At 58.9% G+C, this 109570-nt stretch carries 122 protein-coding genes, 9 tRNA genes and 1 riboswitch (1 of these 132 only partly in view); of the genes, 42 read left to right on the forward strand and 89 right to left on the reverse strand.

Translation table 11 applies throughout. From position 1 onward, the window contains the following. The 13 genes from TX23_RS01265 to TX23_RS01320 all read right to left on the reverse strand — a co-directional run. Nucleotides 1-148: the 5' portion of a hypothetical protein gene (locus TX23_RS01265; RefSeq protein WP_057700689.1), read on the reverse strand. It extends 89 nt beyond the left edge of the window; the window shows 148 of its 237 coding nt (coding positions 1-148); its start codon is at nucleotides 146-148; the stop codon falls past the left edge of the window. A gap of 114 nt (nucleotides 149-262) precedes the next feature. Beyond that, nucleotides 263-436 carry a hypothetical protein gene (locus TX23_RS27940; RefSeq protein WP_157243891.1) on the reverse strand — a complete coding sequence of 58 codons (174 nt, stop codon included), beginning with the start codon at nucleotides 434-436 and terminating at the stop codon, nucleotides 263-265. Between the two features lie 179 nt (nucleotides 437-615). Beyond that, a complete protein-coding gene (locus tag TX23_RS01270) occupies nucleotides 616-1002 on the reverse strand; it encodes an antiterminator Q family protein (protein WP_057700690.1) in 387 nt (128 codons plus the stop codon). After that, the gene (locus TX23_RS01275) at nucleotides 999-1283 is read right to left on the reverse strand and encodes a hypothetical protein (RefSeq protein ID WP_057700691.1); all 285 of its coding nucleotides are present in this window, start codon (nucleotides 1281-1283) and stop codon (nucleotides 999-1001) included. The genes TX23_RS01270 and TX23_RS01275 overlap by 4 nt, the downstream gene beginning before the upstream one ends. After that, a complete protein-coding gene (locus TX23_RS01280; protein WP_057700692.1) occupies nucleotides 1276-2646 on the reverse strand; it encodes a replicative DNA helicase in 1371 nt (456 codons plus the stop codon). Before TX23_RS01280 ends, TX23_RS01275 begins: the two co-directional genes overlap by 8 nt. Then, the gene (locus TX23_RS01285; protein ID WP_057700693.1) at nucleotides 2643-3422 is read right to left on the reverse strand and encodes an ATP-binding protein; all 780 of its coding nucleotides are present in this window, start codon (nucleotides 3420-3422) and stop codon (nucleotides 2643-2645) included. Before TX23_RS01285 ends, TX23_RS01280 begins: the two co-directional genes overlap by 4 nt. Further along, entirely contained in the window at nucleotides 3419-4420 is a 1002-nt protein-coding gene (locus TX23_RS26725) for a hypothetical protein (RefSeq protein ID WP_082629541.1), read from the reverse strand. Before TX23_RS26725 ends, TX23_RS01285 begins: the two co-directional genes overlap by 4 nt. Beyond that, complete coding sequence (locus TX23_RS01295; RefSeq protein ID WP_057700694.1) at nucleotides 4420-4656, reverse strand: hypothetical protein; 237 nt, start codon at nucleotides 4654-4656, stop codon at nucleotides 4420-4422. The genes TX23_RS26725 and TX23_RS01295 overlap by 1 nt, the downstream gene beginning before the upstream one ends. Continuing rightward, nucleotides 4653-5234 carry a hypothetical protein gene (locus tag TX23_RS01300; protein WP_057700695.1) on the reverse strand — a complete coding sequence of 194 codons (582 nt, stop codon included), beginning with the start codon at nucleotides 5232-5234 and terminating at the stop codon, nucleotides 4653-4655. Before TX23_RS01300 ends, TX23_RS01295 begins: the two co-directional genes overlap by 4 nt. Next, complete coding sequence (locus TX23_RS01305; protein WP_057700696.1) at nucleotides 5231-5683, reverse strand: hypothetical protein; 453 nt, start codon at nucleotides 5681-5683, stop codon at nucleotides 5231-5233. Before TX23_RS01305 ends, TX23_RS01300 begins: the two co-directional genes overlap by 4 nt. Then, nucleotides 5680-6162, reverse strand: a complete 483-nt coding sequence (locus TX23_RS01310; RefSeq protein WP_157243892.1) for a hypothetical protein — start codon at nucleotides 6160-6162, stop codon at nucleotides 5680-5682. The genes TX23_RS01305 and TX23_RS01310 overlap by 4 nt, the downstream gene beginning before the upstream one ends. A gap of 147 nt (nucleotides 6163-6309) precedes the next feature. Beyond that, entirely contained in the window at nucleotides 6310-6732 is a 423-nt protein-coding gene (locus tag TX23_RS01315; RefSeq protein WP_057700698.1) for a phage regulatory CII family protein, read from the reverse strand. A gap of 89 nt (nucleotides 6733-6821) precedes the next feature. Further along, the gene (locus TX23_RS01320) at nucleotides 6822-7058 is read right to left on the reverse strand and encodes a transcriptional regulator (RefSeq protein WP_008431880.1); all 237 of its coding nucleotides are present in this window, start codon (nucleotides 7056-7058) and stop codon (nucleotides 6822-6824) included. A 98-nt stretch (nucleotides 7059-7156) separates the two neighbouring features. On the opposite strand from TX23_RS01320, the gene TX23_RS01325 reads away from it, so the two are divergent. Next, nucleotides 7157-7582 (forward strand): helix-turn-helix domain-containing protein, encoded by a 426-nt coding sequence (locus TX23_RS01325; protein WP_057700699.1) that lies wholly within the window; start codon nucleotides 7157-7159, stop codon nucleotides 7580-7582. A 53-nt stretch (nucleotides 7583-7635) separates the two neighbouring features. Here TX23_RS01325 and TX23_RS28130 read toward each other — a convergent pair whose 3' ends face one another. The 5 genes from TX23_RS28130 to TX23_RS26730 all read right to left on the reverse strand — a co-directional run bounded on the left by TX23_RS28130 (nucleotide 7636) and on the right by TX23_RS26730 (nucleotide 10089). Next, nucleotides 7636-7830, reverse strand: coding sequence for a hypothetical protein (locus TX23_RS28130; protein WP_057700700.1), 195 nt, complete (start codon nucleotides 7828-7830; stop codon nucleotides 7636-7638). Further along, complete coding sequence (locus TX23_RS01335) at nucleotides 7827-8558, reverse strand: zeta toxin family protein (protein WP_057700701.1); 732 nt, start codon at nucleotides 8556-8558, stop codon at nucleotides 7827-7829. Before TX23_RS01335 ends, TX23_RS28130 begins: the two co-directional genes overlap by 4 nt. Before the next feature lie 161 nt (nucleotides 8559-8719). Further along, complete coding sequence (locus TX23_RS01340; RefSeq protein ID WP_057700702.1) at nucleotides 8720-9550, reverse strand: phage antirepressor KilAC domain-containing protein; 831 nt, start codon at nucleotides 9548-9550, stop codon at nucleotides 8720-8722. Then, nucleotides 9547-9858 (reverse strand): DUF3077 domain-containing protein, encoded by a 312-nt coding sequence (locus TX23_RS01345; RefSeq protein ID WP_082629542.1) that lies wholly within the window; start codon nucleotides 9856-9858, stop codon nucleotides 9547-9549. Before TX23_RS01345 ends, TX23_RS01340 begins: the two co-directional genes overlap by 4 nt. 66 nt (nucleotides 9859-9924) lie before the next feature. Next, entirely contained in the window at nucleotides 9925-10089 is a 165-nt protein-coding gene (locus TX23_RS26730) for an Arc family DNA-binding protein (protein WP_082629543.1), read from the reverse strand. Between the two features lie 133 nt (nucleotides 10090-10222). Here TX23_RS26730 and TX23_RS01355 point away from each other — a divergent pair, with 133 nt between their 5' ends. Next, the gene (locus TX23_RS01355; RefSeq protein WP_057700705.1) at nucleotides 10223-10654 is read left to right on the forward strand and encodes a helix-turn-helix domain-containing protein; all 432 of its coding nucleotides are present in this window, start codon (nucleotides 10223-10225) and stop codon (nucleotides 10652-10654) included. 308 nt (nucleotides 10655-10962) lie between these two features. Here TX23_RS01355 and TX23_RS01360 read toward each other — a convergent pair whose 3' ends face one another. After that, complete coding sequence (locus TX23_RS01360) at nucleotides 10963-11964, reverse strand: hypothetical protein (protein ID WP_057700706.1); 1002 nt, start codon at nucleotides 11962-11964, stop codon at nucleotides 10963-10965. A gap of 258 nt (nucleotides 11965-12222) precedes the next feature. Between TX23_RS01360 and TX23_RS28720 the strand changes: the two genes are divergently transcribed. Next, complete coding sequence (locus TX23_RS28720) at nucleotides 12223-12639, forward strand: topoisomerase DNA-binding C4 zinc finger domain-containing protein (RefSeq protein WP_407071373.1); 417 nt, start codon at nucleotides 12223-12225, stop codon at nucleotides 12637-12639. Between the two features lie 119 nt (nucleotides 12640-12758). Then, nucleotides 12759-13298 (forward strand): hypothetical protein, encoded by a 540-nt coding sequence (locus TX23_RS01365; protein ID WP_057700707.1) that lies wholly within the window; start codon nucleotides 12759-12761, stop codon nucleotides 13296-13298. Between the two features lie 286 nt (nucleotides 13299-13584). Here the strand turns inward: TX23_RS01365 and TX23_RS01370 are convergent, their stop codons facing one another. From TX23_RS01370 to TX23_RS01380, 3 genes are all read right to left on the reverse strand, one after another. After that, the gene (locus TX23_RS01370) at nucleotides 13585-13803 is read right to left on the reverse strand and encodes a hypothetical protein (RefSeq protein ID WP_057700708.1); all 219 of its coding nucleotides are present in this window, start codon (nucleotides 13801-13803) and stop codon (nucleotides 13585-13587) included. A 207-nt stretch (nucleotides 13804-14010) separates the two neighbouring features. Further along, the gene (locus tag TX23_RS01375; protein ID WP_157243893.1) at nucleotides 14011-14577 is read right to left on the reverse strand and encodes a uracil-DNA glycosylase; all 567 of its coding nucleotides are present in this window, start codon (nucleotides 14575-14577) and stop codon (nucleotides 14011-14013) included. A 130-nt stretch (nucleotides 14578-14707) separates the two neighbouring features. After that, nucleotides 14708-15202: a hypothetical protein gene (locus TX23_RS01380; protein WP_157243894.1), complete on the reverse strand. Its 495-nt coding sequence runs from the start codon at nucleotides 15200-15202 to the stop codon at nucleotides 14708-14710. Nucleotides 15203-15967: 765 nt separating this feature from the next. Here TX23_RS01380 and TX23_RS01385 point away from each other — a divergent pair. From TX23_RS01385 to TX23_RS01400, 5 genes are all read left to right on the forward strand, one after another. Continuing rightward, complete coding sequence (locus TX23_RS01385; RefSeq protein WP_057700711.1) at nucleotides 15968-16189, forward strand: hypothetical protein; 222 nt, start codon at nucleotides 15968-15970, stop codon at nucleotides 16187-16189. Nucleotides 16190-16238: 49 nt separating this feature from the next. After that, nucleotides 16239-16472 carry a CopG family ribbon-helix-helix protein gene (locus tag TX23_RS01390; protein ID WP_057700712.1) on the forward strand — a complete coding sequence of 78 codons (234 nt, stop codon included), beginning with the start codon at nucleotides 16239-16241 and terminating at the stop codon, nucleotides 16470-16472. Then, a complete protein-coding gene (locus TX23_RS28135; protein WP_167346915.1) occupies nucleotides 16469-16636 on the forward strand; it encodes a hypothetical protein in 168 nt (55 codons plus the stop codon). Before TX23_RS01390 ends, TX23_RS28135 begins: the two co-directional genes overlap by 4 nt. Then, complete coding sequence (locus TX23_RS01395; protein ID WP_057700713.1) at nucleotides 16629-16976, forward strand: hypothetical protein; 348 nt, start codon at nucleotides 16629-16631, stop codon at nucleotides 16974-16976. The genes TX23_RS28135 and TX23_RS01395 overlap by 8 nt, the downstream gene beginning before the upstream one ends. A 279-nt stretch (nucleotides 16977-17255) precedes the next feature. Continuing rightward, nucleotides 17256-18452: a tyrosine-type recombinase/integrase gene (locus TX23_RS01400; RefSeq protein WP_057700714.1), complete on the forward strand. Its 1197-nt coding sequence runs from the start codon at nucleotides 17256-17258 to the stop codon at nucleotides 18450-18452. 69 nt (nucleotides 18453-18521) lie between these two features. Here the strand turns inward: TX23_RS01400 and TX23_RS01405 are convergent. From TX23_RS01405 to thrS, 9 genes are all read right to left on the reverse strand, one after another. Continuing rightward, nucleotides 18522-18598, reverse strand: a tRNA-Pro gene (locus tag TX23_RS01405). A 90-nt stretch (nucleotides 18599-18688) separates the two neighbouring features. Beyond that, nucleotides 18689-19045, reverse strand: a complete 357-nt coding sequence (locus tag TX23_RS01410) for a MerR family transcriptional regulator (RefSeq protein WP_003174972.1) — start codon at nucleotides 19043-19045, stop codon at nucleotides 18689-18691. Beyond that, nucleotides 19026-19328, reverse strand: coding sequence for an integration host factor subunit alpha (ihfA, locus tag TX23_RS01415; RefSeq protein ID WP_002553164.1), 303 nt, complete (start codon nucleotides 19326-19328; stop codon nucleotides 19026-19028). Before ihfA ends, TX23_RS01410 begins: the two co-directional genes overlap by 20 nt. A gap of 3 nt (nucleotides 19329-19331) precedes the next feature. After that, nucleotides 19332-21710, reverse strand: a complete 2379-nt coding sequence (gene pheT, locus TX23_RS01420; RefSeq protein ID WP_057700715.1) for a phenylalanine--tRNA ligase subunit beta — start codon at nucleotides 21708-21710, stop codon at nucleotides 19332-19334. Between the two features lie 26 nt (nucleotides 21711-21736). Next, nucleotides 21737-22753: a phenylalanine--tRNA ligase subunit alpha gene (gene pheS, locus TX23_RS01425; protein ID WP_003192486.1), complete on the reverse strand. Its 1017-nt coding sequence runs from the start codon at nucleotides 22751-22753 to the stop codon at nucleotides 21737-21739. 109 nt (nucleotides 22754-22862) lie between these two features. Beyond that, a complete protein-coding gene (gene rplT / locus TX23_RS01430) occupies nucleotides 22863-23219 on the reverse strand; it encodes a 50S ribosomal protein L20 (RefSeq protein WP_003192488.1) in 357 nt (118 codons plus the stop codon). A gap of 29 nt (nucleotides 23220-23248) precedes the next feature. Then, nucleotides 23249-23443, reverse strand: a complete 195-nt coding sequence (gene rpmI, locus TX23_RS01435) for a 50S ribosomal protein L35 (protein WP_002553160.1) — start codon at nucleotides 23441-23443, stop codon at nucleotides 23249-23251. A gap of 60 nt (nucleotides 23444-23503) precedes the next feature. Beyond that, nucleotides 23504-24055 carry a translation initiation factor IF-3 gene (gene infC / locus TX23_RS01440; protein ID WP_169851780.1) on the reverse strand — a complete coding sequence of 184 codons (552 nt, stop codon included), beginning with the start codon at nucleotides 24053-24055 and terminating at the stop codon, nucleotides 23504-23506. Continuing rightward, nucleotides 24055-25977 carry a threonine--tRNA ligase gene (gene thrS, locus TX23_RS01445; RefSeq protein WP_057700716.1) on the reverse strand — a complete coding sequence of 641 codons (1923 nt, stop codon included), beginning with the start codon at nucleotides 25975-25977 and terminating at the stop codon, nucleotides 24055-24057. The genes infC and thrS overlap by 1 nt, the downstream gene beginning before the upstream one ends. Before the next feature lie 367 nt (nucleotides 25978-26344). Between thrS and TX23_RS01450 the strand changes: the two genes are divergently transcribed. Together TX23_RS01450 and TX23_RS01455 are read left to right on the forward strand one after the other, a co-directional pair. Further along, complete coding sequence (locus TX23_RS01450; protein WP_019820908.1) at nucleotides 26345-26659, forward strand: hypothetical protein; 315 nt, start codon at nucleotides 26345-26347, stop codon at nucleotides 26657-26659. A 289-nt stretch (nucleotides 26660-26948) separates the two neighbouring features. Further along, nucleotides 26949-27161: a cold-shock protein gene (locus TX23_RS01455; RefSeq protein WP_003234260.1), complete on the forward strand. Its 213-nt coding sequence runs from the start codon at nucleotides 26949-26951 to the stop codon at nucleotides 27159-27161. A 72-nt stretch (nucleotides 27162-27233) separates the two neighbouring features. Here the strand turns inward: TX23_RS01455 and TX23_RS01460 are convergent, their stop codons facing one another. Beyond that, on the reverse strand, nucleotides 27234-27554 hold the full coding sequence (locus TX23_RS01460; RefSeq protein WP_032880290.1) for an I78 family peptidase inhibitor: 321 nt from the start codon (nucleotides 27552-27554) through the stop codon (nucleotides 27234-27236). A gap of 144 nt (nucleotides 27555-27698) precedes the next feature. Next, entirely contained in the window at nucleotides 27699-28004 is a 306-nt protein-coding gene (locus tag TX23_RS01465; RefSeq protein ID WP_057700717.1) for a hypothetical protein, read from the reverse strand. A 153-nt stretch (nucleotides 28005-28157) separates the two neighbouring features. Between TX23_RS01465 and TX23_RS01470 the strand changes: the two genes are divergently transcribed. Then, on the forward strand, nucleotides 28158-28358 hold the full coding sequence (locus TX23_RS01470) for a hypothetical protein (protein ID WP_057700718.1): 201 nt from the start codon (nucleotides 28158-28160) through the stop codon (nucleotides 28356-28358). A gap of 34 nt (nucleotides 28359-28392) precedes the next feature. Here the strand turns inward: TX23_RS01470 and TX23_RS01475 are convergent, their stop codons facing one another. Genes TX23_RS01475 through TX23_RS01505 form a run of 7 tightly spaced genes read right to left on the reverse strand, consistent with a single transcriptional unit; the run spans nucleotide 28393 to nucleotide 35358 of the window. Then, nucleotides 28393-29421, reverse strand: a complete 1029-nt coding sequence (locus TX23_RS01475; RefSeq protein ID WP_057700719.1) for a nucleoside hydrolase — start codon at nucleotides 29419-29421, stop codon at nucleotides 28393-28395. 27 nt (nucleotides 29422-29448) lie between these two features. Further along, complete coding sequence (gene rbsD, locus TX23_RS01480; RefSeq protein ID WP_057700720.1) at nucleotides 29449-29853, reverse strand: D-ribose pyranase; 405 nt, start codon at nucleotides 29851-29853, stop codon at nucleotides 29449-29451. Next, nucleotides 29850-30767, reverse strand: a complete 918-nt coding sequence (rbsK, locus tag TX23_RS01485; RefSeq protein WP_057700721.1) for a ribokinase — start codon at nucleotides 30765-30767, stop codon at nucleotides 29850-29852. Before rbsK ends, rbsD begins: the two co-directional genes overlap by 4 nt. Before the next feature lie 23 nt (nucleotides 30768-30790). Then, nucleotides 30791-31813: a LacI family DNA-binding transcriptional regulator gene (locus TX23_RS01490; protein WP_057700722.1), complete on the reverse strand. Its 1023-nt coding sequence runs from the start codon at nucleotides 31811-31813 to the stop codon at nucleotides 30791-30793. A gap of 3 nt (nucleotides 31814-31816) precedes the next feature. Further along, nucleotides 31817-32794 carry an ABC transporter permease gene (locus TX23_RS01495; protein ID WP_003192502.1) on the reverse strand — a complete coding sequence of 326 codons (978 nt, stop codon included), beginning with the start codon at nucleotides 32792-32794 and terminating at the stop codon, nucleotides 31817-31819. After that, entirely contained in the window at nucleotides 32791-34344 is a 1554-nt protein-coding gene (locus TX23_RS01500; protein WP_003192503.1) for a sugar ABC transporter ATP-binding protein, read from the reverse strand. The genes TX23_RS01495 and TX23_RS01500 overlap by 4 nt, the downstream gene beginning before the upstream one ends. A gap of 57 nt (nucleotides 34345-34401) precedes the next feature. Further along, nucleotides 34402-35358, reverse strand: a complete 957-nt coding sequence (locus TX23_RS01505) for a sugar ABC transporter substrate-binding protein (protein WP_057700723.1) — start codon at nucleotides 35356-35358, stop codon at nucleotides 34402-34404. Nucleotides 35359-35923: 565 nt separating this feature from the next. On the opposite strand from TX23_RS01505, the gene TX23_RS01510 reads away from it, so the two are divergent. The 3 genes from TX23_RS01510 (at nucleotide 35924) to TX23_RS01520 (ending at nucleotide 38199) form a co-directional block, all read left to right on the forward strand. Beyond that, nucleotides 35924-37012 (forward strand): asparaginase, encoded by a 1089-nt coding sequence (locus TX23_RS01510; RefSeq protein ID WP_057700724.1) that lies wholly within the window; start codon nucleotides 35924-35926, stop codon nucleotides 37010-37012. 243 nt (nucleotides 37013-37255) lie between these two features. Then, entirely contained in the window at nucleotides 37256-37507 is a 252-nt protein-coding gene (locus tag TX23_RS01515; RefSeq protein ID WP_087149471.1) for a DUF1654 domain-containing protein, read from the forward strand. A gap of 2 nt (nucleotides 37508-37509) precedes the next feature. Next, nucleotides 37510-38199, forward strand: coding sequence for an endonuclease (locus tag TX23_RS01520; protein WP_005789706.1), 690 nt, complete (start codon nucleotides 37510-37512; stop codon nucleotides 38197-38199). A gap of 31 nt (nucleotides 38200-38230) precedes the next feature. Here TX23_RS01520 and TX23_RS01525 read toward each other — a convergent pair whose 3' ends face one another. Beyond that, nucleotides 38231-38596, reverse strand: a complete 366-nt coding sequence (locus TX23_RS01525) for a hypothetical protein (RefSeq protein WP_057700726.1) — start codon at nucleotides 38594-38596, stop codon at nucleotides 38231-38233. A 261-nt stretch (nucleotides 38597-38857) separates the two neighbouring features. On the opposite strand from TX23_RS01525, the gene csrA reads away from it, so the two are divergent. Both csrA and TX23_RS01535 read left to right on the forward strand, forming a co-directional pair. Continuing rightward, nucleotides 38858-39052, forward strand: coding sequence for a carbon storage regulator CsrA (csrA, locus tag TX23_RS01530; RefSeq protein WP_003192511.1), 195 nt, complete (start codon nucleotides 38858-38860; stop codon nucleotides 39050-39052). A 210-nt stretch (nucleotides 39053-39262) separates the two neighbouring features. Then, on the forward strand, nucleotides 39263-39523 hold the full coding sequence (locus TX23_RS01535; RefSeq protein ID WP_057700727.1) for a hypothetical protein: 261 nt from the start codon (nucleotides 39263-39265) through the stop codon (nucleotides 39521-39523). 14 nt (nucleotides 39524-39537) lie between these two features. On the opposite strand, the gene TX23_RS01540 is transcribed toward TX23_RS01535, so the two are convergent. Continuing rightward, nucleotides 39538-40215 carry an HAD family hydrolase gene (locus TX23_RS01540; RefSeq protein WP_057700728.1) on the reverse strand — a complete coding sequence of 226 codons (678 nt, stop codon included), beginning with the start codon at nucleotides 40213-40215 and terminating at the stop codon, nucleotides 39538-39540. A gap of 218 nt (nucleotides 40216-40433) precedes the next feature. On the opposite strand from TX23_RS01540, the gene TX23_RS01545 reads away from it, so the two are divergent. From TX23_RS01545 to TX23_RS01555, 3 genes are read left to right on the forward strand one after another with little or no spacing between them, the layout of a single operon-like run. Beyond that, nucleotides 40434-40691 (forward strand): DUF2790 domain-containing protein, encoded by a 258-nt coding sequence (locus TX23_RS01545; protein ID WP_057700729.1) that lies wholly within the window; start codon nucleotides 40434-40436, stop codon nucleotides 40689-40691. Nucleotides 40692-40733: 42 nt separating this feature from the next. Then, nucleotides 40734-41405 carry a heavy metal response regulator transcription factor gene (locus TX23_RS01550; protein WP_032880272.1) on the forward strand — a complete coding sequence of 224 codons (672 nt, stop codon included), beginning with the start codon at nucleotides 40734-40736 and terminating at the stop codon, nucleotides 41403-41405. Next, a complete protein-coding gene (locus tag TX23_RS01555) occupies nucleotides 41402-42802 on the forward strand; it encodes a heavy metal sensor histidine kinase (protein WP_057700730.1) in 1401 nt (466 codons plus the stop codon). The genes TX23_RS01550 and TX23_RS01555 overlap by 4 nt, the downstream gene beginning before the upstream one ends. A gap of 11 nt (nucleotides 42803-42813) precedes the next feature. On the opposite strand, the gene TX23_RS01560 is transcribed toward TX23_RS01555, so the two are convergent. The 6 genes from TX23_RS01560 to TX23_RS01590 form a co-directional block, all read right to left on the reverse strand. After that, nucleotides 42814-43317, reverse strand: coding sequence for an anti-virulence regulator CigR family protein (locus TX23_RS01560; protein WP_057700731.1), 504 nt, complete (start codon nucleotides 43315-43317; stop codon nucleotides 42814-42816). A gap of 78 nt (nucleotides 43318-43395) precedes the next feature. After that, nucleotides 43396-44010 (reverse strand): pyroglutamyl-peptidase I, encoded by a 615-nt coding sequence (gene pcp, locus TX23_RS01565; RefSeq protein ID WP_057700732.1) that lies wholly within the window; start codon nucleotides 44008-44010, stop codon nucleotides 43396-43398. A gap of 7 nt (nucleotides 44011-44017) precedes the next feature. Further along, the gene (locus tag TX23_RS01570) at nucleotides 44018-44968 is read right to left on the reverse strand and encodes a DUF979 domain-containing protein (protein ID WP_057700733.1); all 951 of its coding nucleotides are present in this window, start codon (nucleotides 44966-44968) and stop codon (nucleotides 44018-44020) included. Next, nucleotides 44965-45681, reverse strand: a complete 717-nt coding sequence (locus tag TX23_RS01575) for a DUF969 domain-containing protein (RefSeq protein ID WP_032896171.1) — start codon at nucleotides 45679-45681, stop codon at nucleotides 44965-44967. Before TX23_RS01575 ends, TX23_RS01570 begins: the two co-directional genes overlap by 4 nt. 649 nt (nucleotides 45682-46330) lie before the next feature. Then, a complete protein-coding gene (locus TX23_RS28725; RefSeq protein ID WP_057700734.1) occupies nucleotides 46331-46816 on the reverse strand; it encodes a DUF3757 domain-containing protein in 486 nt (161 codons plus the stop codon). A gap of 255 nt (nucleotides 46817-47071) precedes the next feature. Further along, nucleotides 47072-47148: transfer RNA gene (locus TX23_RS01590), tRNA-Val, on the reverse strand. Nucleotides 47149-47332: 184 nt separating this feature from the next. On the opposite strand from TX23_RS01590, the gene TX23_RS01595 reads away from it, so the two are divergent. Beyond that, nucleotides 47333-48616: an NAD(P)/FAD-dependent oxidoreductase gene (locus tag TX23_RS01595; protein WP_057700735.1), complete on the forward strand. Its 1284-nt coding sequence runs from the start codon at nucleotides 47333-47335 to the stop codon at nucleotides 48614-48616. A gap of 64 nt (nucleotides 48617-48680) precedes the next feature. Here TX23_RS01595 and TX23_RS01600 read toward each other — a convergent pair whose 3' ends face one another. The 22 genes from TX23_RS01600 to leuC form a co-directional block, all read right to left on the reverse strand. Further along, complete coding sequence (locus TX23_RS01600; protein WP_057700736.1) at nucleotides 48681-49916, reverse strand: c-type cytochrome; 1236 nt, start codon at nucleotides 49914-49916, stop codon at nucleotides 48681-48683. A gap of 2 nt (nucleotides 49917-49918) precedes the next feature. Next, nucleotides 49919-50458, reverse strand: a complete 540-nt coding sequence (locus TX23_RS01605) for a (2Fe-2S)-binding protein (RefSeq protein ID WP_057700737.1) — start codon at nucleotides 50456-50458, stop codon at nucleotides 49919-49921. After that, the gene (locus tag TX23_RS01610) at nucleotides 50451-53282 is read right to left on the reverse strand and encodes a xanthine dehydrogenase family protein molybdopterin-binding subunit (RefSeq protein WP_057700738.1); all 2832 of its coding nucleotides are present in this window, start codon (nucleotides 53280-53282) and stop codon (nucleotides 50451-50453) included. The genes TX23_RS01605 and TX23_RS01610 overlap by 8 nt, the downstream gene beginning before the upstream one ends. 400 nt (nucleotides 53283-53682) lie before the next feature. Next, nucleotides 53683-53759: transfer RNA gene (locus TX23_RS01615), tRNA-Asp, on the reverse strand. 105 nt (nucleotides 53760-53864) lie between these two features. Then, nucleotides 53865-53941, reverse strand: a tRNA-Asp gene (locus TX23_RS01620). A gap of 56 nt (nucleotides 53942-53997) precedes the next feature. Further along, nucleotides 53998-54073, reverse strand: a tRNA-Val gene (locus TX23_RS01625). A gap of 107 nt (nucleotides 54074-54180) precedes the next feature. Beyond that, nucleotides 54181-54945: an SDR family oxidoreductase gene (locus tag TX23_RS01630; protein WP_057700739.1), complete on the reverse strand. Its 765-nt coding sequence runs from the start codon at nucleotides 54943-54945 to the stop codon at nucleotides 54181-54183. A gap of 11 nt (nucleotides 54946-54956) precedes the next feature. Then, entirely contained in the window at nucleotides 54957-56168 is a 1212-nt protein-coding gene (locus tag TX23_RS01635) for an O-succinylhomoserine sulfhydrylase (protein WP_057700740.1), read from the reverse strand. A gap of 65 nt (nucleotides 56169-56233) precedes the next feature. Beyond that, nucleotides 56234-57739, reverse strand: coding sequence for an amidophosphoribosyltransferase (gene purF / locus TX23_RS01640; RefSeq protein WP_003192537.1), 1506 nt, complete (start codon nucleotides 57737-57739; stop codon nucleotides 56234-56236). A 41-nt stretch (nucleotides 57740-57780) separates the two neighbouring features. Next, nucleotides 57781-58338 (reverse strand): CvpA family protein, encoded by a 558-nt coding sequence (locus TX23_RS01645; protein WP_005789751.1) that lies wholly within the window; start codon nucleotides 58336-58338, stop codon nucleotides 57781-57783. Between the two features lie 242 nt (nucleotides 58339-58580). Continuing rightward, nucleotides 58581-59249, reverse strand: coding sequence for an SPOR domain-containing protein (locus TX23_RS01650; protein ID WP_057700741.1), 669 nt, complete (start codon nucleotides 59247-59249; stop codon nucleotides 58581-58583). Next, nucleotides 59233-60540, reverse strand: coding sequence for a bifunctional tetrahydrofolate synthase/dihydrofolate synthase (gene folC / locus TX23_RS01655; protein WP_057700742.1), 1308 nt, complete (start codon nucleotides 60538-60540; stop codon nucleotides 59233-59235). The genes TX23_RS01650 and folC overlap by 17 nt, the downstream gene beginning before the upstream one ends. Continuing rightward, on the reverse strand, nucleotides 60537-61457 hold the full coding sequence (gene accD / locus TX23_RS01660) for an acetyl-CoA carboxylase, carboxyltransferase subunit beta (protein ID WP_057700743.1): 921 nt from the start codon (nucleotides 61455-61457) through the stop codon (nucleotides 60537-60539). Before accD ends, folC begins: the two co-directional genes overlap by 4 nt. 244 nt (nucleotides 61458-61701) lie before the next feature. Further along, complete coding sequence (locus tag TX23_RS01665) at nucleotides 61702-62334, reverse strand: phosphoribosylanthranilate isomerase (RefSeq protein WP_057700744.1); 633 nt, start codon at nucleotides 62332-62334, stop codon at nucleotides 61702-61704. Nucleotides 62335-62397: 63 nt separating this feature from the next. Then, nucleotides 62398-63222 carry a tRNA pseudouridine(38-40) synthase TruA gene (gene truA, locus TX23_RS01670; protein ID WP_057700745.1) on the reverse strand — a complete coding sequence of 275 codons (825 nt, stop codon included), beginning with the start codon at nucleotides 63220-63222 and terminating at the stop codon, nucleotides 62398-62400. A 712-nt stretch (nucleotides 63223-63934) separates the two neighbouring features. Beyond that, a complete protein-coding gene (locus TX23_RS01675) occupies nucleotides 63935-66448 on the reverse strand; it encodes a FimV/HubP family polar landmark protein (RefSeq protein ID WP_057700746.1) in 2514 nt (837 codons plus the stop codon). Nucleotides 66449-66609: 161 nt separating this feature from the next. Further along, nucleotides 66610-67620 carry an aspartate-semialdehyde dehydrogenase gene (locus TX23_RS01680; RefSeq protein ID WP_057700747.1) on the reverse strand — a complete coding sequence of 337 codons (1011 nt, stop codon included), beginning with the start codon at nucleotides 67618-67620 and terminating at the stop codon, nucleotides 66610-66612. A gap of 649 nt (nucleotides 67621-68269) precedes the next feature. Continuing rightward, the gene (gene asd / locus TX23_RS01685) at nucleotides 68270-69382 is read right to left on the reverse strand and encodes an aspartate-semialdehyde dehydrogenase (protein ID WP_005789767.1); all 1113 of its coding nucleotides are present in this window, start codon (nucleotides 69380-69382) and stop codon (nucleotides 68270-68272) included. Between the two features lie 64 nt (nucleotides 69383-69446). Continuing rightward, entirely contained in the window at nucleotides 69447-70529 is a 1083-nt protein-coding gene (leuB, locus tag TX23_RS01690) for a 3-isopropylmalate dehydrogenase (protein WP_057700748.1), read from the reverse strand. A 53-nt stretch (nucleotides 70530-70582) separates the two neighbouring features. Then, on the reverse strand, nucleotides 70583-71347 hold the full coding sequence (locus TX23_RS01695; protein WP_057700749.1) for a class I SAM-dependent methyltransferase: 765 nt from the start codon (nucleotides 71345-71347) through the stop codon (nucleotides 70583-70585). A 142-nt stretch (nucleotides 71348-71489) separates the two neighbouring features. Next, the gene (gene leuD / locus TX23_RS01700; RefSeq protein ID WP_057700750.1) at nucleotides 71490-72134 is read right to left on the reverse strand and encodes a 3-isopropylmalate dehydratase small subunit; all 645 of its coding nucleotides are present in this window, start codon (nucleotides 72132-72134) and stop codon (nucleotides 71490-71492) included. 11 nt (nucleotides 72135-72145) lie between these two features. Continuing rightward, entirely contained in the window at nucleotides 72146-73564 is a 1419-nt protein-coding gene (gene leuC / locus TX23_RS01705; protein WP_005789773.1) for a 3-isopropylmalate dehydratase large subunit, read from the reverse strand. 140 nt (nucleotides 73565-73704) lie between these two features. Here leuC and TX23_RS01710 point away from each other — a divergent pair, with 140 nt between their 5' ends. Continuing rightward, nucleotides 73705-74595: a LysR family transcriptional regulator gene (locus TX23_RS01710; RefSeq protein WP_057700751.1), complete on the forward strand. Its 891-nt coding sequence runs from the start codon at nucleotides 73705-73707 to the stop codon at nucleotides 74593-74595. Nucleotides 74596-74661: 66 nt separating this feature from the next. Then, the gene (locus tag TX23_RS01715; RefSeq protein ID WP_057700752.1) at nucleotides 74662-77982 is read left to right on the forward strand and encodes an EAL domain-containing protein; all 3321 of its coding nucleotides are present in this window, start codon (nucleotides 74662-74664) and stop codon (nucleotides 77980-77982) included. On the opposite strand, the gene TX23_RS01720 is transcribed toward TX23_RS01715, so the two are convergent. From TX23_RS01720 to uvrB, 9 genes are all read right to left on the reverse strand, one after another. Further along, a complete protein-coding gene (locus TX23_RS01720; RefSeq protein ID WP_057700753.1) occupies nucleotides 77921-78901 on the reverse strand; it encodes a tRNA dihydrouridine synthase in 981 nt (326 codons plus the stop codon). The genes TX23_RS01715 and TX23_RS01720 overlap by 62 nt on opposite strands. Nucleotides 78902-78956: 55 nt before the next feature. Next, nucleotides 78957-79391 carry an acyl-CoA thioesterase gene (locus TX23_RS01725; RefSeq protein WP_005789778.1) on the reverse strand — a complete coding sequence of 145 codons (435 nt, stop codon included), beginning with the start codon at nucleotides 79389-79391 and terminating at the stop codon, nucleotides 78957-78959. Between the two features lie 59 nt (nucleotides 79392-79450). Then, on the reverse strand, nucleotides 79451-79990 hold the full coding sequence (locus tag TX23_RS01730; protein WP_057700754.1) for a TetR/AcrR family transcriptional regulator: 540 nt from the start codon (nucleotides 79988-79990) through the stop codon (nucleotides 79451-79453). Between the two features lie 182 nt (nucleotides 79991-80172). Beyond that, a tRNA-Glu gene (locus TX23_RS01735) sits at nucleotides 80173-80248 on the reverse strand. 81 nt (nucleotides 80249-80329) lie between these two features. After that, nucleotides 80330-80405, reverse strand: a tRNA-Ala gene (locus TX23_RS01740). A 50-nt stretch (nucleotides 80406-80455) separates the two neighbouring features. After that, nucleotides 80456-80531, reverse strand: a tRNA-Glu gene (locus tag TX23_RS01745). Between the two features lie 78 nt (nucleotides 80532-80609). Continuing rightward, a tRNA-Ala gene (locus TX23_RS01750) sits at nucleotides 80610-80685 on the reverse strand. A gap of 147 nt (nucleotides 80686-80832) precedes the next feature. Further along, nucleotides 80833-82314 carry a glutamate--tRNA ligase gene (gene gltX / locus TX23_RS01755; protein WP_032896132.1) on the reverse strand — a complete coding sequence of 494 codons (1482 nt, stop codon included), beginning with the start codon at nucleotides 82312-82314 and terminating at the stop codon, nucleotides 80833-80835. 186 nt (nucleotides 82315-82500) lie between these two features. Beyond that, nucleotides 82501-84516, reverse strand: coding sequence for an excinuclease ABC subunit UvrB (gene uvrB / locus TX23_RS01760; RefSeq protein ID WP_005789781.1), 2016 nt, complete (start codon nucleotides 84514-84516; stop codon nucleotides 82501-82503). Between the two features lie 343 nt (nucleotides 84517-84859). Here uvrB and TX23_RS01765 point away from each other — a divergent pair, with 343 nt between their 5' ends. Next, nucleotides 84860-86056: an amino acid aminotransferase gene (locus tag TX23_RS01765; protein ID WP_057700755.1), complete on the forward strand. Its 1197-nt coding sequence runs from the start codon at nucleotides 84860-84862 to the stop codon at nucleotides 86054-86056. 106 nt (nucleotides 86057-86162) lie between these two features. Then, nucleotides 86163-86372 (forward strand): hypothetical protein, encoded by a 210-nt coding sequence (locus TX23_RS01770; protein WP_005789784.1) that lies wholly within the window; start codon nucleotides 86163-86165, stop codon nucleotides 86370-86372. 45 nt (nucleotides 86373-86417) lie between these two features. On the opposite strand, the gene ptrR is transcribed toward TX23_RS01770, so the two are convergent. Next, complete coding sequence (gene ptrR, locus TX23_RS01775; protein ID WP_057700756.1) at nucleotides 86418-87290, reverse strand: putrescine utilization regulator PtrR; 873 nt, start codon at nucleotides 87288-87290, stop codon at nucleotides 86418-86420. A 103-nt stretch (nucleotides 87291-87393) separates the two neighbouring features. Between ptrR and TX23_RS01780 the strand changes: the two genes are divergently transcribed. After that, nucleotides 87394-88785 (forward strand): aldehyde dehydrogenase family protein, encoded by a 1392-nt coding sequence (locus tag TX23_RS01780; RefSeq protein WP_057700757.1) that lies wholly within the window; start codon nucleotides 87394-87396, stop codon nucleotides 88783-88785. A gap of 18 nt (nucleotides 88786-88803) precedes the next feature. On the opposite strand, the gene TX23_RS01785 is transcribed toward TX23_RS01780, so the two are convergent. Then, nucleotides 88804-89109, reverse strand: coding sequence for a protealysin inhibitor emfourin (locus tag TX23_RS01785; protein ID WP_057700758.1), 306 nt, complete (start codon nucleotides 89107-89109; stop codon nucleotides 88804-88806). Nucleotides 89110-89138: 29 nt separating this feature from the next. After that, complete coding sequence (locus TX23_RS01790) at nucleotides 89139-90200, reverse strand: M4 family metallopeptidase (RefSeq protein ID WP_057700759.1); 1062 nt, start codon at nucleotides 90198-90200, stop codon at nucleotides 89139-89141. Between the two features lie 136 nt (nucleotides 90201-90336). Between TX23_RS01790 and TX23_RS01795 the strand changes: the two genes are divergently transcribed. The 4 genes from TX23_RS01795 to TX23_RS01810 all read left to right on the forward strand — a co-directional run bounded on the left by TX23_RS01795 (nucleotide 90337) and on the right by TX23_RS01810 (nucleotide 94466). Continuing rightward, nucleotides 90337-91266, forward strand: a complete 930-nt coding sequence (locus TX23_RS01795) for a DNA/RNA non-specific endonuclease (protein WP_057700760.1) — start codon at nucleotides 90337-90339, stop codon at nucleotides 91264-91266. A gap of 119 nt (nucleotides 91267-91385) precedes the next feature. After that, a riboswitch (cobalamin riboswitch) is annotated at nucleotides 91386-91578 on the forward strand. A gap of 115 nt (nucleotides 91579-91693) precedes the next feature. Continuing rightward, nucleotides 91694-92704: an ABC transporter substrate-binding protein gene (locus TX23_RS01800; protein ID WP_057700761.1), complete on the forward strand. Its 1011-nt coding sequence runs from the start codon at nucleotides 91694-91696 to the stop codon at nucleotides 92702-92704. Further along, a complete protein-coding gene (locus tag TX23_RS01805) occupies nucleotides 92701-93705 on the forward strand; it encodes a FecCD family ABC transporter permease (protein ID WP_014719175.1) in 1005 nt (334 codons plus the stop codon). Before TX23_RS01800 ends, TX23_RS01805 begins: the two co-directional genes overlap by 4 nt. Next, entirely contained in the window at nucleotides 93702-94466 is a 765-nt protein-coding gene (locus TX23_RS01810; RefSeq protein ID WP_057700762.1) for an ABC transporter ATP-binding protein, read from the forward strand. Before TX23_RS01805 ends, TX23_RS01810 begins: the two co-directional genes overlap by 4 nt. A 306-nt stretch (nucleotides 94467-94772) precedes the next feature. Here TX23_RS01810 and TX23_RS01815 read toward each other — a convergent pair whose 3' ends face one another. Genes TX23_RS01815 through tspO form a run of 3 tightly spaced genes read right to left on the reverse strand, consistent with a single transcriptional unit; the run spans nucleotide 94773 to nucleotide 96623 of the window. Further along, nucleotides 94773-95264, reverse strand: a complete 492-nt coding sequence (locus TX23_RS01815) for a GNAT family N-acetyltransferase (protein ID WP_057700763.1) — start codon at nucleotides 95262-95264, stop codon at nucleotides 94773-94775. Next, complete coding sequence (locus TX23_RS01820) at nucleotides 95254-96183, reverse strand: alpha/beta hydrolase (RefSeq protein WP_057700764.1); 930 nt, start codon at nucleotides 96181-96183, stop codon at nucleotides 95254-95256. The genes TX23_RS01815 and TX23_RS01820 overlap by 11 nt, the downstream gene beginning before the upstream one ends. Continuing rightward, on the reverse strand, nucleotides 96183-96623 hold the full coding sequence (gene tspO, locus TX23_RS01825) for a tryptophan-rich sensory protein TspO (RefSeq protein WP_003192600.1): 441 nt from the start codon (nucleotides 96621-96623) through the stop codon (nucleotides 96183-96185). The genes TX23_RS01820 and tspO overlap by 1 nt, the downstream gene beginning before the upstream one ends. A 164-nt stretch (nucleotides 96624-96787) precedes the next feature. Here tspO and chrA point away from each other — a divergent pair, with 164 nt between their 5' ends. Then, nucleotides 96788-97984, forward strand: coding sequence for a chromate efflux transporter (gene chrA, locus TX23_RS01830; protein WP_057700765.1), 1197 nt, complete (start codon nucleotides 96788-96790; stop codon nucleotides 97982-97984). Between the two features lie 105 nt (nucleotides 97985-98089). Here the strand turns inward: chrA and TX23_RS01835 are convergent, their stop codons facing one another. Continuing rightward, nucleotides 98090-98653 (reverse strand): nucleotidyltransferase family protein, encoded by a 564-nt coding sequence (locus tag TX23_RS01835; RefSeq protein ID WP_057700766.1) that lies wholly within the window; start codon nucleotides 98651-98653, stop codon nucleotides 98090-98092. Nucleotides 98654-99138: 485 nt separating this feature from the next. On the opposite strand from TX23_RS01835, the gene TX23_RS01840 reads away from it, so the two are divergent. From TX23_RS01840 to TX23_RS01880, 9 genes are all read left to right on the forward strand, one after another. Then, nucleotides 99139-99855, forward strand: coding sequence for a helix-turn-helix transcriptional regulator (locus TX23_RS01840; protein WP_054898586.1), 717 nt, complete (start codon nucleotides 99139-99141; stop codon nucleotides 99853-99855). Between the two features lie 159 nt (nucleotides 99856-100014). Beyond that, a complete protein-coding gene (locus tag TX23_RS01845; RefSeq protein WP_057700767.1) occupies nucleotides 100015-100590 on the forward strand; it encodes an acyl-homoserine-lactone synthase in 576 nt (191 codons plus the stop codon). Nucleotides 100591-100729: 139 nt separating this feature from the next. Further along, the gene (locus TX23_RS01850; protein WP_052199940.1) at nucleotides 100730-101323 is read left to right on the forward strand and encodes an NAD(P)H-dependent oxidoreductase; all 594 of its coding nucleotides are present in this window, start codon (nucleotides 100730-100732) and stop codon (nucleotides 101321-101323) included. 13 nt (nucleotides 101324-101336) lie between these two features. Continuing rightward, nucleotides 101337-101867 (forward strand): DUF2867 domain-containing protein, encoded by a 531-nt coding sequence (locus TX23_RS01855; protein ID WP_057700768.1) that lies wholly within the window; start codon nucleotides 101337-101339, stop codon nucleotides 101865-101867. Continuing rightward, nucleotides 101864-103063 (forward strand): AfsA-related hotdog domain-containing protein, encoded by a 1200-nt coding sequence (locus TX23_RS01860; protein ID WP_057700769.1) that lies wholly within the window; start codon nucleotides 101864-101866, stop codon nucleotides 103061-103063. The genes TX23_RS01855 and TX23_RS01860 overlap by 4 nt, the downstream gene beginning before the upstream one ends. 13 nt (nucleotides 103064-103076) lie before the next feature. Beyond that, nucleotides 103077-104222 carry an oxidoreductase gene (locus TX23_RS01865; RefSeq protein WP_057700770.1) on the forward strand — a complete coding sequence of 382 codons (1146 nt, stop codon included), beginning with the start codon at nucleotides 103077-103079 and terminating at the stop codon, nucleotides 104220-104222. Between the two features lies 1 nt (nucleotide 104223). Then, nucleotides 104224-104994, forward strand: coding sequence for an SDR family NAD(P)-dependent oxidoreductase (locus TX23_RS01870; RefSeq protein ID WP_057700771.1), 771 nt, complete (start codon nucleotides 104224-104226; stop codon nucleotides 104992-104994). Between the two features lie 8 nt (nucleotides 104995-105002). After that, entirely contained in the window at nucleotides 105003-105770 is a 768-nt protein-coding gene (locus TX23_RS01875; protein ID WP_082629548.1) for an SDR family NAD(P)-dependent oxidoreductase, read from the forward strand. Continuing rightward, nucleotides 105751-106188, forward strand: a complete 438-nt coding sequence (locus tag TX23_RS01880) for a hypothetical protein (RefSeq protein WP_057700773.1) — start codon at nucleotides 105751-105753, stop codon at nucleotides 106186-106188. Before TX23_RS01875 ends, TX23_RS01880 begins: the two co-directional genes overlap by 20 nt. Nucleotides 106189-106406: 218 nt before the next feature. Here the strand turns inward: TX23_RS01880 and TX23_RS01885 are convergent, their stop codons facing one another. Both TX23_RS01885 and TX23_RS01890 read right to left on the reverse strand, forming a co-directional pair. Then, a complete protein-coding gene (locus TX23_RS01885; protein WP_057700774.1) occupies nucleotides 106407-106928 on the reverse strand; it encodes a DUF2846 domain-containing protein in 522 nt (173 codons plus the stop codon). A 63-nt stretch (nucleotides 106929-106991) separates the two neighbouring features. Further along, nucleotides 106992-107594, reverse strand: a complete 603-nt coding sequence (locus TX23_RS01890) for a hypothetical protein (RefSeq protein WP_057700775.1) — start codon at nucleotides 107592-107594, stop codon at nucleotides 106992-106994. Between the two features lie 512 nt (nucleotides 107595-108106). Here TX23_RS01890 and TX23_RS01895 point away from each other — a divergent pair. Next, nucleotides 108107-108340, forward strand: a complete 234-nt coding sequence (locus TX23_RS01895) for a DUF6124 family protein (protein ID WP_057700776.1) — start codon at nucleotides 108107-108109, stop codon at nucleotides 108338-108340. Between the two features lie 145 nt (nucleotides 108341-108485). Then, complete coding sequence (locus TX23_RS26745; protein WP_082629549.1) at nucleotides 108486-108893, forward strand: GFA family protein; 408 nt, start codon at nucleotides 108486-108488, stop codon at nucleotides 108891-108893. On the opposite strand, the gene TX23_RS01900 is transcribed toward TX23_RS26745, so the two are convergent. Next, on the reverse strand, nucleotides 108866-109312 hold the full coding sequence (locus tag TX23_RS01900) for a GNAT family N-acetyltransferase (RefSeq protein ID WP_057701129.1): 447 nt from the start codon (nucleotides 109310-109312) through the stop codon (nucleotides 108866-108868). The genes TX23_RS26745 and TX23_RS01900 overlap by 28 nt on opposite strands. Nucleotides 109313-109570: the final 258 nt, after the last annotated feature.

Raw genomic sequence — 109570 nt, forward strand, 5'->3', positions numbered from 1 at the left:
CCCTCACGATCGAGGCGACGCCTCCAAAGCTATCCAGCGTTACGTACCCCAAGTCTCCCAGTATGCGCATATGCCCTTCTATGACCATTTCCTGCCACTGCTCCTGATGATCACTATCGAGCGAGCTGTATAGCTGCTCACGGGTCATATGAAGATTCCATTCTGAGGTTCCGTTTACGCAAAAATCCATGATCGCGTGAAGTAGTGTTTTGCTTCTATGCATATCAACCTCGACAGTGCTGGGTGCGCAGCTTATGCGATCTCAGCGGGAGGCTGCGATTCTGGCGATTTCGGTAAGTGCAGCTTCCAGCGCTGCATCGTCGACCCCTAATTTCTTAAGGGTTTCGGATGGGTTAGCAGTCAGGGGGGCTAAAGCTTTCAGCGTGTCAAAGGACACAGTAGCTGCGGGCTTACCCTGCTCATCGAAAAATTCCATCATAGCGACTCCTTCCTTACGAATTCTTAAAGCCCAGAACATCTGGCGCTTTGCCATCCTAGAGGATAAAGCAAAAAAAATCCCGACTCGACGGCCGGGATTCTTCTATCTGGTGTCGCGCTGGAACAGCTAAACACGCTGCCATGAAAACAGGTCGGCATCCGGCATGAAAGGACTATTTATGCGGCTTCGCTCATCCCTTGCAATACCCCGTCAATCCACCCAACTCCGGCCTTGATTATTTCCCTTGCAGAGCGCTCTGACATCTTGCCCGACTCACCTATCCGCACCATCGTCCACTTGGCTCCGAAATAGAGCCAGAGAAACAGCCCCATCTGCTCGTTACGGCGCGTCAGCTTGGCCATCGCGGAATCAACCGCGAGTGCCAGGTCATCAGTGATCACATAGCTGGCGGTACTCGGCATTTGGACATTGTCCCGCATCAGCGCGAGCAGCGGCGAGACGTAGCGCGGCACGCCCATCCCGTCCATCCGCCACCAACCCCACTGTTCCAGCAGGTATTCCGTATCGCCCAGCGGCTTGTCGACGTAGGTGCGCTTTTTCATGCGGCTTTCCTCGGGGTTGGTTCATCCATGCCGAACAGTTCTCGGAGCAGCTTGTCAGCGATCTTGTTCTTGGCATTGCCTTCAAAGATCCAAAGACGAGCGAACGCCTCAAACCCCAGGACTGACCGTGAAGCGTGCCAGTCGGCAATGATGTCCATGAACGCTGCAGATCCAATCCGGCCATTGGCCTTTTCCAGCAACAGACGATTGCCGGCCTTCAGGAACTTACACTCAACCGGGGTCATGCTCTTGCGCGGTGACGCCGCGGTGACGTTATTCATGGCTTTTGTTCCCCTTGAATTTGCTGGCAAAGCTTCGGCCCATCTCCACCTCTTCGTTGCTCGGTGTACGCCCCTCGAAGTCGACAAAGCGAACATACTCCCCCTGTTGCTGGACCATGCAGGAGCCCACGCGCGCATGACGGACCTTGCCCACGATCAACTCGGTTACACCGTTTTGGCCCTCCTCGCTCTCCATATCGCGATGAACCAAGATCACCACGTCAGCATCCTGCTCGATCTGACCGGAGTCGCGGATATCGCTGGGGCGCGGTCGTTTATCCGGGCGATTGGTTGAACCACGGTTGAGCTGAGCCAACACAATCACAGGAATCTTGAGCTCCTTGGCCAAGTTCTTCAGTGCAGTGGAGATCTTCCCGACCTCAAGGGAACGGTTCGAGCTGCTCTCGGCGCTGATCAGTTGGATGTAATCGATCAGCAGTACACTCAACCCCTCCCGACGCTGGCACTGGCGGGCGATCGAACGTATACGCGCCACGGTCATGCCGGCCTGGTCGTTGACGTACAGCTTGGCACCCTTGAGGACGTTGGCGGCGCTGGTGAGCTTCGGCCAGTCATCGTCTTGAAGGTCACCGCTATCGAGCGCGCTTAGATTGATCCCCCCAAGAGACGCCAGGCCGCGCGTAACGAGTTCCTCCTTGGTCATCTCCATGGAGAACGCTAAACCGGCCCCAGCGAGCTTGCAGGTGACGTGCTGGGCGATTTGTAAGCCTAGGATGGTCTTGCCTGAACCGGTCAGCCCGCCAACAACGATCATGTTCCCAGGCCGTAACCCCCGCACCAACTCATCCAGCTTCTCAAGGCCTGTGGATAGGCCTGTAGGCATAGTCTTGTTAAATTTCGAGTCAATGGTGTCGATCACCGCGGGCAGAATTTCGCTGGCTTTGTAGTAATCCTGCTGCCCATCGTCGTCCAGGTCGCGCAGATCTGCCGTGGCCTGCTGGGCCATGGCGATAACCTCGGAGAGTGGGCGCTCCTCGTTGGCCGTGTCGTTGATCACATACGCGGCGTTCACAATCTGACGTAACACCGCCCGCTCCCGAACAATACGGGCGTAGGCCTTCCAGTTGGCGGCGCTGGGTACATTCATGGCGACCTCGCCCGCGTGAGCCAGGGTCGACTTGCCACTGGGCAGGCGCTGGCGGCAATCGCTCAAGGTGACAACGTCGATGGGAACACCGGCGGCGTGGCAATCAATCATCACCTGGTAAAGCGCAGCGCTCTCCAGATCATGGAAATCGGACACGTCCACCTTACTGCTGATCTCGTCGAACAACTCGGGCTTGAGCAACACCGCCCCAAGGATGCCGAACTCGGCCTCATCACTGAATAGTTCGCGGCTCATACGTCACCCCGGGCTGAAGGCCAGTTGAATAACACTGCAGGACCACCGGCATCGCTGAGCCGGTCCACTGCTCGATCTCCCAGGCATTTACGCAAACCGAGAATGCCCAGGTTGGAAATCACGATGGTGGGTTGCAGTCGCTCGTAGCGGTTGTTGATCACCTCGAACAACACCTGACGCTCGAAGTCGCTTCCGTGCTGAACGCCGATTTCATCGATCACCAGCAGATCGGGAACCTGCAGTGCGCTGAACACTTGGTGCTCAGTTGATTCTGCGGTCTTGCTGAACGTTGCCTTCACATCACGAATGATCGCCAGGGCGGACGTATACCGGGCATGGGCGCCGTGGTGACGGATGACGTGCTGCGCCACCGCACAACCCAGGTGTGTCTTGCCGGTACCGACCTCTCCCAGAAGCATCATCGAGAGCCCGGCCTGCCAGTGCACGTCGAACCGTTCCGCGTATTCCCTGCATTGGCGAAGAGCAACGGCCTGGGGTTCTGGCTTGCTGTCCGTCCGGTAGTTTTCCAGCGTCGCAGCCCGGAACCGTGGAGGGATACCTGACGCGATCAGATCCGCATTGAGCTGACGAGCAAACTGCACGTCCCGGGCAGCGGTGGCGACGGTTTCGTCAGTGGAATGCCGTGCATCGAAGTGACAGCGCGGGCAGCCGTTCCACTGTGCATCACCGATAAACGACTCAACGAGACTGTTTTCAAACGTGCCGTGCTCGACGCAACGGCTGATAGTGGTGTTGATGATTGCTGGTTTGATCATGGTCGGGCTACTCGATACGTACCATCGGGCTGACGTTCAAGCCCGATGGTGTGGTCAATTTTGTCGAGGTCCACGTGATGGGACTGCTCGGTGTTCGCCAGGATTTCGTCTTCCCAACATCGGCCGTTGAGCCAGGTCGCCGGAAGCGGGATGTACTGCCCGCCGTCCCTGATCCAGTCGGGTCTCAGCCGGTGGTTTGCCAGTGCAGCAAGCAGGGTTTCGCGCAATCCGGCGTCAGGTTTGAGTTTCTTCCAGGCCGACTCAGCTTTTGGCCGATTTTGGCGTCGCGGGTACAACCGATAGAACTGATCGAAGCCGTCCAACAGATCCGTAGCGGCGGGTTTGATATTTCGCTTCGGCTTGGGATCTGCCAGAGCGGGTTGATCAGGTGCGCGCTGCTCCTGCCCATTTGCTCCAGCTTGAGATTCCAACGGCGCGTCGTCCGGTGGAGCATCGCGACGATGGACATGCTCTTGATCTTGTTCTTCTCCTTTCCTATTACCCTTCCCTTCCCTTCCGGGGTCGAGGACTAGCAGAGGATTCGACGAGGCCTCTACGAGCGGTGGTCGAATGTTCGTAGAGGATTCACCGACGGAATCACCTACAGGCCCCGGTTTCTGGTTGTCATCAGTGTCAGCCCCTAAAAGTGGCGGACTGGACACCACCAGGGACTGGACAAACTCCGGGTACTTGAAGGTTGGCTTATCGATCCTTTGATGCTCCCACCCGCAGACATGCAAATATCGCTTGCCAGAGTGCTCGTAGAAGGCCAAAAGACCGTTCGACGACAGCTCGTCGAGCATTCGACGAATACTCGACGAGCTGATTTCGTCACCGGGAAAAACCCGGGCCTTGATGGTTTTCTCCGAGTCAGGATGATTGCCGCCATCGTCACAAAAATTCCAAATGCCAATGAACAGCAGGCGGGTCAGAGGCTGACACTCCATAACCTGTTCACTGCTCCAGAACTCTGGCTTGATCGTCCTAATGCGCGCCATCAGATATCCAGCTCCTCTGTCACGCGACGGATGAAGGCATCGTAGGTTTCAGCCATCCCGAAACCCTGGCGCTCCAGCGACTCGCGGTAGGCCTTGGCGCTGCCGTAAAGCACCCAGCGCTCGCGCTCTGGAAGCGTTCGGAAGTTACCGTAGGTTGGCCAGGGGCCGGCGATGGTGCAGGTCGTTGAAGGTTTAATTACGGGGATTCCCGCAGTTGATTCCAGTGAAGTGATCATTGCAGCGTCTCCCCATGCTTGCGGCACATCCCGGCACCCATGGTTTCCATTGAGCCGCCAGACAGGCGCAACACCAGCAGGCACAGTGCTGTGGTGGAGTCAATTGAGAGCGTGCGAGCCTCGTCCAACGCCAAAGCCTGCGGTGAGTGGTCCATGATCAGAACTCGAACGCGATCGCTGTAGTTGAACGCCGCGCAAGCCAGTTGTTGGTCCGTCAGGCCAGTGAATGCCTCATCCGGTAGGCACTCACCAGGGAACACGACGACGGGAATGCTGTTTTCTGGTCGCGGCTTCCCCTCCAGCAAGTGGCGGCTCATTGCCTCAAAGTGATCCTGGGCCACTTGCCTCGCGTCGTGACCAGTCCTACGCCTGAACAACACCATGAGTGCGTAGTAGGCTCGGTACAGGTCAAGATGAGTGTCGTCCTCTTTCTCAATGGAGTACTCCGGCTCGTCGATGACGTCCAGCGCGTCCTTGACGACCTCGAAACACTTCAGCAACAGCGCGGCATCGGGATATTTCTCGAAGTGCGCTTCGTTGATGACGGTGACAGGTACCTCTTGGGATATTTCGCTCATGGGTATGCCCTCCCGATTGCAGATTGGTGAAGTGGGATATAGGCAAACTCATCAAAGTCGGGCTCGTACTTGGCATGCTCAAGCATTGAAGCCATATGACTGAGGGGCATTGCAGCGCGATGCTGTTGCACAAAGGCAACCAAGAAGGCGCGGCCAGGCGAAGGCTCGTTCGCGCACATATCAATCAACGCCTTTATGCGCTGAGTCTGCTCGGTAAACTGCCTATGCTTTTGGTACCCGCGGGCCTCTTCTGGTGGGTTGGCGAGTGTATGGAGTTTTGTTATTCGGCCAAGCAGGTCACGACCGAGAGTCTCGAGCAGGTCACGAGCAACTCGCTCATCAGTGAGCCCAAGGCCGAAGCCGTACACACCACGCCCGTCGAAAACCTCAACCTGGTAGAAAGGTTTTTTGTTGAAGCCTGGACTCTTAGAGTCAATGACCTGGTTCATGGCCGAACCTCCGAGAGATTCGGCGCCACGCTTTCTGCCTGGCTGTTTTGTGGCGCGTAACTTTCATACGGACCGAACTGACCAAGACGAGCCAGGAACTCGTGCCCGGGACGCTCAGCCGATCGAACTGACTGGATCATGTCTGTTACGCGGTCGTTCATCCGGAGGAAGTTTTCGAATCCTTTTGCCCAGCCTGCTACCCACGAAATACGAACAGGGTAAGGGGCTACTTCCGGCTCGAGCATCGCCTTCAGCTCTAATGCCAGACACTCATCCAGCACGCCGGGGTAGGTTTGTTTTAATCCCGCGTCCTCATAAACAACTTGAACCTCGTAGTAGGTAAAGCCTGCCCGCTCATCAAAAGGCTGCACCGTAGGCGTGATTGACACGCTCTTGGGCACACTGACCAGCCGGGGTTTAGATTGAATGCGCTCAGTAACAGGCGACCGAACTTGTTTACTACGAATTGCATGTGCCATGATTGATACCTCTGCAGTTGTGTAGTCCTGATCACACAGGACGATTAGATGAGCCCGGTTCCCGCCGGGTTTGTTGCTTTCTGCACCGGGCAAAAATCATTCTCCGCCCGTTTTATTCCTCTGTTACCTAGCCGTTCGGATAGGTAATCACGCCGCTTTGACGGACTCTTCCAGCACCAGCAAGCTCTGACGGACATGGCCAATTTCCTTCTGGATGTTCGCTTTCTCGAAGGGTGAAACGCGGCCATCTGCAAGGGCGTCATGCACGAGACGAGAAACATCTCCGTACTCAGCCGCGAGATGCACCAGAGCCTCGATGAGGTTCTTGCTCGCCGGCCGCGCCTGAGGCACCAGGGCATAGCCCAATGTGTTGGCCAGGTGTTCCAGCGGTTCAATGTTCTTGCTGTGCACCAGGATCTGGAGAAATTGCTCCAGGTTCAGGCGGTGCGAGTCATCATTTGGGTTGCTGCGATTGAGCAATGCGGTGTGGCTCATACCCATCAGGTGAGCCAGTTGCTTTGGCCCCGCCTCCAGAACTGCTTCATGTATTGCGCGGTGTACCTGTTCCATTTCGGGAAACCTCTTCGTGGTTGTCGTGGCGGAACGTTCAGCTCAGGGCGAAGATATGCGCCCTCAATCAGGGCTTCTTTTAATCGGGATTAAAGATTTGGCTCTTGGCCTGAATTGCGCAGATAGGCCCAGTCGACATCGGGCCGGAGCTCTTCACAGGTCACCGCCCTGCTCGACTCTCGTTCAAGATTGATGGCGAGGCCTGGGCCTGCTCGGCGGAAGCCATGAGCGATCTGTTTAAGGTTCCCGGCACTGGTGCCGCTGCGCTTGGCCAACGACTCCACCGAAGGTGTGTCGAGGGACCGGATGAGTTCGAGTAGCGTCATGTTTGTCTCCGAAAGAAGCCAAGATTACATTTTGCTAATCCCAATAGCAATAGCATTTTATAATTTACTGTTTGCTAACGCAGGGACACTATTCGCCTATGGATATCAAAACTCTTCGGGTCGACGCGCTGCGGCGTGTCATCGGCCCACTCAGCCAGAAAGACTTCGCCGACCAGCACGATCTGGACGCTTCGTATTTGTCACAGATCCTCAATGGGCACCGTTCATTGGGTGAGAAAGCGGCGCTCAACCTTGAGAAGAAAATCGGGCTCACGCCTGGTGTGCTGGTCAACCCGAACGGGCACGGGCCAGCATTGATCGAGGGTGAGTACACTCGTCAGGATGTGGTGCGAGAGGCCGCGTCTGCCTACCAGGCCCTTCAGGACAAGGCTACGCCGCGGGCAGTTGCGGTTATTGAGAAACTCGCCAGGGCCGCGGCGAAGGGAAGACTCAGGGAGTCGGACTTGGTTCTGCTTGAGGGCATAGCCGCCCTGCTTGAGAAGGCCAACGCTGAAAAGCCTTGAGCCAGATGCGAAAAGCCCAGCGCAAGGCTGGGCTTAAGGACACGGATATGGAATTACCGAGGTTTTACAGTAAGGATTTCGCCGGGCTTCGCTGAGCGGATCACTTCCCTCTGCTCCTCAATGGCTGCACTAGCTGCCATGTGATAAACGGCTCGCCTTTCCTCCACGGACCCGTGGCGGAAAAAATCAGACATTTTCGACGAACCATGAATCTTCGTCGAAGCGTCTGCTGCCTTTTCGCCTTTCATTGGGATTCTCCGTTCAAAATACGTTCAAGCTCGTTTTGATCATAGGGCTGGCTGACAAACACGTCAATTTCGTCAGCCGAAAGGTCAATGCCGATATCCTCGTTTCCTCCATCGTTGTCTTTGATGATCACATCCACCTGCAATGCATCCTGGAATTCACGTTTCAGCGCGCACACAGACATTTTTGCAGCATAAAACTGTCTGACAAACTCAGGGCAAGGAATATTCCTTCCGTCTTTTTTCTCTCTCGCGAGAACAAACTCCCACGCAAGCTCAGGACGCTGGTACACGTAAATTACTTGGGCAGACCTGTTCTGCTTATCAAGGGCCCGCGAGATGTTTCGTCGCGCCACTTCAAGATTCGCAAGAGTCCCATCCAGCAGGAACGATTGACGTTGCTGGTAAACCAGATCCAGGGTTCGCTCAACAAATGTTGTCACGCCACGCTGGAAAAGGCTGGAGTTTCGGCCCGTATATTCGGGAAAATAGTCTCTGAAATCGTCTGGATCGATTCGTAACGCGTTCGATCCACCAGCCTGCATCATCCCAATAAATGCCCTGGACACTTCGGTTTTCCCTGCGCCTGGCGACCCAGCCATGAATACAGAGACGGGGTACTCATCGCTCGGATAAGTCTCCAAACAAGCCAACTCCCGGGCGATGCGGGTTCGGTTTTGCTTTGCAAATACCACAGCGCGTTCAGAAACGGCTTGTTCTTCCTGCGTCATGGGCTCATCCCTCAAAATAGAGGCAGGACTTTAACACTCGTTATCCTGCCAGGCATCCATCGTGGTGAAGGCGTCAGACAGGCCGACCCCCGCTGCTCGACCACCAATATAAATCCTCCCCCTCAAACAAAGCCCGGCGCTGGGCCGGGCTCTCTTCATTGCTACGCCAACAAGTCTGCGTCTCGCTCCCGCCACAGAGCTTCAAGCTTCGTCAGGCCCTTCCCAGTGATCAACGTGGAGCACGTTGGGATCGTGCCGTCGATTGGATGCTCGAAGGTGCCCAGCTTCACATCAAGCAGGCCGGCCTCGATCTTCGCCTGATACGGCTCGTTCGAACGGGTCACCCACCCCTTCTGCCGCATGAACTGCAGCAGCCTGGTGCGGCCAGTGCCAATGATCTTGGCAGCCTGGGCGGCGTTGTACTTCTTGTGCGACACCACCACCATGTCGTGAAAGGCCACCTTGGGAGCGTCCTGCTCCACCTTCACTTCCAACTTGTGGTTTTCGATAGCGAGGGCAGCGTTCTGTTCTTCCAGATCGGCAGCCAACCGCAACGCATCAGCGCGGGTTTGAGGCACTGAAAAACCTTTCCCACGAACAAGCCCCCAAAAAGCTTTAACGAGGGTCTTTTTGAACTCGCGAACGACTGGCCCGTTACGCATGTAGGTCATGATCAGTGTGGACTGCTGCTCATTGAGCACCGCGTACTCGGTTGCCTTAGCGAAGCCACCCTGCGGAAGAGATGAACCCTTCTGGATTTCAAATCCGATAGGGCCAAATTCCTGAAGGTCCCCCTGATAGGTACGCACCAGCTTAATGACACTGGCATGGTCGACCTTGCAACCTTTGGCGATTGCCAGGGTGGTTGTGACCGCCTCACCATCTACAACAGCGACTATTCCAATAAAACCTGTCCGCGCCACATTTTGCGATTGCAGAAAACGTGGCGCACCATCAGAAGACCGCTCGGATTGAATGGAGATAGTGTTCATCGTGCTTTCTCCAGACCTTCAACGACGGAGTCGATAGCCGCCTTAGCAGACTCGACCGCCATGTGTAGCAACCATGCTTGGCTTGGAGTAACGATGAGCTCTGCCATTCCCGCGTCCTCCAGCGCCGACCTCACGCTATGAAGAACGCAAGATGCCTGATTCAAAGCATCGACAGCAGGAACGCCTGGACAAACGCTGTACAAATATTGTCGCTCAACGTTGCAGCGGACGAATGAAAGCGGAACGGTCACCGGCCCCTTGAAGGCGCCAGCATTGAGTTTTTCGTTTACTTCGGTATGCTTATTCATGACGATTTCTTCCTCGAAGCTGATCTCGTTAATCCCAACCCCAGCGCCGGCCAGCGCTGGGGTTTTTTATGCCTGGCTGATTTGCTCATCTTCACGTTCCAGGGATTTTCTCAGCCGGAATACAATTTCGCTGCTGAGGCTGCGTCCATTCTCAACTGCCTTTTTTTCAAGGAGCTCTCGCATCACCACAACTATACGAACGCCAACTACCTTCTTTTCTGCGCCTTTCATGAAGCTTCCCTCGTTGTCTGAGCGTTGACTTTATTGTTCCTTGTTGCCTTTGTAAAGCAACATGTTGCTTTTTTTGCATGTACACGCCTAGCCGTGTACTTTTATGGCTTTACTTGCACTGACGGAGCATGAATTGGACGCATTGTTTGGCAAGCGGTTAGCCCGAGCTAGGGCAGCGGCCAACATGACACAGCGGGAACTGGCAGGCGCTGTCGGCATAACTTGGTCTCAGATTTCTCGCTACGAAGCCTCGAAGGCAAAACCGCGTCTCGGGGTTCTACTCAAGCTTGCCGAGGCATTGGGAGTGACAGCGGAGGAGCTATCCGGCGAAGGCAGTGATGACGAAGGCCGTGAAATTACCTTGATGCTTAAAGCCTCAGAGGAAAAAGCAATTGAAGACTTTGCTGCCAGAGAAGGCATCTCGTTTGAGCAGGCGGTAAACAAGATAGTCGCGGCCGGCATGAAGGACCGTATGGACAGAAACCCCGATTTGATGACGCAGTTGGAGGCTGAGATTCCTGGCGGCTATGCCAAGCTCCTTGAGATGCTCGGCAAGAAGACTTAGACGTTCTCCATATCCAGTTGTGGTGATCCTCATAACTGGATCAAATGAGTCAAGTGCGGTCCGCCGGTTTTCGAACGTCTATACGAATCGATGTAATGCACCGCCTCTTTTCAGAGTTTTCTCAATATTTTTCGGACAGAATCGCGCGAAATACTTATAGATTGTGGCACTCACCAATTGCTTCGAATGATCATTCAAGTCGGTCATGCTGTTTCCTGCCATTGATTGGGACTGGAAACAGATTGAGGCTTAAGCGCACCGTCAGACAGACCTGACATACTGACATGACACTATGTCAGGTTGTTATGTCAGGCTTTTGGAAGATCATCGGGCTTGATGGCTGCGGCTAGTTCGGCGAGCTTCCTAGCGTTCTCGCCTGTCCGGGCGGCTAGGAATGTAGCTACTGTCTTTTGGATGCCGTAGGGTGCCGGCTTGGATCTGTCGTGATCGTTCCAATGAGCCAGTGCAGCATCCCTCATGGCCTCGAGTTGCTTAGTTGCGTAGGGAAAGTACAAGCCACTGACTAATTCAGTGACCTGGGGTGGGAGGCGCTCGTGGGAATGACGTTTCCGTAACTCCTGGGTCAACCCTTCGATGAGTTTGTCACCAGCTCGAATCTTTTCTATATAGTCAGTTAATTGCCGGTCCAAAGCCGTAACCATTCGTTCGGCCTGCTCCGCACGCTCCTGCATAGCTACAAACTCTTTGTGGTCATGCATGAGCATATTTTTCATATCGACCAGAGCTCTTTTGCCATCTTGGGCACGTCGTCCTTGAAGCTCGGCTTCGACCGCTTCTCGCGCTGCTTTTTCTTGCTCAAGCTGCAGCCGCAGATCTTCAAGCCGTGCAGTATCAGGCTGTTCGGGCACTTCGTTAATTCTAGCGGCCAAGACTTCAATGTCAGCAGGCTTGAAATACACAGGATAGCCATTCTCATCTTCCGTGATGGCCTCCCAGTAGTCATAGTCAGCGACAAGAGTTATCTCGTTGTCGTATGGGTCTGGCTCATACCGCGCACCCTCAAGACTAAATCTGCGCTTCTCCGGTTTGCCATTTTTTTTGTCAGCTTTTCTAAGAGTTTCGATACCAAGAACTAGCTGAAAACCACGGCCGATAACATCTACTTCGAATCCCTCATCGTTAATGTAGTAGCCCTTCAGCCCGAGTGCCTGGATATAGGCGTCACACTGCTTCGAAAACACCAGCTTCGATAATTCCCCCTCACCTATGGGCGACCCCGTGAGCTTGCCGAGCCAATCCACAGCTTGAGCCAAGTCAACCCAATCCAGAAGGCGATAAATACGCTCCATTTCTGCGCCCTCCTCAGGGTTCATTTTTGAAATAGGTTGTCTGATTGAAAGGCGGTGGAACCACCTCGCATACACTGGCTATCCAACCAGCGATGGCACTCAGTCTAACCAGCCCGTTAGCAAAATGTAATAGCCCTGCGGCGCATCCGAGGAACACACCCAAAATGACTGGGCACGCAGGCGTTGAGGCCGGCACTTGGGGTTGGTGGAGTCAGCAAACCGCTGATAAGGCACGGAGCCAGCATGAACAAAAAGGACATGAGCCGTAGGGCGCTGTTGACGCTCGCACTGCTCACCATAACCACGACGACTCTTGCTCGAGGCGGGCACGGCGGTGGCAGAAGCTCTGGGCGCGGACGAAGCTCAGGAAGGGGCGGTGGAGGTGCCGGCGGATTCATATTCTTACTGATCATTGGGGCCGGGATAGCCATCTATTCCTTCTTCAGCGTCCGATCTGAAGCCCGGGATCGCAGAGAGCGCGAGGCAGCCCAGGCTTTACTTCCTCCGAAGTCACCCGCTTCAGACTGGGCGCAGCTCGGGCTTTGTCCACTTTGTGGAAGTAACGTCGTTCAGCGAACTGCGAGGAAGGGACGCTACAAGGGGAGGGAATTTTTTGGCTGCTCTAGATACCCACGATGTTTAGGCATACGGAAGACGACACCGGTATCACCATAACGCACTGTGAACGTACTGAGCACTCCCCAAGGGTATTGACTCTCCAGACTGGAATTCTCCAGCAATGCAGGCTATTAATATGCCACTACCATTGAATAGCATAAAAACGGAGCCTCACAATGGATCAGCTTTCAAAGTTCTTAACAAAAAACCCCGTGATAGTCGTCGCGATGTTTTTTTTCACATTTTTTGCAACCGTTGCAGGCCTTCTCGTTAGCTGGGACGTCCTTTATAAAGATTACCTATCACATACTGTAACGATACCAATCTGGCTCACATTGCTAGTAGCATTTGCAATATTCTTCGGATGGATTTTATATGGAACGCGAAGGAGAAAGCTTAAAGACGCACCTCTAGAACTAATAGCTGATAAGTTATTTGGCGTTGAGCGTGTACTAACCAGTGGCAAAAAATTTGTCAGCTGCAAATTCAATGGCACCGAGATTGTTATTGATGGCCAAGCCAAAATTGGATTTGAAAGCTGTAGCTTTATTAATTCAAGATTTACTTTTGCCGGTGCCGCTGCGCAAACAATGGCTGTACTGAGCGGAATGTATAGAGACCCTAGTTTTCAACCAATGATTGATGAAACCTTTCAAAATGTGAAATCCGGCGATTTCTCCATCTCCCCTTCTCCCTCAGGCAAAAGAGAACGATAGAAAATCCAGATAGTTAATACTATATTTTTCCCATTTTCTGAGAACGCGGTATAGCTGGCTAAGGGTCCGAGGCAATATATGTTAAGGAATATAGCAACTGCTACAAAGATCAAATTGCGAGGCGCCGGCTATCGACCTGTGTACCGCGTTGAGGACGAGCGGATTGTTATCCTGGTGCTGACCGTCGGTGAGCGCAAGCGAAGCTCCGTGTATGAGCAGGCGGGGGAATGGTAGCTCCTCAACGAAAAGCCCGCACATCGGCGGGCTATCAACGGTTGCTGCTTGATCAATCCGGCCCTTGTGCCCTCAACCTAGCCAGGCCCTGCTTGATATGTCCGGCGTTCTCGCCGATCGTCTCCAGGGCACCGCGCACGTTGCCGCCAGCCTCGACGCTGCCTTGGCGTTCGACGAGCAATGTCAGTTCCATCAGCGCCTCTTCCAGGGCAAGCTGGTTCTCGTAGATTCGTTCAAGCGTGTCAGGAAGTGAGTATTGTGGGGCGGGCATGGCTTCGACTCCGTTCGAGGGCATAGAAAAATGCAGCTTAGGTAAACACTGGCGTGATTGGCAAACTCCAGGCAAAGAAAAGCCCGCGATGGGGGATAGCGGGCTTAAAGGTGTTCATGAGGAGCTGGTGGAACCATAGGCGCTCGATTGTGAAAGGAATCTGAAGGAACAGATACACGACGCCCAGCGCTGGCTGGGCCCTGCAAGTCAACCTTGCTGTAAATATGCGCGGACCTGGCGAAGGGTTGTAAGAATCTTTTCGCGGTTACCGATTGCGTTATTTACATATAGCGAGCTCGGGTGGGCGCAAATGAACAGCTTCAGATCGGGCCGGACGGAGGCTATGGCAGCTGCAGCCCTCTCTGCCTTTCTCCCCAGTAAAACGACAGCCCGTAGCTTTGGTAGCAGTACCAATAATTGAGGCAGCGGTTGAAGCCCTGCCTCGAGATCTAGAGGGGTGGCGGCTCGTATTTTCGTGCCCGTCCCGATGTACCAAGGCACGACATTCCAAAGCACTGTGTGTTTGCGATCAATGCCGGCCTCGACCCCGAGCTCAAACATATTCTTCGCGGTTTCGTCAGGGTTGTTGCGTGAAATAAAACCCGAGGCTACCGCTTTTGCCCCTGGTGCCTCCAGCAGGAATAACGCTCCAGCGTCGACACCTCCATCCCAAGGATCAAAATAGGGGATTCCCGCACTTAGTCCGGCACTCTCGCGAAGCTGATCAACAAAATGGGTCAATGGGTAAATATGGGCTTCGCTGAGTTGCAGCATACGGCAGGCCTTCGCCTCTCGGCAACGAAGCATCTTGGGAAGGTCTACGAGCATGTTGAGTTCTCGGATAGAGCGATTGAGTGGGAAGGTGCAGAACAAGAAGCCCGGTGCTGGGCCGGGCTTTCTTAAGTTACTTCTGCTGCGCAGGAGGTGTTGAGGGCGGAGGAATAGCAACCCTATGTGCCTGCGTTGTAATCGTTTCCGATGCACTGGTCTGGTCACTTTTGCCTAACTGGAAGGCGCCCAGCATATTGGATGTAAGTGCTGTATTGAATCCAGCTACACCGAGCACGATTGCTAGCACAGTCGAGACAGCAGTCACTATGAGTGTAGTTTTCATAGAGCTGATGCTGGACTTCGTCTCTCCGTTATCCTTGCTGATTTGAGCAAGAACAGCGTCTAGACGCTTATCGCGCTCAACCTGCACAGCAAGAAACCCTTCGATTTTTGCCGACACGGATTCAACCCGAGCATCCATCTTTACTTCCATGGTCTCGAGTTTAGCGCTGAATTCTTCTCGGGTTATCTCACTCATTTTTTCATCATGCACTGGAATTAACGGATCGTCTACCACAGCAATTCCGGCTGCTCCCTCAGTACTCCACGGACCACTAACGACACTCACGGCGCTACTTCCTCGGGATTTTCAGCTATCCATGCGTGTACTCGTCGGCAAGAAATTTGCCGTATAGAACCACAATTGTTGCAGCTCGATAGATAGAAGGGGTGAGCGAGCTCGTGGGAGCTATGCCCCATTCGATAAATAGCAAGCTCTTGCTCAACACCTTTCAGCCCTGGTCGACCATCAAATAGCCACCCAGCATCTTGTCCACATTGGGGACACGTGATTACGGGGAACGCAAACTCAAGAAAACGAAGAATTTGACCAAATTTCAATTTGAATTGCTGCAGATCGTCGGATGACGCTGCAATGCCGTTGGTCTGATGCTCCATAGGTAAATCTCTTTAGCAAAAAGTAATTAACAGCCAGTCCCATCTATTCCTGTCTGCCTCCCACAACCTTTCCCACCGCACTTCATCCGCATAACCCGTCCCATAGTGCTATGGCATCAGCATCACTACACGCATTTTTGCGAGCTGCCCAAGTCTAGACAGCGCAGCTCTAGATTGAAGGCGATATCTTCGATGCTATGGCGCGCTTGATTTTCAGAATTTAGCACCATTACTTCGCCACTACGAGACAGCCCAGGCGAGTTTTATTTCGGTATGTGAATTAGCAAACTGAAATCACAAAAAACAATTTGCTAATTTATTTAGCTATTGCTAATTTACAGCCACTCCTTCGCCACCTCATGGCGAAACAAGAGCACCTCAATTTTTTGCGAAAGCCAACAACGCGGCGGGCCCTTGCTCGCCCTGGAGAAAGTGAATGTCCCGTAAACCCATCACACCGCTTCAGCTATTCAAGGTGATGATTTCCATCCTGCTCTACACCACAGCCTCTGGCGCATGGTTGCTTTTTGCCGCCAGCGACCTGATCAGCAGTTCCTCGGATTTCGACGTGGCTGCGGCTTTCTTCGGTACCGCAGTCTGGCTCATTGCGAGTGCCTGCTTATTCCTCCTCGTCACCACGCCGAAATCAGGCGAATAACCCCACTCATTCAGCTCCCAATACGTAGGGAGCTCGCCAGGAGATCATCATGACCACCAACCAATACGATTCCCGCACCGCAGACAAGTTTGTGGTGCGACTGCCTGACGGTCTGCGCGCCGACATTGAAGCGGCTGCGAACGCCTCGGATCGCAGCATGAACAGCGTATTCATCCAAGCCGTGCGCCAGTATCTGGACGGACAGAATCGCCAAACCTTGCTACTGGACGCACTGGCAAATGCCGGCGCCCCGCTCCCGCCTGCTGCGAGTTCGGGCCAATGAGCCGCCGCAACGGACAACTGGGCGAGCGCCTGATAGAACTGTTCAACGCCCTGCAGCGCCGAGAAACCACCTTCGGCCAGATCTACGCCATGTCCGCATCGTGCGGCATCGACGCGCGCAAGGTGCTGGCAGACCACTTTCAAGGTGGTGAACTCCATGGCTAAGACAGTGCTGCGGGTGCGCCTTGATGGCGTCGCGTTCTACATGAACACCGAAACCTCTTCGCCTGGTACCGGACACCGAAACAGGTTTCGCTTGTTCAAGACAGAAAACTACGGGCGCGACAAATCCGGCTGGATTCAGGTGGGTTCTATGGCTGGCCAGGAGTTGTTGGAAATAGAAGATGAAGGCGCCTTGCTGAAGGCGTGTGAAAAGCTGTTCACCAGCAAAAGGCCACACCAATACGGCCTCCATGGCGCGATACGCGGCAAGCCTGGAAAATGGGAGGGCGAAGCCTTTCCCGTCAGGAAGTCAGTGCAAGCCACCTCCTCCATCGACCAGTGATGACTCCATGGCAAAGTCAACCGCATTACCCACCAAAGAGACCGCGCCGCGCTTCCTAAGAGCGTCAACTGCCCCTGCGTACCTGGGCATGTGCCGGGAAGAATTTAACAAAACCGTTCGGCCTAACGTCCGCGAATTCCCCATTGGGAAACAGGGCATTGGCTTCGATCGGATCGAGTTGGATCAGTGGGCAGATTCCTGGGCTGAGTCCATGGCAATTGAAAAGCAGGCCAATGAGGACAACAATCTGCCCCGCAGTGGGCGCCAAGGAGCAAAACAATGGCGCGAAAAACAATGTCGGGCCTCTATCAGAGGAACGGGATTTGGCACATCGACAAAGTCGTCAGAGGTTGCCGACTTCAAGAAAGCACTGGAGCAAGCGAGAGGGAAGAAGCAGAGCAATACCTGATTCACCGGCTGGAAAAGCTCAGGCAGGAAAAGGTTTACGGAGTTCGCCAAGTGCGAACCTGGCGTGAGGCGGCCACCCGGTTCTTGGTGGAGTTCAAGGATCAGGCATCAATCGGTCTATCCGCCTCACACATTGAGCAGCTGGACCCGTACATTGGGGATCTACCAATCACCCATATAGATGACGGAACCCTGGCTGCTTTCAAACGGGACCGGCAGAAGCCGACCATGAACGACAAGGGGAAGGTAAAGCCAGGCGTATCGAACCGGACGGTCAACATTGCTTTGCAACGTGTCGTTCGGATCTTGAACCTGTGCCACAGGAAATGGCGAGACGCAGAGAAGCGGCCGTGGTTGGATAGCGTGCCGATGATCTCGATGCTGGAAGAGGCGAAGTCAAGCAGGAAGCCCTACCCGATGTCCTGGGCGGAGCAATCAACACTGTTCTCGGAGATTCCGGATCACTTGTTGCGGATGTCGCTTTACAAGGTGAATACCGGGTGCCGAGAGCAGGAGGTCTGCAAGCTTCAATGGGATTGGGAGATTCGAGTGCCGGAACTGGGAACAAGTGTCTTCCTGATCCCTGCCGATTTTGGTGGGAGAAGTGAAAAATCTGGCGTGAAGAACGGCGACGAGAGACTGGTGGTGCTGAACAAGGTGGCGATGTCGGTCATTGATGGTCAGCGCGGCCTTAGCTCAAAGTACGTCTTCCCCTATGGGCAGCCGGACGAGCGCGGTCCGACTCCAATGCATCGGATGAATGACACGGCGTGGAAGAAGGCCAGGGTGAGAGCAGCCGCGAAATGGGAGTTGGAACACAAGTCGCCGGCACACCCTGGGTTCAGATCAATTCGGGTTCACGACCTCAAGCACACCTTTGGGAGAAGGCTGCGTGCAGCAGGGGTGACACTGGAAGATCGGAAGGCGCTCTTGGGGCACAAGAATGGCAGCGTTACCAGCCACTATTCTACCGCAGAGCTTGAGCAGTTGATCACGGAGGCAAACAAAGTGTCAGCGACGGATTCACGCGGGCCGGCACTGACAATCTTGAGGAGGAAAACGGGATGAACCCCCGCAAAAGTCCCTACGCATGAAAAAGCCGAACTGGTTAGAGTTCGGCTAAGTCATTGAAAAATATGGTCGGGACGGAGTGATTCGAACACTCGACCCCTAGCACCCCATGCTAGTGCGCTACCGGACTGCGCTACGCCCCGACTAGGCGTGTTACTGGGTTCGCTTCTTAACGAAGCGAACCGGAATATACCGCAAGCTTTTGAAATGTGGAAGTATTTTTAAAGCTTGAATCATTTCTTCAGCACCACCAGTACATCTTCCAATTCGGAGATCATCTGGCGGATCAGTTGCTTGTACTGGGTGGTGTCGTCTTTGGCTTCATCACCGGACATACGCTGGCGTGCGCCGCTGATGGTGAACCCCTGGTCGTAGAGCAACGCGCGGATCTGTCGGATCATCAGCACGTCCTGGCGCTGATAATACCGACGGTTCCCGGTGCGTTTGACGGGGTTGAGTTGAGGAAACTCCTGCTCCCAATAGCGCAGCACGTGCGGTTTGACCGCACACAGCTCGCTGACTTCACCAATGGTGAAGTAGCGCTTGCCTGGGATGACGGGTAGCTCGTCGTTATGACTTGGTTCCAGCATAAGCCTCAACTCGGGCCTTCAACTTCTGCCCTGGACGAAAGGTGACCACACGGCGAGCCGTGATCGGGATTTCTTCTCCCGTTTTTGGATTGCGGCCAGGCCGCTGGCGTTTGTCTCGCAGGTCAAAATTGCCGAAACCGGACAATTTGACCTGTTCGTTGTCTTCCAGAGCGTGGCGGATCTCTTCAAAAAACAGCTCGACCAATTCCTTGGCCTCGCGCTTGTTCAGACCCAACTCTTCGTACAGACGTTCCGCCATCTCAGCTTTCGTCAAAGCCCCCATACGTCACTTCCTTAACGTGGCGTTCAACCTTTGTTCGAGCGAGGTGAGGATATTTTGCGTCGTGGTATTCACCTCATCGTCATTAAGAGTGCGCGATGGATGCTGCCAGGTCAAGCCGACTGCAAGGCTTTTTCTATGCGGATCAATGCCTTTACCCTGATAGACGTCAAATAGCCTGAGGTCTGTCAGCCATTCCCCTGCATTTTCACGGATTACATCCAGAACGGCAGTGGCGGCGACGTCACGGTCGGCGATCAGGGCCAGGTCGCGGCGCACTTCAGGGAAGCGCGACAACTCGCTGAATTTAGGCATCTTGCCCGACGCAACTTCAGCCAAGACTAGCTCAAATACGAAGACTGGACGGTCCAGCCCCAACGTTTTCGACAGTTCCGGGTGAATGGCGCCGACAAAACCTACCAGGCGACCTTCACGCTCGATGCGCGCAGTCTGGCCCGGATGCAAGGCTGGGTGGCTGCCCGGCATAAAGGTAAAGGCATCCAACGCACCGGCAAAGCCCAGTATTGCTTCCACATCAGCCTTGACGTCGAAGAAGTCCACCACGTCGCGGCCCTGTGCCCAACCTTCCGGCAAGCGACTACCGCAAACCACGCCAGCCAGCATCGGCTCTTGCTTGAGGCCATCGAGTTGACCGACAAAACGCAGGCCGCTTTCGAACAGGCGCACGCGGTCTTGCTGGCGGTTCAGGTTGTGGGAAAGCGCCTTCACCAGGCCCGGCCACAACGACGAACGCATGGCGGCCATGTCGTTGGAAATCGGGTTGGCCAGCAGCAACGGTTCAACACCTGGGTTGAACAACTCGAACTGCTTTGGATCGATGAAGCTGTAAGTCACGGCTTCCTGGTACCCACGGGCCACCAGCAGGCGGCGCAGCTCAGGCAAATGCGCACGCGCTTCAGCCTTGGGTTGCGGCGCCAGGCGCGCTTGCGGGTAGCGAACCGGTAAGCGGTTGTAGCCATACAGGCGTGCCAGCTCTTCGATCAGGTCGACTTCCAGGCTGATGTCGAAGCGATGGCTAGGTACTGCAACCTGCCACTGCCCTTCCCCATTCGAGGAAATACCCAGGCCAAGAGCGGACAGCAGTTGCTCGATTTCAGCCGGCTCGATGACCAGGCCGAGCATTTGCTCAACGCTTTTGGCACGCAAGGTGATCGGCGCAATCGACGGCAGGTACTGTTCGCTGACGGTTTCGGTGATCGGGCCGGCTTCGCCGCCGGTGATGTCCAGCAGCAGGCCGGTGGCGCGCTCCATGGCTTCACGGGCGAGCTTCCAGTCTACGCCACGCTCGTAGCGGTGCGACGCATCGGTGTGCAGGCCATAGGAACGGGCCTTGCCAGCGATCGCGATCTGGTCGAAGAACGCGCTTTCAAGGAATACATCACGGGTGGTCGCGGATACACCGCTGTGCTCGCCCCCCATCACGCCGGCAATCGCCAGGGCGCGAGCGTGGTCGGCGATCACCAAGGTGTCGGCACGCAGGCTGACTTCCTGGCCATCGAGCAGCACCAGCTTCTCGCCTTCTTCGGCCATACGCACGCGGATGCCGCCGTTGATTTCGGCGAGATCGAAGGCGTGCAACGGCTGGCCGAGTTCCAGCATCACGTAGTTGGTGATGTCGACGGCGGCGTCGATGCTGCGCACGTCAGCGCGACGCAGGCGCTCGACCATCCACAGCGGGGTTGGCTTGGACAGGTCGACGTTACGGATCACACGCCCCAGGTAACGCGGGCAAGCGTTGGGCGCCAATACTTCAATCGAGCGGACTTCGTCGTGTACCGCCGGCACGGCAGCAACCACTGGACGAGTGACAGGCGCGTTGTACAGCGCACCCACTTCACGGGCCAGGCCAGCCAGGGACAGGCAGTCGCCGCGGTTGGGGGTCAGGTCGACCTCGATGCTGGCGTCTTCCAGCTCCAGGTAAACACGGATGTCCTGACCCACAGGCGCGTCAGCCGGCAACTCCATCAGGCCATCATTGCCCTCACCTACCTGCAACTCAGCCTGAGAGCACAACATGCCGTTGGACTCAACACCACGCAGCTTGGCCTTCTTGATCTTGAAGTCGCCAGGCAGTTGGGCACCAATCATGGCAAACGGGATCTTCAGGCCCGGGCGCACATTGGGCGCTCCGCACACGACCTGAAAGGTTTCCGCGCCATTGCTGACTTGGCACACACGCAATTTATCGGCATCCGGGTGTTGCTCGGTGTTCAGCACCTCGCCCACAACCACACCGCTGAAAACACCGGCGGCCGGGGTAACGCTATCGACCTCAAGACCGGCCATCGACAGACGCGCAACCAGCGCGTCGCGATCTACCTGCGGGCTTACCCAGCCACGCAGCCATTGTTCACTGAATTTCATCCTGCTCTCCTAAAGATTCGTTACGACTAGCGAAATTGCGCGAGGAACCGCAAGTCGTTGTCGAAGAACAGACGCAAGTCGTTCACGCCGTAACGCAGCATGGCCAGACGCTCAACGCCCATGCCGAAGGCAAAGCCCGAGAACTCTTCCGGGTCGATGCCGGACATGCGCAGCACGTTAGGGTGGACCATGCCGCAACCCATGACTTCCAGCCAACCGGTCTGCTTGCAGACGCGGCAGCCTTTACCGCTGCACATCACGCATTCCATGTCGACTTCAGCCGATGGCTCGGTGAACGGGAAGAACGAAGGACGGAAACGCACGGCCAATTCTTTCTCGAAGAACACCCGCAGGAACTCTTCGATGGTGCCCTTGAGGTCGGCGAAATTGATATCGCGATCCACCAGCAGGCCTTCGACCTGGTGGAACATCGGCGAGTGGGTGATATCCGAGTCGCTGCGGTACACACGGCCTGGGCAGACGATGCGGATCGGCGGCTTGTTCGCTTCCATGGTGCGGACCTGTACCGGCGAGGTATGGGTGCGCAGCAGCATGTTCGCGTTGAAATAGAAGGTGTCGTGCATCGACCGGGCCGGGTGATGGCCTGGGATGTTGAGCGCCTCAAAGTTGTGATAGTCGTCTTCGACCTCAGGGCCTTCGGCAATGCCGTAGCCGATGTGAGTGAAGAACTGTTCGATACGTTCCAGAGTCCGGGTGATCGGATGCAGACCGCCCGAGGCCTGGCCACGGCCAGGCAAGGTCACGTCAATGGACTCGGCGGCGAGCTTGGCCGCTAGATCGGCCTCCTCGAGCGACGCCTTGCGCGCATTGAGCACCTCTGTGACACGCTCCTTGGCAACGTTGATCAGCGCACCGACTTGCGGACGCTCTTCAGCCGGTAAATTCCCCAGGGTCTTCATCACCTGAGTCAATTCACCTTTTTTGCCAAGGTAGTGAACCCGGATTTGCTCCAGGGCATTTACATCTTCAGCGCTTTGCACGGCCTCAAGGGCTTGGGCAACGAGCGCGTCCAGGTTTTCCATGTACAGACTCCAGATACAAAATAGGGGAAGAGCTTGAAGGCTCTTCCCCTATTTATGACGTTTACCACCTTGGGCTACAGGAGTAACCCAGGGTGACTGTCGGGGGTACTTAAGCCAAGGAGGCTTTAGCTTTCTCGACAATCGCAGCAAACACCGCTTTTTCGTTCACGGCCAGTTCAGCCAGAACCTTACGGTCGATTTCGATGGACGCTTTCTTCAGGCCAGCGATGAAACGGCTGTAGGACAGACCGTTAACACGTGCACCAGCGTTGATACGAGCGATCCACAGAGCGCGGAACTGACGTTTTTTCTGACGACGGTCACGGTAGGCGTATTGGCCTGCCTTGATTACCGCTTGCTTGGCAACACGGAATACGCGTGAACGCGCGCCGTAGTAACCTTTAGCAAGTTTCAGAATTTTTTTGTGACGCTTACGGGCCATGACGCCACGCTTAACACGAGCCATGAGTTACTTCCTCTATTCTTGATCCAAAATTAACGAAGGCGCAGCATGCGCTCGACTTTTGCCACGTCAGACGGATGCAGCAAGCTGCTACCGCGCAGTTGACGCTTACGCTTGGTCGACATTTTGGTCAGGATGTGGCTCTTGAAAGCGTGCTTGTGCTTGATACCGTTAGCGGTTTTCAGAAACCGCTTAGCAGCACCACTTTTAGTCTTCATCTTTGGCATGTTCGGATACTCCGCATTCAGTTGATAAACATAATCAGAAGGCCTGCCGTGCCCTGTTGATTACTTCTTCTTTTTCGGGGCGATGACCATGATCAGTTGGCGTCCTTCCATCTTAGGATGCTGTTCGACCGAACCGTACTCGAGCAGGTCAGCTTCAACCCGCTTGAGGAGTTCCATCCCCAGCTCCTGGTGGGCCATCTCACGGCCGCGGAATCGCAAGGATACCTTGGCCCTGTCCCCATCACTCAGGAAACGTACCAGGTTGCGCAGTTTTACCTGGTAATCCCCTTCCTCCGTCCCTGGACGAAACTTGATTTCTTTAACCTGGATCTGCTTCTGGTTTTTCTTGGCTGCGGCAATCTGCTTCTTCTTCTCGAAGATCGATTTGCCGTAGTCCATCAGCTTGCAGACAGGTGGTACAGCATCGGCGGAAATTTCCACCAAATCGAGCTTGGCTTCTTCAGCCTTAAGAAGCGCGTCTTCAATTGACACAATCCCAAGCTGCTCACCCTCAGCCCCAATTAACCGAACCTCGCGTGCCGAGATATTCTCGTTGATCGGGGCTTTCGGTGCAGCTCGTTTATCTTGTCTCATTTCACGCTTAATAATAATTACTCCGAATCTGGGCGACCACGCCGGGAAACCGCTTGCGCGAGGAACTCCGCGAACTGGGCGACGGGCATCGAGCCCAGGTCAGCACCTTCACGAGTACGCACAGCGACAGTCTGCATCTCGACTTCCCGATCTCCGATAACCAAAAGATAGGGAACCTTGAGCAAAGTATGCTCGCGGATTTTAAAGCCGATCTTTTCATTTCTCAAGTCGGACCTGGCACGAAATCCGCTTTCGTTGAGAGTTTTTTCAACTTCGGCGGCAAAATCTGCCTGTTTATCAGTGATATTCATGATCACTGCCTGGGTCGGAGCCAGCCACGCAGGGAACGCGCCCTCGTAGTGCTCGATCAGGATACCGACGAACCGCTCGAACGAACCGAGGATCGCCCGGTGCAACATAACCGGGTGTTTACGGCTGTTGTCTTCGGAGACGTATTCGGCTCCCAGACGGATCGGCAGGTTAAAATCGAGCTGCAGGGTACCACACTGCCAGACGCGGCCAAGGCAATCTTTGAGCGAGAACTCGATCTTCGGACCGTAGAACGCGCCCTCCCCCGGCTGCAGATCGTACGCAAGGCCCGCACTGTCCAGCGCTGCGGCCAGTGCCGCTTCGGCGCGATCCCACAGTTCGTCGGAACCGACGCGTTTTTCCGGACGAGTGGACAGCTTCATTTCGACTTCGGTGAAGCCGAAATCGCGATAAACATCCATGGTCAGCTTGATGAACGCAGCGGATTCAGCCTGCATCTGCTCTTCAGTGCAGAAGATATGGGCGTCGTCCTGGGTAAAACCGCGCACACGCATGATGCCGTGCAGTGCACCGGATGGCTCGTTGCGGTGGCAGGCGCCGAATTCGGCCAGGCGCATCGGCAACTCGCGGTAGCTCTTCAGGCCCTGGTTGAACACCTGCACGTGGCATGGGCAGTTCATCGGCTTGATAGCGTAGTCGCGGTTTTCCGACTGGGTGGTGAACATGTTGTCGGCGTAGTTGGCCCAGTGCCCGGATTTCTCCCACAGGCTGCGATCAACGACCTGAGGGGTCTTGATCTCCAGGTAACCGTTGTCGCGCTGAACCTTGCGCATGTACTGCTCAAGCACCTGGTACAACGTCCAGCCGTTGGGGTGCCAGAACACCATGCCCGGCGCTTCTTCCTGGAGATGGAACAGGTTCAGGCGCTTGCCGATCTTGCGGTGGTCGCGTTTTTCGGCTTCTTCGATGCGCTGGATGTAGGCGGCCAGCTGTTTCTTGTCAGCCCAGGCCGTGCCGTAGATCCGCTGCAGCTGTTCGTTCTTGGCATCACCGCGCCAGTAGGCACCGGACAGCTTGGTCAGCTTGAACGACTTGAGGAAGCGCGTGTTCGGCACGTGCGGGCCACGGCACATATCGACGTATTCTTCGTGGTAATACAGGCCCATGGCCTGCTCGTCCGGCATGTCTTCCACCAGACGCAGCTTGTAATCTTCACCGCGCGCGGTAAACACGTCGATCACTTCGGCACGCGGGGTGACTTTCTTGATGACGTCGTAATCTTTTTCAATCAGCGCGTGCATGCGCTGCTCGATGGCCGCCAGGTCGTCCGGAGTAAAAGGACGCTCATAGGCGATGTCGTAATAGAAGCCTTCTTCGATTACCGGGCCGATCACCATCTTGGCGGTTGGGTACAGTTGCTTGACCGCGTGGCCAATCAGGTGCGCACAAGAGTGGCGAATGATCTCCAGCCCCTCTTGATCCTTGGGCGTGATGATTTGCAGGCTGGCATCGCGAGTGATCAGATCACTGGCGTCGACCAGTTTGCCGTCGACCTTGCCGGCCACAGTGGCCTTGGCCAGGCCTGCACCAATGGATGCGGCGACCTCGGCTACGGAAACCGAATGATCGAATGAACGTTGACTGCCGTCGGGTAGAGTAATAGTTGGCATGGCGCCTCCTCTCCTAGTGGTGACCCCTACCAAAGGTCACGTGGGTTGGGATGAGCCAGTACAAGATCCAACACCAGGCCGTTCAGTGATGAACGCCTGCCTTACAGCGGCAGGAGCCTTTCGGCCAACCGATAATCGAACCAGAGTGACTGGATTGAGCTAAAAAGAAACCTGGCAAGGCGGTAGTTGACGCGCCTGAAATTAGCCAAGCCCAGGATGCTAGCACAGATGAACGGTCATCGCGCCGACGAAGCTCTGTGTATAGCGCAATTCAAGGCTTTATAGCTGCGAAAGTGAACTTGAGCTGTACGTCAGGCCTCCAACCCACTGAGAATCGCCGTTCGTCCTCGACCCAAAGGAGCATCCCATGATGCGTTTTACCTCTACCCTCGCTGTCGCCGCTACCCTGAGCCTCCTTTCCCTCGGCGCGCAGGCTGCAGCCCCTTCCAACTGGCCAGCCGGTGCCCGTGACGCTTTCGTCAATGACTGCAGTGCGGCCGCCAGCCAGAACGTGGACGTCAAGACTGCCAAGGCCCATTGCGAATGTGGTGCCGACAAGATCAATGCCGAATTGAGCACTGCCGAGATCAAGGAACTGATGACCAATCAGAACGCCAGCCCCGAGCTTAAGAACAAAGCGGTAGCGGCTATTTCGTCCTGCAAAGTGGTGAAGAAAAAGTAAGTTTGACCACTGATCCGACGGCCATATCGCTGGAAAAACGGCCTGAAAACTGCCATTTCACACAAATTATGCAGGTTTTTCGGCTTTTTTTAACAGCTGATATTTCGGCGCAAAGCCCCGTAGATCGGGGCTTTGCGCCGAACCAGGGACCAGATGCAACGCGATTGATTAGCAAACAATGCCTTGGGGGGGCTCCCAAGTCGAACATTTCGACTATGATAGCCCAGTGTGCCCAGTTGGCCTGAGCAGCACAGCACTACTGAAAATATATGTTTCTTGGAGATACACCATGTCTAATCGCCAAACCGGCACCGTTAAATGGTTCAACGATGAAAAAGGCTTCGGCTTCATCACTCCTCAAGGTGGCGGTGACGACCTGTTCGTACACTTCAAAGCTATCGAAAGCGACGGTTTCAAAAGCCTGAAAGAAGGCCAAACCGTTTCCTTCGTGGCTGAGAAAGGCCAAAAGGGTATGCAAGCTGCACAGGTTCGCGGCGAGTAATTCTCCGCTGAGCTAAAAAAACCCCGTCCATGTGACGGGGTTTTTTATGGGCGATGCAAAAGCACAACGCTGTCAGCCGCAATTGACCCGCGTGATCACCAGGTTGTTGTCAGTGTTGAGGTTCAGGCGGTCAGAACGATATTCCAGGGTAATCATATCGTTGGGCTTGAGAATGCGTGCATTCTGCGCGCCAGCACGGGTACGAGCCTGTTCCAGCAGCTGAGGCGAGGCTTTCTGGCCGATTGCGAACTCGGCGGCCTTCGACTCACAGCGGCTATGACCGGCATCGGTTACGGTGGCGTCTTTGCCTGGCTCAGAGGCACCCGGGGTGCTGCAACCCGCCAATGCGAGTGCTGCCAACAAAGTACCGAATGAAGCGAGCTTCCAAGGCATGAAGCCTCCTATGATTAAAAATGGACAGAGATCGTGCGACAGCGATATGAACGATTGGTTTCAAGACGTTAATCGCCTGCGCGCAAGTCTGCCTGACTCGCGCGGGGCAATCGCCCGGTCAATCGTGACTAGATATGAACGCACTCAGTAGATATCGATGTAGTCAGATGATGGGCGTGGCCAGTTCTGTTTCAACGCGTTGAAAATCTGCATGACCCAGACCTCATCGCTGGCCGCCACAATCCCGACATAGCCAGACCCCTTGGCCCAGGTCTCCAGCCGAAACAGCAGGCCATCGATTTCAACGCCCCCGACTACGCCGGAAGAAATATAGGCAATACCGGCCCTGGATACCCGCAATTGGGTGTGTTCATCGTCACTGGCGCCAGCGAGCAGTTGGCGCACGGCATCCAGCGTCAGGTTCTCAGGCTTGTTCAGATCAATCTGCACGCGGTGTTTCCCGGCTGTTAAACAAGCCAACAGTGTCGCACACCCCCTCCCCCATGCCTAAGTAGCAGTGCCAAATGCCGCGCAAAATGGTTAACTGCGCCGCTGGAACCGCATTCCAGTGCATTGCCCAGTACTTTCAGCCGTGAGATTTCCATGACCACCGTAACGCTTCAAGCCGATATCAAAGCAAAGTGGCCCCAGGGGCAAAGCTCCTACAGCCCCGGCAGTCCCGAAGAACTGGCGATCATTGGTATCGACCTGCTGGTCAAGGAACTGGGGACCCAGGCGGCACAAGCGTTCATCGGCCAGATATTCGAGAAATACCCGGCCGACTACATGGGCGCACAAGAATAAGAACCGGCCGACGAACGCCGACCGGTAAACCGTATTACTTCAAACGCGCCAGGCGCTCGGTCAGCAGATCGAAGAAGCCCTGAGCGTCGCCGTTCTCGACCCAGAACACATTCTTCTCCTGCTTGAGGCCGTCGTACCAGTCGACGATGGTCTGGCCGAAGGTTGGGCCCTCGCGGCTGTCGACAACCATATTGGCCTGACGCCCGCTGAACAGCGATGGCTTGAGCAGGTAGGCAACCACGGTCGCGTCGTGAACCGGGCCGCCTGGAATGCCGTAATGCTCCATGTCGCCTTTGACGTACTCATTCAGAATACTGCTGACGACCTTGCTCGCGTTGTTGTTCAGGTCCGCAATCTTTTTCAGGCGGGCGTCGCTGGTGAGGACTTTATGAGTCACGTCCAACGGCAGGTAGGTCAACTTCACACCACTTTTGAGCACGATCTCAGCCGCCACCGGATCGGCGAACAGGTTGAACTCGGCCACTGGCGTGATATTGCCGCCATTGAAGTGCGCACCGCCCATGACCACCACTTCCTTGATGCCCTGAGTGATTTCGGGTGCCTGGGTCAGTGCCAGCGCCAGGTTTGTCTGCGGGCCGAGCATGGCGATGGTGATGCTGTGCGGTTTGGCGGTGCTCAGGGTCTTGATCAGGTAGTCAACGGCATTGCCTTCGGCCAGGCCTTTTTTCGGCTCGTGCACGGTGACGCCGGAGATGCCCTCTTTGCCATGGATATTCTCGGCGTAGATCGGCTTGCGCAGCAGAGGAGCGGGCGCACCTGCGTACACAGGAATATCCTCACGCCCTGCCCACTCGCGCGCCAGGCGCGCATTGCGGGAGGTTTTGTCCAGGCGCACGTTACCGGCGACGGTGGTCAGCGCACGAATACTCAACTCTTCTGGCGAGGCCATGGCGAACAACAGCGCCACCACGTCATCGGCCCCAGGGTCGGTATCGATGATCAGGTCGATTTTTTCCGCCGCCTGGGCGCTTGCAGCTGTGAGTGCGAACAAAAGCAGAACACTCCGGAACAGGTTTTTCAGGGTAGGTAGACCACGTTGCATAAAGCACTCCTTGTCATTGGGGGGACACTAGAACGTTACGCCGGATACCAGCGCGATATTGCAGTAAGGCTGACACTCGCCGGTGCGCACAACCGCGCGGGCTGTGCGGCTCAGTTGCTTGAACTGGTCGTGGCTGAGCAGGCGCCGCTCGCCCAACGCAGCCTGATCTGTGAGCGCATTGAGCACGCTCAGCGCCGGCGGTTGCTTGAGCAGGATTTCTTCGGCGAGCACGTGGCTTTCAACCTGCATCTCGCTGAGCACGATGCGCAACGTGCTGATGAAATCCGGAATGCCCTGGGTCAGCGCCAGGTCGATCAACTCGACGCCGGGAGGTACCGGCAGGCCGGCATCGCCGATGACCAGCACATCACCATGGCCGAGGGACGCGATCACGCGGGACAGGGCGATATTGAGCAAAGGTGTCTTTTTCATGAGGGCACAAAACCTTGGACGTCGTGCAGCGTAGGAATGGAAGGCTGAGCACCGGCGCGGGTCACCGACAACGCCGCCGCCACCTGGCCAAAACGGATCGCCTCGGCTTCGCTCTTGCCTGCGGCCAGTGCAGCGGCAAAGCCACCGACAAAGGTATCGCCAGCGGCGGTGGTGTCCACTGCCTTGACCTTCGGCGCCAACAGGTGCTCGAAGCTGCTGCCGTCGGCAAACAGAGCCCCCTGAGCGCCAAGCGTGATGATGACCTTACCCGCCCCCGCCTTGATCAACGCGGTTGCGGCAACCTTGGCGCTGTCGAGCGAATCGACTGTTATGCCGCTCAGTGCGGTGGCTTCACTTTCATTGGGGATCAGGTAATCGATCGAGGCATACCATTGAGCGGGCAAAGGCCCACTGGCGGGCGCCGGATTGAGGATGACCGTCTTGCCCAGTTCGCGGCCGCGCTTGAGCGCATGGCCAACGGTGTCCATCGGCACTTCCAGCTGGCAGATGATCACGTCTGCCGCCTGCAGCACAGCGTCACAGGTTTGCAGCGATGCAGGTGTCAGCTCGCCGTTGCTGCCGGCCACAATGACAATCGCATTCTGGCTGCTGTCATCCACCACGATCAAAGCCACACCGCTGGAGCCCTCTACGGTGCTCACCGCCTGGCAATCGATCCCCTCCACCAGCAGCGCATCACGCAACTGAGTGCCGTAAGCATCGGTGCCCACGCATCCGATCATCGCGACGCCGGCGCCCAGACGCGCCGACGCCACCGCCTGATTGGCACCCTTGCCACCGGGAACGGTGGAAAAGCTCTGGCCGATCAGCGTCTCACCGGCACGCGGCAAGCGACTGGCCCGGGTGACCAGGTCCATGTTCAAGCTGCCTATTACCACTACTTTTGCTGGCATACATCAGTACTCATCAATTCGGTTCAGCGGTATTGGGCGAACACACCGGCCAATGGCGCCGTCGACTCACGCAAAACGATACTTGGCGTCACGATGCGTTGATCGATCGACCGTTGGGGTGTTGCTATTCGTTGCAATAATAATTCGGCCGCCGTCTCGCCCAATTGCAGGATCGATTGCCCGACCGTGGTCAGCGCAGGATAAACGTAGCGCCCCATCTGAATGTCATCGAAACCGATCACCGACAACTCGCCCGGCACGCGAATACTACGTTCCGCAGCTGCGCGCAGCACCCCGAAACCAATCATATCGTTGCTGGCGAAAATCGCGCTGGGCGGGTTTTGCGCCAACAACTGCACCGCTGCGGCGTACCCTCCTGTGCTGGTGAAGTCGCTTTCCAGAATACGACTGGCCAACACCTCGACACCCGCCTCGCGCAATGCTCGCTGGTAACCCGCCAGGCGCATTTGTGCCACGCGGGTATGCCCCGGGCCGCCGATACAGGCGATGTCCCGATGGCCCAACTCCAGCAAGTGCCGGGTCGCGAGGTAAGCGCCCTGTTCGTGATCGATGCGCACCAGGTCGACATCGATGCCATCCAGAGCCCGGTCGACAATCACCATGGGCGTACGCACCGCACTCAAGCCAGCGGCCAGGCCACTGTCATCGCCGCCTACCGATGTCACGATCAAACCGTCGACGCGCTTTTCGAGCAACACGCGCAAATAACTGCGCTGTTTTTCCGCGTCGTCGTCGGAGTTGCAAAGGATCACACAGTAGCCATTACGCTCGCAGTAATCCTCGATGCCCCGTGCCAGTTCGGCAAAATACGGGTTGAGACTATTGGGCACCAGCAGGCCGATGGTGGCCGTGGTCTTGGCCTTGAGCGAGCGCGCCACGGCGCTGGGCACGTAGTCCAGTTGCTTGATCGCCGCCTCGACCTTGATGCGGACCGGCTCGCTGACCGGGCGCGTCTTGTTCACCACATGGGACACGGTGGTGTAGGAAATACCTGCAAGCGCCGCCACATCCTTGATCGTTGCCATGGTTCAGCCCCGCCGACTGGCGCGCTGGCTGCGGTAAGTATCAAGGACCACGGCGATCACGATCACGGCACCGGTAATGATGCGTTTGGTCGGTTCCGTAGCGCCGATCTGTGCAAGCCCCGCTGCCAATACCGAAATGATCAACACGCCGAAGAACGTGCTGATGACCGAACCGCGCCCGCCCATCAGGCTGGTGCCGCCGATCACCACCGCGGCGATTACTTGCAGCTCCAGGCCCGAACCGGCATTCGGGTCTGCCGCCTCCAGGCGCGAGATCTGGAACAGCGCAGCTACACCGGCCAACAGGCCCATCAGGCTGAACACCAGAATCTTGTACGGCTTGGGGTTGATACCCGCCAGGCGCACCGCTTCTTCGTTGGTGCCGATGCCGATCAGGTAACGCCCGAACACGGTACGGGTCAGCACCAACTGGGCCGCAATAATCACCAGCAGCGCAATGATGAACGACGGGGAAATACCAAAAGCAATCGGGTTGGACAGCCAGGCAAACGAGTCACCGATATAAGCGGTACGCGAGCCAGTCATTTGATAGGCCACGCCCCGGGCCATCTCCAGCACACCCAACGACACGATAAATGACGGAATGCGCCACGCCACGGTGATGGAGCCGGTGATGGTCCCTGCCAATGCGGCGCAGCCCATGCCCAGCAGCGCAGCCGGCAACACACTCCAGCCCCAACCCAAAATGGCCACGCTGACCGCCGATGCCGCCAGTGCCAGCACCGAACCTACCGACAGGTCGATGCCGCCGATGATCAGGATGAAGGTCATGCCCACCGCCAGCACCATCAGGTCCGGAATCTGGTTGGCCAGGGTGCTGAAGGTGTCATAGGACAGGAAGTGATCGCTGAGCACCGAGAACAGCGCAATCATCGCCAGCAACGCACCCGCCAGCCCCAGGTAGGTACCCAGGCCATAGAAGTTGCCGCCAGTTTTACCGGGGGAAATGCTTGTTTTCATGGGGTATTCCTAGGCGCTGCCTCATTGAGCAGCGCATCACGTTTCTGATAGCCGGCAAAGGCGGCGGCGAGCAATTCGTCCTGGGTCCAGCTGTCGCGCTCAAAGGTCTCGATCAGGCGCCCGGCAGACAACACACCAATGCGGTCACAGATCAGCATCAGCTCACGCAGGTCACTGGACACCACCACCAGCGCCTTGCCCTGGCGGGTCAGTTCACCGAGCAAGGCATAGATGTCGAACTTGGCACCGACGTCGATGCCGCGGGTGGGCTCATCGAACAGCATCACCGCGCAATCGCGCTCCAGCCAGCGGCCAATCACCACCTTTTGCTGGTTACCGCCCGACAGCTCGGACACCAGTTGCGTGGGGCTGGAACTGCGGATACGCATGGCGTCGATCTGGCGCTTGGCCAGAGCGGTTTCGTTGCGGCTGTTGACGACGCCACCGCCGGAAATTTCCGGCATGTTGCCCAGGGCGATGTTGGCGCTGATGGACTGGGTCAGCAGCAGGCCCTCGCCCTTGCGGTCTTCGGTGATCAGGGCAATACCATGACCGACCGCGTCCACCGGCGAGCGAATGCTCACCACCTTGGCCGGCGAACCCAAGGCCACGGTGCCGCTGTCGGCCGGGTCGGCGCCGAAGATCAGGCGCAGCAATTCGGTGCGGCCGGCGCCGATCAGGCCGGAAATGCCATAGATTTCACCGGCGCGCACTTCAAAGGACACATCGCGAACCTTGTCCGAACGGGTCAGGCCCGTCACCGTCAAGGCCGGGCCACCGATGGTGCGCGGGCCCAGGTCGATGTGTTCGCCCAGTTCGCGACCGACCATCAAGGTCACCAACTGCTCACTGTTGTAATTGGCCATCGGTTCGACGCAGACCAGTTTGCCGTCGCGCAATACCGCAATGCGCTGGGCGACACGGGCCAGTTCTTCGAGCCGGTGCGAAATATAAATGATCGCCACGCCTCGGGCCTGCAGGCGCGTGATTTGCTCAAACAGCATCTCGACTTCACGGGCGGTGAGCATCGCCGTGGGTTCGTCGAGGATCAGTACATGGCAGTCGCCGATCAGGTTACGGGCGATCTCGACCATCTGCTGGTGGCCAATGCCCAGGCTGCCCACCAGCGTGTCCGGGTCAATCGCGTCCAGGCCGACTTGGGCCATGGCTTCGATCGCGGCCTTGCGCAGTTGTTTGCGGCTGATCCAGCCACAGCGGCTCGGCAGGTTATCCAGGAACAGGTTTTCAGCCACGGTCAGCGTCGGCAGCAGGTTGAGTTCCTGCATGACCATGCGCACGCCCAAAGCTTCGGCCTGGGTGCGGCTGGCGGGACAGTAATCCTGACCATTGAACTGCATGTGCCCGGTAGTCGGTGTGACCAGGCCGCCGATGATCTTCGACAAGGTACTTTTGCCTGCGCCGTTCTCACCGGTCAGCGCGAGCACTTCCCCGCGATTGAGCGTCAGGGTGATGTCGGACAGAACCGGCTGGGCATAGGTCTTGCCGATACCGCTGACCGAGAGGACAGCGTTCGGGGCGGAAGATGACATAGGAAAATCTCCAGGCGCTCGCTCAGGACGAGCGAGCGCTGTTGGGTACTGCCGGGATTACTGCTTGATGACGAGTTCGACCGGTGTTTCGATCACGCCATCTTTGGCATCGACCTTCTCACCCTTGACCAGCTTCAGCGCGTTCTGGATACCGAATACCGCTTGTTGCGCGGCCGCCTGGTCAGCAGTGGCCAATACGCGGCCGTCCTTCAACATTGGCTTGATCGCATCAATGTTGTCGTAGCCCACCACCAGTACCTTGCCGGCCTTGCCTGCCGCACGCACGGCGGAGACAGCGCCCAGCGCCATGTTGTCGTTACCGGCCAACAGCGCCTTGATATCCGGCGTTTCGCTCAGCATCGCCGCGGCAATCTTGTTGCCCTGGTCGATTTCCCAGTTACCGGATTGGGTGGAAACAATCTTCATGCCTGCGGCGTCCATCGCATCCTTGAAACCTGCGGTGCGCTGCTGGGCATTGGTGGTGGTGGGTACACCTTCGATGATGCCAACCTTGTCACCGGCGGCCAGTTGCTTGGCCAGGTAGTCGCCCACCAGCTTGGAGCCTTTGCGGTTGTCCGGACCTACAAACGGGATATCGAGGTTTTTGCTTTTGAGTACATCCGGGTCCAGACGGTTGTCGATGTTGACCACCTTGATACCGGCATCGGAAGCCTTCTTCAGCACACTGGCGAGTGCCTTGGAGTCGGCGGGCGCAATGACAAGCGCGTCAACCTTGGCGTTGATCATTTCGTTGACAATGGCGATCTGCGCGCTGGTGTCGGTTTCATTCTTGATCCCGTTGGAGATCAACTTGAATTCTGTGGGATGCGCTTTTTGGTAATCCTTGGCACCGTCGGTCATGGTGACGAAGAACTCATTGGCCAGGGACTTCATGACCAAACCCACGGTAGGTGTTTTGGCAGCGTCATCAGCAAATGCAGAAGAGAGAGGCAAAGCGGCGGATGCGGCAAGCACAGCGACAGCAAGAAGGCGTCCAGCGAATGGCAGCTTCATGGGTTCACTCCGATCTTATGATTATTGTGAGCAACGCTTGCACCGAAGGCCTCTTCGGCAGCCCTCCCACCCGGGCGGCTCATACGAGCTGTCACGAGACTCAAGGAGTGCACGTGAAACATCTCGCAAACGTTTGCGTTGAGCAAACTATGAGAACCTTGTCGGGATTTGTCAACGGTAGAAAGCAGCCTTTCATGGACGCCGTCCAAGCACCCCAATCTGCTATCGACCGCTGATACGTTTAAGCAAACAGGCCTGCTCTGGCGCTCACCGAAACGACAGGCCGCATTGCGAACGTCACACGGAGGAGCCCGGACAATTCGTGATGGCTTTCGGACAACCGAACGCCACACCCCGTCCCGTTCGGAAAGCCGGACAGCGTGCAGCCCAAACAGATTGAGACCCTCATTTAAATTGTTTTAAATCAATAAGTTAATTTAAAAAAACCAACACACTCAGCCTGGTACAAATCCTGCTCTTTCTCAGCACCTCGCGGCGTTCAGAACCGCCCGGGTGTTCTAGATGAACCTGCTACAGCACTCATCAAAAACCAGAGAGAAAAATAATGAAATCTGCATTGAAGAACTTTGTCCCGGGCGCCATGGCCCTGCTGCTGCTGTTTCCCCTTGCCGCTCAGGCAAAAGAAGTCGAAAACAAAACCAAACTGTCCAACGTGGTGATCCTTGCCACCGGCGGCACCATTGCTGGCGCCGGCGCCAGTGCGGCCAACAGTGCTACGTACCAGGCAGCCAAAGTCGGCATCGAACAACTGATCGCCGGCGTTCCTGAGCTTAGCCAGATCGCCAATGTACGCGGCGAACAAGTGATGCAAATTGCTTCGGAAAGCATCAACAACGAAAACCTGCTGCAACTGGGTCGCCGCGTCGCCGAACTGGCAGACAGCAAGGACGTGGACGGCATCGTGATCACTCACGGCACCGACACCCTTGAAGAAACGGCCTACTTCCTGAACCTGGTAGAAAAAACCGACAAGCCTATCGTCGTGGTCGGCTCCATGCGTCCGGGTACCGCCATGTCGGCCGACGGCATGCTCAACCTGTACAACGCAGTCGCCGTAGCAGGCAGCAAGGATGCACGGGGCAAAGGCGTGCTGGTGACCATGAACGACGAGATCCAGTCGGGTCGCGACGTCAGCAAGATGATCAACATCAAGACCGAAGCATTCAAGAGCCCGTGGGGGCCGCTGGGCATGGTCGTTGAAGGCAAATCCTACTGGTTCCGCCTGCCTGCCAAGCGTCACACCATGGATTCTGAATTCGACATCAAGACCATCAAGAGCCTGCCTGACGTTGAAATTGCCTACGGCTATGGCAACGTGAGCGACACTGCCGTCAAGGCACTGGCCCAAGCTGGCGCCAAAGCCATCATCCATGCCGGCACTGGCAATGGTTCGGTATCGGCCAAGGTGGTCCCGGCCCTGCAGGAACTGCGCAAGCAAGGCGTGCAGATCATTCGTTCTTCCCACGTCAATGCCGGCGGTTTCGTTCTACGTAACGCGGAACAACCGGACGACAAATACGACTGGGTTGCCGCCCATGACCTGAACCCGCAGAAAGCTCGCATCCTGGCCATGGTCGCCCTGACCAAGACTCAGGACAGCAAAGAGCTGCAACGTATGTTCTGGGAATACTGATACCTGTTGATCTACCTGTAGGTGCGAGCTTACTCGCGAAGAACGCTAACGATAAAGCGCAAAGCCTGACTCACTGCGGCGCTATCAGGTTTTTCGCGAGCAAGCTCGCTCCTACAGTTCCTTTGTCCCGCCCTTAACAAACTTCCTGAATCGCTGTCAGACGAACTTCTTGAAATTTAAGCAGTTGCGAAATCGCCTACAGTTAAATACTGTATGTGCGTACAGCAAATTAAGGAATGCTCCGTGGCAAAGCCCTCTTCCGCAGCACCTGCAGCGCCTGACGCCTATCAGCGCCTGGCCATTCGCGTGCAAAAGATCATCAATTCGACCAACGCACAGAAAGCCAAAGCAGCCTTGATCTTCCGTTTACCCGATGAGCCGGAAGACGAGTGGCAACGTCTACTGGAAGAAATTGCAGAAAACGACAACGTCACCCTCGCCTATCGGGATGACGGTGGCGTGCAGATTTTTTGGGTTGTGCCGAAGGAAGATTGATTGTGAGTGCCCGTTTTATTGCTGTGTGCTGTCTGTTTTTAAGCGTAACCGCCAATGCCCAAGCCCCTCGCACCTTCAGCGAAGCCAAGAAAATCGCCTGGAAGCTTTACGCGCCGCAATCGACCGAATTCTATTGCGGCTGCAAATACACCGGTAACCGCGTGAATTTGAAAGCCTGCGGTTACATCCCGCGCAAGAACGCCAACCGCGCCGCGCGCATCGAGTGGGAACACATCGTGCCGGCCTGGCAAATCGGGCATCAGCGCCAATGCTGGCAGAACGGCGGGCGAAAAAACTGCACACGCCATGACGATGTGTTCAAGCGCGCCGAGGCCGACCTGCACAATCTGGTGCCGAGCATCGGTGAAGTGAACGGCGACCGTAACAATTTCAGCTTTGGCTGGCTGCCCGTGCAGAGCGGGCAGTACGGCTCATGCCTGACTCAAGTGGATTTCAAGGCAAAAAAGGTCATGCCGCGCCCGTCCATTCGAGGAATGATCGCACGTACGTATTTTTATATGAGCAAGCAATACGGCCTGCGCCTGTCCAAGCAGGACCGACAGCTGTATGAAGCCTGGAACAAGACCTACCCGGTGCAGACCTGGGAGCGTCAGCGCAACCAGACCGTGGCCTGTGTGATGGGGCGGGGCAACGAGTTTGTCGGCCCGGTGAATCTCAAAGCCTGCGGTTGAACGTGGGCGGGGTTGCCGCCCACTCGGCACGTCACTGCGCGGCGCTGTGTTCGATAATTTCAGACACAGTGTCGGTTTTCTTTGCGCGGGCCATCTTTTCGTTGAGCAAAGCCTGCCTGGCCTCGGCCTCTGCCCTGGTTGCGAACGGCCCCAACAGCACCTCATCCTTGCCGTCGACCTTCACGATATAAAAATTGAAACCATGCTCCAGCAACCAGGCGGTCAGGTCGGTGATCGCCTGCAGCTTGTGGTCTGGCGGGCCGACGCGCACGTCCCATTCCTGAGCGGCAATCGCACCGGTTTGTGGCAGGCTTTCGGTCACGGCAGGCTTGGCCTTGGGCGCATCGACCGACTTGCCTTCACCGCATCCGGCCAACGCCAACACCACAATTGCCATCGCTACTTTACGCACTGCCCTGCTCCTTTGAGGATAAAGAGGCGACTTTACCATTCACTGTCTATTCTGGCCGTCATAAACGTTGGCTTAAACAATGCGAATCATGTATCGCGACCTGTATGATGCCGCCATGGGAATTAATGTCGCCTCTATGCGTCCTAAAAGAGGCAGCCACAGGGAAGCGCTTCGCAGTAAGCTACACACATCCGACACCTGCCCTGTCTGAAACATGTGTCCTTAAAAGTAATCAAGGAGAAGTCCATGCTTATACTCACCCGCAAAGTTGGTGAAAGCATAAACATCGGTGATGACATTACGATCACCATTCTGGGCGTTAGCGGCCAGCAAGTACGAATCGGCATCAACGCCCCCAAGGACGTTGCCGTGCATCGCGAGGAGATTTACCAGCGCATCCAGGCTGGTCTGACTGCACCCGACAAAAACCAGACGCCTTGAAACGCCTCCAGTAGCCAGCCTTTTCGTTCACTGTAATGGCTGGCGAAAACCCAATCGGCCTGCTCGTGTCTTCCAGACTGACCAGTGTGCTTTGAGCATGCCCCTTCGCTGCAAGATGAAACTGTCTGGGCACCTGGAACTTGTTGAAGTATTCGCAGCCCAATTTTTGACACTTTCTCCTGCCATCCGAGTGCATTCAGGGATACGTCGATGAGGCCAGCCGCGACGCCACCTCTTGTTTCAAGATCCTGGATGATCGCCCTGCTGATCGGGGTGGCCTTCCTGGCGCTCGGGTATGGGCTGAGAGTCGAAGTGGAGGCGGCCGATTCCGACGCCCATTCCTGGCTGGACCTGGCGCTCCTTCTTTGCGCCTATCTACTGGTGTTCTGCCTCAAACCCATCCAGAAAGTTATCTTGCGCAAGCTGTGCCAGCGCGCAGCGCATCGCGAACGGCATAAAACCACACGCTGAAGGCCCACCGCGTATCACGGCGCCAGTTTGTGCAAAGACAACAATCCATCAGCGCCACGCTCGGCGTATAAATCGCCGTAGTCCTTGATGCAAGCGTGCGCAGTTACCATGGGTTCCAGGTGTGCCGAGGTGACAACTACAACATCCGCACCCGCTGCTTCACCCGCTCGAATGCCCACCGTGGCGTCCTCAAATACCAGGCAGTCCTCGATCGACACCCCCAGGCGTTTCGCGCCCAATAAATAGCACGCCGGATCGGGCTTACCGTTGGCCACATCTTCGGCCGTCACCCACACGGCCGGCACGGGAATGCCTGCCGCTTGCAGTCGACGTAACGCCAGCGCCTTGGGGGCAGACGTGACCAGCGCCCACTGATCAGCAGGCAAGCCTTTCAAAAACTCCACTGCGCCGGGAATCGCTACAACGCCATCGACATCGTTGAGTTCCGCGTCGGTAATCCACTGGGCTTCAACTTCTGGATCGACACCTGGCAACGCCTGGCGGGTGATCGTATCAATCGCACGCGCGCCATGAATGGTAGGCAGAAACGCGTCCACATCCAAACCATGGCGCTCAGCCCAGATACTCCATACACGTTCGGCCGCAGCGATGGAGTTGAGCAGGGTCCCGTCCATATCGAACAGGAAAGCGCGGTAACGCCGGTTAAACACGGATGGAGTGGGGATGGACACTGCGCGGCTTCCTCATAGGCTGGACCCCTGCAATCTACGGATCACCTCGACGCTTGTAAACGTAGAGCCCACCACGAACGGATTCTCATCGCCCCCGCACCAGGTTCGAACCAAGAATGACGAACTTGTCATGAACCTGTTGGTTGGCTGTTGGGATCGCCTGGTTACTGTGAACTCACTGCCATCCCGGCAGCCACCCAATCACGAGACAGACCACCATGAAACTGTTTGCCCTCGGCTTTGCCGCCTTGCTCGCCACCGGTTCGGCCTTCGCTGCCGACGCAGCCTCCAGTCACGTCATCCATGACAAAACCGGCTTCTTCGTGCACCTGGATGTGGCCAAGGTGCTGTCGAGCACCGACATCTGCGGCCAATGCGGGATCGTCCCGGCGCAATTGCGCTACCTGGACCATCAGGGCCGCGAACACCTACTCGATTACCAGGTCCAGGGCATCGGTTGCGCCAGTGACAATTGATCGGGCTACACTTGCGCCACTTATTGAAGCAGGACACTTTCCATGAACATCCTCGTAGTCGAAGACGAACCCAAGGCCGGCAATTACCTGCTCAATGGCTTGCAGGAGCTGGGCCATTCGGTGAGCCTGGCACGCGACGGCGTAGAGGGTTTGCACCTGGCCCTGGAAACGCCATTCGACGTGATCGTATTGGACGTCATGATGCCGAAAATGGATGGTTGGGAAGTGCTGCGCCGCCTGCGCAAAGAGGCCGACACACCGGTGTTGTTCCTCACCGCCCGCGATGACATCGCCGACCGCATCAAGGGCCTTGAACTGGGGGCTGACGACTACCTGATCAAACCTTTTTCCTTCGCCGAACTGGTCGCACGCCTGCGCACCCTCAACCGCCGTGGCCCGAGCCGCGAAGAAGAACAACTGCACATCGCCGACCTGCACATTGACGTACTCAAGCGCCGTGTGACCCGCGCCGGTACGCGCATTACCCTGACCAACAAGGAATTCGCCTTGCTGCACCTGTTTGCCACCCACCAGGATCAGGTGCTGTCCCGCTCGCTGATCGCTTCACGGGTGTGGGACATGAACTTCGACAGCGACACCAATGTGGTGGATGTCGCCGTACGCCGCCTGCGCCTGAAAATCGACGACCCGTTCCAGCTCAAGCTGATCCATAGCGTGCGCGGCATTGGCTACCGCTTCGATACCCAACCATGAAGCGAGATCGCCATTATTCCCTGACCCTGCGCCTGGCATTGATCTTTGCCCTGCTCGCCTTCGCCCTGCTGGCAACGTTGGGCGTAACCCTGTACCACGAGCTGGAGCGTGAGCTGATCAAGCGTGACGACGCCGCACTGATCTCGCGCGCCAACCAACTGCGCAACGTGCTCAATGATGGCAATACCCTGGAGCTGATCAAAACCAAGCCGCAGCTGTTCCAGAACATGTTGGGCAACAGTGAGTCGGTACTGAGCATCGCAGCACCTGGGCAGACGCCTTTATTGCTGGTCAACCCGAGCAATATTCAAATTCCGGCCGTACCTGCCGTGGCAAAAGATCATGCCCTTGGGCTCGCCGATGTCCACCATTTGCCCGGCGTGAATGGCGTGCCCTTCGCCACGGTGGCGGCGTCCATCGACACCGGTGACCTGGGCAGCCTGCAAGTCACCGTCGGGCGCCTGATGGCCGAACGCACAGCCATGCTCGCCAGTTATCGCTTAAGTGTTTTTATCCTGGCCAGCATTGCGGCGGTCATTCTCGCGTTGGTCGGTTATGTGCTGGTACACCGTGGGCTGGTGCCCTTGCGGCGTTTGGCCGGCCACGCACAAGGCATCGGCGTGAACAACCTGGCCGAGCGTCTGGACAGTCAAGGGGCGCCCAAAGAGTTGCTGCCGATGATTGATGCGTTCAACACCATGCTTGAACGGCTGGCCAAAGGCTTTATTCAATTGGGCCAGGTGTCCACCGATATGGCCCATGAACTGCGGACCCCCATCAATAATTTGCTCGGTGAAACCCAGGTCGCGCTGCAACAGAGCCGCACTATTGAAGACTATCAGCAGCTGCTGGCCTCCAATGTTGAGGAGCTCGAACGCTTGGCGCGGATGCTCGACAACATGCTGTTCCTGGCCCGCACCGATCCTGCCAGCGCCCTGCGTCAGCGCCAGGAACTGGACGCCGCAGATGAAGTGGAGCGCATCGCCGATTATTTCGAGGGCTTGGCCGGTGACGTGGGCATGCACATTGTTGGCACGGGCGAAGGTGTCATCTGGGCGGAACCGATGCTGCTGCGCCGGGCCCTGGCGAACCTCTGCGCCAATGCCATCAAGTATGGCGCGCCGAACACCGAGCTGAGTATCCAGGCCATCCCGGCGCCCGAAGGCACTTGCATCAAGGTCATCAACCAGGGGGCAACCATTGCCGCAGAGCATTTGCCCCGGCTGTTCGAACGCTTTTACCGGGTGGATGAATCCCGTGAATGTTCATCCCAGTCCAATGGGCTGGGATTGTCGATCGTGGCGACCATCATGCAGCTGCATAACGGTCGGTATGGCGTCAGCAGTGCAGACGGCGTGACGTGCTTTGAGTTGTTTTTCCCCGCGCAGGAGGCGTGAGGGTTTCCCGCTCAATCAAAGGCGCCGTTGAGTACTTCGTAGATGATGCCGCTGGCGATGGCGACCAAAATCAAATCGGTTCCCGCTTGCTGCCATTCATAACCATCGTAGTGAGGCAGCCGCCCCAACAGGCGACCGTCAAGCTTCTTGGCGATACCGGGCGGCAGCGGCTTGCCGCGTGCCAGGTTCTTCTGGATGCCCGGCGGCAATGCAGGCCCTGGGCTCCAGTAATCGCGATAACCGCCGAGCACATTCAATACGCTCCCTCGGTCAACGCTGGGGCCGTGACCACCTGAGCCGCCCTTGCCTTTGGGCTTGTCGTAGCCCTGCCCTGCGGGGTTATTGCCTTTGTTATTGCCCTGCCCGCCCTGATTACCTTTGTTATTACCCTGACCCTGCCCTCCCTGGTTATTACCCTGGCCCTTGCCATTACCAGGATCAGCCAGGGCAAGACCGCTACCTGCAAACAGCGCGAGGGACAACGCGACAGACACGAACTTCGGGTACTTGATCATGATGGTTTTCCAAGGTGGATACGCTTGTGAACTATAGTCGAAGATGTCCCAGGAATGACCCCATTCGCATCCCGGCTGTCAGCTCACCTGCCCGCCTGTTTCCACCACATCTGCTTGGGTTAGCCAGGCCGTAAAGACCGCCAGGCGCAAGGCCTCAACCAGAGACGGCTGGTCGGCCGGTGGCGAACTCGGCACATGGATAAACCCACTGCGCACCTCGGACCCGGCGAGCCGGTGCTGCAAAAGGTAGAACACCTGATTGCACACGAACGTGCCCGCCGTTTGCGAAACGGCAGCCGCCACGCCCGCGTCACGCAGCGCCTTGACCATGGCCTTGATCGGCAACGTCGAAAAATAGGCCGCAGGGCCATCGACTGCCACTGGCGTATCAATCGGTTGCTGCCCGAGGTTGTCGGGGATGCGTGCGTCATTGATATTGATCGCTACCCGCTCGATAGACACCTCGCTGCGCCCTGGCGCCAGGCCGGTGGCAATCACCATCGCCGGGTTTAACTCGCTGATCAATCGGGTCAGGTGTTCGCCTGCTGTGGCAAATGCACAGGGCAGGCAACGCGCGACAATACGCGCCCCCTCGCCCAGTGGCACACCCTCCAACTGGCGCGCCGCCTCCCACGAGGGGTTAATCAGAGCGTTATCAAAGGGCTCGAAACCCGTCAGCAGTACGGTTTGCATAATGACCTCACATCAACAGGTAAAGCAGCACGATATTGACCACTAGCATCATCAGCGCCGTGGGGATCTGCGCCTTGATCACCGCGTTCTTGTCGGGCAACTCCAGCAACGCCGCCGGCACGATATTGAAATTAGCCGCCATCGGCGTCATCAACGTGCCGCAGTAACCGGAAAACATACCGATCGCCGCCATCACCGCAGGGTTGCCGCCGTAGATCCCCACCAGTACCGGCACGCCGACGCCGCCGGTCATTACAGGGAACGCCGCAAAACCATTGCCCATGATCACGGTAAACAAGGCCATGCCCAGCACATAGACCATCACCGCCACCAACTTGTAGTCCAGGTTGATATAGGTGGTGGTGACATGGGCAACCGCCGTGCCCACCCCCGCCTCGTTGAACAACAACCCGAGCATCGCCAGCATCTGCGGTAACACCATGGCCCAGCCCAGGGCTTCGGTCAGGCGACGGGATTCGCGCAGGGCTTGTACTGGCGTATCGCGGGTCAACCAGCAGGCCAGGCCCAACGCAATCAGGCAGCCGATGCCGAGGGAGACGAAGGTGGTGTTCTTCGGGTCCAGCAACGGTACACCGCCGATTTCGGTGTGTTTGAGCACTACCGAGCCAATCACCGTAGTCAGCGGAATCGCCAATGCCGGGATAAACAATTTGTGGCCCAGACGCCCGGCACTGGCGCGGGACGCCTTGTCATGCAACTCGGCGTGCTGACCACGCCCAACGCCGCCCAGGCCGGCGATCAACGCCATCACCACCACACCGATGCCGATGGCCACCGAGGGCAGACGCTCGCCCACCAGGAACGGAATGGCGAACAACAACCAGAACAGCGCGCTGGACCAGCGTTTGGGATGGGTTCGATCAAGCAGGATCATGCCCGCGGTGATCAGCAGCAGCACGCCCGCCAGCCAGTAAAGGTATTGAATGGAAATGATCATTGAGCAGCCTCCACCGGGGTGGTGGCCGAGCTCATTTCGCGGGTTAAGCGCCGGTCGAAACGATGCAGCCGGATAGCGTGAATGATGAAGGCACAGATTGCCGTCGGGATGCCCCACACCGCAATGTGCAGCGGCTCCACATCAATCCCCGAGCCGAGCAGGAAGGTGTGCATCAACGCAATCGCACCGAAAGCAACGAAAATATCCTCACCAAAAAACAGCCCGACGTTATCGGTGGCCGCACACATGGCCAAGACCTTGTGGCGCAGCTTGTCGGGCAGCTTGCCGTAGCGTTTTTCCGCAGCACCTTCGGCCATCGGCGCCAACAGTGGTCGTACCATTTGCGGATGCCCACCCAGGCTGGTCAGCCCCATGGCTGCCGTGGACTCACGCACAAACAGATAAATGATCAGCAAGCGCCCCACCGTGGCCCGCTCAAAGCGCGCGATCCAGTTCTGCGCATGCAAGCGCAGGCCATGGCGCTCCAACAGGCCAATCACCGCCAGCGGCAACAACAGGATCAATTGCAGGGCACGGGTCTGAAGGAAGCCATCGCCCATGGTGGCCAGAATTTTTTCCAGCGGGAACTGAGCGGCAAGCCCGGTGGCGATGGCGGCGGCGGTGACCACCAACAGCGGATTGAAGCGCAATACAAAGCCGACCACGATAACAAGCACGCCGATCAGCGGCCATAGGTTCACAACTGTTTGCATGGCGAAGAGGTCCTTTAATGCGTGCTGCGGCGCCATAACAGCAGGATGTGGGCCAAGGGCTCACAGCTTAAAGTGGCGTGCAGTCGGCTCGGTTTTTTTATTGTTGACCTGGAAGGTCGAGCGTCAGTGGCGGCAACTTTGCTGTCTGGAGACCGAGGGTGTCCAACAAGAAAAATTGTTGCTGCAAACCAATAAATTTTGTGGGGGGATGGCGCCCACGGTCGGGCACCATGAGGAGATGGAGTCCAGGCTTTATGTGAGAAAGAGCGCAGGTAGCTTGCCGAAAAGCTCAAAATCGATGCAGGCGTGTGGATTCCCGATCAGAACCTATACTCCATCATGCAGCTGTGTGTACCTGCAGTTCGTTCACGGTGTTATGCCGATAATGAGGGCTCGCGCTATGTATGCCGGACAAATGACTGATATGGCGACCACGTTTGGCGAGATACGCTGCCAGGTGTTCGTGCAAATAATTTGCCTGCTGTCGGTGGCTACGCTGTTCTGCTGATCGAGCATTCGAACCTGAAAAGCGTGCCGGGAGGCATGTTTGGATAGGTATTGCCCAAACTTCAGTGTCATCAAAAAATGTTGGTGCTTCCAACCGATGCTGGTATTGAACAAAGGGCTTGAGCTGTTCATCCCGCAGTTGTTACTTGATGAAAAAACCACATGCTCGCGTGCCTTTGTCTGTGCACTCCAAAATGGCTTTCGATGAGAAGTCTTGTGACTGCCGCCATGACGCTGACCGGGCAATCCACATGATGTGACCATATTCGTTACCATCAAGCCTCATGCTCAGGTATCTACCCGCAGACGTGCGATAAATACAGCTAGCCAGAAAACCTCGGGATTCGGAGTTTTGTTCAGCAAGAACAAAAATCGCTTTTGTAAACGCCAAGACATTCTCGCCCACGTCGCCCTGCGACATGCCCACCCAATCAACACCCTCGGATTTGGACGGTGCCCTAAACACCCCATGGCTGCTGTGTATGTTTCCAGGGGCAGGGCATGACTCTTCATCACCAGGCCAAGCCGGGATATCAAAGTATTTGCTACTGGCTTGGGCAGCCATAATCGAAAGTAGCGACGACAGGACCACCCCACACCACATAAAAAGACGCACAGAAAATACCATCAATAATTTTCAAGCAGCTTATTTAGCCGGTAAAGGCCTTGTTGTATGTAGGAGAGATCTGTAATCCCAGGAGAACTATCGTTACTTATTGGTCATCGATCGGGCCTATTACATGAAGAGACGCGTTCGGCGTTCACATTGCCCTCTGTGAGCGAACTCGATAGTGTCTGAACGCTCTGCATAAATCCAAGACAACAAAAAAGGGCCCACCTTTCGGTGAGCCCTTCTAGACCGCCCAGCAGAGCGGATTTTGTTTGGTAGGCGCGATTGGACTCGAACCAACGACCCCCACCATGTCAAGGTGGTGCTCTAACCAACTGAGCTACGTGCCTGCTGTGAGGCGGCATTCTACGGAATTGTGGAGGGGTGTCAACATCTTTTTTGCAGCTAAGCCTATGAATATGCGAATTTTTTATTTGTGCCGGGTACACCTGGGAGTTTCGGGTGGCTGGCAGGCAATTTTCAACTCAGGTAGGATCGCCGCACTCGTAAAAAATATAAAACAGAGGTTCCAGGATGGCGAACACCCCCTACCCCCAGTCGTATTACGCCGCGTCCGCGAATGCAGCCCCACTCCGTCCAACCCTGCAAGGTGAAGTCGAAACCGATGTGTGTGTGATTGGCGCCGGCTATACCGGGCTTTCCAGCGCGCTGTTTCTGTTGGAGAACGGCTTTCGCGTCACGGTGCTGGAAGCCGCCAAGGTGGGTTTCGGTGCGTCGGGGCGTAATGGCGGGCAGATCGTCAACAGCTATAGCCGCGATATCGATGTGATCGAGCGCAGCGTCGGCCCCAAACAGGCTCAGTTGCTGGGGCAAATGGCCTTTGAGGGCGGCAAGATCATTCGTGAGCGCGTGGCGAAATACCAGATCCAGTGCGACTTGAAGGACGGCGGTGTGTTTGCCGCACTCAACAGCAAGCACATGGGTCATCTGGAATCGCAGAAGCGCCTGTGGGAGCGCTACGGCCATACGCAGCTGGAGTTGCTCGACGAGCGCCGCATCCGCGAGGTGGTGGCCTGTGACAACTATGTCGGCGGCTTGCTGGACATGAGCGGCGGGCATATCCACCCCCTCAACCTGGCACTGGGCGAAGCGGCGGCGGTGGAATCCCTGGGCGGTACGATTTATGAGCAATCGGCAGCGGTGCGCATCGAGCGCGGCGCCAACCCTGTGGTACACACCGCCGAAGGCAGGGTCCGGGCCAAATTTATTATCGTTGCCGGTAACGCTTACTTGGGGAACCTGGTACCAGAGCTGGCGGCCAAGTCGATGCCGTGTGGCACCCAAGTGATCACTACCGCACCACTGGGCGATGATCTGGCCAAGACGCTGTTGCCGCAGGATTACTGCGTCGAGGATTGCAACTACCTGCTCGACTACTACCGCCTCACCAGCGACAAGCGCCTGATCTTCGGCGGCGGCGTGGTGTATGGCGCACGAGACCCGGCGAATATCGAAGCGATCATCCGGCCGAAAATGCTCAAGGCATTTCCACAACTCAAAGACGTGAAGATCGACTACGCCTGGACCGGCAATTTCCTGCTGACCCTATCGCGACTGCCTCAAGTCGGCCGTCTTGGCGACAACATCTACTACTCGCAAGGCTGTAGCGGCCATGGCGTGACGTACACGCACCTGGCAGGCAAAGTACTGGCTGAGGCATTGCGAGGGCAGGCTGAGCGTTTTGATGCGTTTGCGGATTTGCCGCATTACCCGTTCCCGGGTGGGCAAATGTTGCGCACGCCGTTTGCGGCGCTGGGGGCTTGGTACTACGGATTGCGCGATAAATTCGGCATGTAAACACATACCCGAGTGGGAGCGAATTGCTCGTTCCCACTTGGGCTGTGCTCTTCATACGCTGCCGTCAATGCGCCTTGTGTTCGACGGACGGCGCCTCGGCTTGCAGCTTTTGCACGTCGCTTACGGCCAGCTCAGCCGATTGACCGCCCCAGCCTTGACGCAGGTAATTAAGCAAATCCGTCAGCTGTTGCGCACTGAGCTTGTCGGAAAAACCAGGCATCGGTTGCATGTGTTCGAACCCGGAGAACTTCTGCTCGCCGATCCCGTCCTCGATCACCCGCACCAGGTTGCGCGAGTCTTCCAGTCGCAGCGTGGTGTTGCCGCGCATGGCCACCGCAATGTGCGGCTTGCCTTCGCCACCCACGGCGTGGCAACCGGCACAGACGTTCAGGTATTCCTGACGGCCGCGCTGAGCGCTCTGGCTAAGTTGATCCACCGGCACTTCAACCAGCGCCTTGGCTGTCGGCGGGTTATCGCCCAGCAAAAACGTGGCCATCGCAGCCAGATCCGGATCGCTCAGGCCCTGGGTGCTGTTATGGAACACCGGGAACATCTCATTGAACATCGTGCCTTGGGCGCTCATGCCGTGCTTGAGGAACGTGGCCAGGTCTTGCTCATTCCAGCCGCGGGCTGCCAGGTCAGTGGCGAGCAGGCTGGGCGCCAGGTAACCATTGAGGATGCCGCCGGTCAGGCGCTTGTCCAGTTCCATCGCACCCGGCAGGCCGCGTGGCGTGTGGCATTCGCCGCAGTGGCCGAGCACTTCGACCATGTACTGGCCGCGCTTCCAGGCTTCACTTTTGCCTTGGGCCGGTTCCAGTTTCAGCGCTTTGCCGTACAGCACATTCCAGCCCATCAGGCCCAGGCGCACGTTGAACGGAAAGCTCAGGCTCGTGACCGGCGCTGCGCGTTCGATCGGCTCGATGGTTTTGAGGTACGCATGAATCGCATCCGAGTCTTCGCGCGGCATCAGGTGATAGGAGGTGTACGGCATCGCCGGGTACAGGTTCGCCCCGTCGCGACGCTTGCCTTGCGTCAGCGCAGCGAAGAACTCGTCATCGTTATACAAGCCGATGCCGTGCTCCTTGCTCGGCGTGATATTGGTGCCGTAAATCGTGCCAAACGGCGAGACGATCGGCAGCCCACCCGCGAACGGCGCGCCGCCCGCTGCCGTGTGGCATGCCATGCAGTCAGCGGCGCGGGCGAGGTATTCGCCGCGTTTGACCTGATCGTCAGCTTGGGCAAATGCCACCGGCGCAGCCAGGCCGACCGCCAGGGCCAGGCGGGTCAGAAATAGCTTCATGCTCAACCCTCCTTGACCAGGCCGAGATCGGTCAGCACGTTGCGGGTGGCGTTGTAATAACGCACGTACCCGGTGCAACGGCAGACGTGATGCCCGAGGCTGTCCTCGATGACTTGCTCCAGCTTGCTGTGCACGGTCGGCTGGCGTTGCAGCTTTTCCACCAGCACGGTCGCCGCATTGACGAAGCCCGGCGCACAGTAGCTGCACTGAAACGCGAACTCATCCACAAAGCGCTGCTGGATCGGGTTCAGTTCAACGACCTGCCCCGACTCGTCGCGCTTGGCGTGGGACTCGATGGTGCGCACTTGCTTGCCTTCAAAGTAATGCGCGCCGGTGATGCATGTGCGCACTTCTTCGCTGGTGCCGTCCGGGTTGTCGACGATGACCACGCACGCGTGACAAATACCCTGGCCGCAGCCAAGGCGCGAACCGGTGAGGTTTTTGTATTCGTGCAAGTAGTCGATCATCGGCAGGTCATCAGGGATGTCCACCGGGCCGACGGATTGACCATTAAGGGTCAGTTGAAGCGGACGGTTAGCCATTGAGGGCCTCCTTGATGCGCGCAGCAGTGATTGGCAGGTCGCGAACACGTTTACCGATGGCGTGCGCCACGGCATTACCGATGGCCCCGACGATCGGGATCATCACCACTTCGGCGATACCCTTGGATGGATCGCTTGGCGACAGTGCCGGCAAAATTTCCGAAGTCTGTTTCCACACGGCAACATGACGCGCCATCGGCAGACGGTAACGGTTGAAGTTCCAGTCGCCCTCCCCCGGCCCACCTTCGTACAGCGGCATTTCCTCCATCAAGGCGTGGCCGATGCCCATAGCGACACCGCCCTCAAGCTGGCCTTTGACCAACTCCTCAACCAACACGCGACCGCACTCGACCCATGAATGGTGATTGAGCACCTCCACCTGCGCCGAGCCCTTGTTGACCTTCAGCTCGACCAAGGTGGCGACCGGGCTGTAATACGTCACGGCAGCGTTGTTCAACTGCGTCGCGGGGTAGCTGATGTTCTGCCGATCCAGCAGATGGAAGCCGGCAGTGCTCATCAGCGCCTGCTTGGCTTTCGGCGCGCCGTCGCCGTACTTCACGGCCAGGCCGTCAAGCGGCAGGCGCTCGCGTACGCCGTCAATGCTGTATTCAGCCTCGGCCCAACTCCAGCGGTTGAAACCGTGCACAGTGGCCGCAGTGACCAGACCGCGTGCGTGGGCGTGCTTGGCCAGTTCTTCAAAGCTCAGCGGCTGCATACCGTTGGCGGTGAGCTTGCCATCGACCCAGTGCGCATCTTCGCGGCGCACCACATATGGGTTGGCCTGGCCGCCGAACGGGCCCTGACGCCAGATCTCCAGCGCCGCCGGCCACAGGCCGTGGTTGAACAGCACGCGCGCCGCTTCACGGGTGGCGTGGCTAAAGTAGTAAGCCGAGTTGGTCGCCGAAGACGCCGAAGCGAGCTTGCCCACCCAACGCGGGTTGCGCAGCAGGTTGTCCTGCTCGGCCTGACTCATGGTGTAAGGGTTGCTGCTGGTGATCAGCTGCATTTCCTTCCACTCTGTTTCGCCGGTCTTCACTTCGTGTGCCGGGCTGCCAAGGAAATCGGCGACGACCAGCGATTGCGAGGTAGACATACCGGTGCCGATTTCGATACCGATATGACGCAGGCTGATGCGACCGTCAGCGCTGAATTCGATACTGGCCATCGGTGCTTCGGAACCAGTGCCGAAGTCTTTCTGGCAGATAGCGAAACCCACGCCGTACCAGTTATCCGGGTCTGCGGCTTCACGCTGCTGCTTGATCGCATCGCGGTTTTTCCACACGTCGTGCACCGCGGCCTTGTCGAGAATTTCGTGCAGGCGCAGCGCACCGGCAGGAATGGCGCCCTGGGTGTTTTTCATGCCCGAACGCAGTGCGTTCTTGCGGCGCAGCTCAATGGCATCAATGCCCAGGCGATCGGCGATTTCATCGACCATCATTTCGGTGGCGGCCATGCTTTGCAGGGTGCCGTAGCCACGCATCGAACCCGCCTCGACGCCACGGGAGTGATACGCGGTGACTTGCAGGTCGTTCTGCGGCATGTAGTAGATCGACTGCGCGGCCGTGGCGCCGACGGCGGCTACCGAGGGGCTGTAGTTGATCCGGCCACCACCGTCGACGCTCATGTCCGCGAGGAAGATTTTGAAGCTGTGATCGTTTTTGTCGACAGCCAGTTGGTAGCGAATGTCGAACGGGTGACGCTTGATACCGCTCTGGAACTGCTCGTAACGGTCATTGGCCAGACGCACCGGCACGCCGGCGCCGTACAACGCAGCGAGGGCAGCGTAGTAAACAAAGATGTTGTGGTCTTTGGAGCCGTAACCCACGGTGTAACCCGGATGCATGTTCAGGTTGGCCAGGCCGAAGCGCGACGGCGAGATCATTTTCGCGGTCTCGGTCGCAACCTCCAATGGGCACTGGGTGGCCACCACGAAGTGCAGGGTCTTGGTTGCCGGATCGTACCAACCGTTGCCGTTGTCCGGCTCCATGGCCGCGGGCTCGATCGACGGGGTCTTGTAGCGCTCGTCGAACACCAGCCAGTTATCCGGCGGCGTGTTGATCTGGCTCTTCATGCGGTCAGCGTAGAACAGCCCGCGCTCGGTCAGGTTGCCGTGCAGGTTCGGTTGGGAATTCCATACGGGGCGACGATTCTTCAGCATCGGAAACAGAATCGAGTCCTTGAGGCTGGCAAATTCGTCTTCATCGGCCGAGGTGGGGCCGCCAACGCGCACATAGCGGAAGCTACCGTAAGGGTCGCCTTCGTAGTACGGCACTTTGGCGCCGTAACGAATCGCCTTGTCATTGAACTTGAGCTTGTTCTTGGCCTGGCGGAAACGCTCGAAATCGTTCCAGATCAGGATCGCCACCGGGTGACCGATAAACATCGGCACCTTGCCTTCAGGCAGCAGCGGATCCGGCGCATGTTCCTCGGGGAAGACGATACCGTCCTTGTCCAGGTCGGCAGCGGTGACGATACGATCCGGCTGCAACTCGGCGCCCAGCCACGACAGGTCGTAGCCCGCATAAATATGGTCGGCCTTGATGGTTTTGAGCAGCATGGCGTGGCCTTGCTGCGCAGGCCAGCCGGGCATGTCCCTGGAGCGGATGTCGCGGGCGAAGACTTTGCTGCCGCACACTTTGGACAACGCATCGTTACGCTGGCGCGCCTTGCCGTTATTGCCCAGCCATTTTTCAGACGGCACGGTAACGCTGTTTTCCATCAGGGCGGCCAGCGCCTGAGTGCTCAGCGGTGTCAGCGTAACGCTCACACCCGCCACCAGGCCGCCCTGGAGGAACGAGCGCCGGGTTATTTCACGGTTGGACATGGATCATCCTCTGAGCGGTTATAAATCCGCCCTTATGGTTAAGTACACCGAATATCGAGACTTGCAGAAGCCTTTTTCGACGAATCAAAAGGCCATGTTGACAGTGCAAAGTTGACCGAAGGGTTAACTTTAAAGGTTTCTGCGCCTGCGGCAAATAACCACATTGAAATTTTTTGACACAACAACGCAAAACGGCCGACAAGATCGAGACGATCTGTCGGCCGCTTGCCTATTAATGAGGGCGATGCTGAGCGTCCGCTACCACGAACACCACGACGTTTTTTTTCAAACGCCAGACACAAAAAACCCCGGTCTTTCGACCAGGGTCTTTGCTATCGGATCAAGTCAGCCAGTGGCTTTCCTTGTGCTTCAAGGCGTTCAGTGGGCCTTGAGGCAGATATGGCGCAGCGGACGGGACTCGAACCCGCGACCCCCGGCGTGACAGGCCGGTATTCTAACCGACTGAACTACCGCTGCGTATCGCTTGGCTGATTGAGCGTAAACCCTCAACCACCTTTAAACATCTGATCGATCAACCTGGGTTGTTCAATCTCAAGCCCGACTTATCGAACCTGGAAAATATGGCGCAGCGGACGGGACTCGAACCCGCGACCCCCGGCGTGACAGGCCGGTATTCTAACCGACTGAACTACCGCTGCGCGTCGGTGCAACCTTTAACGTTGCGTCTTGCCACAAGGGCAAAACTCTCAAGAAGTGGTGGGTGATGACGGGATCGAACCGCCGACCCTCTGCTTGTAAGGCAGATGCTCTCCCAGCTGAGCTAATCACCCTTTGCTTCGTTGAGGCCGCGAAATTTACGCAGGTAGCGGACCTAAGTCAATAGCCCGCTTGAAGTTTTTCTGAAAAAGACAAAATGACTTCAACGCGGCTGCTTGCCCTACTCGCTGTAAATCATCTTCTTGCTCATGCCACCGTCCACGACAAACTCTTGCCCGGTGACAAACCCGGCCTGACGCGACAGCAACCAGGCCACCATTGCCGCCACGTCCTCTACCGTACCCACCCTGCCCGCCGGATGCTGGGCATGATCAGCATCGGTGAGCGGCTCCGCACGCCGTGCAGCAGGATCACGCGCATCAATCCAGCCAGGGCTGACCGCATTGACCCGAACCTCTGGCCCCAGGCTCATGGCCAAGGCGTGAGTCAGGGCCAGCAAGCCACCCTTGCTCGCCGCGTAAGCTTCGGTATCCGGCTCTGATTGACGCGCCCGAGTCGAGGCCAGGTTGACGATCGCACCGCCGTGAGCGCGCAGGTACGGCGCGCAATGCTTGGCCAACAGCATCGGCCCGCCGAGGTTCACCGCCAGCACGCGATTCCAGTACGCCAGGTCGAGGCTTTCCAGAGTGATATTGCGCGGGTCGGCCACGGCGGCATTGCAAACCAGCGCGTCGAGTCGCCCGAACTGCCCCAACACCTCTGCAACCCCCTGGGCCACTTGCTTCTCGTCGGCCACGTCCATGGTGATGAACCAGGCATTTTCACCCAGCACCTTGGACACCTTGGCGCCGCGCTCGCGGTCAAGGTCGGTCAACACCACCTGCCAGCCTTCGCTGATCAGCCACGCGGCAATCCCGAGGCCGATGCCTCGCGCCGCCCCCGTCACCAGCGCAACGCGCCCGTTACTGGCCGCTGCGGCCTCCATGGACCACTCGATCACAAGGCCGCCAGCCCGCGGGCCAGGTCTGCCTGCAAGTCTGCTACATCTTCCAGGCCCACCGCGATGCGGATCAGGCTGTCACGGATACCGGCCGCTTCACGCTCCTGCGGCGCCAGGCGCCCGTGGGAGGTGGTGCTCGGGTGGGTGATGGTAGTTTTGCTGTCCCCCAGGTTGGCGGTAATGGAGATCAAGCGCGTCGCATCGATAAAGCGCCATGCGCCGTCTTTGCCGCCCTTGACTTCGAAACTCACCACCGCGCCGAAGCCACGCTGCTGACGCTGGGCCAAGGCGTGTTGCGGGTGGCTTTTGAGGCCGGCGTAATGCACCTTCTCGATACCGTCCTGCTGCTCCAGCCACTCGGCCAGGGCCTGGGCGTTGGCACAATGGGCTTTCATACGCAGGCTGAGGGTTTCCAGGCCTTTGAGGAAGATCCAGGCGTTGAACGGGCTCAGGGTCGGGCCGGCGGTGCGCAGGAAGCCCACCACTTCCTTCATCTGCTCGCTGCGTCCAGCCACCACGCCGCCCATGCAACGGCCCTGGCCGTCGATGAACTTGGTTGCCGAATGCACCACGATGTCCGCACCCAGCTTCAGCGGTTGCTGCAAGGCCGGGGTGCAGAAGCAGTTATCCACCACCAGCATTGCACCCTTGGCGTGAGCGATTTCGGACAACGCAGCAATATCAACCAGCTCGGCCAATGGGTTGGACGGTGATTCGACGAACAGCAGTTTGGTATTGGCTTTGATCGCCGCATCCCAGCCGGACAAATCCGCCAAGGGCACGTAATCCACTTCGATACCGAAGCGCTTGAAGTACTTCTCAAACAGGCTGATGGTCGAGCCGAACACGCTGCGCGACACCAGTACATGGTCGCCAGCACTGCACAGGCTCATCACCACCGCCAGGATGGCCGCCATGCCGGTCGCGGTCGCCACGGCCTGCTCGGCGCCTTCCAGCGCCGCGATGCGCTCTTCGAACGCGCGCACGGTCGGGTTGGTGTAGCGCGAGTACACGTTGCCCGGCACCTCACCGGAAAAACGCGCCGCAGCGTCGGCCGCCGTGCGGAACACGTAGCTTGAGGTGAAGAACATCGGATCACCGTGCTCACCTTCCGGGGTACGGTGCTGGCCGGCGCGCACAGCCAGGGTATCGAAAGCTACGCCATCGAGGTCGCTGTCCAACCGACCGGCATCCCATTCCTGACTCATGCTGCGACTCCTTACTCAATACGTTATTTAAGATACAAAACCGGCCCCTCAGGGCCGGTGTCTACTCAGTTGTTGTACAGGTCGATGATCGCGCTGACCGCCTGGGTCTTGATCTTGGACGAGTCGTTACGCGCCTGCTCGATCTTGTTCAGGTAGGCCTCGTCGACATCGCCAGTCACGTACTTGCCGTCGAACACGGCGCAGTCGAACTGCTCGATCTTGATCTTGCCACCACCAACCGCTTCGATCAGGTCCGGCAGGTCCTGGTAGATCAGCCAGTCGGCGCCGATCAGGTCGGCCACGTCCTGGGTCGAACGGTTATGCGCGATCAGCTCATGGGCGCTCGGCATGTCGATACCGTACACGTTCGGGTAACGCACCGCGGGTGCCGCAGAACAGAAGTACACGTTCTTCGCCCCGGCTTCGCGGGCCATCTGGATGATCTGCTTGCAGGTGGTGCCGCGCACGATGGAGTCGTCCACCAGCATCACGTTCTTGCCGCGGAACTCCAGTTCGATGGCGTTGAGCTTCTGGCGCACCGATTTCTTGCGCGCGGCCTGGCCGGGCATGATGAAGGTACGGCCGATGTAACGGTTCTTGACGAAGCCTTCGCGGAACTTGACGCCCAGGTGGTTGGCCAGTTCCAGCGCAGCGGTACGGCTGGTGTCCGGAATCGGGATAACCACATCGATATCGTGCTCGGGGCGCTCGCGCAGGATCTTCTCGGCCAGCTTCTCGCCCATGCGCAGACGCGCCTTGTAGACCGAGACGCCGTCGATGATCGAATCCGGACGCGCCAGGTAGACGTGTTCGAAGATGCATGGGGTCAGTTTCGGCGCCACGGCGCACTGGCGGGTGTGCAGCTTGCCGTCTTCAGTGATGTAAACAGCCTCGCCCGGGGCCAGGTCGCGGATAAGGGTGAAGCCCAGTACATCCAGGGACACGCTTTCGGACGCGATCATGTACTCGACGCCTTCGTCGGTGTGACGCTGGCCGAACACGATCGGGCGGATGCCGTGGGGGTCGCGGAAACCGACGATGCCGTAACCTGTGATCATCGCCACCACCGCATAACCACCGACGCAACGGTTGTGCACGTCGATCACGGCAGCAAACACGTCTTCTTCGGTCGGCTGCAGCTTGCCGCGCTGGGCCAGCTCGTGGGCGAACACGTTGAGCAGCACTTCCGAGTCGGAACTGGTGTTGACGTGGCGCAGGTCAGATTCGTAGATCTCCTTGGCCAGCTGTTCAACGTTGGTCAGGTTACCGTTGTGCGCCAGGGTGATGCCGTAAGGCGAGTTGACGTAGAACGGTTGAGCTTCGGCCGAGGTCGAGCTACCGGCAGTCGGGTAACGCACATGACCAATGCCCATGTGCCCGACGAGGCGCTGCATGTGACGCTGATGGAACACGTCACGCACCAGACCATTGTCCTTGCGCAGGAATAACCGGCCGTCGTGGCTGGTCACAATACCGGCAGCGTCCTGGCCGCGGTGCTGGAGGACGGTTAGCGCGTCATACAGCGCCTGATTGACGTTCGACTTACCGACGATACCGACGATGCCACACATGCGACGCAACCCCTACTTAATGAATCTTGACTGAACACAGCTTACTGAGGCGTTTGCGCCGGCAAGAGGTGTTCCTTGAACGGAAGATCAGCGGGTACGCTGATTCCGCTGGCCAGCCACTGACTGCTCCACCCCAATATGAGGTTCTTGGACCAATCTGCAACCAATAGAAATTTTGGCACGAGTACCGACTCTTGCCACCACGAATCCTGCTGTACCGGCCCCAGGCTCAACAGCCCGACCGCCACGACCACCAGCAACGCGCCACGCGCAGCCCCGAAGGCCATGCCGAGAAATCGATCGGTCCCGGAGAGGCCGGTGACACGTATCAACTCGCCAATAAGATAATTGACCATTGCCCCCACCAGCAGCGTGGCGATGAACATGATGGCGCAGCCCGCGATGACGCGAGCCGAAGGTGTCTCTATGTACCCGGCCAGGTAGACCGACAGTGAACCACCGAACATCCAGGCTACGACTCCTGCGATGATCCAGGTCAGCAACGACAGTGCTTCTTTTACGAAGCCGCGGCTCAGACTGATCAAAGCGGAGATGGCGACGATTGCAACGATCGCCCAATCAACCCAGGTAAATGGCACAGTGCAGCCTACGTACGGATAAGGCGGCGCATTTTAGCAGAGCGTCGGGCTATCGGTAAGCGATGATTGCGGCTGCTTTGCAAATCAATAGATTGGGCGGTGTGAACGCCATTTCAAGCCCACCATAAACCAATGTGGGAGCTGGCTTGCCTGCGATGAGGGCGGCACGTTCGACATCGCTGTCGATTGAACCACCGCCATCGCAGGCAAGCCAGCTCCCACATTTAGAGCGTATTGCCAGTTCAGCCGCGCTCCGGCTGGAAGCGCACCACAAACCCATTGAGGTTTTGCTGGCGGCCCAACAAGTCCCGCAGGCGATCAGCCTCGGCACGCTCGATCAAGGGCCCGACAAACACACGGTTCTTGCCATCGGCACTGCGGATGTAGGCGTTATACCCCTGGGCACGCAGCTTTTTCTGCAAGGCGTCGGCGCTTTCGCGATTGGCCAGGCTGGCCAGCTGGATCGACCAACTGATCGGCAGACCATTGGGGTCGATGCGGCTCTGACCCACATCCGGCTTACCCGGTGCAGCAGGCTGCGGGGCCACAGGCTTGGGCGCTGGCGCCGGTGCAGCCGGTTTGGCGGCGACAGCCGGGGCCGGCGCTGGCTTGACCACCGGCACACTTGGCTGCACCGGCATCGAAGGAGCCTGCGAAGGTGCCTGTTGGGTGATGACCTCCTCCTCGACGGGCACAGGTTCTTCCGGCAACACCTGAGGCTCAGGCACCACCACCGGTTCGACTTGAACCTGGGGCACCACCGGCGCCTGGGGCGCAGCGGGAGCTTCAACCACCACCTGGCGCTGCTCGTCCTGACGGGAAAACAGCATCGGCAGGAAGATGACTGCCAACGCCACCAACACCAGGGCTCCAACCATTCGCTGCTTGTATGCGCTATCCAGTAATGCCATGTGCAGCTTCCTCCGTGGAGCGCCGGGCCAGCCATTCGAGCGCCTCGGCAACACAATAAAATGATCCGAACAACAGGATTTCGTCTTCGGCCGTAGCCAGCGCACATTGCGCCTCAAGGGCGGCAGTGATGCTTGCATACGACGTCACGGGTGCGCCAAGGTTCTGCAAGGCGGCTTGCAGCTCAACCGCCGGCCGGCTGCGCGGCGTATCCAGCGGCGCAACGGCCCACGACTGTACGCTGCCAAGCAACGGCGCTACTACGCCATCCAGATCCTTGTCGGCCAGCAACCCGAACACCGCCAGGCGGCGGCCGGCCGGTGGTGTGAGCGCCAGGCGCTGAGCCAGATAGTGAGCTGCATGGGGGTTATGCCCCACATCCAGCAACAGGTTCAGGCGCTTGCCTTGCCAGTCCAGCACCCGGCGATCCAGGCGCCCCACCACTTTCGTCGCTCGCAGGGTTGCGCCGATCTGTTCGGCATCCCACGGCAGATCCAGCAGCAAATAGGCTTGCAGCGCGAGCGCAGCGTTTTCCATCGGCAGGTTCAGCAGCGGCAAATCAAGCAGCTCTACCACCTTGCCACGGGCATCACGCCCGCGCCATTGCCAATGGGTTGCACCGATGTCGAGATTGAATTCACGACCGCGCAGGTAGAACGGGCAATCCAGCTCGCGCACCTTGTCCAGCAAAGGTTGCGGCGGATCCAGGTCGCCACAGAGCGCAGGCCTGCTCTGGCGGAAGATCCCGGCCTTTTCATAGGCCACAGACTCGCGGGTATTGCCCAGATAGTCGGCGTGATCAACACCAATGCTGGTGACCAGCGCCAGGTCGGCATCCACTACGTTGACCGTATCCAGACGCCCGCCAAGGCCAACTTCCAGCACGACCACATCCAGTTGCGCACGCTCGAACAGCCAGAACGCCGCCAGGGTGCCCATCTCGAAATAGGTCAGGGAAGTATCGCCACGCCCGGCATCCAGGGCAGCGAAGGCTGCGCACAATTGCTCGTCCGTGGCTTCGACGCCATTGAGCTGCACCCGCTCGTTGTAGCGCAGCAGGTGCGGCGAGCTGTATACGCCGACCTTGAGGCCCTGGGCCTGCAACAGCGCGGCGACAAAGGCACAGGTAGAGCCCTTGCCGTTGGTGCCGGTCACCGTGATCACACGCGGTGCCGGCTGACCCAACCCGAGGCGGGCCGCTACCTGTTGCGAGCGCTCCAGGCCCATGTCGATGGCAGACGGATGCAACTGCTCAAGGTAGGCGAGCCATTCGCCCAGGGTACGTTGGGTCATAGGTTTGCAGGCACCGGCGGCACGACGATCGGCTCGACTTTTGGCGCGACGTACACAGGCGTCGGCAGGCCCATCATTTGCGCCAGCAGGCTGCCCAGACGTGGGCGCAGTTCGCCACGCGCAATGATCAAATCGATTGCACCGTGCTCCAGCAGGAACTCGCTGCGCTGGAAGCCTTCCGGCAGTTTCTCGCGCACGGTTTGCTCGATCACGCGCGGGCCGGCAAAACCGATCAGGGCTTTTGGCTCGCCGACGATCACATCACCGAGCATCGCCAGGCTGGCGGATACGCCGCCGTAGACCGGGTCGGTCAGTACGGAGATGAACGGAATGCCTTCTTCGCGCAGACGCGCCAGTACCGCCGAGGTCTTGGCCATTTGCATCAGGGAAATCAGCGCTTCCTGCATACGCGCACCACCGGAGGCGGCGAAACAGATCATCGGGCAGCGGTTTTCCAGGGCGTAGTTGGCAGCGCGCACAAAGCGCTCACCGACGATGGCACCCATGGAGCCGCCCATGAAGGAAAACTCGAAGGCCGAGACCACAACGGGCATACCCAGCAGCTTGCCGCTGACCGAGATCAGCGCGTCCTTCTCGCCGGTCTGCTTCTGCGCACCGACCAGACGATCCTTGTACTTCTTGCTGTCACGGAACTTGAGACGGTCGACCGGCTCCAGGTCAGCGCCCAGTTCGTTACGGCCGTCGGCATCCAGAAAGATGTCAATGCGCGCACGTGCGCCGATACGCATGTGGTGATTGCACTTGGGGCAAACATCCAGGGTCTTTTCCAGCTCCGGGCGGTACAGCACCGCATCGCAGGACGGGCACTTGTGCCACAGACCTTCAGGAACCGAGCTTTTCTTCACCTCGGAACGCATGATCGAAGGGATCAGTTTGTCTACTAACCAGTTGCTCATGCTTTCTTTCTCCAGTACCGGTGGCTTGAACACAGCCCCGCGTATGCCCTTGAGCTAAATTCATATGTGGCGATGATACCTGCGGGACGGGGTCAGACGTTGGACCTGCCATTTCCCGCCTGTATCCTCAGCCTTCCAGACAACCTGCCAGCGCAGGGTTGCCACTTCATGTCCGGGCCACCCACAGGCGGCGCCGGGCTGTTTTACACAGTGGTAGTTATGGACGGCGGCAGACTGCCAGCCGTCACATCCCGCCACTGCTGTTGCGCACGGCCTGCATGAACGCGCGAATCCTGCTGTGATCCTTGATGCCCTTGCCCTGCTCTACCCCACCGCTGACGTCCACGGCATAGGGCCGCACCTGCTCGATGGCGGCCCCGACATTGGCGGGGTTGAGCCCACCGGCCAGGATGATCGGCTTGCTCAGTCCCTCGGGAATCAGCGACCAGTCGAACGCCTCACCCGTACCACCCGGTACGCCTTCGACGTAGGTGTCGAGCAGGATCCCGCGAGCATTGGCGTACGCTGCACACGCGGCAGCGATATCGTCGCCCGCCTTGACCCGCAACGCCTTGATGTACGGGCGCTGGAAGCTTTCGCATTCTTCCGGGGTTTCGTCGCCGTGAAACTGCAACAGGTCCAGCGGCACCGCATCGAGGGTTTCATTGAGCTCGCAGCGACTGGCGTTGACGAACAGGCCCACGGTGGTCACGAACGGCGGCAGCGCGGCGATGATCGCCCGCGCCTGCAACACATTCACCGCCCGCGGGCTTTTGGCATAAAACACCAGACCGATGGCATCGGCCCCTGCCTCGACTGCCGCCAGCGCGTCTTCTATGCGGGTAATCCCGCAAATCTTGCTGCGAACGGCTGACATGTCGTAGGAACCTCAGGGTTGGACCGAGAAAGTCCCGGATGTTAACAAATGCTTTTCCGGGCGTCAGCCGCCAAGTTCGCTGAAACCTGTGAGGAAGTGCGGCCCGATAAAGCGTTCCGGCAATTGGAACTCGTCGCGGTACTCCACATCCACCAAATACAGGCCAAACGGGTGCGCCGTGACACCGCCGGTACGTCGAATACGGCTTTCCAGCACTTCCCTGGCCCACTCCACCGGGCGCTCGCCGGCGCCGATGGTCATCAGCACGCCCGCAATGTTGCGCACCATGTGATGCAGGAAAGCCCCGGCGCGAATATCCAGCACGATCATCTTGCCGTGGCGGGTGACTCGCAGGTGATGAACCTCCTTGATCGGCGACTTGGCTTGGCACTGACCGGCACGGAAGGCGCTGAAGTCATGCACGCCCACCAGATGCTGCGCGGCCTCGGCCATGCGCTCGGCGTCCAGCGGGCGGTGGTTCCAGGTGATTTCTTCGTTCAGGTGCGCCGGACGGATCTGATCGTTATAGATCACATAGCGATAACGCCGAGCGATGGCCTTGAAACGCGCATGAAAATGCGCAGGCATGACCTTGGCCCAGCTCACACTCACGTCGTGCGGCAAATTGATATTCGCCCCCATCACCCACGCCTTCATCGACCGCTCGGCCTGGGTGTCGAAGTGCACCACCTGACCACACGCGTGTACGCCAGCGTCGGTACGCCCGGCGCACATCAGCGACACCGGCGAGTCCGCCACTTTGGACAGGGCTTTTTCCAGGGTTTCCTGCACCGTCAGCACACCGGAGGCCTGACGCTGCCAGCCGCGATAGCGCGAGCCTTTGTATTCCACGCCCAGGGCGATGCGGTAAAAGCCGGCGGCCGCCATTTCGGCGGCCGCGTTATCTATATTTGCCAAGAACTGAGAGCCTGATGAGTTGCGCAAAGGCAGGCATTATAAAGGCGCCGGATGCATGACGGGCGTTTTGTTATGGATCGATGCCAAACAAATGCGGGAGGAGCGGTGCGACGATTCGACTTGCTCCCGATAGCGGAGTATCAGTCAACAGATTCATTGACTGAGCCACTGCTATCGGGGCATAGGTATCTACACAACTTGTTGGGGCGACGCCGGCCCTGTGGGAGGGGGCTTGCCCCCGATGGCGGCCTGAGAGCCGACCGGGATGCTGGACTTTGATCGAGTGCATATCCGTTATCTGGGTAACGGCTGATATTGGTTCCGCTTTTACAGCGGGTCACTTTTGAAAGAGCCCAAAAGTAACCAAAAGGCTCTTGCCCCACCACTCGGCACCTCGCTTAGGCTCGGTGTGCCCGTAATCCGCCATGGATTTGGGGGGCCGCCGCCACGCGCCATCCATGGCGCGGGGCGGCTAAACCGGCATCCCTGCCGGTTTACCCCCCAAATCCATGGCGAATTCCGGCCAGCGTGGTTTGACGGGGCGCCTAAGATCAAAAGCAGATCAAGAGCAAGAGCGGCTCGCTTCGCATCGTGGTTACCGTGGGCAGTGGCTACAAAAGTTGTGTAGATACCCATGGCTATCGGGGGCAAGCCCCCTCCCACACTGTTACAACGCCCGGCTTTAGATGCGGCCGAGCATTTCCTTGGCTTCGCCACGCTGGCCTTCGTTGCCTTCTACCAAGACTTCGTTAAGGATGTCTTTAGCACCATCGGCATCACCCATGTCGATGTAAGCCTGGGCCAGGTCGAGCTTGGTGGCGACCTCATCGGTGCCGGAGAGGAAATCGAAATCCGGCTCGTCATCACCGCCCAGCGCTGCATCCTCAGCCGTGAAGCTAGGCTCGATCGGCGGATGCTCCAGGCTCTGGGACAAACGATCCAACTCGGCGTTGACGTCATCGAGCTCCGAGGCAAACGCATCGGGCTTGGCTGCCGGAGCCGTCGGCTCATCAGCCAGGGACAGGTCAAAGTCTTCCGGCAACTCGAATTCGTCCAGCGCGGCCGGCGTCAGGGTGGGCGGCTCGACGGGCGGCACGTCCTTCATCTGCTCTTCAAGGCCCGAAAGAAAATCGTCATCGGATTTCGACGCTGGCGGATCCAGTTGCAGGTCCAGGTCAAAGTCCGAAAGATCCTGCGCATCGGCCTTGGCTTCAGTCTGTTGTTGCAGCAGCGCCTCAAAGGTTTGCTGATCCTGCGCGATCTCGGCCGGCGAGGCAGCTTCCAGCTCGTCCAGGCTAAGGTCAAAATCGTTGTCGAAGGCGTCCGCAGGCTCAGTCGCGGCCGGCTTGTCATCGAGCAAGTCCTTGACGTATTGCGCATCCAGGGCCGCAGCCGCCACCGCGGCGCTGACGCCCGCCGCCAGCACGGCCATGGCCGGGAAGCGGCTCTTGAGCTGCTCGACCTGGGCATGGTTCTCACCGTTGGCGACCAATTGGCGCTCCTGGGTGACGAAGCCGTCCTTGTCGTTCTGCAAGCCGTAGACTTCCATCAACTTCAAACGCAGGTCGCTGCGCTTGGGCTCATGCTTGATCGCTTGCTCAAGCACGTCAGCCGCCTGGTTCAGGTGACCACGGTCGATATGGGACTGAGCCTGGGCCAACGCATCGCTGGAGTTCTCCTGAGCAACGGCAACGGCCAGCGGCGCGAGTACGGAGGCGACAGTCGGCACGACAACCGGCTCAACCACCGGGGCTGGGGCTGGCGCTGGTGCGGCTGCCAGCTTGACGCTCGGCGGCGGCACTTCAAGGCCTTCGAAGCTGTCGGGCGGCAGGTCCTGGTCAATATTGGACGCGAACTCAGGCTCTTCGGCCAACGCCCGCGCCATGCGCAGATGCTTTTCCTCTTCGCGACGGGCATTACGATGACGCGCCCACAGCAACAGAAGCAGCAGCACCACCAGGATGCCTGCCCCGCCAATGATGCCGAGGATAATAGGGTTGGTCAGCAAGTCATTGAACTTGCCTTCGGTGGTAGCAGGTGCGGCGACCGGCTTGGGCGGCTCAGCGACGGGCGCCGGGGCTGCAACGGGCTGCGCAGGCTCTGCTGCGGGCTCACCCGGCAGCTGCGCGGGGATTGCCGCCGTAGCCGGCTCACCTTTCTCCGCCTGCAAGCGCGCCAATTGGTCATTCTTCAGCTGAATCAGCTTTTGCAACTTGTCCAACTGGCTCTGCAAGTCGGCGGCGCGACTTTTCAGTTCTTCGTTATCGCGGCGGGTGGTGTCCAGTTCTTCCTGGGTCATCGCCAGCTTGTCGCTCAACGCACGGTTATCGCCGGCCTTGCCGTTCACGCCTTTTTTGGCGGCCTCGGCCGACACCAGGCTCAAGTTGTCCTTGGCCTGAGTGCTCGAGGGTGCATTGCCGGCCTGGGTGCGCTTGGTCGCGTCCAACTGCGCCTTGCCGGCCACTTGGCTCTTGGGAGTACGACGCCCCTGACGCCAGGCGGCGTTCTGCGCGCTGACTTCGGCGATCGCTTGAGGCTGCGCCAGCGCGGTACTTTGCGTGGTATCCGGCAGGCGCAGGACCTGGCCGGTTTTCAAGCGGTTGATATTGCCATCGACAAAGGCGTCAGGGTTGAGCGCCTGGATCGCCAGCATCGTCTGCTGGACCGAAGCGCCGTTACGATTCTTCGCGGCAATTTCCCATAAGGTGTCGCGGGACGTGGTGGTGTGCTGAGCAGCCGTGCTGGCGGCAGGCGCGGTGCTGACAGGCGCGCTGGCAGTCGGTGCCGGCTGGTCGAACTTGGCCGGGTCGAGCAGTACGCTGTAGTCACGCATCAAACGGCCATTGGGCCATTGCACCTGCAGCAGGAAGCGCACATAGGAATCGGGCAGCGGCTTGCTGGAGGTCACGCGCACCACGCTGCGACCTTCGGGGTTGATCACCGGGGTGAACGTCAGGTCATCGAGAAACGCCTGGCGGTCAACGCCCGCATCCACAAAAGCCTGGGCAGAAGCCAGGCTCGGCGTGATCTCGGCCGCCGTGAGGCCGCCCACATCACGCAATTCGATTTCCACCGACAGCGGCTGGTTCAACTTCGACTTGAGGGTCATCTCCCCAAGTTGCAGCGCCTGCGCCATACCGGAGGACAGCGCCGAGGCGGCCGCTATTGCTAACACCAGTTTGCGAACTTGAACCATAGCCTCATCCTTTGTTTGAACGCTCCCCGCCCTGCGAGAAGGTTGGTAACCGCTGCCATAAGGCATGGCGAGCCGATAGGTCACCGACGCGCTTGTGTTTCACTTGGGACCAAGCATAGCGCCTGGCTAGAATCAATCTACAAATTGCCGCCAAGTATCTTTTACACAAGGCCTTTTATCAACAACTGCGCCAGTTCCACAGCGTTCAGGGCCGAGCCCTTGCGTACGTTATCTGACGTCAACCACAGATTTAGTTCCGCAGGGTCGTCGACACCTGCACGTACGCGTCCTACGTAAACCACATCCTGGCCGACCGCATCGCCTACAGCCGTTGGGTAATCGCCCTCCTCAACCAGCTCGATACCCGGCGCAGCATCGAGTGCACGGTTTACTGCGGCCAGATCGACCGGCGCGGCCAATTGCAACGACACTGTCAGGCTATCGCCGAAAAACACCGGGGCTTGAACGCAGGTTGCGGAAATCTTCAGCAAAGGTGTTTCCAGCACCGCACGCAGTTCGTGTACGAGGCGTTTCTCCAGGGCTGTATGACCTTGGGCGTCTGGCGTACCGACTTGAGCCAGCAGGTTGAAGGCCATTTGCCGGTCGAAGAATTTAGGTTCCAGGGGGCGCACGTTCAACAGCTCAGCGGTCTGGCGCGCCAACTCGCTGACAGCCTCCCGACCCTGGGCAGAGACCGCCAGGTTGGCGGTGACGTTCACGCGCTGGATATCCACCAAACCCCGCAACGGCGCGAGGACTACCGCCAGGTAGGTGGCAGACGGGCTTGGGCTGCCGAGCTGGAACGGCTTTTTCAAACCGCTCAACACCTGGGCGTTGGCCTGCGGCACCACTGGCGGCGCCTGTTCGGCGGGCAATGCACCGGACAAGTCGATCACCGAACAACCAGCGGCTGTAGCGCGCGGGGCGAAACTGAGGGTCACCGCCGGGCCGGCGGCGAAGAACGCCAACTGCGCCTTGCTGAAATCAAACTCGTCGACCTCTTTGACCCGCACGTTCTTGCCACGAAACGGCACCGAAGCCCCTGCCGAGTTGCTGCCCGCCAGCAAATACAGGGTGCCCACCGGAAAATCCAGCTCTTCGAGGATCTGCACCAGGGTTTCACCGACGGTGCCGGTGGCGCCGATCACGGCGATTTCAAAGGTCTGGGTCATGGGAACTGCCTCGGGCATTGCGGGGGGAGCGGCACTTTACCGGGTGGCTGGGGGTGAGGCAATTAACCTGGGCTATGTGGTGTGGCTGATGGCCCTATCGGGGCATGGGTATCTACACAACTTTTGTAGCCACTGCCAACCGTAACCACGATGCGAAGCGAGCCGCTCTTGCTCTGCTTTTGATCTGCTTTTGATCTTGATCTCAGGCGCCCCGTTAAACCACGCTGGCCGGAATTCGCCAGGGATTTGGGGGGTAAACCGGCAGGGATGCCGGTTTAGCCGCCCCGCGCCATGGATGGCGCGTGGCGGCGGCCCCCCAAATCCATGGCGGATTACGGGCACACCGAGCCTAAGCGAGGTGCCGAGTGGTGGGGCAAGAGCGCTTTGGTTACTTTCGCGCTTTTCGAAAGTGACCCGCTGTAAAAGCGGAACCCTAAGTGGCCGTTACCGCAGGAATGGATATGTACTCGGTCTGATCCAGCATCCTGGTCGGTTCTTAGGCCGCCATCGGGGGCAAGCCCCCTCCCACACTTGAATGCGTTCACCTATCAACATGTGGGAGGAGGCTTGCCCCCGATAAGGCCCGGAAGACCAACAAAAAACCCGCGCCTGTCACCAGAACGCGGGTTTCTCTTATTGCCTTATGCGATCAACGCTCCAGCAAAATCCGCAACATGCGACGCAACGGCTCAGCCGCGCCCCACAGCAACTGGTCGCCCACGGTAAACGCACCGAGGAACTGGCTGCCCATGTTCAGCTTGCGCAGACGCCCCACCGGTACATTCAAGGTGCCGGTGACCTTGGTTGGGCTCAGCTCCTGCATGCTGATATCGCGGTTGTTCGGCACCAGCTTGACCCATGGGTTGTGCTGGCTGATCAAGCCTTCGATATCGGCGATCGGCACGTCTTTGTTCAGCTTGATGGTCAACGCCTGGCTGTGGCAACGCATGGCGCCAATGCGCACGCAAATGCCGTCTACCGGGATCGGGTTCTTGAAGCGACCGAGGATCTTGTTGGTCTCGGCCTGTGCCTTCCACTCCTCGCGGCTCTGACCGTTGGGCAGTTCCTTGTCGATCCACGGGATCAGGCTACCGGCCAATGGCACGCCGAAGTTCTCGGTCGGGTAGGCGTCGCTGCGCATGGCTTCGGCCACACGACGGTCGATGTCGAGAATCGCACTGGCAGGGTCAGCCAGTTGATCGGCGACAGCGGCATGGGTCGCGCCCATCTGCTTGATCAGCTCGCGCATGTTCTGCGCACCGGCGCCGGAGGCCGCCTGATAGGTCATGGCGCTCATCCACTCGACCAGGCCAGCTTCGAACAGGCCACCCAGGCCCATCAGCATCAGGCTGACGGTGCAGTTGCCGCCCACGTAGTTCTTGGTGCCGGCATCCAGTTGCTGGTCGATAACCTTGCGGTTGACCGGGTCAAGGATGATCACCGCGTCATCCTGCATGCGCAGGCTGGAAGCGGCGTCGATCCAGTAACCCTGCCAGCCGGCTTCGCGCAGTTTGGGGAAGACTTCGCTGGTGTAGTCGCCACCCTGGCACGTCAGGATCACGTCGAGGGTCTTCAACTCTTCAATGCTGTAGGCGTCCTTGAGCGGGGCAATATCCTTGCCCACGGACGGCCCTTGGCCACCTACGTTCGAAGTGGTGAAAAACACCGGCTCAATAAGATCGAAATCCTGCTCTTCCAGCATCCGCTGCATGAGCACGGAACCGACCATACCGCGCCAACCGATCAGACCTACACGTTTCATCGCAACTACACCTTGTTAAAAAGTGGGCCGCCTTGCAGCAACAACTGCAAGTGGGCCCGAGAGATTACAGATTCCGCAGCGCGGCGACTACTGCGTCGCCCATTTCTTGCGTTCCGACCTTGGTGCAGCCCTGGGACCAGATGTCACCGGTACGCAGGCCCTGATCCAGTACGAGGCTGACGGCTTTCTCGATCGCGTCTGCCGCATCACTCAGGTTGAAGCTGTAACGCAGCATCATCGACACCGACAAAATCGTCGCCAGCGGGTTGGCAATGCCCTGCCCCGCGATGTCTGGCGCCGAACCGTGGCACGGCTCGTACATGCCTTTGTTATTGGTGTCCAGGGACGCCGAAGGCAACATGCCGATGGAACCGGTGAGCATCGACGCCTGATCGGACAGAATGTCGCCGAACAGGTTATCCGTGACGATCACGTCGAACTGCTTGGGCGCACGCACCAGCTGCATGGCGGCGTTGTCGACGTACATGTGGCTCAGTTCGACGTCCGGGTAGTCCTTGGCCACTTCTTCGACGATTTCGCGCCACAGTTGGCTGGAAGCCAGCACGTTGGCCTTGTCCACCGAGCAGACTTTTTTGCCGCGCACGCGCGCCATGTCGAAACCGACACGGGCGATACGGCGGATTTCGCTCTCGCTGTAAGGCAGGGTGTCGTAGGCCTGACGCTCACCATTCGGAAGCTCGCGCACGCCCCGTGGCGAGCCGAAGTAGATACCGCCGGTCAGCTCACGCACGATGAGGATATCCAGGCCTGCCACCACTTCCGGCTTGAGGCTCGACGCGTCAGCCAGTTGCGGGTAGAGGATGGCCGGACGCAGGTTGCCGAACAGGCCCAGTTGCGCACGAATTTTCAGCAGGCCGCGCTCAGGGCGGATGTCACGCTCGATCTTGTCCCACTTCGGGCCACCCACCGCGCCGAGCAACACCGCATCGGCGGCGCGGGCACGGTCCAGGGTTTCGTCGGCCAGCGGCACGCCGTGCTTGTCGATGGCGGCGCCGCCGATCACGTCGTGGCTCAGTTCGAAGCCCAGGCTGTACTTGCTGTTGGCAAGCTCAAGGACCTTGACCGCTTCGGCCATGATTTCCGGACCAATACCGTCGCCAGGGAGAATCAGAATCTGCTTGCTCATGGGTTCCTCATTTCATCAAGCGACCCGCCCGTGGGCAGGTCGGGAAAAATCAATCAGCGTTCGGCGAAGACCACCAGCACATCGGTGCTGAAGGTGCCGTCGGCCTGAATTTGGTAATAATCGCGCACTTCCTGGCCCATCGCCTTTTGCAGCTCAAGGATTGCCGCGCGCAGCACCTGCGGCGTGCGCATGCGCTCGACCCACGAGGTGTATTCCAGGCGCAGGCGCTGACGCAGGCTGTTACGCACATGCAGGCCCGACTCGCTGAGTTGCTGCATCCACTCGGCGCCAGAGTAATCACGCACATGGCTGGTGTCGCGCAGCACTTCGACGGTTTGCAGGTAAGTGTCCAGCAATGGGCTGCCCGGTGACAAGACATCCACAAACGCAGCGACCCCGCCGGGCTTGAGCACGCGGCGCACTTCACGCAGGGCCAGGCCCAGGTCGCTCCAGTGGTGGGCCGAATAACGGCTGAACACGAAGTCGAACTCGCCATCGGCGAACGGCAGGCGCTCGGCGGCGCCCTGGACGGTGCGGATATTGTTCAGGCCACGATCTTTCGCGGCGGCGGTGACCACGTCGAGCATAGGCTGGGACAAGTCATAGGCCACCACTTCTTTGACCAGAGGCGCCACCTGGAAGCTGACATGACCGGCGCCGCAGCCCAGGTCCAGCAGGCGTGCAGCGCCCTGCCCGGCCAGTTCGGCCTGTAGCAGTGCGAATTCGGTGCCCTGGGCGTGTACGGCGCTGCTCAGGTAGGCTGAGGCTTGCTCGCCGAATTGTTTTTGCACGACTTGGGTGTGGGCGGTGGTGGTCATGGTGGCTTTCCTTGGGGTTTGTGGTGGTTGCACTGGCGCTATCGCAGGCAAGCCAGCTCCCACCGTTGACCGAGGTGCTCAGGCGAACCTCGATCCCTGTGGGAGCGGGCTTGCCCGCGATGGCCCGCACGGTTACCGCAAATCAGGCATCGCGAAACAGCCAGGGCTGGCTCGCCCGGTGCCTGGTTTCAAACGCGGCAATCGCATCACCGTCCTGCAAGGTCAGGCCGATGTCGTCCAGGCCGTTGATCAAGCAGTGCTTACGGAAGGCATCCACTTCAAAGTGGTACACCTTGCCATCCGGGCGGGTCACGGTCTGCGCGGCCAGGTCCACCGTCAGTTGGTAGCCCACATTGGCTTGCACTTGCTGGAACAGCTCGTCCACTTCGGCATCGCTCAAGATGATCGGTAACAGGCCGTTCTTGAAGCTGTTGTTAAAGAAGATGTCGGCATAGCTGGGCGCGATGATGCTGCGAAAGCCGTACTCTTCCAGGGCCCACGGCGCGTGTTCACGGCTGGAGCCGCAACCGAAGTTTTCCCGGGCCAGCAACACACTGGCGCCTTGATAACGCTCGGCGTTGAGCACAAAGTCCTTGTTCAGCGGGCGCTTGGAGTTGTCTTGATAGGCGTAGCCCACGTCCAGGTAGCGCCACTCATCGAACAGGTTGGGGCCAAAACCGGTGCGCTTGATCGACTTCAAGAACTGCTTGGGGATGATCTGGTCGGTGTCCACGTTGGCACGGTCCAACGGCGCTACAAGACCTGTGTGTTGGGTAAAAGCTCTCATCGGATTTTCCTTCAGATCAATTCGCGAACGTCGATGAAACGACCGTTGACGGCAGCGGCGGCGGCCATGGCCGGGCTGACAAGGTGGGTGCGGCCACCGGCGCCCTGACGCCCTTCGAAGTTACGGTTGGAGGTGGACGCGCAATGCTCGCCCGACTCCAGGCGGTCCGGGTTCATCGCCAGGCACATCGAACAGCCCGGTTCACGCCACTCAAAACCGGCTTCGAGGAAGATCTTGTCCAGGCCTTCAGCTTCGGCTTGCGCCTTCACCAGGCCCGAACCTGGCACCACAATGGCTTGCTTGATGGTCGAGGCCACCTTGCGGCCCTTGGCGATCACCGCCGCGGCGCGCAGGTCTTCGATCCGCGAGTTGGTGCAGGAGCCGATAAACACACGATCCAACTGGATGTCGGTGATCGCCTGGTTGGCTTTCAAGCCCATGTACTTCAGGGCGCGCTCGATGGAGCCGCGCTTGACCAGGTCGGCTTCTTTGGCCGGGTCCGGTACGTTCTGGTCAACGGCCAAGACCATTTCCGGCGAAGTGCCCCAGCTGACTTGCGGCTTGATCTGTGCAGCGTCGAGTTCAACCACGGTGTCGAACACCGCATCGGCGTCGGACACCAGATCTTTCCAGGCTTCGACGGCGGCATCCCAATCGGCACCTTGCGGCGCGAAGGGGCGACCCTTGACGTATTCGACGGTTTTTTCGTCCGCCGCCACCATGCCCACACGGGCACCGGCTTCGATGGACATGTTGCAAATGGTCATGCGACCTTCAATGGACAAGTCACGAATGGCACTGCCGGCGAACTCGATGGCATGGCCGTTACCGCCGGCGGTGCCGATCTTGCCGATCACGGCGAGCACGATGTCCTTGGCGGTTACGCCAAACGGCAATTGGCCTTCGACGCGCACCAGCATGTTCTTCATTTTCTTGGCGACCAGGCACTGGGTGGCGAACACATGTTCCACCTCGGAGGTGCCGATGCCATGGGCCAGGGCGCCGAACGCACCGTGGGTAGAGGTGTGGGAGTCACCGCAGACCACGGTCATGCCCGGCAAGGTCGCACCCTGCTCCGGGCCGATCACGTGGACGATGCCCTGGCGCACGTCATTCATTTTGAATTCGGTGATGCCGTATTCGTCGCAATAGTCGTCGAGGGTCTGCACCTGCAAACGCGAGACCTGATCGGCAATGGCTTCAATACCGCCCTTGCGCTCAGGGGTGGTCGGCACGTTGTGGTCCGGCGTGGCGATGATGGAATCGACGCGCCAAGGCTTGCGCCCGGCCAGTCGCAGGCCTTCGAACGCTTGGGGCGAGGTCACTTCATGGATGATGTGACGGTCGATGTAGATCAGCGACGATCCATCATCGCGACGTTTCACTTCATGGGAATCCCAAAGTTTGTCGTAAAGCGTTTTGCCGGCCATCAGTCGGTCCTCATCAGCGGTGTTTCTATGCGCCGGGCTTTTCAATAACCCTTTGGCTTGTGAGGCTGATGGTATGGCGCTACATTAAATAACTCAAATTCATATTTTTTATGCTTTGGATTACCAACTGGAATAGCACCATGGACCTGGCCAACCTTAATGCCTTTATCGCCATCGCCGAGACTGGCAGCTTCTCGGGTGCCGGCGAACGCCTACACCTGACCCAGCCCGCCATCAGCAAACGCATCGCTGGTCTGGAGCAGCAATTGAAGGTGCGCTTGTTCGATCGTTTGGGCCGTGAAGTCGGCTTGACCGAGGCTGGGCGGGCCTTATTGCCCCGCGCCTATCAAATCCTCAACGTGCTGGACGATACCCGCCGCGCCCTGACCAACCTCACCGGCGAAGTCAGCGGGCGCCTCACTCTGGCCACCAGCCACCATATCGGCCTGCATCGCCTGCCACCGATCCTGCGCACCTTCACGCGGCAGTACCCAAACGTGGCACTGGATATTCAGTTTCTGGATTCAGAAGTGGCCTACGAAGAAATCCTCCATGGTCGTGCCGAAGTGGCGGTGATCACCCTGGCGCCCGAGCCCCACAACCTGGTACGTGCTACCCGGGTGTGGGACGACCCGCTGGATTTTGTGGTGGCGCCGGAACACAGCCTGATCAGCAACGGCTCCATCAGCCTGGCCGATATCGCCGGGCATCCGGCCGTGTTTCCCGGTGGCAACACCTTTACCCACCATATTGTCAGCCGCCTCTTCGAGGCCCAGGGGCTTGCGCCGAATATCGCGATGAGCACTAACTACCTGGAAACCATCAAGATGATGGTGTCCATCGGCCTGGCCTGGAGCGTTTTACCGCGCACCATGCTCGATGAACAGGTGGCAAGTATCGCTTTGCCGGGCATACAGCTCAGTCGCCAGCTAGGCTATATCGTGCATACAGAAAGGACGCTATCGAACGCTGCGCGGGCTTTCATGAGCCTGCTGGATGCACAAGTCGATCTGCCAGGGTTACCGGCATGACACTGTGCGGCCTCGGGTTTCAAGGAAAACCGCGCTGTCTTCTCAACGAGCCAAGGCCCATTGACAATGCGCAACCCCGGCGACCCCGTACCGCCCCTGCCCCGCATCTACGCCCTGGACCCCCAAGCGGCGGAACAAAGCTGGGACAGTGCCCCGCAATTGCTGGCAGCCCTCAATGCCGCCCGGCTGGGGGCCTGGTGCTGGGAAATCGACACGGGAAGAATCAGTTGGTCACGGGGGACTCAAGCGCTATTCGGCTTTGACCCTCACCAACCTTTGCCCAAGGACCTCGATTATCTCGACCTGCTGGCCCCGCAGGACAGCGCGCGGGTGTTGCGCGGTTTTCACGCGGTCCTGGCCGGAGAGCCGTTCGAACGCGCCATGCACCACCGCATCCAGTGGCCCGATGGCAGCCTGCACTGGCTGGAAATCAGCGGCAGCCTGGCGCCGGAAAAAGCCGGACGGCGTCGCATGATCGGGGTAATCCGCGAGATCACCCATCAGCGCGATCGCGAGCACGCCCTCAGCCACTCTGAAAAGCGCTTCGCCACGCTGTTCCACTTGTGCCCGAACATGGTGCTGCTGACGCGCCAGGCCGACGGGTTGATCAGCGAAGCCAACCAGTATTTTGAAATGCTGTTCGGCTGGCCGGTGGCCGATGTCATTGGCCGTACCACCCTGGAACTGGGCCTGTGGCGCCATCCGGAACAGCGTACGCTGCTGGTCAAGGCCACCCAGCGCAAAGGCGAACCCATCACCATGGAGGTGCAGTTCTGCGCCAGCAACGGCCAGATCCACGACGGTACGCTCAGTGCTCAGAAGGTAGAACTGGACGGCGAGGCTTACCTGATCAGCACGTTCCTGGACACCACAGAGCGTAAAAACGCCGAACAAGCGCTCAAGGACAGCCAGGAGCGCCTGGACCTGGCCCTGGATTCCGCACAACTGGGCACCTGGGACTGGCACATCCCCAGCGGAATGCTCTACGGCTCGGCCCGGGCCGCCCAACTGCACGGGCTCGAACCCGCGCCTTTTCATGAATCCTTCGATGCCTTTTTCGAAGGCATATCCGACCAGGACCGCGAGGGCATGCGCAACGCTTACCGCAGCTTGCGTGAAGGCCCGGACGGCAATTACCAATTGACCTACCGCGTGCAGTTGGAGGACGGCAGCCCACGCTACCTGGAAAGCCGTGCGCGCCTGTACCGTGACGAAACCGGCAAGCCCCTGCGCATGGCCGGCACCTTGCTGGATATCACCGATCAGGTCGAACGCGAGCAACGCCTCACCGCCTCCGAGGAAAAATTTGCCAGCCTGTTCCAGGCCAGCCCCGACCCGATCTGCGTGACCTGCCTTCAAAGCGGTGCCTTTATCGAGATCAACCCGGCGTTTACCCAGACCTTCGGCTGGACAGCCGCCGAAGTACTGGACAAAAGCGCCGAACAAATCGGCCTGTGGGACGACTCCAGCAAGCGCCTGCAACGCATCGAGCAGGTGATTCGCGAGCAGGCCCTGAGCAATGTGGCCATCACGGTGCATAACAAGGAAGGCCAAAGCCTGACCTGCGTAATCTCCAGCCGCTTGATCAAGGTCAGCGACCAGCCCTGCATCGTCACCACCCTGCGCGATATCACTCAGCAGCAACGCTCGGAAGCCGCCCTCAAGGCCAGTGAAGAGAAGTTCGCCAAAGCGTTCCATTCCAGCCCCGACGCAATTTCCATCACCGAGCGCGACACCGGTCGTTATGTGGAGGTCAATGACGGCTTTTGCCGCCTGACCGGTTATCGCACCGAAGAGGCCATCGGCCTGACCCTGTATCAGATCGGCATCTGGGCTGATGAAAACCAGCGCGCGGCATTGCTGGCCGAATTGCAGCTCAAGGGCCGCATCCACCACCTGGAAATGCTCTGGCACAACAAACGGGGCGAGGTGCTGGCGGTGGAGGTTTCGGTGGAGCCAATCACCCTGAATGAAACCCCCTGCCTGCTGCTGACCGCGCGGGACGTGAGCCTGTTGAAAAACGCCCAGGCGCAGATCCGCCACCTAGCCTATCACGACCCGCTCACCAACCTGCCCAATCGTGCGCTGCTGATGGACCGCCTGAGCCAGCAGATCGCCCTGCTCAAACGCCACAACCTGCGCGGCGCCCTGCTGTTTCTTGACCTTGACCACTTCAAGCACATCAACGACTCCCTCGGCCACCCGGTGGGCGATACCGTGTTGAAAATCGTCACCGCACGCCTGGAAGCCAGCGTGCGCATGGAGGACACCGTGGCACGCCTGGGTGGCGATGAGTTTGTGGTTCTGCTCAGCGGTCTTGAGGGTAAGCGCCAGGAAGTCAGCGACCAGGTGCAAACCCTGGCCGATACATTGCGCGAGTTGCTGTCGGAGCCGATGTTCCTTGACGGCCATCGCTTGCAGGTTACGCCCAGCATCGGCGTGGCGCTGATTCCCGACCACGGCACCACGCCAGCCGATTTGCTCAAGCGTGCCGACATCGCCCTGTATCGTGCCAAGGATTCAGGGCGCAATACCACGCAGATGTTCCACAACAGCATGCAAAAGACCGCCAGTGAGCGCCTGCGCATGGAGACCGACCTGCGCCTGGCCCTGTCACGCGGCGAGTTCAGCGTGCATTACCAACCCCAGGTAGATGCGCGCGGCAACCGGATTATCGGGGCCGAAGCCTTGGTCCGCTGGCATCATCCGCAGTTGGGCGCGCAGTCGCCGACGGAATTTATCAAGGTATTGGAAGACAGCGGCCTGATTCTGGAAGTTGGCACCTGGATTCTCGATGAAGCCTGTGGCGCGTTTGCCCAGCTGATTGCCGACGGTCTGGTGGACCCGCTCACTTTCAGCCTGTGCGTGAATATCAGCCCGCGGCAGTTTCGCCAGAATGATTTTGTGGAACGGGTAGAACACTGCCTCAAACAACATCAACTGCCCTCCAGCCTGCTGAAACTGGAGATTACCGAAGGCATCGTGATCCAGAACCTGGACGATACCGTGGCGAAAATGCGTCGCCTGAAACGACTTGGGGTGAGCTTCGCAATGGATGACTTCGGCACCGGCTACTCATCCCTGACCTACCTCAAGCGCCTGCCGGTGGATGCGTTGAAAATCGATCAGTCGTTCGTGCGCGATGCCACCCACGACCCCAATGACGCAGAGATCATCCGCGCCATCGTGGCCATGGCGAGCAGTTTGAATCTGGAAGTGATCGCCGAAGGCGTGGAAACCCCGGAACAACTGGCGTTCCTGCAAAAGCTGGGCTGCCATTTATTCCAGGGTTATCTGCACAGCCGTCCGCTGCCGATAGAGGGGTTCAGGCGGTTGCTGGAATACGGTCAAGCGGGACAGGATGCTGCATGCCCAACAGACGGCTGACGCATTGCAGGTCGGTTTCGCGGCGCAGGGCCGTGAACAGCTCCACCGCCTGCGGGTAGTTGCGCGTCAACATTGCCAGCCATTGCTTCAAGCGGCCGGGGGCCTGCTTTTCAGTCAGTTGCGCCACCGATTGGCGCCAGAACTCCTGAAGCATCGGCTGCATCTGCGCCCAGGTCATCTCGACCACTTCCTCACCGGCCTTTGCCGCCACGATCTGCCGCGCCAGGTCAGGACGCGCCACCAGGCCACGGCCCAGCATGATGTCTTCGGCGCCACTGATTTCACGGCAACGCCGCCAATCCTCGACGCTCCAGATATCACCATTGGCAAATACCGGCACCTTGACCACGTCCTGAACCCGCGGGATCCACTCCCAATGGGCTGGCGGCTTGTAGCCATCAGCCTTGGTGCGTGCATGCACGACGATATGCGCAGCGCCGCCCTCGGCCAGCGCAGTGGCGCATACCAGCGCGCCATCCGGGCTATCGAAGCCCAGGCGCATCTTGGCAGTCACGGGAATATGGGCAGGCACCGCGCGACGCACGTGCTCGACGATCTGATTGAGCAACTCCGGCTCCTTGAGCAGCACCGCGCCACCCCGGGATTTGTTGACGGTCTTGGCCGGGCAACCAAAGTTCAGGTCGATCACCTCAGAGCCCAACTCGCAGGCCAGGGCGGCATTTTCGGCCAGGCACACCGGGTCGGAGCCGAGCAATTGCACGCGCAAAGGCACACCCGCTGCGGTGTGGGCACCGTGCAGCAGTTCCGGAGCGAGCTTGTGGAAATAGGCCGGGGTGAGCAGGCGGTCGTTGACGCGAATGAACTCGGTCACGCACCAGTCAATACCGCCCACGCGGGTCAGCACGTCCCGCAGGATGTTGTCGACCAACCCCTCCATGGGCGCCAAAGCAATTTGCATGGAAAACACTCAACAAAAATCGTGGCGCAGTTTACTGGGTTTCCTGCGGCAACCGTTAACCCCCTGTCAGGGCGGGACCGTAACCTTCGATAAACTCGGCGGGCATGCGCTTGGGTTTGCCGCTGGACAGCTCGATGCACACAAAGGTGGTTTGCGCGCGCAGCAGCGTCGCGCCGTCGCGAGGGCGTACAAGCTGGAATCGACGGGTCATTTTCAGGCGCTGGTCCCAGTCGACGATCCAGGTGGCCAGTTGCAACTCATCGCCTTCATAACCGGCCGCCAGGTAGTCGATCTCATGGCGCACAACCGCCATGGCACGGTCCAGGCGACGGTATTCGGTGAGGTCCAGCCCCAGGCGCTGGGAGTGGCGCCAGGCGCAACGCTCCAGCCAGGACACGTACACCGCGTTGTTGGCGTGCCCCAAGCCGTCGATGTCTTCAGGCGCGACCTGCAGATCAATGATAAACGGCGTTGCCAAATCCCAGCCCATGCCTTGCTCCAGTCGATTGATGTCGGCGGGGCAGTGTATCAGCAAGATAAGACCCGTCTTCAGCGTACCGCCGATTTGGCCGCACGTATCACGCGATCCGACAACTCGCCCGACCCAAGTGCACGGGCCAGTGTCAGCCCCCCCACCATCAAGGCCAGGTCCGCCAGCGCTTTGTCGATGTCTTCCGGGCTGTCGGCCAATTGCGCAATCATCAGCTCCACATGCTCGCCCAAGACCTCGCGAAAGGCGTCGGGCAAGCGGCCCATCTCGCCAACCGTGGCTGGCAAGGGGCAGGCCTGGGAGGTGGAATCTCGATGTTTGCGCGACAGATAGAAAGCCGCCACCAACGCCCGACGTTCTTCGCCGGTGAGCTGGGTGTCCAGATCGTCGATAGAGGCGCGACGCTGCGCCAGCAACTGGCTGAACGCCTCCAGCATCAACGCGTCCTTGCTTTCAAAGTGCGCGTAGAAACCACCGACGGTCAGCCCTGCGGCCGCCATGACCTCGCCCACACTCGGCTCGGCGGGGCCGCGCTGGATCAATGCAGCGCTGGCAGCCTGCAAAATTCGTTCGCGGGTTTGCGCTTTTTTATCGCTCATCGAGGCCTCCGACTTTCATGGGTTGGATATTATTACCACAATAATATTGCGCAAGCGAAAGGCACGACCGCCGGTCAGAACAAAAAAATGGAATCAATCAGGGAAATGGCCAAACGCCAGACAAACAAAAGGGCCATTCAATAATTGAATGACCCTTAAAAATCCCGCAGAGCGGGTAATCGTGGCGTCCCCTAGGGGACTCGAACCCCTGTTACCGCCGTGAAAGGGCGGTGTCCTAGGCCACTAGACGAAGGGGACACAAACCTTCTATACAACTGATCAGCGCTGAGAACTGATCGATTCAAGGACGGTGTGGCCGGAACCTTGAACCTGTAAAATTGGTGGAGCTAAACGGGATCGAACCGTTGACCTCTTGCATGCCATGCAAGCGCTCTCCCAGCTGAGCTATAGCCCCGGATTTTTCGTCTCGCGACGCAGCAGACCTTTCGAGCTGCTTGTTGAAACTGGCGTCCCCTAGGGGACTCGAACCCCTGTTACCGCCGTGAAAGGGCGGTGTCCTAGGCCACTAGACGAAGGGGACAAAACCTTCTGTACATCTGATCAGAGCTGAGACCTGATCAATTCAAGGACGGTGTGGCCAGACCTTGAACCTGTAAATTGGTGGAGCTAAACGGGATCGAACCGTTGACCTCTTGCATGCCATGCAAGCGCTCTCCCAGCTGAGCTATAGCCCCTCATCGGTGAGGACGGGGCGAATCTTAATGGTGGTTTGGAAACGTGTCAAATTTATTTTCAACAATTTCCAAAATTTTTTGCCGGGATAACAATCACTTACCGACGAAACCCCGGAAAACCGGGGTTTCGTCGCTGCAACGGCCTGCTTAAGCGATAGCGCCCAGCAGCTTTTCCCATTCCTTGTTTTCTTTCTTCGACACACCACCAAGCAAATCAAGGGCTTGGCGCAGACGGAAACGGGTCAGGTCCGGGCCGAGAATTTCCATCGCATCGAGCACCGACACCGAACTGGCCTGCCCGGTGATCGCGGCAAACATCAGCGGCATGGCATCGCGCAGTTTCAGCTCAAGGGATTCCACCACCGCCTGGATGGTCGCGGTAATCGCATCCTTCTCCCACTGACGCAGGCTTTCAAGCTTCCACAGGATCAACTGCATCAGTTGGCGAACCTGGTCACCGGAGAGCTTCTTGGACTCGAACAGCTTGGGATCGGGATTCACCCCGCCGGCAAAGAAGAAACTGGCCAAGGGTGCGACCTGACTGAACGTCTCTACCCTGCCCTGCACCAGCGGCGCTATCTTCATCATGTACTCGGGGTTCAACGCCCACTGCTGCACACGGCTGGCGAACTCTTGAACCGGCAGGTCACGCAGCCACTGGCCATTGAGCCACGACAACTTCTCGATATCGAAGATCGGGCCGCCAAGGGAGACGCGGGACAGGTCGAAGTTGTCGACCATTTCCTGCAGCGAGAACTTCTCGCGCTCGTCCGGCATCGACCAGCCCATACGGCCCAGGTAGTTGAGCATTGCCTCAGGCATGAAGCCCATGCGCTCGTAGAAGGTCACCGACGTGGGGTTCTTGCGCTTGGACAGCTTGCTCTTGTCCGGGTTACGCAGCAACGGCATGTAGCACAGCTGCGGTTGCTCCCAGCCGAAGTATTCGTACAGCAGGATCAGTTTCGGCGCCGATGGCAGCCACTCTTCACCGCGCAGCACATGGGTGATGCCCATCAGATGGTCGTCGACCACGTTGGCCAGGAAGTACGTCGGCAAGCCGTCGGTCTTCATCAGCACTTGCATGTCCATACGGTCCCACGGGATTTCGACGTCACCGCGCAGCATGTCCGGCACCACGCACACGCCTTCGCTTGGCACCTTCATACGGATAACGTGAGGCTCACCGGCGGCCAGGCGCGCAGCCACTTCTTCCTTGGACAACAGCAGCGCACGGCCATCGTAGCGCGGGGTTTCGCCACGGGCCTGTTGCTCGGCGCGCATCTGATCCAGTTCTTCGGCGGTGCAGAAGCACGGGAAGGCATGGCCCATATCGACCAGTTGCTGGGTGTACTGCTTGTAGATGTCGCTGCGCTCGCTCTGGCGATACGGGCCATGCGGGCCGCCAACGTCCGGGCCTTCAGCCCAGGTAATGCCCAACCAGCGCAAGGCATCGAAAATCTGCTGTTCGGACTCACGGGTGGAACGCAGTTGATCGGTATCTTCGATCCGCAGGATGAATTCACCACCATGCTGCTTGGCAAAGCAGTAGTTGAACAAGGCGATGTAAGCAGTACCGACGTGGGGATCCCCAGTAGGCGATGGCGCAATGCGCGTGCGGACGGTGGTCATGGCAGGTCTCGAATGGGCGATAAAACTGAAAATTGAAACAAGGGGCGAATGGTAACAGCCTGGGGGATTTCTGGAAAACCGAGGCGCGGCCATCGCAGGCAAGCCAGCTCCCACATTTTGACCGCGTTCACAGATCAATGTGGGAGCCGGGCTTGCCCGCGATGGGGCCAGCCCAATCAACGCAAATCAAACAGCCAACAGGCGCTCACGCAACTTGCCAATCTCATCACGCGTCTGCGCCGCCGCTTCAAACTCCAGATCCCGTGCCAACTGGTACATCTTCTCTTCCAACTGCCGAATCCGCTTGGTGATCTCACTCGGCGAGCGCAGTTCGTTCTCGTACTTGGCACTTTCCTCGGCAGCCTTGGCCATGCCCTTGCGCTTCTTGCTGCGCGAGCCGGGCACGGTGGCGCCTTCCATGATGTCGGCAACGTCCTTGAACACACCTTTGGGGGTAATGCCGTGTTCCAGGTTGAACGCGATCTGCTTGTCGCGGCGACGCTGGGTCTCGCCAATCGCACGCTCCATGGAACCGGTGATGCGGTCCGCATACAGGATCGCCCGCCCATTGAGGTTACGCGCCGCTCGGCCGATGGTCTGGATCAGCGAGCGTTCGGAACGCAGGAAGCCCTCCTTGTCCGCATCCAGAATCGCAACCAGCGACACTTCCGGCATGTCCAGGCCTTCGCGCAGCAGGTTGATCCCCACCAACACATCAAAGGTGCCCAGGCGCAGGTCGCGGATGATTTCCACACGCTCCACGGTGTCGATGTCCGAGTGCAGGTAGCGCACGCGCACGCCGTGGTCGGCGAGGTAGTCGGTCAAGTCTTCGGACATGCGCTTGGTGAGCGTGGTGACCAGCACCCGCTCTTCCAGGGCCACACGCTTGTTGATCTCCGACAGCAGATCGTCGACCTGGGTCAGCGCGGGGCGGATTTCGATTTCCGGGTCCACCAAACCAGTCGGTCGCACCAGCTGCTCGATCACGCGACCGGCATGTTCGGCTTCATAGTTGCCGGGCGTCGCCGACACGAAGATGGTCTGCGGGCTGATGGCTTCCCACTCGTCAAAGCGCATTGGTCGGTTGTCCAGCGCCGACGGCAGGCGGAAGCCGTACTCCACCAGGGTTTCCTTGCGCGAGCGGTCGCCCTTATACATGGCCCCTACCTGCGGCACGCTGACGTGGGATTCGTCAATGACCAACAACGCGTCCGGCGGCAGGTAATCATAAAGCGTCGGCGGTGGCGCCCCGGATTCGCGGCCCGACAGGTAGCGCGAGTAGTTTTCGATGCCGTTGCAGTAGCCCAGTTCCAGGATCATCTCCAGGTCAAAACGGGTGCGCTGCTCCAGGCGCTGGGCTTCCACCAGCTTATTGTTGGAACGCAGGTATTCCAGGCGTTCGGCCAACTCGACCTTGATGCCCTCGATGGCGCCCATCAGGGTTTCACGCGGGGTCACGTAGTGGCTTTTCGGGTAGAAGGTAAAGCGCGGCAGCTTGCGGATCACTTCACCGGTTAACGGGTCGAAGGCCGACAGGCTTTCAACTTCATCATCGAACAGCTCGATGCGGATCGCTTCCAGGTCGGATTCGGCCGGGTAGATGTCGATCACATCGCCGCGCACCCGGAAGGTGGCGCGGGCAAAGTCCATGTCATTACGGGTGTACTGCAGGCTCGCCAGACGGCGCAGCAGTTCGCGCTGGTCGAGTTTATCGCCGCGATCAACGTGCAACACCATCTTCAAATAGGTTTCCGGGCTACCCAGACCATAGATGCACGACACCGTGGTGACAATGATCGCGTCCTTGCGCTCCAGCAACGCCTTGGTCGCCGACAGGCGCATCTGCTCGATGTGGTCGTTGATCGACGCATCCTTCTCGATAAAGGTATCGGACGACGGCACATAGGCTTCGGGCTGGTAGTAGTCGTAGTAGGAAACGAAGTACTCCACCGCGTTATTGGGGAAGAACGCCTTGAACTCACCGTAGAGCTGCGCGGCCAGGGTTTTGTTCGGCGCCAGCACCAGGGTCGGGCGGTTGGTCTGGGCGATCACGTTGGCGATGCTGAAGGTCTTGCCGGAACCGGTCACCCCAAGCAGCGTCTGGTGCGCCAGGCCGGCCTCGATGCCTTCGACCATCTGACGAATGGCTTCCGGTTGATCGCCGGCGGGTTCAAAACGGGTAACGAGCTGGAAATCCGACATAACGTACCTCGTGAAGTCACCCCAGACTCGACACCGCCAGGGACGAAATAGCTCAGCAACCCGCGAATAATCATCGCAGGTTGCAGGAAAAAACCATGATAGCTGTAGAAGTGGTGTCGAATGTGACGGGTTTCAAGGCCGTCTTCCTACACGACCTTTCTCGTCAATGTTGCAATAAGACTAACGGTCAGCAAATAAACCGAAAAACTTGGCCGAAAAGCCGTTTCCGTTGTCGCTCTCAGCCGTGATGGCCTCTATACTAGCTCCCCGTTTGTGCACCGCTCTAGTGCATTCGGCTGGAGCGCGACACGTCCCTCCCTTCCCCCATAGAGCTGCCGCAAAAATGAGCCTGTTCTCCGCTGTCGAAATGGCACCACGCGATCCAATCCTGGGCCTCAACGAAGCATTCAACGCCGATACACGAACCACCAAGGTGAACCTTGGCGTGGGCGTTTACTGCAACGAGGAGGGGAAAATTCCACTCTTGCGTGCCGTTGCCGAAGCGGAAGCCATTCGCGTGGCGCAACACGCCGCCCGTGGCTACTTGCCAATCGACGGCATCGTGGCCTACGACCAGGCCGTGCAGAAGCTGCTGTTTGGCGCGGAGTCGCCGCTGTTGAGCGCGGGCCGTGTGATTACCGCCCAGGCCGTCGGCGGCACTGGCGCACTGAAAATCGGCGCCGACTTCCTCAAGCAACTGCTGCCTAACGCCGTTGTCGCCATCAGCGACCCGAGCTGGGAAAACCACCAGGCGCTGTTCGAAAAAGCCGGTTTCCCGGTGCAGACCTACCGCTACTACGACGCCGCCACCCATGACGTGAACCGTGCCGGCCTGCTCGAAGACCTCAACGCCCTGCCGCCACAGTCCATCGTGGTACTGCACGCCTGCTGCCACAACCCGACCGGCGTCGACCTGAGCCCGGCCGACTGGCAAGACGTGCTGAACGTGGTCAAGGCGAAAAACCTGGTACCGTTCCTCGACATGGCCTACCAGGGTTTTGGCGACGGCATCGACGAAGACGCCGCTGCGGTGCGCCTGTTCGCTGAGTCGGGCCTGACCTTCTTTGTGTCCAGCTCGTTCTCCAAGTCGTTCTCCTTGTATGGCGAACGCGTAGGCGCGCTGTCGATCGTCAGCGAGTCCAAGGAAGAAAGCGCGCGCATCCTGTCCCAGGTCAAGCGTGTGATCCGCACCAACTACTCCAACCCGCCGACCCACGGCGCAGCCATCGTTGCCGCGGTACTCAACAACCCGGAACTGCGCGCCCAGTGGGAAGCCGAACTGGCCGAGATGCGCCTGCGTATCCGCGGTATGCGCGAGCAGATGGTCGCCGAGCTGGCCAAGGCCGCGCCAGGTCACGACTTCAGCTTCGTTGGCCGCCAGCGCGGGATGTTCTCCTACTCCGGCCTGACCGTTGAGCAAGTCACCCGCCTGCGCAGCGAGTTTGGTATCTACGCACTGGATACCGGCCGTATCTGCGTAGCGGCGCTGAACCAATCGAACATTGGTGCCGTGACCAAGGCGATTGTCGAGGTGCTGTAAGCAAGCCGGCAAACGTAAGACGAAGGGGGAAGCCATTGGCTTCCCCCTTTTTATTGGCGAACACACTAGACTGAACGCCGACTGCCTCCTTGCTGCGAGAACCCTAATGAGAAACGATGACCTGGACCTGCGCGCCGACCGCGACGAACTGCACGACTACGCCCCACGCGCACCGCAAGCCAAGCGCCAGAAGAGTTTGGTACTGCAGGTAGCGCTGGGAGTATTCCTCGGCGGGTTGGCGTTATGGCTGGTACAACTGGGCGCCACGGCGATCATGGCCAAACTGGCGATGGGCACCCTCCAGTTCGGCGGCTGATGTAAGACACCTGTGGGAGCTGGCTTGCCAGCTCCCACATTTGATCTAGGATGCTGGCAGATTGCGTTCTTCCAGCAGTTTTACAAAGCTGTTCAAACTCTGCGACACCGTGCCCCGCCGCCAGATCAGCCAGGTATTCAAGATACGGAACGTGTCGGGCAGCGGCCACACACTGACCGCCGCACACCCCGGCATACTCTCCAGCATACTGCGCGGCATCAGCGCCAGCCCGGCCCCCGCGCTGACACAGGCCAACATGCCGTGGTACGACTCGATCTCGAAGATCCTGCCCGGTACCGCGCCATCCTCTGAAAACCAGCGTTCGAAGTGATGCCGGTACGAGCAGTTGGAACGAAACGTATAGATGTTCTCGCCATTCACATCCTGGCCACGGGTGATCGGCGCATGGTGCAGTGGCGCAATCACCACCATCTCTTCCTCGAACACCGCCACACCCTCCAGCGTGGAATGCAGCACCGGCCCGTCGACAAAAGCCGCCGTCAACCGCCCGGACAGCACACCCTCAATCATGGTGCCCGACGGTCCCGTACTCAGGTCCAGCTCGACTTTGGTGTACTGCTGGTTATAGGCCGCGAGCAACGCCGGGATGCGCACCGCCGCCGTGCTTTCCAGCGAGCCCAAGGCAAACGCGCCCTGGGGCTCCTCCCCCGCCACCGTGGCGCGGGCTTCCTGCACCAGGTCGAGAATACGTCGCGTATAGCCGAGGAAATTCCACCCGGCCGGGGACAACCGCAAGCGGCTCTTCTCGCGGATAAACAACTCCACGCCCAAATCCTGCTCCAGCTGCTTGATGCGCGTGGTGAGGTTCGACGGCACCCGATGAATCAACTGGGCGGCAGCGCTGATGCTGCCTTGCTCGGCAACGGCCTTGAAGATTTCCAGCTGCACCAGATCCAAGTCATTCTCCAATCGTGAATGTATCGCTTAATATTATTCAGTTTCCAGAAAAGGTACAGCCCCGTACGCTCACCGTCATCCACTCATTCATCCGGACGGTGCCATGAACGCTATTTCCCACCAGACCCACGCGTTATCGATCAACCCGGCCAACGGTGAAACGGTCGGCAGCTACCCCTATGAAAGCGCGGCACAACTGGATGCCGCCCTCACCCGCGCGACCACTGCCTTCCGTACCTGGCGCCGCACGCCTGTGAGCCAGCGCGCCGACTACCTGCTGGCCCTGGCCACCGCCCTGCGTGAGCAAGCCGAAGACATGGCGCAAATGATCACCCTGGAAATGGGCAAACCCATCGCCCAGGCCCGCGCCGAAATCGAAAAATGCGCGCAACTGAGCGAATGGTACGCCGCCCACGGCCCGGCCATGCTCGCCCCGGAGCCCACCCTGGTGGACAACGGCAGCGCCCGGATCGAATACCGCCCACTGGGCCCGATTCTCGCGGTGATGCCGTGGAACTTCCCGGTGTGGCAAGTGCTGCGCGGCGCCGTGCCGACCCTGCTCGCCGGCAATACCTACGTGCTCAAACATGCGCCCAACGTGATGGGCAGCGCCTACCTCATCCAGCAAGCATTGCGCAAAGCCGGTTTTGCTGAAGGCGTGTTTGAAGTGATCAACGTAACCCAGGACGGCGTGTCCACCGCCATCGCCGACCCGCGCATCGCCGCCGTGACCCTCACCGGCAGCGTGCGCGCCGGTATTGCCATCGGCTCACAGGCAGGGGCCGCATTGAAAAAATGCGTGCTGGAACTGGGTGGCTCCGACCCGTTTATCGTGCTCAACGACGCCGACCTCGACGCCGCCGTGCAAGCCGCCGTCATCGGCCGCTTCCAGAACAGCGGCCAAGTTTGCGCCGCCGCCAAGCGCTTGATCATCGAAGCAGGCGTGGCTGAAGCCTTCACCGCCAAATTCCTTGAAGCCAGCCGCGCTCTGGTGATGGGCGAGCCCACCTCGGACACCACCTATATCGGCCCCATGGCGCGCTTTGATCTGCGTGACGAACTGCACGGCCAGGTCCAGGCGACCCTGGAAGAAGGCGCCACGCTGCTGCTGGGCGGCCATAAAGTCGCGGGCGCGGGCAATTACTACGAACCGACCGTACTGGCCGACGTTACCGACCAAATGACGTCATTCAAACAGGAACTGTTCGGCCCCGTGGCCTCGATCATCACCGCCCGCGACGCCGAGCACGCCGTGGCCCTGGCCAACGACAGCGAGTTTGGCCTGACCGCGAGTATCTTCACAGCCGATTCCGCAAAGGCGCGGGCGATTGCCGACCAGTTGGAAACCGGCGGGATATTCGTCAACGCGTTCAGCGTCTCAGACCCGCGGGTGGCGTTTGGCGGCGTGAAGAAGAGCGGGTTCGGCCGCGAGCTGTCGCACTTCGGTGTACGCGAGTTCTGCAATGCGCAGACGGTGTGGCTGGATCGTAAGTAGCCTGCCAGCATTGGCGCTTCAACAATTAATATGCCGTCGCACGCACTGCACCAACCCGTCCAGTGCCGGGGGATTCACCGGCGCGAGTACACAGACTGTGTGCTCGCGCTTGCCTTCCGCCACTGTCAGGGTGTAATGCACCCGGCCTGGGTTGCCAGGCTCGGGATCGGTGCTTTGCGGCAACTGGAAAAAATCCGACGCTTCAATCAGTTGCCGCAACTCCTGCTGATCAGGCTCGGGCAGCGCGTCCAGCTCTACCGTGCGCGCCTTGGCCAACCCGGGGAAAAACGCCGGTCCGCCGCTTTCCTTGATTGAAATTCGCATGGTTTTTCCTCGCCGCTCAGGCGGCTTTGTCAAACGTTTATGCCTACCGCTTTCCAGCCTTCCTTGACTGCCTTGTGCTCAGCTTTGTTCGCACCATAAAGCTGACCGGCAATATCGTGGGTAATGCGCGCAAAACGCAAAAACCCGGAATTGGGCCGCAGCCGCGAATCGCGCAGTGCGTCATACCAGATACGCCCGGCACGCTCCCAGGCGAACCCGCCAATCCGGGTAGCCACCTGATAGAACGCGTGGTTGGGAATGCCGGAGTTGATATGCACGCCACCATTGTCCTCGTAAGTGTGCACAAAATCATCCATGTGCCCCGGCTGCGGGTCTTTGCCCAGCAGCTTGTCATCAAACGCAGTGCCTGGCGCCTTCATCGAGCGCAGCGCCGTGCCCTTGATCTTTTTGGTAAACAGCCCCTTGCCGATCAACCAGTCGGCGTCCTCGGCCGTTTGCTTCAGCGCGTACTGCTTGATCAACGAGCCAAACACATCCGACAACGACTCGTTCAGCGCACCGGACTGGTTGAAGTACATCAGCTTGGCTTCATCCTCGGTCACGCCATGGGCCAACTCATGGCCAATGACGTCGAGTGCCACGGTGAAGCGGTTGAACAACTGCTGGTCGCCATCGCCGAACACCATCTGGGTCGAATTCCAGAAGGCATTGTTGTAGTCCTGGCCGAAGTGCACCGTGGCGTCCAGCGCCATACCTGCATCATCGATGGAGTTGCGATCGAATACCTGTTCAAAAAAATCGAACGTCGCGCCCAGGCCGTCATAGGCTTCGTCCACCGCGGCATCGCCACTGGCGGGCTGCCCTTCACCACGAATCAACTTGCCGGGCAGGCTGTCGGTGTTTTCGGCGCTGTAGATCGAGCGTTGCTTCTCGGCGCCCACGGCCAGTGCCATGCGGGCCGGGCCCTTGGCGGGTACCGCGACCATGCGCAACGAGCGAAACGTGCTGTCCTTGGCACGCGTGCGTAGTGCGACTTCCCGTTGGGCTTTGTCACCGTGGCGGGCGATCTGGTCGAGCATGTACGGTGGGATCAGGCAGAAAATCGGGTTGCGCGGTTGGCGAACACACATGAGCTGGCTCCTTTTTGGCGTGTGATGAACGTCCGGGTAACGGTTTTCAGGATAGTCCTGCGTTCGCCACCTGGGCCAAATTGTCATGAGTTTGTGTTTCAGTGGTGTTTATCCGAGGCCCATAAGGAACATGCCCATGCCCGCCCGCACAACCAACATCGACCTTTCCCATCGCCCAAGGCTTGCCGACCTGCGCCCATTGGTCGCGGCCAGCCCCACCCTGCTGGAAGCCAGAGCCGCGACGCCGCGCGTCACCCCCGCCAAGGACCTCAAAAACCGCGCGGGCTATGCCGACGACTTCCTCAGCGACTTCGTGGTGCCATGGCCCACGGTTGACCAGCCACTGGCGGGCGACGTGCAACCCAAGCGCCTGGACTACACGCATTTCTCCATCACAATGTCGCGCGCTCGACGACTGGCGCTGTACGTGGGGGTAAATATCGACGGCGCCAAGCATGTGGACATCACCCGCAACAATGACACCTGGGCCTACGATGGTCGCTTGCCCCTGGATGCGCAGGTAGGTGAAGACCTTTATGCCGGCAATGGCCTGGACCGCGGCCACCTGGTACGGCGCCAGGATCCCAATTGGGGCGACGAGGCGACCACCGCCAACTTCGACACCTTTCACTTCACCAACTGCTCGCCCCAGATGAGCGGCTTCAACCAGAAGACCTGGCTGGAACTGGAAGACTACATTCTCGACAACACCCAGCGCTGGAAAGCTCGGGCCACGGTGTTCAGCGGCCCGGTGTTCAGCGACAACGACCGCGTTTATCGCGGGGTAAAAATCCCCCAGGCATTCTGGAAAGTGGTGGCCTACCTCAGCGACGACGGCAAACCGTCCGCCAGTGCCTACATGGTCGACCAGCGCCGCGAGCTGGATCAGTTGGACCTGGTGTTCGGCCAACTCAGAACCTACCAGCGCAGCGTGATCGCGATCGAACAATTGACCGGTATCCGCTTTGCCAACCTGGCCGACTACGACGGCTTCAGCAACGAAGAGCGCGCCACAGGCACCCGGATCGAAGCGCTGATCCGCGGCCCCCAAGACATACGACTCTGACGCTTCTTTTGTAGGAGCGAGCTTGCTCGCGAAGAACATGAAAGCACCGCGGGGCATCAGGCGCCCAGCGTTATCGTTGACGACCTTCGCGAGCAAGCTCGCTCCTACAGGGTGTGATCGCTTACCATACGGCCGCCGGTTCCCGTATGGGACTAACAGGGAATTCGAAACGCCGCACGCGGCGTGAACCGAAACTGCCCCCGCAACTGTAGATGCCGAGCCTGCCCTTGAATGCCACTGGACCACGTCCGGGAAGGCGGGGCATGGCGACGACGCATCAGTCAGGAGACCTGCCGGCCCAGCTAACTCACTAACCGGCGGGGTGTCCGGGAAGGACATCCTGGCCCTGCGCTTCAGCAGCCTCCATGGGCGTATTTCCGAGCCGTACCTCCCCTGCTGCACCTACGGTTCACAAGGAGATCGCCTCATGCTGCCACGCGTTACCGCCCTGATCGCAGGCTTGAGTGTGTGTGCCCTGGCGCAAGCCGCGCCCACTCAGTACCCGCTGACCCTGCAAAACTGCGGCAGCACCCTGACCTTCCAGCACGCCCCCGCCCGCAGCGTCACCATCGGCCAGGCCGCCACCGAGATGCTCTACGCCCTGGGCGTGGGCGACAAGGTGGTCGGCACTTCGCTGTGGTTCAACAACGTGGCGGCGCAGTACAAGGCCCAGGACGACCGCATCGAGCGCCTGGCCAACAACGAGCCCAGCTTCGAAGCCGTACTCGCCAAGCGCCCGCAACTGGTGGCCGCCGAGCTGGAATGGGTGGTGGGCCCCCAAGGCGTGGTTGGTACCCGTGAGCAGTTTCATGAACTGAAGATCCCCACCTACCTGTTGCCGTCCGACTGCGAAGGCAAGGACAACCTGGTGGGTGCCGACGGCACGCGATTGGAGCCCTTTCGCATCGAGACGATCTACCAGAGCCTTCACCAACTGGCGCAGATTTTCGACGTGCAGGATCGCGGCCAACAACTGACCGACGAACTCAAGGCGCGCCTGGCCAAATCCGTCGCCACGGCCCAGGGCAAGGGCTTGCAGCAAGCCAGCGCACTGGTGTGGTTCTCCAGCGCCGAAATGGCCAGCGACCCTTACGTAGCCGGCCACAAAGGCGTGCCGCAATTCATGCTGCAAACCCTTGGCCTGCGTAACGTGGTGCAGTCCGATGAAGAATGGCCTGCCGTCGGCTGGGAAACCATCGCCAAGGCCAATCCCACCTTCCTGGTGATCGCACGCATGGATCGCCGTCGCTACCCGGCCGACGACCATGAAAAGAAACTCGCCTTCCTGCGCAGCGACCCCGTGACCCGCAACATGGACGCGGTGAAGAACAACCGCATCATCATCCTCGACGCTCTGGCCTTGCAGGCGAGCCTGCGCACCTTCGAGGGACTTGAACAACTGGCCGCCGCCATTGACGGCTACCACCTGAGCCAATGATGCGCACCCTCCTTGCCCTGGCGCTGCTGTTGCTCGCCCTGCTCGCTGGCGTCGCCATCGGTGAAACCGCCATCGAACCGCAGGTGGTGCTGCAGGTGCTCGCCAATAAACTCTGGGGCGCCGGCTACGTACTGGACCCCATAGACGAAGGCGTGGTGTGGAACTACCGCCTCACCCGTGCATTGGTGGCCGCAGCCTGCGGCGCAGGGTTGGCGACGTGCGGTGTGATCCTGCAATCGCTGCTGCGTAACCCGCTGGCCGACCCGTACCTGCTGGGCATCAGCGCCGGCGCGTCGACCGGCGCGGTACTCGTGGCCTTGATCGGCGTGGGCGGTGGCCTGGTGTCGTTGTCGGCGGGCGCGTTCGTGGGGGCGATGGCGGCCTTTGCGCTGGTGACGTTGCTCGCACGGGCCAGCGGATCGTCCAGCGGTACCGGGCAGATCATCCTCGCGGGCATCGCCGGCTCGCAGTTGTTCAATGCCCTGACCGCGTTCCTGATCACCAAGTCGGCCAGCTCCGAACAAGCCCGCGGCATTATGTTCTGGCTGCTGGGCAACCTCAGCGGCGTGCGCTGGCCGTCGGTGTGGTTGGCGGTGCCGGTGGCGGTCGTGGGGCTCGCGGTGTGCCTGTGGCACCGGCGTGCACTGGATGCGTTCACCTTCGGCAGCGACTCGGCAGCCTCCCTCGGCATCCCGGTGCGCCGCGTGCAATTTGTGCTGGTGGCCTGCGCCGCGCTGGTGACGGCGGTGATGGTGTCCATCGTCGGCTCCATCGGGTTTGTCGGTTTGGTAATTCCCCATGCGGTGCGCCTGTTGCTTGGCACCGGGCATTCGCGTTTGCTGCCGGCCAGCGCCTTGGGGGGCGCGCTGTTTTTGATCGCTGCGGACGTGCTGTCGCGCACCTTGATCAAGGGCCAGGTGATTCCGGTGGGTGTGGTCACCGCATTGGTGGGCGCGCCGGTGTTTGCGCTGATCCTGATTGGCCGGAGGAATGCGCGATGAGCGTACTCAGTTGCCGCGGCCTGGGCTTCAAAGTGCGTGACGCGCAGTTGCTGCGTGACATTGATCTGGACGTGCAGTCAGGTGAAACCCTCGGCATCGTCGGGCCCAATGGTTCAGGCAAATCCACCCTGCTCAAATTGCTGGCTGGTTTGCGTGTGCCGGCCAGCGGTGAGGTTCGCCTGGGTGGCAAGCGGCTGGGTGAGTTGTCGCGCCGCACCATCGCGCAGCAATTGGCGGTTGTGGAGCAACAGGCCGACACCGACGACGCCATCCGCGTGTTCGATGCCGTGGCCCTGGGTCGCACGCCGTGGCTGTCGGCGCTGAGCCCGTGGTCGCGTGAAGACGACGCCATCGTGCACCAGGCCCTGCATGACGTAGACGCCACCCACCTGAGCCAACGCGCCTGGCGCAGCCTCTCCGGTGGCGAGCGCCAGCGCGTACACATCGCCCGCGCCCTGGCGCAACGCCCGCAGATTTTATTGCTGGATGAGCCGACCAATCACCTGGATATCCAGCATCAACTGGCGATCCTCAAAGGTGTGCAAGGCTTGCCGGTGACCACCTTGATTGCCCTGCATGATCTGAATCAGGCATTGACCTGTGATCGCCTGGCCGTGCTGGATCGCGGGCAACTGGTGGCGCTGGGCGCGCCGCTGGAGGTGCTGACGCCGCAGCGTTTGCAAGAGACCTTCGGAGTGCAGGGGCATTACCTGACGGACCCGTTCGACGGTGCGCACATCCTGCGCCTGCGCTCCAACTGAATCCGTACGTTGGGGCAACTTGCTCTGGTGACGGTCTGACGGCCAACTGTGGTCCAAATGTGGGAGGGGGCTTGCCCCGATGAGCATAGGTATCTACACAACTTCGGTACGACGCTAAACCTGTGGCGAGGGAGCTTGCTCCCGCGACGGCCTGGCAGCCGACGCTGATCTAACTGACGCACCGCGATCCAAATGTGGGAGCTGGCTTGCCTGCGAAGACGGCTTGACAGTCAACACAGTTGGACCGTGTACATATCCATTCCTGCGGTAACGGCCACTGGGGGCAAGCCCCCTCCCACATTGGTTCTACAGAGGCCGATGCATGTGGGTGGTTTGCCAAATCGGGTCGGCCTCGACATCCACCACCTCAAACCCCTGCCTGCGCCAGAAATCAATCGCGCCGGGCAGAAACGGATGGGTGTGCAGGTACATCACCTCTACGCCATCGGCCCGCGCCAGCGCTTCCAGCGAGCGGTATAACCGGCCCGCCAGGCCCAAGCGTCGCACAGCCGGGAGCACATACAGACGCACCACTTCCACTGTCTTGCGCCCTTGGTAGTTCAACTGCGGGAAGCGGCCGTCGTAGGGCCGATAAGCCACCGAGGCAACGATCCGGCCTTCAGCACGAGCAATCAAAAATTGCCCGCCGCCCTCAAGGTAGATGGCTTCAAACTGCTCCAGATCGTGCGGGACACCGGTGGCACTGAGCGTAGGAAACAGTTCATCCCGCGCCTGCAAAGCGAAGCTCAGCACCTGGGGAATGTCAGCGGCCTGCACCGCCTCGATACTAACGCTCATCGCCAAGGATGCGGCTCGTTATCCACTGGCGCGCGTAAGCCAACACGCGATCGGCCATCGCCACCGGAAAGTGAATAAACCCATGGGCCGCTTCCGGCAGCAAATGAGCCTCCACCGTTGGCCATCGCTCGGCAATCAGCAGGGTGTCATCCTTGAGCGGATCCAGTTCGCCCACGAACATCAACGCTGGCGGCAGCCCCTCAAAGTCCCCATACAAGGGCGACAACGGTGGCTGACGGCGCGTCTCGTCGCTGATCCCCGGCGTCAGCAGGCGCAGCGCCTGAACCATGCCCGGCCCGTCCAGCAACAAAGTGTCCGGCCCGGCCGTGCGCACACTGGGGGTGCCGGTCAAATCGTAGACGCCGTAATACAACACCGCGCCGCTGACCCGCTGGAGCAACTCGGGCCATTGCTTGAGCGCCAACAAAGTGGCCGCCGCCAGGTGCCCGCCGGCCGACTCACCGACAAAAAACACCGGCAGGCCGGCAAACTCCGGGCAGTCCGCCAAAAGCCAGCGCGCAGCCGTCAGGCAGTCTTCCAGCAGCCCTTCAATCGGCGTATCCACCGCCAGCCGATAATCCACCGACACCACCGCCACATCGCACGCGTTGACCATGCCGAGGTTAAGGTCGTCATCCATTTGCGCATTGCCAATCACCCAGCCACCGCCGTGGATATCCAGCACCACGCCTTTGGGCTTGCCACTGGGGCGCAAGATGCGCACGGGGACTGTGCCCAGCCTTTTCAGCTCAACCACGGGCGCCTTCTTGAACGTCTGGCTGGCGCGTAGCAGTGCCTGGATCATGCGCGGCGTCACGCGGTTGCGGATTTTAAAGCGCGGCATCCACGCCAGTTTCTGATTGAAGCGGCGCATCTGGGCCAGTTCGGGCTCGCTGGCGGGCCAATGCTGGTAAGCCATCAGCGATTATTACGCAGGATCGAGAAGTTCAACGCCGCGGCCACGCACAGCCACGCCAGGTACGGGAACAGGATCAGGCCGGTGATCAAATCCAGGCGCACGGCCAGCACCACCATCGCCGCGACGGTGAGCCACAAGAGCACGATAATTACCATCCCGGCGAACAACCGATGGGCACCAAAGAACACCGGCGTCCACAGCGTGTTCAACGCAATCTGCGCCGCCCACAAGGCCAACACCATTTCGCTGCCGGGGATCAGGGTCAAGCGGTAACCGGCCCAGGCCAGCAGCAGGTAGATGATCGTCCATGCCACCGGGAACAGCCAATTAGGCGGGGTGAAGCTGGGCTTGACCAGGGATTCGTACCAGGCGCCGGGTTTGAAGATCACGCCAGTGCTGGCGGCGGCGGCGCAGGCAAGCAGGAAGATGAAAAAGGTCATGGTCGGTCCTTGAGGTCCAGTGGATGGAAAACAGTACACTGCTTTTAAGTGACTCAAGCAACCGCGGATAAATTCAATGGTGGCGGCAAAATACCCACGCTTCTACGCGTCATGAAAATTGGTTATGGTCGGTAACATCCAGCACCGTTGCCCGAGACATCCCCTTGCCCCAGCTTGCCGATCACCGCAGCAGCCCCTGGTCAGTGTTCCTGATCTTCCTGCGCCTGGGCCTCACCTCCTTCGGCGGGCCGATTGCGCACCTGGGCTATTTTCGCCAAGAGTTCGTCACCCGCCGCCGCTGGCTCAGCGAGCGCAGCTATGCCGAACTGGTCGCCCTGTGCCAGTTCCTCCCAGGCCCGGCCAGCAGCCAGGTCGGTATCGCGTTGGGCCTGTCCCAAGCAGGTTACCGGGGCGCGGCGGCAGCCTGGGCCGGGTTCACCTTGCCGTCGGCCATCGCCCTGATCCTGTTTGCCCTGGGGCTGACCCACTACGGCAGCGCCCTGCCCCATGGCGCGCTGCACGGCCTCAAGGTGGTCGCCGTAGCCGTGGTGGCCCAGGCCGTGTGGGGCATGGCGCGCAACCTGTGCCGAGGCGTGTTACGGGTGGCGTTGATGTTGACCGCTGCGTGCGTGGTGCTGTTGGAGCCCTCCGCCTGGGCTCAAGTCGGGGTCATGGTGGTCGCAGGCGTGGCCGGCCTGCTGTTGCTCAAGCCCGAGAACAGCAACGAGCCCGACGCCCTGCCCATCGCCATCAGCCGCCGCGCCGGAGCCCTGTGGTTGATGCTGTTTTTGTTGTTGCTGGTGGGTTTGCCGATCCTCGCCACATGGGCGCTCAACCCCACACTGGCGCTGGTGGACGCCTTCTACCGCACCGGTGCGCTGGTATTCGGCGGCGGCCACGTGGTACTGCCGTTGCTGCAAGCCGAAGTGGTGCCCAGCCAATGGGTAAGCAATGACGTCTTCCTCGCCGGTTACGGCGCCACCCAGGCCGTGCCCGGCCCGCTGTTCACCTTCGCCGCCTTCCTCGGCGCCTCGATGACCCACGCCCCGAGCGGCTGGCTTGGCGGGGTGATCGCACTGCTGGCGATCTTCGCCCCGTCGTTCCTGCTGATCTTCGGCGCCTTGCCCTTCTGGGCCAACCTGCGCAGAAGCCCGCGTACCCAGGCCGCGCTCGTCGGGGTGAACGCGGCGGTGGTTGGCCTGTTGTTGGCGGCGCTGTACCAGCCGGTGTGGACCAGCGCGATTTTCAATGGCTATGACCTCGCCCTGGCGTTGCTGGCACTGGTCGCGTTGATGGTGTGGAAACTGCCGCCATGGCTGGTAGTGATAAGTTGCGGCCTACTCGGCGCGGCACTTTTGTAGGAGCGAGCTTGCTCGCGAAAAACTCACGGGCGCCGCGTTTAATCTGAAGGCACGCGTTATCGTTAACGATTTTCGCGAGCAAGCTCGCTCCTACAGCATTGGGGCTCAGCCCGGCTCGACTATCTTGAGCCACGGCCAACGCGCCTGATAACTCCTGGCCTTGTGCAAAAACAGCTCGGGCTCCGCGTGCAGCGGATTGATGCGCAGCACGCCCTGCTCCACATCTTCCAATCCATAAGGCGCATACACCTCACCGGAAGCAATATCCAGCGCAATGCACGTACCCGCCACCAGGTAACGGTCAACCCCCTGCCGAGCCGAATGCAACTGCGGGTAAGGCCGGCCAAACCGCTGACCATACCAAAGGTGCACCCGCGCCTGATTCCTAACCTCCACATTCACCCCCAGGTCTTGGAACAGCCCCTGCGCCGCACGAATTACCGCGTCTTCCGCCTCGTAGGACAGGTCCTCGTCAAAGTAAAAAACGTCGTAGTCCTTCACGCCCTGAGCCGCCGGCAGATTCGCCTGATGGTTCCACACCGCCTGGAACAAACAGCCCGCCGTGAGCATGCACTGCTGTACACCCAGATCCGGCAAGCGCGCGGTGAGTTGCGCATTGATAGGGTTGGCCATGGCCAATTCGAGCAGGGTGTCGACCGTCAATGTCATGTTCAGTCCTCCATCGTCTGACGCCACAGTACCATCCCAACATGTCACTTCTGTAGGCGCGGGTTTTTAACACCGAAACGAATCAGAAGTTTGACGAAATCACCTCGCGCCCTGCGCACAACTCGGCGCGAAGCCGAACAAATGAAACCAACATGAAGAATGCCCCCGCCTGCTTGTAAAGCAACTTTACGCAGCACTACCCTTACACGCCTTACCTCAGCTGCCCCCGCTGAAATTGATCAGGGCACCGGCTAAATGGAGTTCGCCCCTTGCACGCTCCACTGCTCACTCCCAAAGGTGCGTATCGCGATACCTGCAACGCCTTCTCGCGCCAAAAGTATGAAGGCCGAGTGCGCTGCATAAATGTGTCTAACTTTAACGCCGAGCATCTAAACCCACATCGTTGATGACACCGGCGTGGTGCCGTCAGTGCGTGCGACAGTCGTTTTCGGCGCAGATAGAGCGTAAAGGTCAATTCAAGGAGAATGACAGTGAAGTGGATGGATGATGTGCTGGACACGATCGACAATGCCCGAACCGAAGCTGAATTGTTGGCTCGGATCGTCAGCACGGCAAAACACCTGGGGTTCGACTATTGCGCCTATGGGATCCGAATCCCTATCCCCGTCACCCGCCCCAAAATCGTGATGAGCAATAATTTTCTGCCTTCATGGCGACAACGCTACGCCCACTGCAAATACATCGCCGTGGACCCGACGGTACAGCACTGCACGAAATCGACGATACCGATTGTCTGGGACGAGCAAATGACCCGGCAAAACCCACAGATGTGGGAAGAAGCCCGCGGCGCCGGGCTGGCCCATGGTTGGGCGCAATCCTGCCTGGACGGCCGCGGCAGCGGCGGCATGCTGACACTGGCGCGCTCCAATGACCCTATTACCGCCCAAGAGCTTGCCGCCAATCAAAAATACATGCGGTTTTTGGTGCATGTCGCTCATCAGGGGTTCTTGCGCGTGCTGACGCCGCACTGGCAGTTACCGCAGGAAAAAACCCTGTCGCAGCGTGAATGTGAAGTGCTCAAGTGGGCAGCCGATGGCAAGACCGCCCACGAGATCGGTTTGATACTCTCGCTATCGCGAGAAACCATCAAATTTCACCTGCGCAATGCAGGTTCGAAACTGGGCGTGCATAACTGCACCGCTACCGTCGTGCGCGCCACTTCACTGGGCTTGCTCGTCTGACACACACCTGATTGGCGCCCCCCTGATGCGTTAATGTCGCTCAGTGTGAACAACAACAATAATACGCGCCCCCTCACGACACACCTGCCCAAAAGAGCAGTACCTAAGTGTTCGATTATTCTGCCGAATGGCCCCTCGATTTTTTGCCGAGGGTTCCTCATGTATATAACCACGGGTACGCGCCTGACATTACCGACCGAACTGTGGCAGGCCCTGTTGCTGTATCGCTATCGTGTATTTGTCGAAAAACTTGGGTGGCATCTGGACTGCGCGGTCGGTGAGGAACTGGACCAATTTGACCGCGACGACACGGTGTACGTAATCGCCCGTCAAGGCCCACACATCGTCGGTGTGGCGCGGCTGCTGCCCACGCACAAACCCTATCTGCTCAAGGAAGTGTTCCCCCAGGTGCTGGGTGGCCGGGCACTTCCTCATTCTGCGCACATCTGGGAAATCTCCCGGTTTGCCGCCGTCGACCTGCAACAACAGACCTTCACGGGCCACTCCCTGTCATCGCCCAACGCCGTAGCGCTGCTGCATGAAGTGCTCAAGGTCGCCGCTTGCCACAAGGTTCGCCAATTAATCACGGTATCGCCGCCGGGAATTACCCGCTTGTTGCGCAACGCGGGTTTCGACGCTCATTGCGAGGGCAAGCTGACCGTGATCGACGGGCACAAGATCATGGCCAACTGGATCAGTGTGCCGCCCTGCCTGGCTGATCGAGAAGTGGCCTGAAGCAGCGCAAATGGCCTGCCGCTGCGGGCAAGTCGGCCGAGCCGACTCCCCAAAAGGTTAGGTTACAACCTCAGGCGCCTGCTCTTAAATAACGCTGCATCGGCATTCCAACCGACTATAAATGGGACACACGATCTACATGAAAAAAGTCATTGTCATTTCTGGCCATCCTGATCTTTCGGTTTCCCGCGTCAATACCGCGATCATGGGCAAGATCAGCCAGCGTGGCGTCAAGGTCCATAGTCTGGCCAGCGCGGTGACGCCCACCGGGTTCGATATGGGTGCAGAGCAGGCATTGCTCAATGCCCATGACCGCATCGTGTTGCTGTTTCCGTTGTACTGGTATTCCTGCCCGGCAATCATGAAACAGTGGATCGATGAAGTCTTCACCCCCGGCTATGCCTACGCACGCGGCGGCGACAAGCTCAAAGACAAGGAATTCATGATCATCACCACGGTGGGTGCGCCCTCCACCGGCTACCGCGCCGGCGGGTTCAACCGTTACACCCTGGATGAATTGCTCAGGCCGTTGCAGCAGACGGTGGCGTACGTCAAAGGCATCTACCTGCCTGTAGTCGGGATTTACGAATCGGTGTTCATCGATGACGAATCAATCGACGTCACCGCTCGGAATGTCGCTGCACAAGTGATCGAGGACCAGGCCAGCGCCGACCAACTCTACGAGAACATGCTGCTGCAGGCCGAGCAGGCACAAATCGCGCTGCTGCAATAAGGTGCCCTCACGCATGAAGACGTCAAATAACCAGATCCCACCGTGCGCCAGCCTGGTGGCCGCGCGCAACGAGCTGGGGTTTCTGCACTCTGCCAGCGCACTCATCGACACCCAAGCCACGCCACTGGAGCTGTACTGCCAGATGACCGCCGCGACGCCCGCCTGGCTCAAAGGCGCGTTCAGGCTGCGCGACAGCATCTCGCAGCACTTTCACGTCGAGCGGATCGGCGGGTTCTCGGGTGTGACACCTCAGCGCGCCCCGGTGGTCGGCGAAAAGCTCGACTTCTTCACCATCGAAGCCATCAGCGCACAGAAGCTGGTACTGACCTCACGCGATACCCACCTGGCGGTCATGGTCTCGATCGATACACCTCTCACGCAACCGCGCTGCCTGCATATCACCACCTCCGTCAAGACCTTCAACACGTTCGGCCGCCTGTACATGCTGCCGGTGGCGCCGGTACATGGGCTCATCATCAAGCGTTTGCTGTCCCGTCTCCCCCTACATTCCCCAACTCGCTCACTTGGAGATCGCAACTCATGAACAGCGCAGACTTAATTGACCCTCATCTGTTGCACAAAGACACACCCAGGGATGTATTGATCGGTCGACCCAGGCTGATTCTGCCCAGCTTTCTTAGTGCTTCGATCGGTGCCGACCTACTGGCTGGCAACCCCCAGGATCAGGAGCTGTTCAAACAGCTGTACCGTGCCCAAGACGGCCAGTATGTGCTGCGCCATCTGCCGCTGACCCTCAGCGCGAAACAGGCCGGCACTCTCTCCACCTTCGAGATCCGCCTGGCTGACTTCTACACCGAGTGCGACGACCACTTCATCCTCACGGCTGAATTCATCCCCCACCAGGCCCAACGCTACCTGGCCCAGCATTTTCAGGGCGGTGATGCCCACATACCGCCCGACCAGATAATACGCATGATCGAATGCCTTGAGTCGCTCGCGCAGTGGGACAAGGCCAGGCAGGGCTCTTACCTGTTGATCAACGACACCAAGAATTACTACTTCTACAACAAGCAGCACGAACATGTACCGGGCCTGATGTTGATCGAAGTGGCCAGGCAAGCCATGTACCACTACGTCTACAACTACTTGGGCCATCAGCGCGGTACGGTTTCCATTTCCATCGAAGACTTGCGCATTTCCTTCAACGCCTACACCGAATCGGCTTACGAGGTCGAAGTCGTGGTGCAACAGACCCACGGCCTGAAGCGATCGCAACCCAAGTCCATCGACAAGTGCGCAAACTTCTATCAGAACGGTCGGCTGGTATCGCGTCTCTGGCTGCAAGGCGCAGTGATCAAGTTACCGCTGTTCAAACGCATGCGTTCGTTGAACTACCCTCAGGATCACTGGTTCACCCCTTCCGATCGCTTGCCCAAGAACATCCTCGTGCATCACGCCGACAGTGCGCTGCAAGCCAGGCTGAGCCTGCTCTCGGTACTGGGCGTGCTGGTGACTCACCAGGCCGAAGGCATCAATTGGAGCACGGTTACGACCGTATCGCTGTATATCGAAGGGGGCGGCTTCCTCAGCCTGCCCGTTGCTTCGACTTGCTCCACCGGCGAACCCGACCAGCGCGTGCTGGTGTTCGACAAACTGTCCAAGAGCCAGGCCAGCGAACTGCGTGAAACGATCAAGTGCCACTGCTTCTTTGCCGGGCAGATGCAATGGAACGCTGGCTCCTCACCTGACCCTCTGGCCCCCGAGCAAATCGTGGCATGAGGATCCTGCGCCCATGAGCTATGAGTTATCACAACGCCCACTGATGATCGGTCAGGGCGTTTCGCTGAAAAACCGCATGTATTTCGCACCGATGGGCATCGACCTGGCCACCTCGGACGGTTCGCTGTCCGAGGAAATGCTCAGGTTCTATCAACATGTAATCGACGGTGGCTGCGCCATGGTGGTGCTGGGCAACTCCTCCATAGCGCCCTCCACGCGTCTGCATGCGCGAGGCCTGTGCCTGCATAGCCATGCCAACGTGGAAAAGCTCGCGCCGCTGGTGGAGTACGGTCGCCAGCGGGACTGTCCAGTGGTGGTGCAACTTCAGCATTACGGCGCCCAAGGTGGCACACAGATCAGCGGCCAACCGCTGCTTTGCCCGAGCCGCAGTGCGTTATCCGGCAGCCGCAGCGCCGAGGCATTGGAGATGAGTGTCGAGGACATCGACGTCGTTTGCGATCAGTTTGCTCAAGCGGCTCTGCGAGCCAGACAGGCCGGCGCCAGGATGGTCCAGCTTCAGGCCTCCAACGGCTACCTGCTGAGCAGTTTTCTATCGCCCTGGACCAACCATCGCCATGACGCTTACGGCGGCAGCCCGCTCAAGCGAGCGCGGTTTCTGTTGGAAGTCATCGACCGCATTCACAGGGTTACCGCAGGAGAGCTGGAGGTTTCCGTGCGCCTGGGCATTGATGATTGCGTAGGCGCCAACGGGCAGCAACCGGAACTGCTCCAGGATGTGGTGGCGGCCCTGGAAAACGCCGGGACCTCGGCAATCATGTGCTCGATCACCATCAAGGAAACCTTCCGCTACATGCTGTCTGCCCATCCGACGATTCAGCAACAGTTCGTCGAAGGGGTACACCTGATCAAGTCGTTCACCTCGCTGCCGGTCGGCTATGCCGGTTTCATTGGCTCCCTGCAGGAAGCAGAAAATCAACTGCGGCTGGGTCACTGTGACCTGATCGGTATGAGCCGAGCCCTCTTCGCCGATAACGACCTGATCAGCAAATCGCTCGCCGGCCATGAAGACAAGGTTCAGCAATGCCGGTTTGACGGTAACTGCTTTCGGGACAAGAGCAACCCGCAACTCGACCGGGTGTATTGCTGCGTGAATGAGCACTACAAGCGTCCTGCTCACATCCACTACGGGAATCAATAACATGGAATTTCAAGACAAGAACATCGTCATTACCGGCGGTGCCAGCGGCATCGGCCTGGCGGTGGCAAAACAACTGGCCAAAGCGGGCGCACGCCTGTTCCTGATGAGCAGGAACCAGCAAAAGGCCGACGCCGCGCTAGAGATACTGGGGGCTTCGGCGCAGTTCATCTTTTGCGATGTGGCGTCGCACACGTCCGTAGCCGAGGCATTCGCGACGGTGGCTGGCGAGGTGGATCAGTTGCACTTTGCAATCAACAACGCAGGCATTACCGCCCCCTACGCGCCGATCGCGACCAGCGCACCGCAGGACTGGGACAGGGTCATCCACACCAACCTGAACGGCCCCTTTTACTGCCTGCAAAAAGAACTGGAACTGATCAGCCGGTACCCCGATGGAGCGATCGTCAATGTGTCTTCGTGCGCGGGCGTGATGCCTATGGCCAATCAGGCCGCCTACGTCGCCAGCAAGACCGCGCTCAATGCCTTGACGCAGGTCGCGGCCATGGAAAATGCCTGCGACAGCGAATCCGGTTTTGCCGTACGCGTCAACGCCGTAGCGCCCGGGCCGACACTGGGCGGTATGAACTCTGCGGAACGGCTGGCGGCCCATCCGGAAAACACCCAGCGCAAGCGTGACGTGACCGCCATGAAACGCTTTGCCCAGCCAGAGGAAATCGCCGACGCGATCGTGTTTTTGTTGAGCCGCCGATCCAGCTACATCACCGGCTCGGTGCTCAGCGCCGATGGCGGCTATCACATCGGCAAATTCTAGGGGCAATCATGGCTAGCATATTGATCACCGGTGTGAGCACCGGTATCGGCAACGCTCTGGCACGTTATCACTTGGCCAGGGGCGACGAGGTGCTCGCGGTATCACGCAATCCTGCGGCCAACATCCCGTCACAGGAGCGCTTTCACTTCCTCAGGTGCGACTTGACCGATATCGACCGCGCCCCGGCAACCTTACAGGCGTTGCTGTCGCGCTCCTCCGCCCCGGTAGACACCGTCTACCTGAATGCGGGCCGGTTCGGCAGCCCTCCACAACTGGCCACGCAAACCTCGATGCAGGAGTTCAACAGCATCCTGGCACTTAACCTGGGCGCGGTGAAAATGGTCCTGGATATCCTGCTGAGTGCGACGCAGCCTCCCGGCACCGTGGTGTTTTCATCATCGATTTCGGCACTGCGCCAACGTGCCGGGATGCTCTCATATTCGGTCTCCAAGGCGGCGCTGAACGCTCTGGCAAAAATCTATCACCTGGAAAACCCACACACATTCTTTGCCGTGCTGGGGCTCTGCAACGTTCAGACGACGGTGGCGAAGACCATCATGGCGGCGGATGAACGCTTCAGTGACCTTGTCGCACTCCGCCAACGGGCGGCAGTGCCCGGCTACATCGTCGACGCAGAATCCCGCGCTGCGCATATCGTTCAGGTCTTGGCCGAGCGCCATCATCTTGGACTGAAATCGGGTGAGTTCCAGGAAATCCGCGACTTGTTGACCCAGCCACTCCAGGAGGAGACCCGCAATGACCCAATCCACCCATGAAAAAATCGTACGTGTCGGCGCTGCATACGACATTCTCGCGATGGCTCCCTTCGCCTTGCCGATCGTGTCCGTCTGGGCCTATGCACTGATCCAATGGGTTGATCTGCAACTGGGCTTCGACAGCCACTTCTCGGCGCTCGACCCCACGGCTATGTTCCTGCTCAACATCGGCGCCTGGGCATACCTTGTGTGGGGCGTTGTACGTTGGCGAGCCCCTACACGCGAACATGCCCGTCTCAGCGCCCTGCTACGCGTGATCGTAGTGGTAGTGCAGGGAGTGGCCGTCAGCAGTGGCGCTTCACCTTTCCTGCTGGTGCTGGGTGCCGTTCAATTGTTGCTGGCGGTGCTGGAGTTTTCGCATAGATTATTTGAGCGCAGCGGTGCCCCATCCAGCCGAGCAGAGGCACGCGCTTACTGATGCCGCCGGGGGCCAACCTGGCGCTTGATGGAGGCCCCGCCTTCATCTCCTCGACATCGCCCCCGGACCGTCCACCCACTGAGCCTTCCTGCTTATCCCTACCTTTAGTCGGATATTTCTGGCGGTTCAAGCGCGACGGCTAACAACCCCACAGTGCCGCGGTAGTGTGGGGTTGTTCTCTGTCGGCAAGTTGGCTTTGGATGATGTTGGACGCGTGGTTACCGTGCGGTTGCCGGCAGCTCCTGGCACCACTTGATAGAACGCAGCGCTTCCTCGGCAGGCACAAGCGCGTAGCGCGAGTAAAACATTGTTCCGCTGAAACGACGGCCGTCGACTTCACCCAAGGTCTGCCCATCCTTGTAGTCAGAAGTGCTGAGTTGATCGGCGATGTAATACACCTTGCCATTCTCGACGGTGATATCGAAACGCTGGTTAACCATACCGCTGATGATCGGTGGCGAGGTGGAGGCAACGCTGTGCTTGCCGGCGGGAATGCCGGCCTTGAAAAAACTACCGGAAGGCAAGCTGCCGATTGTGCGGCCATCGACCTGAATAGTCGGGGCGACCCCGCCACCGATGCTCGCCGTCGTACGATAAAAGTAAACCGTGGCCTCATCCGCACGAGGTTCAGCCGGTGACGTGAAGAACGGTTGGCCTTTGAGGTCCGGACCGCTGATGCAACCGGTCAGTGAGACCAGGCCTGCGAACAGGCTGGCCCAGAGTAGCGTAGAGCGCTTCATGCATGAATTCCTTGAACGTGGATCAATGGGCGTCGGGTTTGATGACTGTCACCGGTACCGGCTTCAAATCGTGCACAACCCTTTACCGAAGTCAGTGGCATCAGAACTCGGCCAAGGCGCAAAACCGCTCTTCGGCGTCAGATTCACGATGTTCCGGTCCTTGAGCATCGGGTACTTGCGCTTGAGCGCCTGCACCGTGTCCTCGGCATTGTTCACGTTGGACAGGCAAAAGCGCAGGGCATCGACGCGCAGATCGCCGATATAGAGAGTTTCCCCGGCCTTCACCGAGAAAACCGCAGGCACCGGGCGCGGCATCGACTTACCCGCGTAATACACGTAATGCCACTGCGTGTACTCATACTCACCCGGCGGCACTTCATACATGAAGTAATGGCCCAGCACAGAGGGAGATGGCTGATCATCTTCATTGCCCAGCGTTGTCAGCCGTATTGCGGTGCCGGGGGCTCCCTGTTGCTTGATCTCAACCACCAGCCCATGGGGCTGCATCATCGGAAAGCTCTCACCAACCGAACCCACGATGATCGCCTTACTCGGGTCCGGTGCGTGCTTGCCGTCGTAGCGTGACGTAGCGCATCCGGACAAAAGGGTCGCGCAAAGTGCGACTGCGCCCCAGACAAGATGTTTACTGCTGACTTTCCCTAGCATTGGTTTTTTCCGATCAATAATCTTGCAGTTTGTAGAGCCCACCCGAACGAACCAAAAGTTCGCACATCTGGTGCTTCGTTGCTGGCTCGTCAGCCTCTATTGTCCAGCTACCCGCACCCTGATAACAACCCACTCCTGTAGGAGCGAGCTTGCTCGCGAAAAACCCAAACGATAACGCAGCGCCTGAAGGCAAAATCCGATTTCCCTGCCGCACCTTGCTCCATTGCCTACGCCTGCGTCAGAATCCGCCGGCTTGTGCGCTGGGGTAGCCGTCTCTAAGGTGGCTCGGTCGCTGAATTGTTCAGTGATTCGGGTTTAGTAGCCTGAGCTTGGGTATCTATTAGTGCATGAGTTTCATCAATCAGACATTGCGTCTGTGCTTGATGGTGGCTGTGCGTAGGGCGTCTTCGGGCGCGCCGGCTTTAGATATCCACCGGTCTACTAACCTGCGTACAGCTGCCACCCACTGTTTAGTAGCGGAAAGGTGGTGGCATCACTCAGGATGTCTACTCATGTCAAAAGCAGATTCAACAACGCTCTTCAGCGTCGCCCCAAACGCCAGCAACGAAACCCTCATCACCAACAGCTACGAAACCTTCACCAGCGTCAGCACACTGCTGCTCGACCTGTCCGAAGACCTCAACGGCAAACACCGCGACATCGCCCTGGCCATACACCAACTGAGCGAACTGGGCGTACTCCTCACCGCCAGACTCCTAGACCGTGAAGTGCCCTGCCCTGGCTGATGATTAGCCCTTCAACTTGCTAGCCCGATAACCGCCGCGTCGTCGTGAGCCACCTACAGCGACTCGGCGGTTTGGTTTGATGGGTAGGTCGACTGGCTAGAGCGGGACGGTTACGCTGACGTTTTTCGCATGACGGGAAAAGCGAATGACAACGGTGTATCAGGGAAGCTGCTTATGCGCAGCCGTCACTTACGAGCTATCCGCCACGCCAAAGTCAGTGAGCCACTGCCATTGCCGCCAGTGCCGCAAAAGTCACGGGGCCGCATTCGCTTCTTACGGCAGTGTTCCCCGTGACGCACTACGCCTACTTTCCGGCGCCAACAGCATCAAAACCTATGCATCCTCAGAGGCAGTGTTGCGCGAATTTTGCACGCACTGCGGCTCGGCATTGTTCTGGTCGCGGTCTCAAGGGGAATTCGCCGACTGGGTGTCGATAGCGCTGGGCACGCTCGATACGCCCTTCATAGCTGAAAAGCAAAAACACGTTCATGTCGACTCCGCAGTCCACTGGTGCGGCTACCCCCCTCAGAAACCTCCAAGCTGCATGATATGAGTCGCCTGGGCCTCATCTGTTCGCTTGAAGCCACAGCGCTCATAAAAGGCGCTTCCTTCAGCCGTATCCGTGAAAAGACGCACGATCTGAAACCTGAGAGCGGCACGTTCAACAAGCGCCTTTACCAGCGCCTTCCCGACGTGTTGCCCCCTTGCCGAAGCTGCGACGTACACCCGCCGCAGTCTGGCCACATTATTGTCAGCATAGGGATCAACTGAAAGACCGCCGATGCCTATCAGTTGCTGATTCAAATAGGCCGCCATCAGACACTCGCCGGGTGCATCAAAGCGGTTTGCTCCAGAGTGCCATTCGTTAATCAGACGCGTGAGAAACCTGAAACCCTCGCCAACGGCTTCCTTTTCCAGCGCCTGTATCTGGCGCGGAAGGTATGTTATTGGTTGAATCTCATATCGTGTCATCCATCCCTGCCTCCAATATGAAACGCGTTCAATGCTAACAATTTCGTTTGAGGTGACGAACACTGCAAGGTCACTCCTGTAGGAGCGAGCTTGCTCGCGAAAACCCCAAACGATCACGCAGTGCCTGAAGGCAAAATCCGATTCCCCTGCTGCACCTTGCTCCATTGCCTACGCCTGCGTCAGAATCCGCCGGCTTGTGCGCTGAGGTGGCCGTCTCTAAGGTGGCTCGGTCGCTGAATTGTTCAGTGATCGGGTTTA

The sequence above is a fragment of the Pseudomonas paralactis genome (assembly GCF_001439735.1).
Taxonomy (GTDB): Bacteria; Pseudomonadota; Gammaproteobacteria; order Pseudomonadales; family Pseudomonadaceae; genus Aquipseudomonas; species Aquipseudomonas paralactis.

What these genes read in the sequence shown, in the direction of transcription:
- TX23_RS28725 (WP_057700734.1), bottom strand. Translation starts at nt 46,816, where the DNA reads ATGGTATTTTCTGTGCGTCTTTTTATGTGGTGTGGGGTGGTCCTGTCG.
- TX23_RS01505 (WP_057700723.1), bottom strand. Translation starts at nt 35,358, where the DNA reads ATGAAGCTGCCATTCGCTGGACGCCTTCTTGCTGTCGCTGTGCTTGCC.
- TX23_RS28130 (WP_057700700.1), bottom strand. Translation starts at nt 7,830, where the DNA reads ATGAAAGGCGAAAAGGCAGCAGACGCTTCGACGAAGATTCATGGTTCG.
- TX23_RS27940 (WP_157243891.1), bottom strand. Translation starts at nt 436, where the DNA reads ATGGAATTTTTCGATGAGCAGGGTAAGCCCGCAGCTACTGTGTCCTTT.
- TX23_RS01385 (WP_057700711.1), top strand. Translation starts at nt 15,968, where the DNA reads ATGTCCCGTAAACCCATCACACCGCTTCAGCTATTCAAGGTGATGATT.
- TX23_RS01770 (WP_005789784.1), top strand. Translation starts at nt 86,163, where the DNA reads ATGAGAAACGATGACCTGGACCTGCGCGCCGACCGCGACGAACTGCAC.
- pheS (WP_003192486.1), bottom strand. Translation starts at nt 22,753, where the DNA reads ATGGAAAACCTGGACGCGCTCGTTGCCCAAGCCCTTGAGGCCGTGCAA.
- TX23_RS01500 (WP_003192503.1), bottom strand. Translation starts at nt 34,344, where the DNA reads ATGTCATCTTCCGCCCCGAACGCTGTCCTCTCGGTCAGCGGTATCGGC.
- TX23_RS01850 (WP_052199940.1), top strand. Translation starts at nt 100,730, where the DNA reads ATGAAAAAAGTCATTGTCATTTCTGGCCATCCTGATCTTTCGGTTTCC.
- TX23_RS01525 (WP_057700726.1), bottom strand. Translation starts at nt 38,596, where the DNA reads ATGGCAATTGTGGTGTTGGCGTTGGCCGGATGCGGTGAAGGCAAGTCG.
- TX23_RS01575 (WP_032896171.1), bottom strand. Translation starts at nt 45,681, where the DNA reads ATGCAAACAGTTGTGAACCTATGGCCGCTGATCGGCGTGCTTGTTATC.
- tspO (WP_003192600.1), bottom strand. Translation starts at nt 96,623, where the DNA reads ATGACCTTTTTCATCTTCCTGCTTGCCTGCGCCGCCGCCGCCAGCACT.
- TX23_RS28720 (WP_407071373.1), top strand. Translation starts at nt 12,223, where the DNA reads ATGAGCCGTAGGGCGCTGTTGACGCTCGCACTGCTCACCATAACCACG.
- TX23_RS01550 (WP_032880272.1), top strand. Translation starts at nt 40,734, where the DNA reads ATGAACATCCTCGTAGTCGAAGACGAACCCAAGGCCGGCAATTACCTG.
- TX23_RS26730 (WP_082629543.1), bottom strand. Translation starts at nt 10,089, where the DNA reads ATGAAAGGCGCAGAAAAGAAGGTAGTTGGCGTTCGTATAGTTGTGGTG.
- TX23_RS01605 (WP_057700737.1), bottom strand. Translation starts at nt 50,458, where the DNA reads ATGGCTAACCGTCCGCTTCAACTGACCCTTAATGGTCAATCCGTCGGC.
- TX23_RS01370 (WP_057700708.1), bottom strand. Translation starts at nt 13,803, where the DNA reads ATGCCCGCCCCACAATACTCACTTCCTGACACGCTTGAACGAATCTAC.
- TX23_RS01880 (WP_057700773.1), top strand. Translation starts at nt 105,751, where the DNA reads ATGACCCAATCCACCCATGAAAAAATCGTACGTGTCGGCGCTGCATAC.
- TX23_RS01325 (WP_057700699.1), top strand. Translation starts at nt 7,157, where the DNA reads ATGGATATCAAAACTCTTCGGGTCGACGCGCTGCGGCGTGTCATCGGC.
- TX23_RS01280 (WP_057700692.1), bottom strand. Translation starts at nt 2,646, where the DNA reads ATGAGCCGCGAACTATTCAGTGATGAGGCCGAGTTCGGCATCCTTGGG.
- TX23_RS01635 (WP_057700740.1), bottom strand. Translation starts at nt 56,168, where the DNA reads ATGAGTCAGGAATGGGATGCCGGTCGGTTGGACAGCGACCTCGATGGC.
- thrS (WP_057700716.1), bottom strand. Translation starts at nt 25,977, where the DNA reads ATGCCAACTATTACTCTACCCGACGGCAGTCAACGTTCATTCGATCAT.
- purF (WP_003192537.1), bottom strand. Translation starts at nt 57,739, where the DNA reads ATGTGTGGCATCGTCGGTATCGTCGGTAAGTCGAACGTCAATCAGGCG.
- leuC (WP_005789773.1), bottom strand. Translation starts at nt 73,564, where the DNA reads ATGGCCGGCAAAACGCTTTACGACAAACTTTGGGATTCCCATGAAGTG.
- TX23_RS01460 (WP_032880290.1), bottom strand. Translation starts at nt 27,554, where the DNA reads ATGCCTTGGAAGCTCGCTTCATTCGGTACTTTGTTGGCAGCACTCGCA.
- TX23_RS01340 (WP_057700702.1), bottom strand. Translation starts at nt 9,550, where the DNA reads ATGAACACTATCTCCATTCAATCCGAGCGGTCTTCTGATGGTGCGCCA.
- TX23_RS01720 (WP_057700753.1), bottom strand. Translation starts at nt 78,901, where the DNA reads ATGCAAATTGCTTTGGCGCCCATGGAGGGGTTGGTCGACAACATCCTG.
- TX23_RS01765 (WP_057700755.1), top strand. Translation starts at nt 84,860, where the DNA reads ATGAGCCTGTTCTCCGCTGTCGAAATGGCACCACGCGATCCAATCCTG.
- TX23_RS01320 (WP_008431880.1), bottom strand. Translation starts at nt 7,058, where the DNA reads ATGACGCTACTCGAACTCATCCGGTCCCTCGACACACCTTCGGTGGAG.
- rplT (WP_003192488.1), bottom strand. Translation starts at nt 23,219, where the DNA reads ATGGCTCGTGTTAAGCGTGGCGTCATGGCCCGTAAGCGTCACAAAAAA.
- uvrB (WP_005789781.1), bottom strand. Translation starts at nt 84,516, where the DNA reads ATGTCGGATTTCCAGCTCGTTACCCGTTTTGAACCCGCCGGCGATCAA.
- TX23_RS01870 (WP_057700771.1), top strand. Translation starts at nt 104,224, where the DNA reads ATGGAATTTCAAGACAAGAACATCGTCATTACCGGCGGTGCCAGCGGC.
- rpmI (WP_002553160.1), bottom strand. Translation starts at nt 23,443, where the DNA reads ATGCCAAAGATGAAGACTAAAAGTGGTGCTGCTAAGCGGTTTCTGAAA.
- TX23_RS01495 (WP_003192502.1), bottom strand. Translation starts at nt 32,794, where the DNA reads ATGAAAACAAGCATTTCCCCCGGTAAAACTGGCGGCAACTTCTATGGC.
- TX23_RS28135 (WP_167346915.1), top strand. Translation starts at nt 16,469, where the DNA reads ATGAGCCGCCGCAACGGACAACTGGGCGAGCGCCTGATAGAACTGTTC.
- TX23_RS01535 (WP_057700727.1), top strand. Translation starts at nt 39,263, where the DNA reads ATGAGGCCAGCCGCGACGCCACCTCTTGTTTCAAGATCCTGGATGATC.
- TX23_RS01455 (WP_003234260.1), top strand. Translation starts at nt 26,949, where the DNA reads ATGTCTAATCGCCAAACCGGCACCGTTAAATGGTTCAACGATGAAAAA.
- TX23_RS01375 (WP_157243893.1), bottom strand. Translation starts at nt 14,577, where the DNA reads ATGCTGCAACTCAGCGAAGCCCATATTTACCCATTGACCCATTTTGTT.
- gltX (WP_032896132.1), bottom strand. Translation starts at nt 82,314, where the DNA reads ATGACCACCGTCCGCACGCGCATTGCGCCATCGCCTACTGGGGATCCC.
- TX23_RS01695 (WP_057700749.1), bottom strand. Translation starts at nt 71,347, where the DNA reads ATGACCACCACCGCCCACACCCAAGTCGTGCAAAAACAATTCGGCGAG.
- TX23_RS01510 (WP_057700724.1), top strand. Translation starts at nt 35,924, where the DNA reads ATGAAATCTGCATTGAAGAACTTTGTCCCGGGCGCCATGGCCCTGCTG.
- TX23_RS26745 (WP_082629549.1), top strand. Translation starts at nt 108,486, where the DNA reads ATGACAACGGTGTATCAGGGAAGCTGCTTATGCGCAGCCGTCACTTAC.
- TX23_RS01545 (WP_057700729.1), top strand. Translation starts at nt 40,434, where the DNA reads ATGAAACTGTTTGCCCTCGGCTTTGCCGCCTTGCTCGCCACCGGTTCG.
- folC (WP_057700742.1), bottom strand. Translation starts at nt 60,540, where the DNA reads ATGACCCAACGTACCCTGGGCGAATGGCTCGCCTACCTTGAGCAGTTG.
- TX23_RS01885 (WP_057700774.1), bottom strand. Translation starts at nt 106,928, where the DNA reads ATGAAGCGCTCTACGCTACTCTGGGCCAGCCTGTTCGCAGGCCTGGTC.
- TX23_RS01725 (WP_005789778.1), bottom strand. Translation starts at nt 79,391, where the DNA reads ATGGGCTGGGATTTGGCAACGCCGTTTATCATTGATCTGCAGGTCGCG.
- asd (WP_005789767.1), bottom strand. Translation starts at nt 69,382, where the DNA reads ATGAAACGTGTAGGTCTGATCGGTTGGCGCGGTATGGTCGGTTCCGTG.
- TX23_RS01785 (WP_057700758.1), bottom strand. Translation starts at nt 89,109, where the DNA reads ATGCGAATTTCAATCAAGGAAAGCGGCGGACCGGCGTTTTTCCCCGGG.
- TX23_RS01860 (WP_057700769.1), top strand. Translation starts at nt 101,864, where the DNA reads ATGAACAGCGCAGACTTAATTGACCCTCATCTGTTGCACAAAGACACA.
- TX23_RS01285 (WP_057700693.1), bottom strand. Translation starts at nt 3,422, where the DNA reads ATGATCAAACCAGCAATCATCAACACCACTATCAGCCGTTGCGTCGAG.
- TX23_RS01815 (WP_057700763.1), bottom strand. Translation starts at nt 95,264, where the DNA reads ATGAGCGTTAGTATCGAGGCGGTGCAGGCCGCTGACATTCCCCAGGTG.
- csrA (WP_003192511.1), top strand. Translation starts at nt 38,858, where the DNA reads ATGCTTATACTCACCCGCAAAGTTGGTGAAAGCATAAACATCGGTGAT.
- TX23_RS01840 (WP_054898586.1), top strand. Translation starts at nt 99,139, where the DNA reads ATGACAGTGAAGTGGATGGATGATGTGCTGGACACGATCGACAATGCC.
- TX23_RS01715 (WP_057700752.1), top strand. Translation starts at nt 74,662, where the DNA reads ATGCGCAACCCCGGCGACCCCGTACCGCCCCTGCCCCGCATCTACGCC.
- TX23_RS01450 (WP_019820908.1), top strand. Translation starts at nt 26,345, where the DNA reads ATGATGCGTTTTACCTCTACCCTCGCTGTCGCCGCTACCCTGAGCCTC.
- TX23_RS01800 (WP_057700761.1), top strand. Translation starts at nt 91,694, where the DNA reads ATGCTGCCACGCGTTACCGCCCTGATCGCAGGCTTGAGTGTGTGTGCC.
- TX23_RS01305 (WP_057700696.1), bottom strand. Translation starts at nt 5,683, where the DNA reads ATGAACCAGGTCATTGACTCTAAGAGTCCAGGCTTCAACAAAAAACCT.
- TX23_RS01630 (WP_057700739.1), bottom strand. Translation starts at nt 54,945, where the DNA reads ATGGAGGCCGCAGCGGCCAGTAACGGGCGCGTTGCGCTGGTGACGGGG.
- TX23_RS01300 (WP_057700695.1), bottom strand. Translation starts at nt 5,234, where the DNA reads ATGAGCGAAATATCCCAAGAGGTACCTGTCACCGTCATCAACGAAGCG.
- TX23_RS01345 (WP_082629542.1), bottom strand. Translation starts at nt 9,858, where the DNA reads ATGAATAAGCATACCGAAGTAAACGAAAAACTCAATGCTGGCGCCTTC.
- TX23_RS01890 (WP_057700775.1), bottom strand. Translation starts at nt 107,594, where the DNA reads ATGCTAGGGAAAGTCAGCAGTAAACATCTTGTCTGGGGCGCAGTCGCA.
- TX23_RS01805 (WP_014719175.1), top strand. Translation starts at nt 92,701, where the DNA reads ATGATGCGCACCCTCCTTGCCCTGGCGCTGCTGTTGCTCGCCCTGCTC.
- TX23_RS01560 (WP_057700731.1), bottom strand. Translation starts at nt 43,317, where the DNA reads ATGATCAAGTACCCGAAGTTCGTGTCTGTCGCGTTGTCCCTCGCGCTG.
- TX23_RS01795 (WP_057700760.1), top strand. Translation starts at nt 90,337, where the DNA reads ATGCCCGCCCGCACAACCAACATCGACCTTTCCCATCGCCCAAGGCTT.
- TX23_RS01810 (WP_057700762.1), top strand. Translation starts at nt 93,702, where the DNA reads ATGAGCGTACTCAGTTGCCGCGGCCTGGGCTTCAAAGTGCGTGACGCG.
- TX23_RS01400 (WP_057700714.1), top strand. Translation starts at nt 17,256, where the DNA reads ATGGCGCGAAAAACAATGTCGGGCCTCTATCAGAGGAACGGGATTTGG.
- TX23_RS01650 (WP_057700741.1), bottom strand. Translation starts at nt 59,249, where the DNA reads ATGGCATTACTGGATAGCGCATACAAGCAGCGAATGGTTGGAGCCCTG.
- TX23_RS01315 (WP_057700698.1), bottom strand. Translation starts at nt 6,732, where the DNA reads ATGGAACAGGTACACCGCGCAATACATGAAGCAGTTCTGGAGGCGGGG.
- TX23_RS01310 (WP_157243892.1), bottom strand. Translation starts at nt 6,162, where the DNA reads ATGGCACATGCAATTCGTAGTAAACAAGTTCGGTCGCCTGTTACTGAG.
- TX23_RS01680 (WP_057700747.1), bottom strand. Translation starts at nt 67,620, where the DNA reads ATGACCCAGACCTTTGAAATCGCCGTGATCGGCGCCACCGGCACCGTC.
- TX23_RS01595 (WP_057700735.1), top strand. Translation starts at nt 47,333, where the DNA reads ATGGCGAACACCCCCTACCCCCAGTCGTATTACGCCGCGTCCGCGAAT.
- TX23_RS01295 (WP_057700694.1), bottom strand. Translation starts at nt 4,656, where the DNA reads ATGATCACTTCACTGGAATCAACTGCGGGAATCCCCGTAATTAAACCT.
- TX23_RS01610 (WP_057700738.1), bottom strand. Translation starts at nt 53,282, where the DNA reads ATGTCCAACCGTGAAATAACCCGGCGCTCGTTCCTCCAGGGCGGCCTG.
- TX23_RS01410 (WP_003174972.1), bottom strand. Translation starts at nt 19,045, where the DNA reads ATGCTGGAACCAAGTCATAACGACGAGCTACCCGTCATCCCAGGCAAG.
- TX23_RS01600 (WP_057700736.1), bottom strand. Translation starts at nt 49,916, where the DNA reads ATGAAGCTATTTCTGACCCGCCTGGCCCTGGCGGTCGGCCTGGCTGCG.
- TX23_RS01365 (WP_057700707.1), top strand. Translation starts at nt 12,759, where the DNA reads ATGGATCAGCTTTCAAAGTTCTTAACAAAAAACCCCGTGATAGTCGTC.
- TX23_RS01490 (WP_057700722.1), bottom strand. Translation starts at nt 31,813, where the DNA reads ATGGCAACGATCAAGGATGTGGCGGCGCTTGCAGGTATTTCCTACACC.
- TX23_RS01335 (WP_057700701.1), bottom strand. Translation starts at nt 8,558, where the DNA reads ATGACGCAGGAAGAACAAGCCGTTTCTGAACGCGCTGTGGTATTTGCA.
- accD (WP_057700743.1), bottom strand. Translation starts at nt 61,457, where the DNA reads ATGAGCAACTGGTTAGTAGACAAACTGATCCCTTCGATCATGCGTTCC.
- TX23_RS01395 (WP_057700713.1), top strand. Translation starts at nt 16,629, where the DNA reads ATGGCTAAGACAGTGCTGCGGGTGCGCCTTGATGGCGTCGCGTTCTAC.
- TX23_RS01555 (WP_057700730.1), top strand. Translation starts at nt 41,402, where the DNA reads ATGAAGCGAGATCGCCATTATTCCCTGACCCTGCGCCTGGCATTGATC.
- leuB (WP_057700748.1), bottom strand. Translation starts at nt 70,529, where the DNA reads ATGAGCAAGCAGATTCTGATTCTCCCTGGCGACGGTATTGGTCCGGAA.
- TX23_RS01470 (WP_057700718.1), top strand. Translation starts at nt 28,158, where the DNA reads ATGACCACCGTAACGCTTCAAGCCGATATCAAAGCAAAGTGGCCCCAG.
- TX23_RS01675 (WP_057700746.1), bottom strand. Translation starts at nt 66,448, where the DNA reads ATGGTTCAAGTTCGCAAACTGGTGTTAGCAATAGCGGCCGCCTCGGCG.
- TX23_RS01900 (WP_057701129.1), bottom strand. Translation starts at nt 109,312, where the DNA reads ATGACACGATATGAGATTCAACCAATAACATACCTTCCGCGCCAGATA.
- TX23_RS01790 (WP_057700759.1), bottom strand. Translation starts at nt 90,200, where the DNA reads ATGTGTGTTCGCCAACCGCGCAACCCGATTTTCTGCCTGATCCCACCG.
- pheT (WP_057700715.1), bottom strand. Translation starts at nt 21,710, where the DNA reads ATGAAATTCAGTGAACAATGGCTGCGTGGCTGGGTAAGCCCGCAGGTA.
- rbsK (WP_057700721.1), bottom strand. Translation starts at nt 30,767, where the DNA reads ATGCCAGCAAAAGTAGTGGTAATAGGCAGCTTGAACATGGACCTGGTC.
- TX23_RS01730 (WP_057700754.1), bottom strand. Translation starts at nt 79,990, where the DNA reads ATGAGCGATAAAAAAGCGCAAACCCGCGAACGAATTTTGCAGGCTGCC.
- TX23_RS01835 (WP_057700766.1), bottom strand. Translation starts at nt 98,653, where the DNA reads ATGACATTGACGGTCGACACCCTGCTCGAATTGGCCATGGCCAACCCT.
- TX23_RS01275 (WP_057700691.1), bottom strand. Translation starts at nt 1,283, where the DNA reads ATGAATAACGTCACCGCGGCGTCACCGCGCAAGAGCATGACCCCGGTT.
- TX23_RS01845 (WP_057700767.1), top strand. Translation starts at nt 100,015, where the DNA reads ATGTATATAACCACGGGTACGCGCCTGACATTACCGACCGAACTGTGG.
- truA (WP_057700745.1), bottom strand. Translation starts at nt 63,222, where the DNA reads ATGGCGGCCGCCGGCTTTTACCGCATCGCCCTGGGCGTGGAATACAAA.
- TX23_RS01855 (WP_057700768.1), top strand. Translation starts at nt 101,337, where the DNA reads ATGAAGACGTCAAATAACCAGATCCCACCGTGCGCCAGCCTGGTGGCC.
- TX23_RS26725 (WP_082629541.1), bottom strand. Translation starts at nt 4,420, where the DNA reads ATGGCGCGCATTAGGACGATCAAGCCAGAGTTCTGGAGCAGTGAACAG.
- TX23_RS01665 (WP_057700744.1), bottom strand. Translation starts at nt 62,334, where the DNA reads ATGTCAGCCGTTCGCAGCAAGATTTGCGGGATTACCCGCATAGAAGAC.
- TX23_RS01875 (WP_082629548.1), top strand. Translation starts at nt 105,003, where the DNA reads ATGGCTAGCATATTGATCACCGGTGTGAGCACCGGTATCGGCAACGCT.
- TX23_RS01390 (WP_057700712.1), top strand. Translation starts at nt 16,239, where the DNA reads ATGACCACCAACCAATACGATTCCCGCACCGCAGACAAGTTTGTGGTG.
- ihfA (WP_002553164.1), bottom strand. Translation starts at nt 19,328, where the DNA reads ATGGGGGCTTTGACGAAAGCTGAGATGGCGGAACGTCTGTACGAAGAG.
- pcp (WP_057700732.1), bottom strand. Translation starts at nt 44,010, where the DNA reads ATGCAAACCGTACTGCTGACGGGTTTCGAGCCCTTTGATAACGCTCTG.
- TX23_RS01570 (WP_057700733.1), bottom strand. Translation starts at nt 44,968, where the DNA reads ATGATCATTTCCATTCAATACCTTTACTGGCTGGCGGGCGTGCTGCTG.
- TX23_RS01270 (WP_057700690.1), bottom strand. Translation starts at nt 1,002, where the DNA reads ATGAAAAAGCGCACCTACGTCGACAAGCCGCTGGGCGATACGGAATAC.
- rbsD (WP_057700720.1), bottom strand. Translation starts at nt 29,853, where the DNA reads ATGAAAAAGACACCTTTGCTCAATATCGCCCTGTCCCGCGTGATCGCG.
- TX23_RS01895 (WP_057700776.1), top strand. Translation starts at nt 108,107, where the DNA reads ATGTCAAAAGCAGATTCAACAACGCTCTTCAGCGTCGCCCCAAACGCC.
- TX23_RS01360 (WP_057700706.1), bottom strand. Translation starts at nt 11,964, where the DNA reads ATGGAGCGTATTTATCGCCTTCTGGATTGGGTTGACTTGGCTCAAGCT.
- leuD (WP_057700750.1), bottom strand. Translation starts at nt 72,134, where the DNA reads ATGAGAGCTTTTACCCAACACACAGGTCTTGTAGCGCCGTTGGACCGT.
- TX23_RS01780 (WP_057700757.1), top strand. Translation starts at nt 87,394, where the DNA reads ATGAACGCTATTTCCCACCAGACCCACGCGTTATCGATCAACCCGGCC.
- TX23_RS01820 (WP_057700764.1), bottom strand. Translation starts at nt 96,183, where the DNA reads ATGGCTTACCAGCATTGGCCCGCCAGCGAGCCCGAACTGGCCCAGATG.
- TX23_RS01475 (WP_057700719.1), bottom strand. Translation starts at nt 29,421, where the DNA reads ATGCAACGTGGTCTACCTACCCTGAAAAACCTGTTCCGGAGTGTTCTG.
- TX23_RS01865 (WP_057700770.1), top strand. Translation starts at nt 103,077, where the DNA reads ATGAGCTATGAGTTATCACAACGCCCACTGATGATCGGTCAGGGCGTT.
- TX23_RS01710 (WP_057700751.1), top strand. Translation starts at nt 73,705, where the DNA reads ATGGACCTGGCCAACCTTAATGCCTTTATCGCCATCGCCGAGACTGGC.